Origin of the sequence: Paraburkholderia sp. CHISQ3 (assembly GCF_030464945.1) — a bacterium.
Taxonomy (GTDB): Bacteria; Pseudomonadota; Gammaproteobacteria; order Burkholderiales; family Burkholderiaceae; genus Paraburkholderia; species Paraburkholderia megapolitana.
Window position 1 is genome coordinate 113,781 of record NZ_JALPRG010000014.1, and the last position, 112,855, is coordinate 226,635.

General features: G+C 62.9%; 110 protein-coding genes and 1 tRNA gene (2 of these 111 only partly in view). 66 read left to right on the forward strand and 45 right to left on the reverse strand.

Going from position 1 to position 112,855, the window contains the following annotated elements; all coding sequences use genetic code 11:
• Positions 1-579, reverse strand: the 5' portion of a protein-coding gene (locus M0D65_RS28455; RefSeq protein ID WP_266255537.1) for a sulfurtransferase. Its footprint begins 285 nt before the window's first position; only the first 579 of its 864 coding nucleotides appear in the window; its start codon is at positions 577-579; its stop codon lies beyond the left edge, outside the window.
• 272 nt (positions 580-851) lie between these two features.
• On the opposite strand from M0D65_RS28455, the gene dnaE reads away from it, so the two are divergent.
• On the forward strand, positions 852-4,448 hold the full coding sequence (gene dnaE / locus M0D65_RS28460; RefSeq protein ID WP_266255538.1) for a DNA polymerase III subunit alpha: 3,597 nt from the start codon (positions 852-854) through the stop codon (positions 4,446-4,448).
• A 52-nt stretch (positions 4,449-4,500) separates the two neighbouring features.
• Positions 4,501-5,571 carry a glycosyltransferase family 4 protein gene (locus M0D65_RS28465; RefSeq protein ID WP_266255539.1) on the forward strand — a complete coding sequence of 357 codons (1,071 nt, stop codon included), beginning with the start codon at positions 4,501-4,503 and terminating at the stop codon, positions 5,569-5,571.
• 122 nt (positions 5,572-5,693) lie between these two features.
• Here the strand turns inward: M0D65_RS28465 and M0D65_RS28470 are convergent, their stop codons facing one another.
• Together M0D65_RS28470 and M0D65_RS28475 are read right to left on the reverse strand one after the other, a co-directional pair.
• Positions 5,694-6,470: a glycosyltransferase family 2 protein gene (locus M0D65_RS28470; protein WP_266255540.1), complete on the reverse strand. Its 777-nt coding sequence runs from the start codon at positions 6,468-6,470 to the stop codon at positions 5,694-5,696.
• A 67-nt stretch (positions 6,471-6,537) separates the two neighbouring features.
• Entirely contained in the window at positions 6,538-7,533 is a 996-nt protein-coding gene (locus tag M0D65_RS28475; protein ID WP_266255541.1) for a glycosyltransferase, read from the reverse strand.
• Between the two features lie 150 nt (positions 7,534-7,683).
• On the opposite strand from M0D65_RS28475, the gene M0D65_RS28480 reads away from it, so the two are divergent.
• Both M0D65_RS28480 and msbA read left to right on the forward strand, forming a co-directional pair.
• Entirely contained in the window at positions 7,684-8,955 is a 1,272-nt protein-coding gene (locus M0D65_RS28480; protein ID WP_266255542.1) for an O-antigen ligase, read from the forward strand.
• A 127-nt stretch (positions 8,956-9,082) separates the two neighbouring features.
• Positions 9,083-10,864 carry a lipid A export permease/ATP-binding protein MsbA gene (gene msbA, locus M0D65_RS28485; RefSeq protein ID WP_266255543.1) on the forward strand — a complete coding sequence of 594 codons (1,782 nt, stop codon included), beginning with the start codon at positions 9,083-9,085 and terminating at the stop codon, positions 10,862-10,864.
• Between the two features lie 65 nt (positions 10,865-10,929).
• Here the strand turns inward: msbA and M0D65_RS28490 are convergent, their stop codons facing one another.
• The 3 genes from M0D65_RS28490 to M0D65_RS28500 all read right to left on the reverse strand — a co-directional run bounded on the left by M0D65_RS28490 (position 10,930) and on the right by M0D65_RS28500 (position 12,664).
• Positions 10,930-11,844 carry a glycosyltransferase family 9 protein gene (locus M0D65_RS28490; protein WP_266255544.1) on the reverse strand — a complete coding sequence of 305 codons (915 nt, stop codon included), beginning with the start codon at positions 11,842-11,844 and terminating at the stop codon, positions 10,930-10,932.
• A 295-nt stretch (positions 11,845-12,139) separates the two neighbouring features.
• Complete coding sequence (locus M0D65_RS28495; RefSeq protein WP_266255545.1) at positions 12,140-12,463, reverse strand: hypothetical protein; 324 nt, start codon at positions 12,461-12,463, stop codon at positions 12,140-12,142.
• Between the two features lie 48 nt (positions 12,464-12,511).
• A complete protein-coding gene (locus tag M0D65_RS28500; RefSeq protein WP_266255546.1) occupies positions 12,512-12,664 on the reverse strand; it encodes a hypothetical protein in 153 nt (50 codons plus the stop codon).
• Positions 12,665-12,853: 189 nt separating this feature from the next.
• On the opposite strand from M0D65_RS28500, the gene M0D65_RS28505 reads away from it, so the two are divergent.
• The 5 genes from M0D65_RS28505 to M0D65_RS28525 all read left to right on the forward strand — a co-directional run bounded on the left by M0D65_RS28505 (position 12,854) and on the right by M0D65_RS28525 (position 16,283).
• Entirely contained in the window at positions 12,854-14,116 is a 1,263-nt protein-coding gene (locus tag M0D65_RS28505) for a type II toxin-antitoxin system HipA family toxin (protein WP_266255547.1), read from the forward strand.
• A gap of 16 nt (positions 14,117-14,132) precedes the next feature.
• Complete coding sequence (locus M0D65_RS28510) at positions 14,133-14,438, forward strand: helix-turn-helix domain-containing protein (protein ID WP_266255548.1); 306 nt, start codon at positions 14,133-14,135, stop codon at positions 14,436-14,438.
• A 141-nt stretch (positions 14,439-14,579) separates the two neighbouring features.
• On the forward strand, positions 14,580-15,599 hold the full coding sequence (locus tag M0D65_RS28515) for a hypothetical protein (protein ID WP_091018451.1): 1,020 nt from the start codon (positions 14,580-14,582) through the stop codon (positions 15,597-15,599).
• A gap of 82 nt (positions 15,600-15,681) precedes the next feature.
• Positions 15,682-15,978 (forward strand): DNA-binding protein, encoded by a 297-nt coding sequence (locus M0D65_RS28520; RefSeq protein ID WP_266255549.1) that lies wholly within the window; start codon positions 15,682-15,684, stop codon positions 15,976-15,978.
• Complete coding sequence (locus M0D65_RS28525; protein ID WP_266255550.1) at positions 15,978-16,283, forward strand: DNA-binding transcriptional regulator; 306 nt, start codon at positions 15,978-15,980, stop codon at positions 16,281-16,283. The genes M0D65_RS28520 and M0D65_RS28525 overlap by 1 nt, the downstream gene beginning before the upstream one ends.
• Positions 16,284-16,303: 20 nt before the next feature.
• Here M0D65_RS28525 and rng read toward each other — a convergent pair whose 3' ends face one another.
• From rng to upp, 9 genes are all read right to left on the reverse strand, one after another.
• Entirely contained in the window at positions 16,304-17,773 is a 1,470-nt protein-coding gene (rng, locus tag M0D65_RS28530; RefSeq protein ID WP_091018448.1) for a ribonuclease G, read from the reverse strand.
• 9 nt (positions 17,774-17,782) lie between these two features.
• Entirely contained in the window at positions 17,783-18,406 is a 624-nt protein-coding gene (locus M0D65_RS28535; protein WP_266255551.1) for a nucleoside triphosphate pyrophosphatase, read from the reverse strand.
• 96 nt (positions 18,407-18,502) lie between these two features.
• Positions 18,503-18,973: a 23S rRNA (pseudouridine(1915)-N(3))-methyltransferase RlmH gene (gene rlmH, locus M0D65_RS28540; protein WP_091018443.1), complete on the reverse strand. Its 471-nt coding sequence runs from the start codon at positions 18,971-18,973 to the stop codon at positions 18,503-18,505.
• A gap of 86 nt (positions 18,974-19,059) precedes the next feature.
• Entirely contained in the window at positions 19,060-19,563 is a 504-nt protein-coding gene (gene rsfS / locus M0D65_RS28545) for a ribosome silencing factor (RefSeq protein WP_266255552.1), read from the reverse strand.
• A gap of 2 nt (positions 19,564-19,565) precedes the next feature.
• Complete coding sequence (locus M0D65_RS28550) at positions 19,566-20,303, reverse strand: nicotinate-nucleotide adenylyltransferase (RefSeq protein WP_266255625.1); 738 nt, start codon at positions 20,301-20,303, stop codon at positions 19,566-19,568.
• 70 nt (positions 20,304-20,373) lie between these two features.
• On the reverse strand, positions 20,374-21,297 hold the full coding sequence (gene hemF / locus M0D65_RS28555) for an oxygen-dependent coproporphyrinogen oxidase (protein ID WP_266255553.1): 924 nt from the start codon (positions 21,295-21,297) through the stop codon (positions 20,374-20,376).
• 235 nt (positions 21,298-21,532) lie between these two features.
• A complete protein-coding gene (purD, locus tag M0D65_RS28560) occupies positions 21,533-22,807 on the reverse strand; it encodes a phosphoribosylamine--glycine ligase (protein ID WP_091018434.1) in 1,275 nt (424 codons plus the stop codon).
• 144 nt (positions 22,808-22,951) lie between these two features.
• Positions 22,952-23,680 (reverse strand): YebC/PmpR family DNA-binding transcriptional regulator, encoded by a 729-nt coding sequence (locus tag M0D65_RS28565; protein ID WP_266255554.1) that lies wholly within the window; start codon positions 23,678-23,680, stop codon positions 22,952-22,954.
• Between the two features lie 173 nt (positions 23,681-23,853).
• Positions 23,854-24,504, reverse strand: a complete 651-nt coding sequence (gene upp, locus M0D65_RS28570; RefSeq protein ID WP_091018431.1) for a uracil phosphoribosyltransferase — start codon at positions 24,502-24,504, stop codon at positions 23,854-23,856.
• A 246-nt stretch (positions 24,505-24,750) separates the two neighbouring features.
• Here upp and M0D65_RS28575 point away from each other — a divergent pair, with 246 nt between their 5' ends.
• From M0D65_RS28575 to sugE, 10 genes are all read left to right on the forward strand, one after another.
• A complete protein-coding gene (locus M0D65_RS28575) occupies positions 24,751-25,530 on the forward strand; it encodes an SDR family oxidoreductase (RefSeq protein WP_091018429.1) in 780 nt (259 codons plus the stop codon).
• A 70-nt stretch (positions 25,531-25,600) separates the two neighbouring features.
• The gene (locus M0D65_RS28580; protein WP_266255555.1) at positions 25,601-26,575 is read left to right on the forward strand and encodes a quinone oxidoreductase; all 975 of its coding nucleotides are present in this window, start codon (positions 25,601-25,603) and stop codon (positions 26,573-26,575) included.
• Between the two features lie 174 nt (positions 26,576-26,749).
• Complete coding sequence (locus tag M0D65_RS28585; protein ID WP_096722412.1) at positions 26,750-26,863, forward strand: potassium ABC transporter ATPase; 114 nt, start codon at positions 26,750-26,752, stop codon at positions 26,861-26,863.
• Positions 26,860-26,952, forward strand: a complete 93-nt coding sequence (gene kdpF, locus M0D65_RS28590; protein ID WP_011487462.1) for a K(+)-transporting ATPase subunit F — start codon at positions 26,860-26,862, stop codon at positions 26,950-26,952. The genes M0D65_RS28585 and kdpF overlap by 4 nt, the downstream gene beginning before the upstream one ends.
• A complete protein-coding gene (gene kdpA, locus M0D65_RS28595) occupies positions 26,949-28,754 on the forward strand; it encodes a potassium-transporting ATPase subunit KdpA (RefSeq protein ID WP_266255556.1) in 1,806 nt (601 codons plus the stop codon). The genes kdpF and kdpA overlap by 4 nt, the downstream gene beginning before the upstream one ends.
• A gap of 19 nt (positions 28,755-28,773) precedes the next feature.
• Entirely contained in the window at positions 28,774-30,858 is a 2,085-nt protein-coding gene (gene kdpB, locus M0D65_RS28600) for a potassium-transporting ATPase subunit KdpB (protein WP_266255557.1), read from the forward strand.
• A gap of 51 nt (positions 30,859-30,909) precedes the next feature.
• Positions 30,910-31,488, forward strand: a complete 579-nt coding sequence (kdpC, locus tag M0D65_RS28605) for a potassium-transporting ATPase subunit KdpC (RefSeq protein ID WP_266255626.1) — start codon at positions 30,910-30,912, stop codon at positions 31,486-31,488.
• Between the two features lie 225 nt (positions 31,489-31,713).
• On the forward strand, positions 31,714-34,611 hold the full coding sequence (locus M0D65_RS28610) for a DUF4118 domain-containing protein (RefSeq protein WP_266255558.1): 2,898 nt from the start codon (positions 31,714-31,716) through the stop codon (positions 34,609-34,611).
• The gene (gene kdpE / locus M0D65_RS28615) at positions 34,604-35,302 is read left to right on the forward strand and encodes a two-component system response regulator KdpE (protein WP_091018417.1); all 699 of its coding nucleotides are present in this window, start codon (positions 34,604-34,606) and stop codon (positions 35,300-35,302) included. Before M0D65_RS28610 ends, kdpE begins: the two co-directional genes overlap by 8 nt.
• 133 nt (positions 35,303-35,435) lie before the next feature.
• Positions 35,436-35,756: a quaternary ammonium compound efflux SMR transporter SugE gene (sugE, locus tag M0D65_RS28620; protein WP_091018414.1), complete on the forward strand. Its 321-nt coding sequence runs from the start codon at positions 35,436-35,438 to the stop codon at positions 35,754-35,756.
• A 157-nt stretch (positions 35,757-35,913) separates the two neighbouring features.
• Here sugE and M0D65_RS28625 read toward each other — a convergent pair whose 3' ends face one another.
• A complete protein-coding gene (locus M0D65_RS28625) occupies positions 35,914-36,339 on the reverse strand; it encodes a PRC-barrel domain-containing protein (protein ID WP_096722408.1) in 426 nt (141 codons plus the stop codon).
• 316 nt (positions 36,340-36,655) lie between these two features.
• On the opposite strand from M0D65_RS28625, the gene M0D65_RS28630 reads away from it, so the two are divergent.
• Both M0D65_RS28630 and M0D65_RS28635 read left to right on the forward strand, forming a co-directional pair.
• A complete protein-coding gene (locus M0D65_RS28630; protein ID WP_266255559.1) occupies positions 36,656-38,374 on the forward strand; it encodes an NAD-dependent malic enzyme in 1,719 nt (572 codons plus the stop codon).
• Between the two features lie 41 nt (positions 38,375-38,415).
• Positions 38,416-39,360 carry an AEC family transporter gene (locus tag M0D65_RS28635; RefSeq protein WP_266255560.1) on the forward strand — a complete coding sequence of 315 codons (945 nt, stop codon included), beginning with the start codon at positions 38,416-38,418 and terminating at the stop codon, positions 39,358-39,360.
• Here M0D65_RS28635 and M0D65_RS28640 read toward each other — a convergent pair.
• Complete coding sequence (locus M0D65_RS28640; RefSeq protein ID WP_266255561.1) at positions 39,348-39,473, reverse strand: hypothetical protein; 126 nt, start codon at positions 39,471-39,473, stop codon at positions 39,348-39,350. The genes M0D65_RS28635 and M0D65_RS28640 overlap by 13 nt on opposite strands.
• A 235-nt stretch (positions 39,474-39,708) precedes the next feature.
• Here M0D65_RS28640 and M0D65_RS28645 point away from each other — a divergent pair, with 235 nt between their 5' ends.
• The 7 genes from M0D65_RS28645 (at position 39,709) to M0D65_RS28675 (ending at position 48,255) form a co-directional block, all read left to right on the forward strand.
• The gene (locus tag M0D65_RS28645; protein WP_266255562.1) at positions 39,709-40,914 is read left to right on the forward strand and encodes a glycosyltransferase family 4 protein; all 1,206 of its coding nucleotides are present in this window, start codon (positions 39,709-39,711) and stop codon (positions 40,912-40,914) included.
• A gap of 484 nt (positions 40,915-41,398) precedes the next feature.
• Entirely contained in the window at positions 41,399-42,016 is a 618-nt protein-coding gene (locus M0D65_RS28650; protein WP_091018696.1) for a DUF4126 domain-containing protein, read from the forward strand.
• Between the two features lie 80 nt (positions 42,017-42,096).
• Positions 42,097-44,586 carry an ABC transporter permease gene (locus tag M0D65_RS28655; RefSeq protein ID WP_266255627.1) on the forward strand — a complete coding sequence of 830 codons (2,490 nt, stop codon included), beginning with the start codon at positions 42,097-42,099 and terminating at the stop codon, positions 44,584-44,586.
• 43 nt (positions 44,587-44,629) lie between these two features.
• The gene (locus M0D65_RS28660) at positions 44,630-45,064 is read left to right on the forward strand and encodes a group II truncated hemoglobin (protein WP_266255563.1); all 435 of its coding nucleotides are present in this window, start codon (positions 44,630-44,632) and stop codon (positions 45,062-45,064) included.
• Between the two features lie 59 nt (positions 45,065-45,123).
• On the forward strand, positions 45,124-46,794 hold the full coding sequence (locus tag M0D65_RS28665; RefSeq protein WP_266255564.1) for an FAD-dependent oxidoreductase: 1,671 nt from the start codon (positions 45,124-45,126) through the stop codon (positions 46,792-46,794).
• A gap of 124 nt (positions 46,795-46,918) precedes the next feature.
• The gene (locus M0D65_RS28670; protein WP_266255565.1) at positions 46,919-47,650 is read left to right on the forward strand and encodes an alanyl-tRNA editing protein; all 732 of its coding nucleotides are present in this window, start codon (positions 46,919-46,921) and stop codon (positions 47,648-47,650) included.
• On the forward strand, positions 47,647-48,255 hold the full coding sequence (locus tag M0D65_RS28675) for a DUF924 family protein (protein ID WP_266255566.1): 609 nt from the start codon (positions 47,647-47,649) through the stop codon (positions 48,253-48,255). Before M0D65_RS28670 ends, M0D65_RS28675 begins: the two co-directional genes overlap by 4 nt.
• Before the next feature lie 142 nt (positions 48,256-48,397).
• On the opposite strand, the gene M0D65_RS28680 is transcribed toward M0D65_RS28675, so the two are convergent.
• The 10 genes from M0D65_RS28680 to M0D65_RS28725 all read right to left on the reverse strand — a co-directional run bounded on the left by M0D65_RS28680 (position 48,398) and on the right by M0D65_RS28725 (position 55,925).
• Positions 48,398-49,144 (reverse strand): SDR family oxidoreductase, encoded by a 747-nt coding sequence (locus tag M0D65_RS28680; protein ID WP_266255567.1) that lies wholly within the window; start codon positions 49,142-49,144, stop codon positions 48,398-48,400.
• Between the two features lie 86 nt (positions 49,145-49,230).
• Entirely contained in the window at positions 49,231-49,815 is a 585-nt protein-coding gene (locus M0D65_RS28685) for a TIGR00730 family Rossman fold protein (RefSeq protein WP_266255569.1), read from the reverse strand.
• Between the two features lie 3 nt (positions 49,816-49,818).
• Positions 49,819-50,544 carry a TetR/AcrR family transcriptional regulator gene (locus M0D65_RS28690; RefSeq protein ID WP_091018356.1) on the reverse strand — a complete coding sequence of 242 codons (726 nt, stop codon included), beginning with the start codon at positions 50,542-50,544 and terminating at the stop codon, positions 49,819-49,821.
• A 234-nt stretch (positions 50,545-50,778) separates the two neighbouring features.
• Positions 50,779-51,447 (reverse strand): diacylglycerol kinase, encoded by a 669-nt coding sequence (locus M0D65_RS28695; protein ID WP_266255570.1) that lies wholly within the window; start codon positions 51,445-51,447, stop codon positions 50,779-50,781.
• Positions 51,448-51,461: 14 nt separating this feature from the next.
• On the reverse strand, positions 51,462-52,493 hold the full coding sequence (locus M0D65_RS28700) for a glycosyltransferase family 1 protein (protein ID WP_091018354.1): 1,032 nt from the start codon (positions 52,491-52,493) through the stop codon (positions 51,462-51,464).
• A gap of 53 nt (positions 52,494-52,546) precedes the next feature.
• On the reverse strand, positions 52,547-53,488 hold the full coding sequence (locus M0D65_RS28705) for a UDP-2,3-diacylglucosamine diphosphatase (protein ID WP_091018351.1): 942 nt from the start codon (positions 53,486-53,488) through the stop codon (positions 52,547-52,549).
• Positions 53,489-53,635: 147 nt separating this feature from the next.
• Positions 53,636-54,157: an RDD family protein gene (locus M0D65_RS28710; protein ID WP_266255571.1), complete on the reverse strand. Its 522-nt coding sequence runs from the start codon at positions 54,155-54,157 to the stop codon at positions 53,636-53,638.
• A gap of 22 nt (positions 54,158-54,179) precedes the next feature.
• Positions 54,180-54,926: a DUF3106 domain-containing protein gene (locus tag M0D65_RS28715; RefSeq protein ID WP_266255572.1), complete on the reverse strand. Its 747-nt coding sequence runs from the start codon at positions 54,924-54,926 to the stop codon at positions 54,180-54,182.
• 16 nt (positions 54,927-54,942) lie between these two features.
• Entirely contained in the window at positions 54,943-55,365 is a 423-nt protein-coding gene (locus M0D65_RS28720) for a DUF3619 family protein (RefSeq protein ID WP_091018347.1), read from the reverse strand.
• Positions 55,362-55,925: an RNA polymerase sigma factor gene (locus M0D65_RS28725; protein WP_091018345.1), complete on the reverse strand. Its 564-nt coding sequence runs from the start codon at positions 55,923-55,925 to the stop codon at positions 55,362-55,364. Before M0D65_RS28725 ends, M0D65_RS28720 begins: the two co-directional genes overlap by 4 nt.
• Positions 55,926-56,382: 457 nt before the next feature.
• Between M0D65_RS28725 and M0D65_RS28730 the strand changes: the two genes are divergently transcribed.
• From M0D65_RS28730 to M0D65_RS28755, 6 genes are all read left to right on the forward strand, one after another.
• Positions 56,383-58,146 (forward strand): acetolactate synthase 3 catalytic subunit, encoded by a 1,764-nt coding sequence (locus M0D65_RS28730; protein ID WP_266255573.1) that lies wholly within the window; start codon positions 56,383-56,385, stop codon positions 58,144-58,146.
• Positions 58,147-58,277: 131 nt separating this feature from the next.
• Positions 58,278-58,769 (forward strand): acetolactate synthase small subunit, encoded by a 492-nt coding sequence (ilvN, locus tag M0D65_RS28735; RefSeq protein ID WP_266255574.1) that lies wholly within the window; start codon positions 58,278-58,280, stop codon positions 58,767-58,769.
• Between the two features lie 123 nt (positions 58,770-58,892).
• Positions 58,893-59,909 carry a ketol-acid reductoisomerase gene (gene ilvC / locus M0D65_RS28740; RefSeq protein WP_266255575.1) on the forward strand — a complete coding sequence of 339 codons (1,017 nt, stop codon included), beginning with the start codon at positions 58,893-58,895 and terminating at the stop codon, positions 59,907-59,909.
• A 130-nt stretch (positions 59,910-60,039) separates the two neighbouring features.
• A complete protein-coding gene (locus M0D65_RS28745; RefSeq protein ID WP_091018336.1) occupies positions 60,040-60,678 on the forward strand; it encodes a phosphatidylserine decarboxylase in 639 nt (212 codons plus the stop codon).
• 20 nt (positions 60,679-60,698) lie between these two features.
• A complete protein-coding gene (gene pssA / locus M0D65_RS28750) occupies positions 60,699-61,571 on the forward strand; it encodes a CDP-diacylglycerol--serine O-phosphatidyltransferase (RefSeq protein WP_266255576.1) in 873 nt (290 codons plus the stop codon).
• 79 nt (positions 61,572-61,650) lie between these two features.
• Positions 61,651-63,195 (forward strand): 2-isopropylmalate synthase, encoded by a 1,545-nt coding sequence (locus M0D65_RS28755; protein ID WP_091018331.1) that lies wholly within the window; start codon positions 61,651-61,653, stop codon positions 63,193-63,195.
• Between the two features lie 108 nt (positions 63,196-63,303).
• On the opposite strand, the gene M0D65_RS28760 is transcribed toward M0D65_RS28755, so the two are convergent.
• The 4 genes from M0D65_RS28760 to M0D65_RS28775 all read right to left on the reverse strand — a co-directional run bounded on the left by M0D65_RS28760 (position 63,304) and on the right by M0D65_RS28775 (position 67,234).
• The gene (locus M0D65_RS28760) at positions 63,304-64,875 is read right to left on the reverse strand and encodes a SulP family inorganic anion transporter (protein ID WP_266255578.1); all 1,572 of its coding nucleotides are present in this window, start codon (positions 64,873-64,875) and stop codon (positions 63,304-63,306) included.
• 132 nt (positions 64,876-65,007) lie between these two features.
• Positions 65,008-65,664, reverse strand: a complete 657-nt coding sequence (locus M0D65_RS28765; RefSeq protein ID WP_091018327.1) for a carbonic anhydrase — start codon at positions 65,662-65,664, stop codon at positions 65,008-65,010.
• Positions 65,665-65,839: 175 nt separating this feature from the next.
• Positions 65,840-66,670 (reverse strand): AraC family transcriptional regulator, encoded by an 831-nt coding sequence (locus tag M0D65_RS28770; protein ID WP_266255580.1) that lies wholly within the window; start codon positions 66,668-66,670, stop codon positions 65,840-65,842.
• Between the two features lie 33 nt (positions 66,671-66,703).
• Positions 66,704-67,234, reverse strand: a complete 531-nt coding sequence (locus tag M0D65_RS28775) for a hypothetical protein (protein ID WP_266255581.1) — start codon at positions 67,232-67,234, stop codon at positions 66,704-66,706.
• Positions 67,235-67,391: 157 nt separating this feature from the next.
• Between M0D65_RS28775 and M0D65_RS28780 the strand changes: the two genes are divergently transcribed.
• From M0D65_RS28780 to M0D65_RS28915, 28 genes are all read left to right on the forward strand, one after another.
• Entirely contained in the window at positions 67,392-68,750 is a 1,359-nt protein-coding gene (locus tag M0D65_RS28780; RefSeq protein ID WP_266255582.1) for a branched-chain amino acid ABC transporter substrate-binding protein, read from the forward strand.
• Between the two features lie 178 nt (positions 68,751-68,928).
• Positions 68,929-69,201 (forward strand): 30S ribosomal protein S15, encoded by a 273-nt coding sequence (gene rpsO, locus M0D65_RS28785; protein ID WP_091018322.1) that lies wholly within the window; start codon positions 68,929-68,931, stop codon positions 69,199-69,201.
• 350 nt (positions 69,202-69,551) lie between these two features.
• On the forward strand, positions 69,552-71,696 hold the full coding sequence (gene pnp / locus M0D65_RS28790) for a polyribonucleotide nucleotidyltransferase (protein ID WP_096719819.1): 2,145 nt from the start codon (positions 69,552-69,554) through the stop codon (positions 71,694-71,696).
• 149 nt (positions 71,697-71,845) lie between these two features.
• Positions 71,846-72,859, forward strand: a complete 1,014-nt coding sequence (locus tag M0D65_RS28795; protein WP_266255583.1) for an NAD(P)H-quinone oxidoreductase — start codon at positions 71,846-71,848, stop codon at positions 72,857-72,859.
• A 99-nt stretch (positions 72,860-72,958) separates the two neighbouring features.
• Entirely contained in the window at positions 72,959-73,729 is a 771-nt protein-coding gene (gene tpiA / locus M0D65_RS28800; RefSeq protein ID WP_091018316.1) for a triose-phosphate isomerase, read from the forward strand.
• An 83-nt stretch (positions 73,730-73,812) separates the two neighbouring features.
• Positions 73,813-74,190: a preprotein translocase subunit SecG gene (secG, locus tag M0D65_RS28805; RefSeq protein WP_091018313.1), complete on the forward strand. Its 378-nt coding sequence runs from the start codon at positions 73,813-73,815 to the stop codon at positions 74,188-74,190.
• Positions 74,191-74,303: 113 nt separating this feature from the next.
• Positions 74,304-74,388, forward strand: a tRNA-Leu gene (locus M0D65_RS28810).
• Positions 74,389-74,548: 160 nt separating this feature from the next.
• Positions 74,549-74,908 (forward strand): NADH-quinone oxidoreductase subunit A, encoded by a 360-nt coding sequence (locus M0D65_RS28815; protein WP_091018311.1) that lies wholly within the window; start codon positions 74,549-74,551, stop codon positions 74,906-74,908.
• A 62-nt stretch (positions 74,909-74,970) separates the two neighbouring features.
• Positions 74,971-75,450: an NADH-quinone oxidoreductase subunit B family protein gene (locus tag M0D65_RS28820; RefSeq protein WP_006052903.1), complete on the forward strand. Its 480-nt coding sequence runs from the start codon at positions 74,971-74,973 to the stop codon at positions 75,448-75,450.
• 19 nt (positions 75,451-75,469) lie between these two features.
• Positions 75,470-76,072: an NADH-quinone oxidoreductase subunit C gene (locus tag M0D65_RS28825; RefSeq protein WP_091018308.1), complete on the forward strand. Its 603-nt coding sequence runs from the start codon at positions 75,470-75,472 to the stop codon at positions 76,070-76,072.
• A gap of 9 nt (positions 76,073-76,081) precedes the next feature.
• Positions 76,082-77,335, forward strand: coding sequence for an NADH-quinone oxidoreductase subunit D (locus M0D65_RS28830; RefSeq protein ID WP_266255584.1), 1,254 nt, complete (start codon positions 76,082-76,084; stop codon positions 77,333-77,335).
• A gap of 144 nt (positions 77,336-77,479) precedes the next feature.
• Entirely contained in the window at positions 77,480-77,965 is a 486-nt protein-coding gene (gene nuoE, locus M0D65_RS28835) for an NADH-quinone oxidoreductase subunit NuoE (protein ID WP_091018304.1), read from the forward strand.
• Entirely contained in the window at positions 77,962-79,290 is a 1,329-nt protein-coding gene (gene nuoF / locus M0D65_RS28840; RefSeq protein ID WP_266255585.1) for an NADH-quinone oxidoreductase subunit NuoF, read from the forward strand. The genes nuoE and nuoF overlap by 4 nt, the downstream gene beginning before the upstream one ends.
• Positions 79,291-79,380: 90 nt before the next feature.
• The gene (gene nuoG / locus M0D65_RS28845; protein ID WP_266255586.1) at positions 79,381-81,711 is read left to right on the forward strand and encodes an NADH-quinone oxidoreductase subunit NuoG; all 2,331 of its coding nucleotides are present in this window, start codon (positions 79,381-79,383) and stop codon (positions 81,709-81,711) included.
• Positions 81,712-82,776: an NADH-quinone oxidoreductase subunit NuoH gene (gene nuoH, locus M0D65_RS28850; protein ID WP_096719807.1), complete on the forward strand. Its 1,065-nt coding sequence runs from the start codon at positions 81,712-81,714 to the stop codon at positions 82,774-82,776.
• A 15-nt stretch (positions 82,777-82,791) separates the two neighbouring features.
• Positions 82,792-83,283, forward strand: a complete 492-nt coding sequence (gene nuoI / locus M0D65_RS28855) for an NADH-quinone oxidoreductase subunit NuoI (RefSeq protein WP_091018297.1) — start codon at positions 82,792-82,794, stop codon at positions 83,281-83,283.
• A 156-nt stretch (positions 83,284-83,439) separates the two neighbouring features.
• The gene (locus M0D65_RS28860) at positions 83,440-84,123 is read left to right on the forward strand and encodes an NADH-quinone oxidoreductase subunit J (RefSeq protein WP_266255588.1); all 684 of its coding nucleotides are present in this window, start codon (positions 83,440-83,442) and stop codon (positions 84,121-84,123) included.
• 17 nt (positions 84,124-84,140) lie between these two features.
• Complete coding sequence (nuoK, locus tag M0D65_RS28865) at positions 84,141-84,446, forward strand: NADH-quinone oxidoreductase subunit NuoK (RefSeq protein WP_091018293.1); 306 nt, start codon at positions 84,141-84,143, stop codon at positions 84,444-84,446.
• Positions 84,447-84,463: 17 nt separating this feature from the next.
• Positions 84,464-86,548, forward strand: coding sequence for an NADH-quinone oxidoreductase subunit L (gene nuoL / locus M0D65_RS28870; RefSeq protein WP_266255589.1), 2,085 nt, complete (start codon positions 84,464-84,466; stop codon positions 86,546-86,548).
• A gap of 14 nt (positions 86,549-86,562) precedes the next feature.
• Positions 86,563-88,053 carry an NADH-quinone oxidoreductase subunit M gene (locus M0D65_RS28875; protein ID WP_266255590.1) on the forward strand — a complete coding sequence of 497 codons (1,491 nt, stop codon included), beginning with the start codon at positions 86,563-86,565 and terminating at the stop codon, positions 88,051-88,053.
• A gap of 25 nt (positions 88,054-88,078) precedes the next feature.
• A complete protein-coding gene (nuoN, locus tag M0D65_RS28880; protein ID WP_266255592.1) occupies positions 88,079-89,551 on the forward strand; it encodes an NADH-quinone oxidoreductase subunit NuoN in 1,473 nt (490 codons plus the stop codon).
• A gap of 3 nt (positions 89,552-89,554) precedes the next feature.
• Positions 89,555-89,851: a DUF2818 family protein gene (locus M0D65_RS28885; protein WP_091018284.1), complete on the forward strand. Its 297-nt coding sequence runs from the start codon at positions 89,555-89,557 to the stop codon at positions 89,849-89,851.
• A gap of 41 nt (positions 89,852-89,892) precedes the next feature.
• A complete protein-coding gene (locus M0D65_RS28890) occupies positions 89,893-90,483 on the forward strand; it encodes an NUDIX domain-containing protein (protein ID WP_091018282.1) in 591 nt (196 codons plus the stop codon).
• 298 nt (positions 90,484-90,781) lie between these two features.
• On the forward strand, positions 90,782-91,210 hold the full coding sequence (locus M0D65_RS28895; protein WP_091018279.1) for a DUF1178 family protein: 429 nt from the start codon (positions 90,782-90,784) through the stop codon (positions 91,208-91,210).
• A gap of 49 nt (positions 91,211-91,259) precedes the next feature.
• Positions 91,260-92,456 (forward strand): acyl-CoA dehydrogenase family protein, encoded by a 1,197-nt coding sequence (locus M0D65_RS28900; protein WP_091018275.1) that lies wholly within the window; start codon positions 91,260-91,262, stop codon positions 92,454-92,456.
• Between the two features lie 10 nt (positions 92,457-92,466).
• Entirely contained in the window at positions 92,467-93,594 is a 1,128-nt protein-coding gene (locus M0D65_RS28905; RefSeq protein ID WP_266255595.1) for an acyl-CoA dehydrogenase family protein, read from the forward strand.
• 30 nt (positions 93,595-93,624) lie between these two features.
• A complete protein-coding gene (locus tag M0D65_RS28910) occupies positions 93,625-94,098 on the forward strand; it encodes a MaoC family dehydratase (RefSeq protein WP_266255597.1) in 474 nt (157 codons plus the stop codon).
• Complete coding sequence (locus M0D65_RS28915) at positions 94,095-94,559, forward strand: MaoC family dehydratase (RefSeq protein ID WP_266255598.1); 465 nt, start codon at positions 94,095-94,097, stop codon at positions 94,557-94,559. Before M0D65_RS28910 ends, M0D65_RS28915 begins: the two co-directional genes overlap by 4 nt.
• 21 nt (positions 94,560-94,580) lie before the next feature.
• Here M0D65_RS28915 and M0D65_RS28920 read toward each other — a convergent pair whose 3' ends face one another.
• From M0D65_RS28920 to M0D65_RS28935, 4 genes are all read right to left on the reverse strand, one after another.
• Positions 94,581-95,573 (reverse strand): hypothetical protein, encoded by a 993-nt coding sequence (locus M0D65_RS28920; RefSeq protein WP_266255599.1) that lies wholly within the window; start codon positions 95,571-95,573, stop codon positions 94,581-94,583.
• 18 nt (positions 95,574-95,591) lie between these two features.
• Positions 95,592-96,587, reverse strand: a complete 996-nt coding sequence (locus tag M0D65_RS28925; RefSeq protein WP_266255601.1) for an ABC transporter permease — start codon at positions 96,585-96,587, stop codon at positions 95,592-95,594.
• Positions 96,584-98,122 (reverse strand): sugar ABC transporter ATP-binding protein, encoded by a 1,539-nt coding sequence (locus M0D65_RS28930; protein ID WP_266255602.1) that lies wholly within the window; start codon positions 98,120-98,122, stop codon positions 96,584-96,586. The genes M0D65_RS28925 and M0D65_RS28930 overlap by 4 nt, the downstream gene beginning before the upstream one ends.
• 72 nt (positions 98,123-98,194) lie before the next feature.
• Positions 98,195-99,154, reverse strand: a complete 960-nt coding sequence (locus tag M0D65_RS28935; RefSeq protein WP_266255603.1) for a substrate-binding domain-containing protein — start codon at positions 99,152-99,154, stop codon at positions 98,195-98,197.
• Between the two features lie 125 nt (positions 99,155-99,279).
• On the opposite strand from M0D65_RS28935, the gene M0D65_RS28940 reads away from it, so the two are divergent.
• On the forward strand, positions 99,280-100,323 hold the full coding sequence (locus tag M0D65_RS28940) for a LacI family DNA-binding transcriptional regulator (RefSeq protein WP_266255604.1): 1,044 nt from the start codon (positions 99,280-99,282) through the stop codon (positions 100,321-100,323).
• A gap of 120 nt (positions 100,324-100,443) precedes the next feature.
• Here the strand turns inward: M0D65_RS28940 and M0D65_RS28945 are convergent, their stop codons facing one another.
• From M0D65_RS28945 to M0D65_RS28970, 6 genes are all read right to left on the reverse strand, one after another.
• A complete protein-coding gene (locus M0D65_RS28945; protein WP_266255605.1) occupies positions 100,444-101,145 on the reverse strand; it encodes a glutathione binding-like protein in 702 nt (233 codons plus the stop codon).
• A gap of 146 nt (positions 101,146-101,291) precedes the next feature.
• Positions 101,292-102,551 (reverse strand): acyl-CoA dehydrogenase family protein, encoded by a 1,260-nt coding sequence (locus tag M0D65_RS28950; RefSeq protein ID WP_091018255.1) that lies wholly within the window; start codon positions 102,549-102,551, stop codon positions 101,292-101,294.
• A gap of 52 nt (positions 102,552-102,603) precedes the next feature.
• Positions 102,604-103,722: a phosphotransferase gene (locus M0D65_RS28955; RefSeq protein WP_266255606.1), complete on the reverse strand. Its 1,119-nt coding sequence runs from the start codon at positions 103,720-103,722 to the stop codon at positions 102,604-102,606.
• 19 nt (positions 103,723-103,741) lie between these two features.
• The gene (locus M0D65_RS28960) at positions 103,742-104,473 is read right to left on the reverse strand and encodes a histidine phosphatase family protein (RefSeq protein WP_266255607.1); all 732 of its coding nucleotides are present in this window, start codon (positions 104,471-104,473) and stop codon (positions 103,742-103,744) included.
• The gene (locus tag M0D65_RS28965) at positions 104,470-105,273 is read right to left on the reverse strand and encodes an oxepin-CoA hydrolase, alternative type (RefSeq protein WP_266255608.1); all 804 of its coding nucleotides are present in this window, start codon (positions 105,271-105,273) and stop codon (positions 104,470-104,472) included. The genes M0D65_RS28960 and M0D65_RS28965 overlap by 4 nt, the downstream gene beginning before the upstream one ends.
• Positions 105,270-106,817 carry a 3-hydroxyacyl-CoA dehydrogenase gene (locus M0D65_RS28970; protein WP_266255609.1) on the reverse strand — a complete coding sequence of 516 codons (1,548 nt, stop codon included), beginning with the start codon at positions 106,815-106,817 and terminating at the stop codon, positions 105,270-105,272. Before M0D65_RS28970 ends, M0D65_RS28965 begins: the two co-directional genes overlap by 4 nt.
• Positions 106,818-106,945: 128 nt before the next feature.
• Here M0D65_RS28970 and M0D65_RS28975 point away from each other — a divergent pair, with 128 nt between their 5' ends.
• Positions 106,946-107,593 carry a glutathione S-transferase family protein gene (locus M0D65_RS28975; protein ID WP_266255610.1) on the forward strand — a complete coding sequence of 216 codons (648 nt, stop codon included), beginning with the start codon at positions 106,946-106,948 and terminating at the stop codon, positions 107,591-107,593.
• Positions 107,594-107,690: 97 nt separating this feature from the next.
• On the opposite strand, the gene M0D65_RS28980 is transcribed toward M0D65_RS28975, so the two are convergent.
• Complete coding sequence (locus M0D65_RS28980; RefSeq protein ID WP_266255611.1) at positions 107,691-108,863, reverse strand: pyridoxal phosphate-dependent aminotransferase; 1,173 nt, start codon at positions 108,861-108,863, stop codon at positions 107,691-107,693.
• Positions 108,864-108,944: 81 nt separating this feature from the next.
• Entirely contained in the window at positions 108,945-109,457 is a 513-nt protein-coding gene (locus tag M0D65_RS28985; protein WP_266255612.1) for a putative toxin-antitoxin system toxin component, PIN family, read from the reverse strand.
• 57 nt (positions 109,458-109,514) lie between these two features.
• Between M0D65_RS28985 and yaaA the strand changes: the two genes are divergently transcribed.
• Both yaaA and M0D65_RS28995 read left to right on the forward strand, forming a co-directional pair.
• A complete protein-coding gene (gene yaaA, locus M0D65_RS28990; protein ID WP_266255613.1) occupies positions 109,515-110,297 on the forward strand; it encodes a peroxide stress protein YaaA in 783 nt (260 codons plus the stop codon).
• Positions 110,298-110,329: 32 nt separating this feature from the next.
• Positions 110,330-111,508: a M14-type cytosolic carboxypeptidase gene (locus tag M0D65_RS28995; RefSeq protein WP_266255614.1), complete on the forward strand. Its 1,179-nt coding sequence runs from the start codon at positions 110,330-110,332 to the stop codon at positions 111,506-111,508.
• 158 nt (positions 111,509-111,666) lie between these two features.
• On the opposite strand, the gene M0D65_RS29000 is transcribed toward M0D65_RS28995, so the two are convergent.
• Together M0D65_RS29000 and M0D65_RS29005 are read right to left on the reverse strand one after the other, a co-directional pair.
• On the reverse strand, positions 111,667-112,278 hold the full coding sequence (locus M0D65_RS29000) for a hypothetical protein (RefSeq protein WP_266255615.1): 612 nt from the start codon (positions 112,276-112,278) through the stop codon (positions 111,667-111,669).
• Positions 112,279-112,426: 148 nt separating this feature from the next.
• Positions 112,427-112,855 carry the 3' portion of an energy-coupling factor ABC transporter permease gene (locus M0D65_RS29005; RefSeq protein ID WP_091018231.1) on the reverse strand. The gene runs 246 nt beyond the window's last position, so only the last 429 of its 675 coding nucleotides appear in the window; its start codon lies off the right edge, out of view; it ends in the stop codon at positions 112,427-112,429.

Below are 112,855 nucleotides of genomic sequence, written 5' to 3' on the forward strand. Positions count from 1 at the left end.
CTCGCAGCGAATCCCGCCGGTGCAGAACGACACGACCGTCTTGCCTTCGAGATCGGCACGATGCGCTTCGATTACCCCCGGGAACTCGCTGAACTTGCTGATCCGGTAGTCGAGTGCGTCGTCGAACGTGCCGACGTCGACCTCGAACGCATTGCGTGTGTCGAGCATCACGACCGGGCGGCCCGCATCGTCGTGGCCGCGATCGAGCCATGCCTTCAGCGTTGGTGCATCGACCGAGGGTGCGCGGCCGAGTTCGGGCCGGATCGCCGGCTTTTTCATCGTGATGATTTCGCGCTTGAGCTTGACGAGCATGCGCCTAAACGGCTGCTTCTCGGACAGGCTTTCCTTGAACTGCAGCGTCGTGAATTTGCCCTCGAACAGCGGATCGTGACGCAGGTAGTCGATAAATCCGCTCGCTGCGTCCGGCTCGCCCGCGACGAACAGATTGATGCCTTCAGGCGCGAGCAGGATCGTGCCGCGCAGGCCGAGCGCCTCACAACGTTCGGTGACGAGCGGGCGCCAGGCGGCGGTCGCGTCGAGGGTCACGAAATGATAGGCGGAGAGATTGACGATACTCATGATGATTCAGCGGTGAGGCGGCCGGGCGGACCGTACAGGCAGGGTGGCAGGCATCTACAAGGATGCGCTGCGTGCTCGCGGATGGCGCCGGCAGAATGGGCGAAAACCGTATTATCGCTCAACCGGCGCGGCGGCCTTCGCTGGCCGAATGGCATAAGACCCGCAGTGCAGCCCCGGGGAGTGCCGCGGGGCGGCCGTACGCGGTCTGTGCCCTCGGCCGGATGGCGAATCTGGCATGTCTCAATGCGAAGGTTCGTCGGTGCAGTTGTACAATGACGCCCATGTCAGATCCTCGCTTCGTTCATCTCCGCGTTCACTCCGAATTCTCGATTGCCGATGGCATCGTGCGCCTCGACGACATCGTCGCGGCGGCGGCCAAAGACGGTCAGGGCGCGCTCGCGCTCACCGACCTCGGCAACGCATTCGGCCTCGTCCGTTTCTACCAGGAAGCACGCGGCAAAGGCGTCAAGCCGATTGCCGGCTGCGATGTCTGGATTACCAATCCCGACGACCGCGACAAACCCTCGCGCCTCCTGCTGCTGGTGAAAAACCAGCGCGGCTATCTGAATCTGTGCGAACTGCTGACCAAGGCGTGGCTCACTAATCAATACCGCGGTCGCGCGGAAGTCGAAGCGGGCTGGCTCGAGTCGGGCATGGGCGAAGGCTTGCTCGCCCTGTCGGGCGCGCAGTACGGCGACGTCGGCCTCGCGTTCGCGGCCGGCAATACGGAAGCGGCGAAGCGCAACGCGCAGCATTGGGCGAAGGTGTTCCCGGGCGGCTTCTATATCGAACTGCAGCGCTGCGGGCAACCGGGCAGCGAGGCGTACGTGCAGCAGGCCGTGGCGCTTGCGGTGGCGCTGAAGCTGCCGGTGGTCGCCACGCATCCGCTGCAGTACATGACCTCCGACGACTTCACCGCGCACGAAGCGCGCGTCTGTATTTCGGAAGGCGACATGCTGGCGAACCCACGTCGCCAGAGACGCTTCACAACCGAACAGTATTTCCGCAGCCAGGACGACATGACGGCGCTGTTCGCCGATCTGCCGTCGGCGCTGGCCAACACCGTCGAAATCGCGAAGCGCTGCAATCTCACGCTCGAACTCGGCAAGCCGAAGCTGCCGCTGTTCCCGACGCCCGACGGCATGTCGCTCGACGACTACCTCGTGCAACTGTCGAAGGACGGCCTCGAAACGCGTCTGCAGCAACTGTTTCCCGATGCAGCCGAACGCGAGCAGAAACGCGACACGTATTACAAGCGGCTCGATTTCGAGTGCGGCACGATCATCAAGATGGGCTTTCCTGGCTACTTCCTGATCGTCGCGGACTTTATCAACTGGGCGAAGAACAACGGCGTGCCGGTCGGGCCGGGGCGGGGCTCGGGTGCGGGTTCGCTGGTTGCGTATGCGCTCGGCGTGACCGACCTCGATCCGTTGCGCTACAACCTGCTGTTCGAGCGCTTCCTGAATCCGGAACGGGTATCGATGCCCGACTTCGACATCGACTTTTGCCAGCACGGCCGCGATCGCGTGATCCAGTACGTGAAGGAAAAGTACGGTGCGGACGCGGTATCGCAGATCGCGACGTTCGGCACGATGGCTGCGAAGGCGGCGGTGCGCGACGTCGGCCGCGTGCTCGATCTCGGCTACAACTTCACCGACGGCATTGCCAAGCTGATCCCGTTCAAGCCGGGCAAGCACGTCACGATCGCCGACGCGATGAAGGAAGAGCCGCTGCTGCAGGAGCGCTTCGACAACGAAGACGAAGTGCGCCAGCTGCTGGAACTCGCGCAGCGCGTTGAAGGGATCACGCGGAACGTCGGCATGCACGCGGGCGGCGTGCTGATCGCGCCTGGCAAGCTGACCGATTTCTGTCCGCTGTACACGCAGGGCGACGAAGGCGGCGTCGTGAGTCAGTACGATAAGGACGACGTCGAAGCGGTTGGGCTCGTCAAGTTCGACTTCTTGGGCCTGACCACGCTGACCATTCTCGACTGGGCCGAACGGTATATCCGCAGGCTCGATCCGTCGAAGGCCGACTGGTCGCTCGCCCAGGTGCCGCTCGACGACCCCGCGTCGTTCTCGATCCTCAAGAAGGCCAACACGGTTGCGGTGTTCCAGCTGGAAAGCCGCGGCATGCAAGGCATGCTGAAGGACGCGCAGCCTGACCGCTTCGAGGACATCATCGCGCTGGTGGCGTTGTACCGGCCAGGCCCGATGGATCTGATCCCGAGTTTCTGCGCCCGTAAGCATGGCCGCGAAGTGGTCGACTATCCGGATCCGCGCGTCGAAACTGTTCTGAAAGAGACCTACGGCATCATGGTCTACCAGGAGCAGGTGATGCAGATGGCGCAGATCATCGGCGGTTACTCGCTCGGTGGCGCCGACTTGCTGCGTCGCGCGATGGGTAAGAAGAAGCCCGAGGAAATGGCCAAGCATCGCGAGCTGTTCCGCGAAGGGGCCGCGACGAACGGGCTGACCGGCGAGAAAGCCGACGAAATCTTCGACTTGATGGAGAAGTTCGCGGGCTACGGCTTCAACAAGTCGCACGCGGCCGCGTATGCCCTGCTCGCGTATCACACCGCATGGCTGAAGGCGCACCATCCGGCGGAATTCATGGCGGCCAACATGTCGCTCGCCATGGACGACACGGACAAGGTCAAGATCCTGTTCGAGGATTGCCGGACCAACGGGATGGCGGTGCTGCCGCCCGACATCAACCAGTCGGCCTATCGCTTCGAACCGGTTGCGGAATCGGGCGGCAAGCGTTCGAAAACCATACGCTACGGTCTCGGCGCGGTGAAGGGCAGCGGTCAGAGCGCGATCGAAGAAATCCTGCGGGCACGCGAAGACGGGCCGTTCATCGACCTGTTCGATTTCTGCAACCGCATCGACCGGCGCATCGTCAACCGTCGCACGGTGGAAGCGCTGATCCGCGCGGGCGCGTTCGACACGCTGCACGACAATCGCGCGCAGTTGATCGCCTCGGTGTCGCTCGCGATGGAAGCCGCCGACCAGGCCAGCGCCAACGCGATGCAGGCAGGTCTGTTCGATATGGGCGATGCGCCGTCGCAAGGTCACGAGCTCATCGACGAGCCCGCATGGCCCGAGAAGCGCAAGCTCCAGGAAGAGAAGGGTGCGCTCGGCTTCTACCTGTCGGGCCATCTGTTCGATGCATACCGGGAAGAAGTGCGCCGCTTCGTGCGGCTGAAGTTGAGCGAGCTGAAAGAAGGCCGCGAGAAGCTGGTAGCCGGTGTGATCGCGTCCCTGCGTACGCAGATGACCCAGCGCGGCAAGATGCTGATCGCGTTGCTCGACGACGGCACCGGCCAGTGCGAGGTCACCGTCTTCAACGAACAGTTCGAGGCGAACAAGCATCTCTTCAAGGAAGACGAATTGCTCGTCGTCCAGGGGCAGGCGCGCAACGACGCGTTCACGGGCGGCATCCGCTTCACCGTCGATACCGTGATGGATCTCGAGCGCGCGCGCAGTCGTTATGCGCAGGCTGTGAAGGTGCAGATGAACGGCAATGCCGATGCGGGTGCCTTGCGCCGCGTGCTCGAAGCGTATTGCGCAGGTCCCGACCAGGTGCTTGCCGCGCCCGCGCCGTCCGCATCGCGCGGCGGCGGAAACGGCAATGGCCGTAGCGGTGGTTACGGTGGAGGGGGAGGCTACGGCGGCAACGACGGCGGTGGCCGGCAGCGCTCGCCCGTGCAGATACCTGGCGGCCTCGCGGTGCAGATCGTTTATCGCAGCGAACACGCGGAAGGCGAAGTCCGCCTTGGCGATGCGTGGCGCGTCAAACCCACCGACGAACTGCTGAGCGCATTGCGCGGAGAGTTTGCCGGCAGCTCGATCGAAATCGTGTACTGACGACAGGGCCCGGTGTGATACACGCCGGGTGTTTTTCGTCTCCTGGAAACCCATGACCAGAATCGGACTGTCCTGCAACGCGTTCCGGCACAGCGGCGGCCTCGAACGTTATGCCATGGATCTCGTGCGCGGACTGCACGATAACGGCATCACACCCGCTGTGTTCGCGCGCCGTTTCGACCGTTCGTTGCCGGAAATCGAACTCGTGGAGCCGCACCGCATCGCGGTGAACTGGTTGCCCGGCAAGCTGCGCGATGCGTGGTTCTCGTGGCGGCTGCGGCGCGCGCGGGCGGCGGCAAGCATCGACGTGCTGATCGGTTGCAATCGCGTCGATTCGTCGGAGATCGCCATTTGCGGCGGCACGCATCGCGGCTTTCTGCGCGCGGGTCGACGTGACACGCGGCCGTCCGATCATCGGCAGATCGTGCTCGAGCAGCGCCAGTACGATCAGGCTCGCTTCATCGTCGCGCACTCGGGGTTGATGCGCGACGAACTGATCGAACTCTACGGCGTGCCGCCGGGAAAAATCCAGCTGCTCTATCCACCTGTCGACGCGCGGCGTTTTACGCCAGTTAGCCGCGACGCACGCGCGCAGTTGCGGCAACAGTTCGGTTTTGCGGACCACGAAGTCGTGCTGTTATTTCCGTCGAGCAGCCACGAACGCAAGGGCTTGCCGCTGATCGAAGCAGCGCTGAAGGACAACCCGCTGCCGGTCGTGGTCGCAGTGGCCGGACGACCGCCCGAACGTACGTCGCAGCAGATCCGCTACATCGGCTACGCGAAGCAGATCGAAGACTGCTACCGCGCCGCCGACTACACGATCCTCGCGTCGAACTACGAGCCGTTCGGTCTGGTCGGCATCGAGTCCGTGCTGTGCGGCACGCCGGTGATCTTTTCGTCGAATATCGCTTGCTGCGAAGTGCTCGCGGACGAAGCGCGCATTACGTTCGCGCCCGGCGATGTCGATGGATTGCGTGCGGCACTGGCGCAGGCTGTCAAGGCGGCCACCGATCCTGCGCGCACAGCGCCGGGATCGAGCGCGATTCGTTACGACATGAGCATCGGCGCGCATGTGAATGCGCTGCTAAAGCTCGTCGAACAGGTGCGCATCCAACCACGTTGAGGCGTGGCGGCTACAACCGCCGGGCGTGCTCCCAACTCTCAGGCATCCCAGCTCACGTGAAGGCGTTGCTAAAACTCATCGAGCCGCTCTTCGGCCAGCTACGCTGAATCGCACCGCACCCGTCACAACCGCCCGTCACGCTCCCGATTCAACCGATCGAGTTTGAGAAAGCGGTAATAAACCGTCTCCGCATTGAACAGCGCAATCATGAATCCCGCGCGCCCATCGAGAAACCCGCGGCGCAACAGATACGTGCGCAAAAACGCCCACGCACCGCGGCCCAGTGCCTTACCGAAGCTCGCCCGCTGGCCCGCCGCGTGTCGCTGCTGCGCGCCCGCGCTCGAATAGGCGTCGAGCTTGCGCAGCACAGCCTCGAAGTCTTCGTACGAGTAGTGCAGAAGCTTGCCGTCGAGGCGGACGACCGGCTGCCCGGCTGTCTCGAAGACCAGTCGCTCGTGCACGAGATCGTCGGAGAAGCGCGCCGCGCCGCGCTTGAAGAGCCGCGGAATCCAGTCCGGATACCAGCCGCTGTGATGCACCCACTGGCCACAGAAGCTCGACAGCCGGTCGATGGCATAGACTTCCGCGCGCGGGCTGCGGATCGCGTCGCGAATCGACGCGGCCAGTTCCGGCGAGAGCACTTCGTCGGTATCGATCGACAGGACCCAGTCGGTGGCGAGCGCATCGAGCGCGCGATTTTTCTGCGGACCGAAACCGGGCCAGTCGGCGGCGACGATCACGCGTGCGTTGTGTGCGCGCGCGATCGCGGCGGTGTCGTCGGTGCTGCCGCCGTCGACGACGACGATGTCGTCCGCGAACGAAACGGCAGCAAGGCACTGCGCGAGCCGTGCAGCCGCGTTGTGCGCGATCAGCGCTACGCCGAGAGTGGGTTCCGCCATAAGCAGTCGTTGCGATCGAGGCAGGGTAAAGAGATCGATACAGGAATCGACATCGGTAGCGCCGCCGCTAGCGGCGCAGGTGCCACTTTACGAAGAGCACGGGTTTGTACAGCGACGGAAAAGTCGCATACAAAAAGACGCGCAACCGGTAACCGAACGACACGTCGTGGCTGCGTCCGAACAGCGCGAGCTTCTCTCCCACCGATGCGCTCGCGAATATCGCGCTCGCGTATTGCTCGCGGGCCGACTTGCGGGCGAGCGCGACGCGCATGCCTTCGCCGACTCCGACCTGCTCGGCGTCGCGGATCAACTGGCGCGTCTCGCCGAGCCCATTGCGATTGGCGAGCCGGAAGCGCGCGACGAATTCGTCGGACGAGCGCCACGCGCGCTTGCGCGACAGGCCGCCACGCCGGTATTTGACGAGCGGCTCGTGCAGCGTCATCGCGCCGCCGCTCATGATCGCGCGGAACGTCATGATCTGGTCCTCGCCGTAAATACCGGCTTCCATCTCGCCGAACCGGTCGAACAGGCGCCGCGACCATGTGTGCGCGGCGCCGACCACGTGCGGGCGCTTCTCGGCCCAGTCCTGGAAGGTTTTGTAAGAACTGAGATCGGTGACTTCGAGCACGTCGTGAATGTCGCCGTCGGTGTCGAGATCGTAAAGATCGGTGGCGATCAAATCGGGGCGGCGCCCGGCTTTCAGCCACGCGGCGACTACCGCACGGCACCGTTCGGGCAGCGAAACGTCGTCGCCGGCTGCGATGAACAGCAGTTCGCCCTGGGTTTCGCGTGCGAGCAGGCTCAGATGCGCGCTGATGCCGAGGTTCGACGAATTGCGTCGCACCTGCACCGTGTGCGGGCCGGTGTAGTGGGCGACGCAGCGTTGGGCGGCGGCGTAGGTGCCGTCGCTGGACGCGTCGTCGGAGATGATGATTTCGAGTGGGGAGTAGGTCTGCCGCAGCGCGCCTTCGATAGCCGCTGCGACTGTCGCTTCCTGGTTATAGGTGATCAACAGCAGGCTGACGAGCGGAAACGCGGATCCGTCAGGTACGACGTTAACCATTGTGAAATCGCATGATTGGGAGGTTCCGCGGAGCATATCATCTTCGTCTTTCGATCCGGACAAAACCCGTAGTGGCGGGGGACGGACCGTTATAATGAGACAAATTTTCCGGACGTCCAGTGGTTACTACATGATTTCTTTCGCTGCACCATGACCGCTAACAGAACTACTACCGTTGCGGCCGCTGTGCTGCTGTTTCTCGCGCCCGCGACGATGCTGACGTTGCGTGGCGGTACCGGCTACTGCTTTTTCCTGCTGCTTGCTGTAGCACTCGTCAACCTCGCCGTGATGCGCGGCCAGCACGGCTATCTGGCACCGTTGCGCAAGTACCCGTTGTACACGGCGAGCATGCTGGCGTTCACGCTGTACCTGCCGTTGCAGCAACTGCTCGAACATTACTATCTGCCCCGGCAGTTCGACGCGATGTCGCGGCTCGTGCTGAGCCTGCCGATCTTCCTGCTGTTCTGCACGGTGTCGAGCCGCAGCCTTGCGCTCGTCGGCTGGGGATGCGCGGCCGGCGCAGTGGGGGCAGGCGCGTGGGCTTTTATCAGCGGTATCAACGCGAGCTGGGGTGATCTGAATCGCCTCGGCAACTACTACACGAACCCGATCCCGTTCGGCAACACGGCGCTGCTGCTCGGCTTTCTCGCGGTGCTGTCGATCCGCTGGGACACCGGTCTCGCGCGGCGTTTTTCGATTCCGCTGAAGCTGTTTGCGCTGCTCGCGGGCGGCTACGCGTCGTATCTGTCGGGCACGCGCGGCGGCTGGCTCGCGCTGCCGCTGTTCGCGTGGCTCGTGGCCGCGAACTTCGGCTGGATGCGGCACCGCGCACGCCTCGCGATTGTCGGCGCCGTGCTCGTGGTGGGCGTGGCGGCACTGTTCTCGACCCATGTCGTGCAGCAGCGCCTGCGCGATACGGCGTCCGATCTGCACCAGCTCGAACATGGCAATGCCGATACGTCGATTGGCTTGCGCCTGCAATTGTGGAACGCGTCGTCACATCTGTTCCTGCAGAACCCGGTGCTCGGTGTCGGCAAGGGCAAGCTGGAAAGTTCGCTGCAAACGCTCGCGAATAACCACGAAGCGTCGCAGGCGATCGTCAACGAGCGCGCGCATAGCGAATTCTTCTCGACGATCGCCGAGCTGGGCACGTTCGGCATCGCCTGTCTGCTGCTTTTATACTGGGGGCCGCTCGCGTATTTTCTGCGCCATTACCGCTCGGCGGATGCGATGGTGTCCACGGCGGCCTATTGCGGCATTGCGGTCAGCGGGTCGGCGATCATCTTCGGTCTGAGCATCGATATATTGTCCTCGGTCATGAATGTCGCGCTGATCGCCCTGCTATGGGCGACAATGATGGCCATTATTCACCGCGGGACGCGCACCGAAAGCGCGCCAGCCAAACCGCAGACGGCCATTTGATGCCAGCCGCCTGATTCACTGCCCGGTAGCCCGGCTGCGGGGCTGCACCACCGCCCAGGCTGCGCCAGGCTGTTTCGCATCGCCGGCGAGCGCTTGCCGGGGCTATTGCCCGATACAAGGACATTTTTTGGAAACCAGGAACACATTGCGCAAGAACATCGGTGACGAAGGTACTTCGTCGACCGACGTTCTGGAGCGTCTCTGGCCGTATATCAAACCGGTCTTGGTGGTTCTGTTGCTGGGGATCGCCACGATGGCTATCGTCGCCGCAACCGAAACCGGTATTCCGGCGCTGCTCAAACCGCTGCTCGATCACGGTTTCGGCACCCACGGCAACGCCAATGCGAAATGGCTGGTGCCGCTCGCCGTGATTGGGCTCGCCGTCGTGCGGGGCGCCGCGCAATACCTGTCCGGCTATCTGCTCGCCTACGTGTCGAACCGAATCCTGCTGCAACTTCGACTCGACATGTTCCAGCGGATGCTTCACACCAGCTCCTCGTTTTTCCAGCGCGAAACGGCGAGCACGGTCATCAACGCGATCGTCTTCGAGGTCAACCAGATCCTCAATGTGCTGCTGGGTGTGATGGTCACGCTGGTGCGCGATTCGCTGACGGTGGTCGGCCTGCTTGGCTGGCTGTTCTACCTGAACTGGCGCCTGACGCTGATCGTCGCGGTGGTCCTGCCGCCTATCGGCTGGGTGGTGAGCAAGATCAACCGGCGCTTGCGACACCTGAACCGCGAACAGCAGACGCTCACGAACGAACTGTCGTACATCGTCGAAGAGACCGTGGCGGGCTACAAGGTCGTCAAGGTACATAACGGCGAGAAGTACGAGATGCGCCGTTTCACCGAGATGAGCAAGCGCCTCAAGGGTTACGCGATGCGCCTGACGATCTCGGGTGGGCTGGCGCAGCCGCTCACGCAGTTCCTCGCGTCGATCGCCCTGGCTATCGTGATCACGATAGCCGTGGTGCAGTCGTCCCACGATCAGACCACAGTGGGCGGTTTCGTTTCGTTCATCACGGCGATGCTGCTGATCATCTCGCCGCTGAAGCACCTGATCGACGTCAATCAACCGTTGCAGCGCGGCATGACCGCCGCCGAATTTATCTTCGGCCTGATCGACGAGCCGACCGAATCGCAGGGTGGCGAACGCCGGCTCGAACAGGCGCGCGGCGAAATCGAGTTTCGCCACGTATCGTTCAACTACGGCACCTCCGAGCGGCCGACACTCGACCGCGTATCGTTCAAGGTCTCGCCGGGCGAAATGGTGGCGCTGGCCGGACCGTCGGGCAGCGGCAAGACTACGCTCGTCAATCTCCTGCCGCGCTTCTTCGATCCGGCGGGCGGCGAAATACTCGTCGATGGCGTGCCGATCAACGACTACGATCTGCACGATCTGCGCGGCCAGATGGCGATGGTGAGCCAGGACGTGGTGCTGTTCAACGATTCGGTCGCCCACAACGTCGCGTACGGCCAGACACCGGATCGCGAGCGCGTCGAAGCGGCGCTGCGCGCGGCGAATCTGATGGATACGGTGAACGCGATGCCGAACGGTATCGATACGCTGGTCGGCGGTAACGGCATGCGCCTGTCGGGCGGCCAGCGCCAGCGTCTCGCGATTGCGCGCGCGATCTACAAGGACGCACCGATCCTGATTCTCGACGAGGCGACCTCGGCACTCGATTCCGAATCCGAGCGCCACGTGCAGGTCGCACTCGAAACGCTGATGAAGGGACGTACGACGCTGGTGATCGCTCACCGCCTGTCGACGATCGAACGCGCGGATCGCATTCTCGTGCTGGAAGGCGGGAAGATTGCGGAGCAGGGTAGTCACGACGAACTGCTCATACAGGGCGGCCTGTATGCGCATCTGCATAGGATCCAGTATCAGCAGCAGGCGGCGTGAACGTGTTGCGGTGATCGTAGTTGCGTGCGTAACCGGCGCATGCAGCTAGCGGCGAGCGGCGCAGCTTAACTGCGCTGCTGCACGACGGGCGCCCGATCCGCTTCATGCGCTGCCGCCGCGTCGCCCGTTTCCTTGCGCAGATCGGCAAACGCCTTGAGCACGCGCGACACCGGCAAGAAGTGTTTCCATAGCCGGTCTTTCGCGATCTTTCCCGGCAGTACCGGCAGCGGCAGGACCGCGCGGCTCGGCGCCCAACCCGGCCGCCAGCGCAACGCGATCTTGCGCCGCACCGCAAGCGAGACCGCGGGCACACCGAGATTCGACGCCAGATGCGCGATGCCCGAATCGTTGCCGATGAACCATCCCGACTCATAGATCCATGCCGCAACATCGGCGAGCGTAGCGAACGCCGGCCGCGGCAGACCGTGCTGGTCGAGCAGGTCCCAGTCCTTGCGTTCGTGCGCGGCCATCACGAACTCGGGTTCGAAGCCGGTGTCGCGTAGTTGCAGCGCCAGCGCGACAAAGCGCTGCGGAAGCCAGCTCTTGCGCGGCAGGTTTGCAGTGGGATGGATCACGACACGGCGTGTATGTGCGCGTGCGTGCAGATGCGGCGGCGGGACGAGTCCGTTGTCCGGCACGACGTCGGCGAGACCGAGGTCGAGCGAGCACAGTTCCATCTGGATCTGCACCATGGTTTTCAACTGCCGGTAGCGCGGCCACTCGTCCATCACGAGTACGCACGGATGCCAGTCGCGTGTGCCTTCGATCACGTCGGGCGGATACGCATGCAACAGCACGTCGAATCCGCCGAGCAGGCTGCGCGCTTCATCCGGACGCACGGTTGGATGAACCTCGAACGATGCGAACCAGTTCTTGAGCGAATGAATGTAGTCGCCGAACACGACGACGCGATGACCGTTGCGTACGAGGTTGTGTGCAACAACCATCGTGAGCAGCGAATCGCCGAGACGGGGGGACATCAGGAGCGCGACGGACTGTCCGGGAGCAAGACGCATGGAGCAATAACCTGGAATTTCGTTTGACTGGCGTGGTGAGCAGACCCGGTTGCGGGCGAACGGCATGCGGTGAACCGACGGAGTAGTTTGAGTATGGCGGTGTCCGATGGTTCTCTAGGATGACGCGCGTCGGCATCGAGGATGCCGGGGCGAAAGCGCGGGCTGATCGTTGCGGCCGTCGTTGATGGCCGCATGGGGGCATCCTGCCCAGCGACCGAAGGCCAGATTGTACAGTGGGCGGGATACGCTCGAAGCGCCGTCACACGCCACTGGTGACGAGCGCCAGCACCGACAGATCCGGATGCGTGCCGTCGACAATGCTCCGTCCCACGTGCACCGCTTCGAACAACGCATCGGCGGCGTTCGCAAAGCTCACGTCGCCGTCCGGATGAAACGGTACCGCATGCCCGGGGATGGCCGGGTCCGCTCCGGGGTGGCAGACGTAGCCGATATACGTGTAGCGCACCGGTTTCACGTCGGGTGGAACGGCGGGCGGATTCTGCGCGAACGGTGCGACGTGGACCTCGAAGCCTTCGTACTCCGCCGTTTGCCAGCACGCATATTCGCGGTACTCGTCGATCATGGTCGCCTCCATCGGTCAGGGCGCTTTATCGCGGTTTGCGGTACGGCTTCAATGCCGGTGCCGCATCCTGTCCCAGAGCCGGTGACCGGCATGATGCAGCGCGCCTGCTCGATGTTCGCGGCGGTGGTGCGAACCGAGCACCATCACCGCAATGGCGATGACCATGAGCCCCACTACGATGCTGACCATCGATTCAGCCATGGCGGCCTCCCTTCACGTCGCATTTCATCCTGAAATTCTAGGCGATGGGGATGAAAAGGCGCCGGGCAAACGAGGGACATGTCACCCGGTATTCGAACGTACCAATTTGATAAAATGCACTTATAAGATGCGTATATAGAGCTTTCCACTCCATTGTGCTACATTTATGAGGCACAAGGAGTCTTCCCCATGAATTGCACCCTGCAGATATTCCTGGATGATCGCTGGGTCGACTGCGCCGAGATCGAATTCAACGGTGGGATTTGCCAGTGGAATCACCTGGTGGCGTATGCCCTCGAACACCCGGATGCCCCGCTATCGCTCGCCGAGCCCGTGGATATGGACATCCGCGCGGCCCGGACCATGCCAGCCTTCCTCTATGACCTCGTTCCGCAAGGGGCTGGCCGTCGCTTCCTGTTGGGCCAGTTGCAGCTACCGGATGGTCCCGATGCGGACTTTCCGCTGATCTGTGCAGGCGCCTTCAATCCGGTCGGCAGGATTCGGGTTGCCGAGGCAGTCGATTACCTTGAGAAGCACCTGGCGCGGCACCCGCATGCGCGCGACCTGCCAGGACTGACAATCGACGATGTCGCCGGACGCAGTGCAGAATTCGCGGAAAGGATGCACCTGCACGGGATGTTGGGCACCGGCACCACAGGCGTTCAGGGCGCCGCGCCGAAGTACCTGCTGACGCGTGACCGGGCGGGCCTTTTGCACGGCGACGCGGTACTCCCCGACGGCGACGCTACCCAGCATCTGATCGTGAAACTGCCTCGCGGCAATAGTGCGGCCGACCACAAGGTCCTGCGCAACGAAGCGGCCTATATGCGGGTGGCCGCCGAGCTCGGTATCCGCACGCACATGGATTTACCCACTCTTCACGGAGACGTCCTGCTGATCCCACGCTTTGACCGGATCGTGCGCGGCGGGAAAGTCGTGCGTCTCCATCAGGAAAGCGTGGCCTCGATCCTGGGGCTGTCCGGTTTTGACCGGCGCCCAAGCCTTTTCGATGTCACGGCCGCAATCCGCAGGGTAGTGACCGATCCCGCAGCCGAGACGCTCGAATTCATCAAGCGCGACGTGCTCAATCTGGCGATGCGCAACACGGATAACCACGCGCGCAATACGGCCGTGCAACGGGTCGATGGGCAGGTCCAGCTCACGCCTTTGTTCGATTTCGCTCCGATGTATCTGGATCCCGAAGGGATTGCCCGAACGCTCAGATGGTATCGGCCCAACACCCAGGTGGAGTTGACGAACTGGGCCGATGTCCTTGTCGCGCTACCGGTGCCTGACTCTGAGCGTCAGATGCTTGCTCGCGGATTGAATCAGTTTGCGGTGCAGATCGAACGCCTGCCGGACGTCCTCGAAGAGCAGGGCGTCGATCACGACATCATCAAGTTCCTGGCGCTTTCCGTCGATGCACAGGTTCGCCAGCTGCAAGCCCTTTAATCGCCAGAGATCCCTCATGCCGCGCCGAAACCGACCTACCCGTGACGAGCAAAATGCGCTGCGCCTCGCGTTCTACGAAAGAATCGATCGGGGTGACATGACCATTTCCGAGGCCATGAAAGCGATGCGCGAGATGACGGGCCTGACTCAGGCGGAATTCGCCGCGCACCGGGGCGTGAGCCGCCGGGTCGTCCAGGACACCGAGCGCGGAACCGGCAACCCAACCGTCGATTCGCTCGACAGCATCGCGAAGCTGTTCGGATTGCGTGTCGGATTCGTTCCGATCAGGCGCAAAAATCCTGTCTCGCCAAGCTCGAGCTAATGGTTCAGATCGGCACGAAAGGCAGACTGTAACGATATGTAAAGGTTCGAGATTTAGCCGTAACCTGCGTAATCGCACACAGAACTAGACTGGTCGCCGGTTAATCGGGCAATGGTCCGATGCATCCTGGACGACCTCTCTATGCTTTCAGTGGAACGGGCAACGCCGGCGCTCCCCGCGATCGAATTGCCGTCAAAGCCGCCTTGCTATACGTGGCCCGGCCCGATCCGGCGCGCACGGGGCACGATGCTCAAACTGCTGTATCGCTGGACGCATTCCCGCGCATTCCGTCACAACGAGCGCTTATGGGGAGCGGTTACTGTCGAGCGACATGAAAGCGGGTATTTGCAGCGCATGCGGATCGGGCGCCACGAATTACCGATTGAAAATGCGGACACGCTGCTCGGCGCATTCAAAGGCGCCTGCCATCTGATCGCGACGGGTCCTTCAATCAGCGACATCGATTACGCGTCGCTCGATCTCGATCACGTGATGGGCGTGAACGGTGCGATCGCGTTGCAGGACCGGCACCCGGTGCAGTTCGACTACTACTGCATCGTCGACGCCGGGTTTGCGAGAAACCGTCCCGATCTGGTGGCCCGTGTGATGCAGCAGCGCCTCGTGCTATTCGCCACGCCGCTGGTTCTCTGGTACATCGCGCAGTACTTTCCGCTCGAACAGATGCAGTGCCGGGTCTTTCTCATCGAAGACGTTCGCTATCCCGCGTGCCGGCGCGCGTTGCGTCGCCAGGAACTGCGTGCTGCGCAGACTCGCGACGGCCTGGTCGTGTTCGATGAAGCGCGTGCGCTCGGTTTCAGCCTCGATATCCGGCGCGGCACGTTCGATGGTCGCACCGTGGCGTATACGGGTCTACAGATTCTTCATTCGCTGGGTTTCGATACGCTCTATCTACACGGGCTCGATTTTCGTCATGCCGCGCGTACACCGCGCTTTTACGAAACCGCCGGCACCATGCAACCGAGTTCGCTCGACGATCATTTCGATGCGTTCATCGCACCTTCATTTCGCGAGGCAGCGGCGTTGCTCGAGCGTCGCGGCGTGCGCATGGTGAACCTGTCGCCGCATAGCGCGCTCGATACGCAGGTCGCCGAGAAAGGGGACTGGCGGCAGTTGCGTCGGGTGTCGGTGGCGTACGGGTGAGTGGCGGTTACCCATTGGAAGTGCGGTAGAGCGCTTCCAGGCGCGAACTTGATGTTATACGGGAATCCCGTATAATGCGCCCATGCGGACTGTGATTGAAACCCCGACTTTCCAGAAGCAGGCCGAGCGCATTTGGTCCGACGCCGAACGTCTCGACTTTATTATGTGGATTGCCGCGAATCCGGATGCAGGAGATGTGATCCCCGGTGCAGATGGCGCTCGCAAAGTCCGCTGGAAGCGCGCAGGCACTGGGAAGTCTGGCGGCGCGCGCGTAATCTATTTCAACTTGACCGATGAGGAAATCGTGTTGCTCGTGGCGGTCTATGCCAAGGCTGAGCGCGAAAACATGCTCCCCAAGGACATTCGAAAGGTGCTGTGATGGACATCGAGAAAATCGCCAAGGCCATCGAGGCCGACGCCGGTGAGTCGCTGCCGGATCTGCGCCAGGCGCTTGCAGAAGCCAAGGCGCGAACTGGCCGCGTGACAACGCCGGAGCAAATGCTTGTGCGCCAGGCGCGCGAAGCGTCCGGCTTGACTCAGCCTGCGTTCGCAGAGCGGATCGGTACACCGGTTGCAACGCTGCGCGACTGGGAGCAAGGCCGGTTTTCTCCCTCGGGCGCAGTACTGTGCCTGCTGCGTTTGATTATCCGACATCCTGAGTTGACGGCGGAGCTTGCGGCATAGCGTAGCGGCCCTTAGTGGACCTACATTAAAACGATGTCGTACTGCTCCTGACTCAAATTCGACTCCACCTGCAACGAAACCGGCTTACCGATGAAATCGATCAGCATCGCGAGATGCTGCGATTCCTCTTCAAGGAACAGATCGATCACCTGCTGCGATGCCACTACGCGAAACTCACGCGGATTGAACTGGCGCGACTCGCGCAAAATTTCGCGCAGCACGTCATAGCAGACGGTGCGCGATGTCTTGACCTGGCCTTTGCCCTGACACACCGGGCAAGGCTCGCACAGCACATGCGCGAGCGATTCACGCGTGCGCTTGCGGGTCATCTCGACGAGCCCGAGCTGCGAGAAACCGTTCACCGTCACACGCGTGCGATCGCGCGACAACGCTTTCTTTAGCTCGCCGAGCACCTGGTCGCGATGCTCGACGTTCTCCATATCGATGAAGTCGATGATGATCACGCCGCCCAGGTTGCGCAGCCGCAACTGGCGCGCGATCGTATGCGCAGCTTCCAGATTGGTCTTGAAGATCGTGTCGTCGAAATTGCGCGCACCGACATAGCCACCGGTGTTCACATCGATCGTCGTCATCGCTTCGGTCTGGTCGATGACGAGATAACCCCCCGACTTCAGATCGACGCGCCGCGACAGCGCCCGCTGGATTTCGGTCTCGATGTTGTACAGATCGAAGAGCGGCCGTTCGCCGGTGTAGTGGTGCAGTTTCGGCGACACCGTGGGCGTGAACTCCGCCGCGAAGTCGGACAGCATCTGGAAGGTCTCGCGCGAATCGACCTGGATGCGCGTTGTCTCGTCGTTGACGAAATCGCGCAGCACGCGCTGCGCGAGATTCAGGTCCTGGTAGAGCAGGGTGGTGGGCGGCATGCGTTGCGATTGCGACTGGATTGTCACCCACGTCTTGCGCAGATAGGCGACATCGGAGGCGAGTTCATCGCTGGTCGCATCTTCGGCGATCGTGCGCACGATGTAGCCGCCTTTTTCGTCCACCGGCAGCACGGCCGTCAGGCGCGCGCGTACCGCTTCGCGTTCGGTCTCGCTTTCGATCTTCTGCGAGATGCCGATATGCGGTTCCTGCGGCAGATAGACGAGCGTGCGTCCCGCGATGCTGACCTGGGTCGACAGGCGCGCGCCCTTGGTGCCGATCGGATCCTTGACCACCTGCACCATCAGCGTCTGTCCTTCGAACACGATCTTCTCGATCGGTTGATGCGGTACAGGACGCTGCGGGTCACCTTCGGTACGCGGATGCCAGATGTCGGCGACATGCAGGAACGCGGCACGTTCGAGACCGATGTCGATGAAGGCCGACTGCATACCGGGCAGCACGCGCACGACCTTGCCGAGATAGACGTTGCCGACCCGTCCGCGCGACAGCGTGCGTTCGACATGAAGCTCCTGGACCGAGCCCTGCTGGACGAGCGCGACGCGCGTTTCCTGAGGGGTGACGTTGATCAGGATTTCTTCGTTCATGGTTTTGTTCTAGAAGTCGATGCGCACTGCGCGTAACAGCGCAGCGGTCTCAAAAAGCGGCAAACCCATGATACCTGAATAGGACCCGTCGATATGTTCGACGAACTCCGCGGCGCGTCCCTGAATGCCATAGGCGCCAGCCTTGCCCGTTGGTTCACCGGTCGCTATGTAGCGGCGCAGCATCTGCTCCGGGGCCGCGGAGAAGCGTACGCGCGAGCGGGACAGCACGGTGGGTAATAGCGCGCCGTCGGCGCTGATTGCAGCGACTGCTGTCAGCACATCGTGGTCGCGACCTGCGAGGCGCGCGAGCATCGCGAACGCGTCATCGGCGTCGACGGGTTTGCCGAGAATTGCATCGTCGATCGTGACGGTTGTGTCCGCAACGAGGATCGGCGCATGCGCACGACCGCTTGCCACAAGGCGCGCGCGTGCAGCCTGTGCCTTCGCTGCGCAGACGCGCACCACGTAGTCGTGCGCAGCTTCGTCGGGCAGTTCGGCTTCGAGTGCTTCGGCATCTTCATCGGGGCGCGGCAGCAGCAGTTCGAAGCGCACGCCGAGCTGTTGCAGCAATTCCTGGCGGCGCGGACTCTGCGAGGCGAGATAGACGAAGGGATACAGTTCGGCGGATGACATGACGGCGTTTCCGGAGGACGCGTAACGGTTGCGGCGCAGCACAACTGCACGGTACGACTGCGCTATACGTACGGCATGCACAGCACGTCGCCCGCACTACGCGCGATGATAAGGATGATTCTGCGTAATGGTCCACGCGCGATACAGCTGCTCGGCGAGCAGCACGCGCACCATCGCATGCGGCAACGTGAGGCTGGAGAGTCGCAGCAACATATCGGCGCGCGATTTCAGCGCCGGGTCGAGCCCGTCTGCGCCGCCGATCAGGAACGCTACGTCGCGCCCGCCTTGCTGCCAGTCCGGCAACGCGGCGGCGAGCTGCATCGTGGTCCAGTCTTTGCCATGTTCATCGAGTGCGACGATGCGCGCCTGCTTTGGCAGGGCGGCTTCGATGCGCTGACGTTCGGCGGCCATCACGCTTTCGGCGGAACGGCCCGACGAACGTTGCTCGGGCTTCAACTCGCGCAACTCGATGCGCAGCTCGGGCGGCATGCGCTTCGTGTATTCGTCGAAGCCGGCTGCGATCCAGTCGGGCATCTTGTGACCGACCGCGAGGATGTGCAATTTCATGATGGCGTACGTGAGGCTACGCTGGCGCGCGCCACGCGGCGGTCCGCATGGCGCGCCAGCGCGGCTGCCTGCGTGACCACAATGAGCTAGCTACGCCGCGCGGGCGTCTTGCGAGCGGGCTTGGCTGTCGCAGGCTTGGCGGCTTTGGCGGGCCTGGCAACCTTCGCGGCCTTCGCCACCGGCTCGTCGTCCACATCCTCATCGTCGAACGGGCCACTCGCCTGCGCACCGCCGAACGGGTTCGGCGTCGACAGCTTGATGCGCACCGGCTTGTCGCCCCAGATCTCTTCGAGGTTGTAGTACTGACGCAGCGCCGGCTGCAGGATGTGGACGACCGCGTCGGCGCAATCCACCAGCACCCATTCGCCGATGTCCTCGCCCTCGGTGCTGATCACTTCGCCGCCGGCTTCCTTGACCTTATCGCGTACGTTCGATGCGAGTGCCTTGGTTTGTCGGTTCGAGGTGCCGCTCGCGACGATCACGCGATCGAACAGCGAGGTCAGGTGGGTGGTGTTGAACACCCGGATGTCTTGCGCTTTCACGTCTTCGAGAGCGTCGACGATCGCGCGTTGCAGTTTGCGTATATCCATATTTACTGGTGGTACAGATGATGTTGAAGAATATAGTCCCACACGGCTGCGGGAACGTGGCTGGCCGGCTGGCCCGCCTCGTTGCCCGCACGGCTCGCATGATGTGCGACCCGTTCGCGCAGATGTGCGCGGATGTCCGTGGCCGAGACGTCGAATGCCAGTGTCGTATCGATCAGCAGATGCCCGCAGGGTGTTGCCTGCAATACCTCGGCGCTCGCTGCGCGCGCCGCAATTTCAGCCGCCACGGCGGGCGGTATCGAACCGAGGTCGAAACCGGGCCGCGTCGACGCGCACACGTGCGCGAACTCGAACAGTTTGCGCCAGTCGCGCCAGGTGTCGAGCTTGACCAGTTGATCCGCGCCGATCAGCAGCGCCAGCGAGGTCTTCTGTCCTTCCCGCTCGCGCCAGCGGGCGAGGGTTTCGACGGTATACGTCGGGCCGTCGTGTTCGATTTCGTCGGTGGCGACGCTGACGGTCACGCCAGGTATCGTCAGCGTGCGGGCCGCGATGCGCGTCATCGCGAGGCGATGCTGTGCCGCCGTGACATCGGTCTTCTGCCATGGCTGGCCGGCGGGCAGCAGCACGAGCTCGGTCAGTTGCAGCACGTCGGCAAACCGTCGCGCGAGCGCGAGGTGGCCGTCGTGGACCGGATCGAACGTACCGCCGAGCAGACCGATCCGGCGGGGCAGGGCAGCGGGAAGAACGGGCGGATTCAGATCGTGATCCTTTGTCGTGACAATGCGTGCGCCGGAGTGCGTCTAGCGGCTGCGAGGCCGGCAGTCTTCACCGGGCACTCATGTTCGGCGGCCATCAGACCCACTCGCGCGGCACGAGGAAGTCGCTTTGCAAGCGCGCTTCCGGCGTGCCGGGCTCAGGATGCCAGTTATAGCGCCAGTTGGCGACGGGCGGCATCGACATCAGGATCGATTCGGTGCGTCCGCCGCTTTGCAGCCCGAACAGTGTGCCACGGTCGAACACCAGGTTGAACTCGACATAGCGGCCGCGCCGGTAGGCCTGGAAATCGCGTTCGGCCTGCGTGTACGGCTGGTTGCGGCGTTTTTCGACGATTGGCAGATAGGCCTTCAGAAACGCGTCGCCGACGCTTTGTACCATCTCGAACGAACGCTCGAAGCCCGGTGCCGAAAAGTCGTCGAAGAAAATGCCGCCGATACCGCGCGTCTCGTTGCGATGCTTCAAGAAGAAATACTCGTCGCACCAGCGCTTGAAGCTCGGGTACAGGTCCGCGCCGAATGGCTGCAACGCGTCGCGGCACACGCGATGAAAATGCTGCGCGTCTTCTTCGTAGCCGTAGCACGGCGTGAGATCCATGCCGCCGCCGAACCAGAACACCGGCGCTTCGTTTGGCTTGGTGGCCATCAGCAGACGCACGTTCATGTGCACGGTCGGGCAGTGCGGATTGTGCGGATGCAGCACGAGCGAGACACCCATCGCCTCGAAACTGCGTCCGGCCAGTTGCGGCCGCGCCGCGCTGGCCGACGCGGGCAGCGCATCGCCGGCGACGTCCGACAGGCCGATGCCGGCCCGCTCGAAAAACGCGCCGCCTTCGAGGATGCGTGTGCAACCGCCGCCGCGCAGCTTCTCGCCGGGGCCGCGCTGCCAGGCGTCGGTGGCAAACGGCTTGCCGTCGAACGCGCCGAGCGTATCGGCGATGTTGGCCTGCAACTGCTGCAACCAGCTGCGGACGGCCTGGACGTTATAGGTCGGTTCGGTCATGAATACGGGGCTGCTGGGCGGCCCGGTTGGATGGCCGCGGGTTCAGGGAGGTGCCGGCCGGCAGGCGGTCACGACTACAAGCCGTGACAGGCGGCCGGCCGAAATCGCGCCGCTTATCACGGCCGCTTGTCACAGCCAGTCGCGCCGCGGACGACCAGCACCGAACGCGCGCGGCAATACCCGAAGTGTAGCGCCGAAGCCGTCAGGCGCCCGCGCGAGGCGCCGCGCCGGTCGCTCAATGCTTGCGGTTGAGCGCGCGATAACCGATGTCGCGGCGATACTGCATACCGTCGAAGGAGATCTGGTTGATCGTTTCGTACGCAACCGATTGCGCGCTGCGTACCGAATCCGCGAGCCCGACCACGCACAGCACACGGCCACCCGATGTGAGCAGCTTGCCGTCCACGAGCGTTGTGCCCGCATGGAACGTCACCGACTCTTCAGTGGCGGCCGGGATGTCGCTGATGCGGTCGCCCTTGCGCGGCGTCTCCGGATAGTTGTGCGCGGCGAGCACGACGCCGAGCGCGGTGCGGCGATCCCAGTCGAGTTCGACGGTATCGAGCGTGCCGGCGATTGCCTGTTCGACGACCTTCGAGAAATCGCCCTTGAGCCGCGCCATGATCGGCTGCGTTTCCGGGTCGCCCATCCGGCAGTTGAATTCGAGCGTCTTCGGGTTGCCTTGCGCGTCGATCATCAGACCGGCGTACAGAAAACCGGTGAAGCGAATACCTTCCTTCTCCATGCCGCGCACGGTAGGCAGGATGATTTCGCGCATCACACGCGCATGCAGTTGCGGCGTGACGATCGGCGCGGGCGAGTAGGCGCCCATGCCGCCCGTGTTCGGCCCCAGGTCGCCGTCGAGCAAACGCTTGTGATCCTGGCTCGACGCAAGCGCAAGCACGTGCTTGCCATCGACCATCACGATGAAGCTCGCTTCTTCGCCGGTCAGGAACTCTTCGATCACGACGCGCGCACCGGCATCGCCGAGCTTGTTGCCGGACAGCATCATGTCCACGGCGGCGTGCGCTTCTTCGAGCGTCTGTGCGACCACCACGCCCTTGCCGGCGGCGAGGCCGTCGGCCTTGACCACGATCGGTGCGCCTTTCGCGTCGAGGTACGCGTGCGCGGCGCCCGGCTCGGTGAAGGTTTCGTATTCGGCGGTGGGGATAGCGTGGCGCTTCATGAACGCCTTCGCAAAGTCCTTCGAGCTTTCGAGCTGCGCGGCTTCCTTGCTCGGCCCGAAGATCTTCAGACCACGCGAGCGGAACAGATTGACGATGCCGGCCGCGAGCGGGCCTTCCGGCCCGACCAGCGTGAACGCGATCTGCTCGCGCTCGGCGAAATCGGCCAACGCAGCCGGCTCGGTGATGTCGATGTTGAGCAGCCGCTCGTCGTGCGCGGTACCGCCGTTGCCGGGCGCGACGTAGACGAGCTGCACGCGCGGCGACTGCGCGAGCTTCCATGCAAGCGCATGTTCGCGACCGCCGGAACCGACGACGAGTAACTTCATGTGTTTCCCCGAAGACTAAAAACCGTGAACGGCCGACGCGTCGGCATCGGCCGTGAATCTGTGAATCCGTGAATATTCATTCGCGCGGTTCGCACAGCGCGAACCAGTGCGTCTGCAACTGCAACGCCTGCAACGCGAGCGAGCTCACTCGTCGGCGATCGCTGCGTTTGTATAGACTTCCTGCACGTCGTCGAGATTTTCGAGCGCATCGAGCAGCTTCTGCATCTTGAGCGCGTCGTCGCCGGTGAACTCGATTTCTGTCTGCGGTTTCATCGTCACTTCGGCCATTTCGGCCTTGAAGCCGGCGGCTTCGAGCGCGGACTTCACTTTCGGGAAATCGTTGGCCGGACACAGCACTTCGATGCTGCCGTCGTCGTTTGTCACGATGTCTTCGGCGCCGGCTTCGAGCGCCGCGTCCATCAGTTTGTCTTCGGGCGTGCCCGGCGCAAACAGGAACTGGCCGACGTGATCGAACATGAACGACACCGAGCCGTCGGTGCCCATGTTGCCGCCGAACTTCGAAAACGCGTGACGCACTTCCGCGACGGTACGGATGCGGTTGTCGGTCATCGTGTCGACGATGACGGCCGCGCCGCCGATGCCATAGCCTTCGTAGCGGATTTCTTCGTAGTTCGCGCCGTCCACACCGCCGGTACCGCGCTGGATCGCGCGGTTGATGTTGTCCTTCGGCATGTTGGCGTCGTACGCCTTCTCGACGGCGAGCCGCAGACGCGGGTTCGTATCCATTTCTCCGCCGCCCATGCGGGCCGCGACCTGAATTTCCTTGATGAGCCGCGTCCAGATCTTGCCGCGCTTCGCGTCGGTCGCTGCTTTTTTATGCTTGATGTTGGCCCATTTCGAATGACCCGCCATACCTTTCTCCAGCGCATGCGCCTTCAGGCGCACGCATAGTGCAATTGTCGTTGCGATGTCGGGCGGCCGCCCGATAAGCAGACGCGAATTTTATCACGCCGCCGTTCGTCGGCCCGCGCCTGAGAACCGCGTAGAGCCTGGGCTACCGCCCAGGCAGGCGGTCGGTGCGATGCTCAGTTCTTCGTGCCGAACAGCCGGTCGCCGGCGTCGCCAAGGCCGGGCACGATATACGCATGCTCGTTCAGATGCGAGTCGAGCGAGGCGACGTACAGCTTCACGTCCGGATGCGCGTCCTGGAAAACCTGCACACCCTCGGGCGCCGCCACCAGAGCGAGGAACATGATGCTGGAGCCTTCCACGCCGCGGCGTTTGAGCACATCCACGGCATGCACGGCCGAGTAGCCGGTTGCGACCATCGGGTCGCACAGGATGAAGTTGCGGTCCTCGAGATCAGGCAGGCGCACCAGATATTCGACCGGCCGGTGGTCGTCGGCCCGGTAGACGCCGATATGGCCGACCCGCGCCGACGGGATCAGCTCAAGCAGCCCGTCCGACATGCCGACGCCCGCGCGCAGCACCGGCACGATGGCGAGCTTCTTGCCCGCGATGACCGGCGCGTCGATATCGACGAGCGGGGTCGACACGGGACGGGTGGTCATCGGCAGGTTGCGGGTGATTTCATAGCCCATCAGCAGCGTGATCTCGCGCAGCAGTTCGCGGAACGTGCGCGTCGACGTGTCGCGGTCGCGCATATGCGAGAGCTTGTGCTGGATCAGCGGGTGGTCGAGGATGAAAAGATTGGGAAAGCGGCTGTCCTGGGTCATGGCTTATGCGCAAGCAGTGCGAAAAGGTGGCGGGATGGCGGGCGGAAGCTCGGGGAACGGGGCGCTGGTTCGCGCCGGACCGGCCGGCCAGGCGAACCACGGCTGCAAGTTTACCGAAAGTCCCGCCCGAAGATAGCGAAGATTATGCGCGGGCTTACGGGCAGGGCCGTGTGAGGCCCCCGGCAGCGCGGCGGCGATTCTTCTAGAATCGAGGGAAATTTAGTTCGCACCCAGAGGAAACGCACAATGGATATGGGAATTGCTGGACGCACCGCGCTGGTCTGCGCGGCAAGCAAGGGGCTCGGTCGCGGCTGTGCCGAGGCGCTCGCGGCCGAAGGTGTGGCGCTGACGATCGTGGCCCGCACCGCGCAGACGCTCGAAGCCACCGCCGCGGAAATCCGCGCGCAGACCGGCGTCGAGGTCAAGACGGTGGCCTGCGACATCACCACCCCCGAAGGCCGCGCCGCGGCGCTCGCCGCCTGTCCGCAGCCGGACATCCTCGTCAATAACGCGGGCGGGCCGCCGCCGGGAGACTTCCGCTCCTACACCCACGACGACTGGATCAGCGCGCTCGAAGCGAACATGCTCACACCGATCGCGCTGATCCAGGCGACGATCGACGGCATGATGGCGCGCGGTTTCGGCCGCATCGTCAATATCACGAGTTCGTCGGTGAAGGCGCCGATCGATGTGCTGGGGCTGTCGAACGGCGCGCGCTCGGGGCTGACCGGGTTCGTTGCCGGCGTGGCGCGTAAGGTCGCGGGGCAGGGCGTGACGATCAATAACCTGCTGCCGGGTTCGTTCGATACGGACCGCATCAACGCGGCCATCGCCGCGCAGGCCAAGGCCCAGGACATATCGATCGAGGAATCGCGGCGCCGCCGCATGGCATCGATTCCCGCAGGCCGGCTTGGCACCCCCGACGAGTTCGGCCGTGCCTGCGCGTTCCTGTGCAGCGTGCACGGCGGCTATATCACCGGGCAGAACTGGCTGATCGACGGCGGCACGTACCCCGGAACGTACTGAAGTGCAACGCGGCGCCGGCAGCGTGCGGGCGCGCAACATCAAGCAAAACCGGACCAATCCAGGAGAGACGATGGTCAAGGCAACACGATTCGATAAGACCGGTGGCCCCGAAGTCATGAAGTGGGTCGATATCGAAGTGGGCGAGCCGGGCGCGGGCGAAATCCGCGTGAAGCAGCATGCGGTCGGCCTGAACTACATCGATGTGTATTTTCGCACCGGGCTGTATCCGCTGCCGTTGCCGGGTGGTCTCGGCATGGAGGCGGCAGGCGAGGTCAGCGCGGTCGGTGCGGGCGTCGCGAACCTGCGGGTGGGCGACCGCATCGCCTACGTGGCGCGGCCACCCGGCGCGTATGCGCAGGAGCGCGTGCTGCCTGCGGAAAAGGTCGTGAAACTGCCTGAAGGAATCACCTACGAACAGGCGGCCTCCGTCATGCTGCAGGGGCTCACCGCGCAGTATCTGTTGCGCCGTACCTACCCGGTCAAGGCCGGCGACACGATCCTGATCCAGGCTGCCGCGGGCGGCGTCGGGCTGCTGGCGTGCCAGTGGGCGAAGGCACTCGGCGCGACCGTGATCGGCACGGTCGGCTCCGACGAGAAGGCGGAGATCGCGAAGGCGCACGGTTGTGATCACCCGATCGTCTACACGCGCGAAGACTTCACGAAGCGTGTGCGCGAGATTACCAACGGCGCGGGCGTGCCGGTCGTCTACGACTCGATCGGCAAGGACACCTTTACGGCATCGCTCGACTGTCTCGCGCCGCTCGGCTTGTTCGTCAGCTTCGGCAATGCATCGGGACCGCTGCCGCCGATCGACTCGTCCGAATTCGCCGGCCGCGGTTCGTTGTTCTTTACGCGCCCGACATTGTTTACGTATATCGGGAAACGCAGCGACTACGACGCGATGTCGAACGAGCTGTTCGACGTGCTGCTATCGGGTAAGGTGAAGACCAGCATCAACCAGCGCTACGCGCTGCCCGACGCCGGACAGGCGCATGCGGACCTCGAAGCGCGCCGCACCACCGGTTCGACGATCCTGCTGCCCTGATCCCGGCCAGGCCCGGCAATACCCGGGCACCCCCGTAGAAAGCCGCTCCCCGCCAGGGAGCGGCTTTTTTTGTTTACGCCATTTTTACACCCCCCTCCCGACCTTTGACCTGACCTTTACGCGGATCAGCATATCGTTGCACGCATCCAAAGTCCGCATATGGAGAACACCAAAATGGATGTGCTGTACATCGGGGGAATGGTGCTGTTTGCAGCGCTTACCTTTGCATTGATTGCCGGCTGCGAGAAGCTCATGCAGTTCCGGCGTGGTCAGGGAGCGCGCTCATGAACTGGATTCTGTGGTTGTCCGGTGCTGCGACCGCGCTACTGTTCGTCTACCTCGTCTATGCGCTGCTGCGCGCGGAGGACATTGAATGAACTCGAACAATGTCCTGCAAATTGGCATTTACATTGTCGTGCTGCTCGCGGGCGCCATTCCCGTCTCTCGCTATCTGACCAGTGTGATGGATGGCACGTCTCGCGTGGTCCGCTTCGGTGGTCCGCTCGAGCGCTTGCTGTACCGCATCGCCGGGGTCGACTCGTCGACCGAAATGAGCTGGAAGCACTACGCCATCGCTACCGTCGCGTTCAACGTGCTCGGCGTGCTGTTCCTGTACCTCCTGTTGCGTATTCAGGGCTGGTTGCCGGGCAACCCGCAGCAGTTCGGTCCGATGTCGGTCGACAGCGCCTTCAATACGGCTGTCAGCTTCGTCACCAACACGAACTGGCAGGATTACACGCCTGAGCAGACCGTCGGTTATCTGACGCAGATGCTCGGCCTGACGGTGCAGAACTTCCTGTCTGCTGCCACCGGCATCGTCGTGGTCATCGCGATGATCCGCGGCTTCGCCCGTCATTCGGCGAAGACCATCGGCAACTTCTGGGTCGACATCACGCGCGTCACGCTGTACGTGCTGCTGCCGATGGCCGCCATCGTCGCTGCGCTGCTGATGAGCCAGGGTGTGATCCAGAACTTCAAGTCGTATCAGGACGTGCCGACGCTGCAAACCACGACCTATGCGGCACCGAAGCTCGATGCGCAAGGCAACCCGGTGAAGGACGCGAAGGGCAATGCGGTCACGGTCGACACCAAGCTGACGACGCAGACCATCGCCATGGGCCCGGTGGCGACGCAGGAAGCGATCAAGATGCTCGGCACCAATGGTGGCGGCTTCTTCAACGGGAATTCGGCACACCCGTACGAAAACCCGACGCCGTTCAGCAACTTCCTGCAGATCTTCTCGATGCTGATCATCCCGGCGGCGCTTGCGCTGGTGTTTGGCCGGATGATCATGGACCGCAAGCAGGGTATCGCCGTACTGGCCGTGATGACGATCGCATTCGCCGCCTGTGTGCTGGGTGAAGTCAGCAGCGAGCAGGCCGGTAACCCGGCCTTCACCGCGCTGCACGTCGATCAATCCGCGAACGATCTGCAATCGGGCGGCAACACGGAAGGCAAGGAAACGCGCTTCGGGATCGCGCAGTCGGGCATCTTCACGATCGCCACCACGGCGGCCTCGTGCGGTGCGGTCGACAACACGCACGACTCGTTGACGCCGCTCGGCGGCCTCTATCCGATGCTGCTGATCCAGCTGGGCGAAGTGATCTTCGGCGGTGTGGGCTCCGGTATGTACGGGATGCTCGTGTTCGCGATGCTCGCCGTGTTCGTGGCAGGCCTGATGATCGGCCGCACACCTGAATACGTCGGCAAGAAGATCGAAGCGTACGAGATGAAGATGGTGTCGATCGTCGTGCTGCTGACGCCGCTGCTGGTGCTGGTGGGGACGTCGATCGCCGTGTTGAGCGATGCGGGCAAGGCGGGTATTTCCAACCCCGGTCCGCACGGCTTCTCGGAAATTCTCTATGCGTTCAGCTCGGCCGGGAATAACAACGGTAGCGCGTTTGCCGGCCTGTCTGTGAACACGCCGTTCTACAACTGGTTGACCGCGATTGCGATGTGGTTTGGCCGCTTCGGCTCGCTGATTCCGGTGCTGGCTATCGCCGGCTCGCTGGCAGCCAAGAAGCGTCTGGCGGTCACCGCCGGCACGTTGCCTACGCATGGCCCGCTGTTTGTTGTACTGCTGCTTGGCACGGTGCTGCTTGTCGGCGCACTGACTTACGTGCCTGCACTCGCTCTCGGCCCTGGCGTCGAGCATCTGCTGATGCTCGCTGGCCACTAACGGGAAAATCGGGGATCCAATGACTGTTCATACTGCAACACGGTCCATGTTCGATCCGGCGCTGGTGCGCCCGGCGATCGTGGACTCATTCAAGAAACTCACGCCGCGCACACAGTTCCGTAATCCGGTGATGTTCTGCGTGTACGTCGGCAGCATCCTGACGACGATCCTCTGGATCGCCGCGCTGGCCGGCCAGGCCGAAGCGCCTGCGGGGTTCATCCTCGCGGTCGCACTGTGGCTGTGGTTCACGGTGCTGTTCGCCAACTTCGCAGAAGCGCTCGCTGAAGGCCGTTCGAAGGCCCAGGCTGCATCGCTGCGCAGCGCGAAGAAAGACGTGATGGCCAAGAAGCTCAACGAGCCGCATCCGAAGGCGCCGATCCGCATCACGACGGCCTCCGATCTGCGCAAGGGCGACGTCGTGCTGGTGGAAACCGGCGACGTGATCCCGGCTGACGGCGAAGTGATCGAAGGCGTGGCGTCGGTTGACGAATCGGCGATTACCGGCGAATCCGCACCGGTGATCCGCGAATCGGGCGGCGACTTCTCGTCGGTAACGGGCGGCACGCGCGTGCTGTCGGACTGGATCGTCGTGCGCGTTTCGGTGAATCCGGGCGAAGCGTTCCTCGACCGCATGATTGCGATGGTCGAAGGCGCGAAGCGTCAAAAGACGCCGAACGAAATCGCGCTGACCATTCTGCTGGTCGCACTGACGATCGTGATGCTGCTCGCTACCGCGACGCTGCTGCCGTTCTCGATGTTCTCGGTCGAAGCCGTCAAGGCCGGCCACGTGGTGAGCATCACGGCACTCGTGGCCCTGCTGGTATGTCTGATTCCGACGACGATTGGTGGCCTGCTGTCCGCCATTGGCGTGGCCGGTATGAGCCGCATGATGCAGGCCAACGTGATTGCAACGTCGGGCCGTGCCGTGGAAGCGGCCGGTGACGTCGATGTGCTGCTGCTCGACAAGACCGGCACGATCACGCTCGGTAACCGTCAGGCTTCGACCTTTGTGCCGGCGCCGGGCGTGACCGAAGAAGCGCTCGCCGATGCGGCACAGCTGTCGTCGCTGTCGGACGAAACACCGGAAGGGCGCAGTATCGTCGTGCTCGCCAAGCAGCGCTTCAACATCCGCGCTCGCGACATGGCCTCGCTGCAGGCCGTATTCCTCGCCTTCACGGCACAGACGCGCATGAGCGGCGTCGATCTGCCAGGTCGCGAGATCCGCAAGGGCGCAGCCGATGCGGTCAAGACCTACGTCGAAGCCAACGGCGGCCGCTATCCGGCAGAAGTGAACAACGCCGTAAGCGAAGTCGCACGCCGCGGCAGCACGCCGCTGGTCGTGGCCGAAAAGGGCGAGCACGGTGCACGCGTGCTCGGCGTGATCGAGCTGAAGGACATCGTCAAGGGCGGTATCAAGGAGCGTTTCGCCGAACTGCGCAAGATGGGTATCAAGACCATCATGGTGACGGGCGACAACCGCTTGACCGCTGCCGCGATTGCAGCCGAAGCCGGCGTGGACGACTTCCTCGCGGAAGCGACTCCGGAAGCCAAGCTGACGACGATTCGCTCGTATCAGGCCGAAGGCAAGCTGGTGGCGATGACCGGCGACGGTACCAACGACGCTCCCGCGCTGGCGCAAGCCGACGTGGCCGTGGCGATGAACACCGGTACGCAGGCGGCGAAGGAAGCCGGCAACATGGTCGACCTCGATTCGAACCCGACCAAGCTGATCGAGATCGTCGAAATCGGCAAGCAGATGCTGATGACGCGCGGCTCGCTGACGACGTTCTCGATTGCCAACGACGTCTCCAAGTACTTCGCCATCATCCCGGCCGCGTTTGCAAGTACCTACCCGGTGCTGAACAAGCTGAACGTGATGCATCTGGCCACGCCGGCCTCGGCGATCATGTCGGCGGTGATTTTCAACGCACTGATCATCGTCGCGCTGATTCCGCTCGCGCTGAAGGGCGTGAAGTACCGGCCGCTCGGCGCGTCGATTCTGCTGCGCCGGAATCTGCTGATCTATGGCCTTGGCGGGATCATCGTGCCGTTTATCGGCATCAAGCTGATCGACATGGTGCTGGCCGCGCTCGGCTGGGTTTAACAGGCTGCGTCCGGCGGCACGGGCTGCCGGACGCGTCTAACAGGATTGCCAATCATGAAACTTTTTCGTCCGCTTATCGTGCTCTTCGTCGTGCTGTCGGCGATCACGGGACTCGCTTATCCGGCCGTCATGACCGCCATCGGCCAGGGTGTGTTCCACAGCCAGGTCAACGGCAGCATGATCGAACAGAACGGCAAGGTGGTCGGCTCGAAGCTGATCGGCCAGCAGTTCGATGCGCCGCAGTACTTCTGGGGCCGTCTGTCGGCTATCAGCCCGAAACCGTATGATCCGACGAGCTCCGGCGGCTCGAACATCGGCCCGACCAATCCGGCACTGCTGGACGAGGTCAAGGGGCGCATCGACGCGCTGAAGGCCGCGGGTACCGATATGTCGAAGCCGGTGCCGGTCGATCTCGTGACCTCGTCGGGTAGCGGTCTCGATCCGGAAATCAGCCCGGCCGCCGCTGCGTATCAGGTCGACCGCGTGGCGAAAGCGCGCAAGATGAACGCCAACGACGTCGCCGCGCTGGTCGATCGCTACACGACCGGACGCCAGTTCGGCGTGCTCGGCGAGCCGCGTGTGAACGTGCTGGAGCTGAATCTCGCGCTGGATGCCGCAGCGCACGGTTAAACCGCGTCTTCTCCCCCAAGGCGGCGCCCCGCGTGGGCGCCGCCGCTTTTTGCTATTGAGCCTTTGCGCTGCTGCTCCGCTGTGTGCATCTGTCATCGCCGATGCGCATCGCATCCACCCGTCCCCAGCCGTTTGCGGATAGCGTGCCGCCGTGCGACCATCGCGCCATGACGGACTGCGCACCTGCATCCGCGGTGCCGCGTCCGCCTCCTATCGTCACCTTCGATGAACCGACCCAACCCCGACGAACTGCTCGACAAACTGCAGCGCGATGAAGAAAAGCAGCAGCGCGGCAAACTGAAGATTTTTTTCGGCGCGTCGGCGGGCGTGGGCAAGACCTACGCCATGCTGCAGGCAGCGCGTCGTCGCATGGAAGACGGCGTCGATGTGCTGGTCGGCATCGCGGAGACGCATGGCCGCACCGAGACCGCCGCACTGCTCGACGGGCTCGACGTGCTGCCGCTCGCGCATATCGAATATCGCGGCCGCAAGCTCGGCGAATTCGATCTCGACGCGGCGCTCGCGCGCGCACCGCAACTGATCCTCGTCGACGAACTCGCGCATTCGAACGTGCAGGGCGCGCGGCATCTGAAGCGCTGGCAGGACGTCTACGAACTGCTCGATGCGGGCATCGACGTCTATACGACGGTCAACGTCCAGCATCTGGAGAGTCTGAACGACGTGGTCGGACAGATCACCGGCATCCGCGTGTGGGAGACGGTGCCCGACCGCGTGTTCGACCGTGCCGACGAAATCACGCTGGTCGATCTGCCCGCCGAGGAACTGCTCGGCCGCATGCGCGACGGCAAGGTGTATATGCCCGCGCAGGCGGAGCGCGCGGTGCGCAATTTCTTTCGCAAGGGCAACCTGATTGCGTTGCGCGAACTCGCGCTGCGGCGCACCGCCGATCGTGTCGATGCGCAGATGCGCGAGTACCGCGCCGACCGTTCGATCCAGCGCATCTGGCAGGCGCGCGAACGGCTGCTGGTGTGCGTCGGTCCCGGCCCCGAAGCACCGACATTGGTGCGCGCGGCCGCGCGTCTCGCGGCGAGCCTGAAGGCCGACTGGATCGCGGTGTATGTCGAGACACCGCGGCTGCAGCAACTGCCCGCCGCGCGCCGCGAGCGCACGCTCGGCGCATTGCATCTCGCCGCCGAACTGGGCGCCGAAACGGCGACGCTCGCAGGCGCCGATGCGGTCGCCACGCTGGTCAGTTATGCACGCGTGCGCAATGTGTCGAAGCTCGTCGCGGGGGGCTCGATGCGCACCGGTGTGTCACGCTGGCTGCGGCGGCCGATCGGCGAGCGCATCGCCGAGCGCGCCGGCGATCTCGATCTCACGCTGATCCGCGCATTCGAAGAGCGCAGCAGCGACGGTGCGTCGCGCGGTCCGCTCGACACCGGGGTACAGGCATGGCGCGAAGCGCTGGGCGCCGCCCGCGAACGACGTTCGCCGCCGCGCGCCTACGCATGGGCGCTCACGCTGTGCGCGGTCATTACGCTGGTCGCGAGCCAGCTCATCGATCACATCGATCTGACCAACCTCGTGATGCTGTATCTGCTCGGCGTCATTTTCGCGGCCGTGAGGCTCGGGCGCGGGCCGGGCGTGGTGCTGTCGTTCGTCAGCGTTGCTGCGTTCGATTTCTTCTTCGTGCCGCCGCGCATGTCGCTGTCCGTGTCGGACACGCAGTATCTGTTGACCTTCGTCGGCATGCTGCTGACCTCGCTCGTGATCAGCCATCTGACCTCGAGCCTGCGCCGCGAGGCGAGCGTCGCGCAGCGGCGCGAAGCGCGCACCGGCGCAATGTATGCGATGGCCGGTGAACTGGCCGCGGCGCTTACCACCGAACAGATCGTCGGCATTGGTAGCCGCCATGTCAACGAAGTGTTCCGCGCGCGTGTGGCGATGCTGCTGCCGGACAGCGCGGACCAGGTGCGGCAGAAGATCGAAGACCCCGATGCCGAGGTCACGCTCGAAGGCGCGGATCTCGACAGCGACGTTGGTCAGTGGGTCTACGATCAGCAGAAGCCGGCGGGGCGCGGCACCGATACGCTGCCTGCCGCGATTGCGCTGTATCTACCGCTGAAGGCGCCGATGCGCACGCGCGGTGTGCTCGCAGTCGCGACGCGCGATCCGCACGAACTCGATGTGCCCGAGCAGCAGCGCATGCTCGACGCGTTTGCCGCGCAGATCGCACTGGCGCTCGAGCGCGTGCACTACGTCGACATCGCCCGCGATGCGCTCGTCAACATGGAATCGGAGCGCCTGCGCAATTCGTTGCTGTCGGCAATTTCGCACGATCTGCGTACGCCGCTCACCACGATTGTCGGCTTCGCGTCGATGCTCGCGCAGACCCGCACCGGTACGCCGCAACCCGGCGACGATCTGGTCGAGGCCATTCACGAAGAAGCGCTGCGCATGGCGGGCATCGTCACCAACCTGCTCGATATGGCGCGACTGCAGGCCGGCGGCCTGCAGTTGAATCGCCAATGGTCGCTGCTCGAAGAGACCGTGGGCGCCGCGCTGCGCGCATGCCGACGCGTGCTGGCGCGCCATCCTGCCCAGGTGCGCTTACCCGCCGATCTGCCGCTGCTGCAACTCGACGCGGTCTTGATGGAGCGCCTGTTCGCGAACCTGTTCGAGAATGCGGCGAAGTACGCGCCGCCCGATACGCCGCTCGTGATCGGCGCACAGCGCATCGATAACGCGGACGGCACGCCGTTCGTACGCGTCACCGTCGACGACGCGGGCCCCGGCTTGCCACCGGGCATGGAAACGCGCATCTTCGACAAATTCACACGCGGCGAGAAAGAGTCCGCGAAGCCGGGCATCGGGCTCGGGCTCGCAATCTGCCGCGCGATTGTCGAAGCGCATGGCGGTACAATCGGCGCGCTCAACCGGGTGGCCGCGGATGGGCACGTCGAAGGCGCGCGCTTCTGGTTCACGCTGCCGGTCGAGACGCCGCCGCCGGTGCCCGATGCGGGCGATGACACCGATGAGAGCGACGAGAGCGAAGGTTACGTCGAGGCCTTGCCCGACGAGGACCCCGATGAAACGCATGAACCAGACGAACCGCGTGCACTGCCTCGCCCGAAACCCGTAGCAGGACCCACCGATGAATGAGCCGAGCATCACCGTCGTTCTGATCGAAGACGAAAAGCAGATCCGCCGTTTCGTGCGCACGTCGCTGGAAGGCGAGGGCATCACCGTGTACGACGCGGAAACGGGCAAGCAAGGTCTCATCGAGGCGGCGACCCGCAAACCCGATCTCGTGATCGTCGATCTCGGCCTGCCCGATACCGATGGCCTCGACGTGATCCGCGAACTGCGCGGCTGGAGCGAACTGCCGGTGATCGTGCTGTCGGCACGCACCCAGGAAAGCGAGAAGGTCGCCGCCCTCGATGCCGGTGCCGACGACTATCTGACCAAACCGTTCGGCGTGTCCGAACTGCTCGCGCGGATTCGTGCGCACATGCGCCGGCGCAATCAGGGCGGCGCCAACGAATCGCCGCAAGTGCATTTCGGCGCCGTCACCGTCGATCTCGCCCTGCGCCAGGTATCGCGCGATGGTGCCGCGATCCATCTGACGCCGATCGAATACCGCTTGCTCGCCACGCTCGTGCGACACGCCGGCCGCGTGCTCACGCACCGGCAACTGCTGCGCGACGTGTGGGGGCCGTCGCATGTCGAGAGTCACCACTATCTGCGGATCTACATGGCGCATTTGCGGCAGAAGCTGGAGCGCGACCCGGCGCAGCCGGAGCATATCGTTACGGAAACGGGCGTGGGTTACCGGCTTGTCGGTGCAACCTGAGCGACGTAAGCGACCAGCGTGATCGGCCTGCCAGCCTGATAGAGGCATTTTTGATATAATTACGTTTCGTAAGGACGACCTTACGCATCCGCAGCAAACGGGGACGGCCCCATCTAAACCATGGAGTCGTCACATGTCCTGGGTTCTTCTTTTCATCGCCGGCCTGCTCGAAGTCGCATGGGCCGCCGGACTCAAAACCTCTGAAGGTTTCACGCGCCTGTGGCCGTCGGTGTTCACCATCGTCACGGCGCTCGGCAGCTTTATCCTGCTCGCGATGGCCATGCGCCAGTTGCCGCTCGGCACCGCTTACGCGGTGTGGACCGGGATCGGCGCGGTCGGCGCGTTCGTGTTCGGGATCGTGATGATGGGCGAGGCGGTGACGCTCGCGCGGGTCGCTAGCGCAGTGTTGATCGTCATCGGCCTGATCGGTCTGAAACTTTCTTCAGGTCACTGACTCGGGTCACTGGCTCAGATCACTGACTCAGGTCACTTAGCATGCCGCAACGGTGGCCGTGATAAAGCGATTTCGATTGCCCGATCGTCTTCATCACGGTGCCCTGCGAGACCGTCCCGTCACGCTGACGGGTTGCGGTCGAATGGCTGAATCCCACTCAATGCTTCTGATCGCTCTTCGGTTTGGGCGGCGTTTGTACCTTGGTGTACTGGAACGCAGGCGTTGCCTTCAGCGCTTCCTTCGTCGCGCCCGCCAGGTACAGATTGCCGTCGCGGATATCTAGCGCGCCGACCGGTACTGCGACATCGTGCGTGGCAACACCGAGAAAGCCGCCTGCTGCAACGATAGCCGCACTGACCGTTCCGTCGGGTGCGACGATCAGGTCGCGGATCGAGCCGATTTTCTGATTCTGATCGTTGTAGACCGCCTTGCCGAGAATGCTCTTCTTCACGCTCCAGCCCTGCAACAGGGCCTGCGATTGCTCGACGGTGACGCTGAGCGGTTGCGTGCCAGCGACCTGCGCGTGAGCGCCGATGCTGGATGCGAGTGCGACCGTAATCAATATTGCCTTGCGCAAAATCATGTTTGTTCGCTCCGTATCGGGATCTCTGCTGTCAGGCACATCTTCTGTGCCGCATAGGACCGCTTCCGACCGTCGGTAGTGCGCCAAGTGCATTCCGTGCAGCTGTCACCATCGGTCGCGGCTCGTTGCATCATACCGACTCCCGGATCAGCATGCAGTCAAGTGGGACTGACCCTGCATCACGGCGCTGTCACACGAATGCACCGTTTGTCGTTCATCGTTGCGTCATGGATGCCATGCGAACGCGCGGTGCAGCTTAAATGCGCCGATTATCGCGATCGCTTATCCTTCCGTTGATCCATTCGAGGAGATTACGATGCCCAACGCTTCTATCAACGCAGCGGCTTCATCCGACCTGACGACCTCTCTCTCCGGTTATGAATTGCTCGCCGATCCTTTGCTCAACAAAGGCACGGCGTTCACCGAAGCCGAGCGCGATCTCTTCGATCTGCATGGTCTCCTGCCGCCGAATATCGGCACGCTCGAAGAACAGGTTTCGCGGCGTCTGCAGGTGTTGCGTAGTTTCGCCACCGATCTCGAGCGCTACGCGTTTCTCAGAGAACTGCAGGACAGCAATGAAACGCTGTTTTTCGCACTGCTGGTGCAGAACCTCGAAGAGTTGTTGCCGGTCGTGTACACACCGACAGTCGGCGCCGGCTGCCAGCAATTCAGCAAGCTGTTCCGCAAGCCGCGCGGACTGTTCCTCAGTTTGCCGCACAAGAACCGTATCGAAGCGATCCTCGCGCATCCGCGTTTCGATAACGTCGAGGCGATCGTGGTCACCGACGGCGAGCGCATTCTCGGCCTCGGCGACCAGGGCGCGGGCGGCATGGGCATTCCGATCGGCAAGCTCGCGCTCTATACGGGCTGCGGCGGTCTTCATCCGGCTACCACGCTACCGATCATGCTCGATGTCGGCACCGACAACCCGGATTGCCTGAGCGATCCGCTCTATATCGGCTGGCGCCACGAACGCGTGCGCGGACAGGAGTACGACGATTTCATCGACGCGTTTGTTCAGGCGGTCATCAAGCGTTGGCCGCACGTGCTGCTGCAATGGGAAGATTTCGCGAAGAATAACGCGACCCGTATGCTCGAGCGCTACCGCGACAGCCTCTGCACATTCAACGACGATGTCCAGGGCACGGCGGCTGTGGCGACCGGCACGCTGCTGTCGGCGATCAACGTCACGGGCGTACCGCTCACCGAGCAACGCATTGCGGTGATGGGCGCCGGTTCGGCCGGCTGCGGGATTGCGAGCCTGATTCGCCAGGCGATGACGGACGCGGGTCTGTCCGACAGCGAAGCTGGGCAACGCTTCTTCATGGTCGATCGCGATGGGTTGCTGGTCGAGGGCATGGAGGGTCTGGCTTCGTTCCAGCAACCGTTCGTGCAGCAGAAGTCGGCGGTGGGTGGCTGGACGCTCGATCATCCGGACAAGATCGCGCTGCTCGACGTCGTGCGCAACGCGAAGCCGACTGTGCTGATCGGTGTGTCGGGGCAGCCGGGCGCGTTTTCCGAACCGGTGGTGCGCGCGATGGCCGAGTTCAACAAGCGGCCCGTCATTTTCCCGCTCTCTAATCCGACCTCGCGGGCCGAAGCGACTCCCGAAGACCTCGAAGCGTGGAGCGAGGGTCGGGCTGTGATCGGCACGGGCAGCCCGTTCCCGCCGCTCACCCGCAATGGCGCGAAGTTCAAGGTGGACCAGACCAACAACTCGTATATCTTCCCTGGCGTCGGTCTGGGGGCCATTGCCGTCAAGGCCGAACGCGTCACCGACGCGATGTTCATGGTCGCGGCGAAAGCCCTGGCCGCGGCATCGCCCGCGCGCAACGACCCGCGCAGCAATCTGCTGCCGCCCGTGACTTCGCTGCGCGAGGTTTCAGTGACGGTGGCGCTTGCGGTGGCGCTTCAGGCGCATAAGGACGGACTGACCAAGGGCGTCGATACCGATCAGATAGAAGGCCTGATCCGCGCGAAGATCTGGGCTCCGCACTACGTCCCGTACAGCCGGACCAAAAGCAGCGCCGTTTAAGCCAGCCCGAAGCAGTCAAAGCAGAAAAAGGGGGTATTGCTGTGCTCAACACCATTCTCAATGGGTTGTTGCCGGTCGCGTTCGTCATCGGGCTCGGCTGGCTATCGTGCCGGCTCGGTCTGCTGAAGCACGCCGATGCCGGCGTGCTTGCCACTCTGGTGATTCGTTTTGCGCTGCCTTTCGCGCTGTTCGAAGGCGCAGTCAAGACCTCGCCGGACAAACTGCAGAACGCGGGCTTTGCCGCCTGCCTGACGCTCGGGTTGATGGGCACCTATGTGATTGCGTTGCTGGTCGGTCGCTATGTGTTCAAACACGATCTGCGTACGGCCACGATGCAGGCGCTGGTGTGTGCGTTTCCCGATATGGCTTACTTCGGTGCGCCCATTCTGGCGGCGGTGTTCGGACCCGAGGGGTTTCTCGCCGTGCTGGTCGGCAATCTGATCACCAGTATCTTCATGCTGCCGCTGACTATCGTGCTGACGAACCTGCACGGTAAAGGCACCGAAGGAAACGGATGGCAGGAGGCGCTGAAGGTGTTCTGGCAGAGCATCGTGCGTGCCGTGATCAATCCGATTGTCTGGCTGCCTATTCTCGGCATGGTGCTGAGCTTCACGCACGTCACGTTGCCCGGACCCGTGCTCACGTCCGTCGACCTGATCGCGAAGGCCGCCGGCGGGACGTCATTGTTTGCACTCGGACTGATGCTGTATGGCGAGCGCTTCGTCATCAATGCCAATGTGCTGACCAACCTCGGGATCAAGAATCTCCTGCAGCCGGCGCTGATGGCGCTCGGTGCGGTGCTGTTCGGCGTGGTCGGCGCGCCTGCGCACCAGGCCGTGATCACCGGGGCGGTGCCGACTGCAACGGCCGCTGCGATGTTCGCGTTGAAGAGCAACACCTACACCACCGATGCAACGGCCACGATTCTCGTCAGCACCCTGCTGGGCGTGCTGACGGAAGGCTTGCTGATTGCTTACTTCTTCTGATCGACGGCAACCTGCTGCGACACTGCAAACGCCTGGCGCGACAGCGCCAGGCAAACCGCCTCGCCCCATTCGACGCGCTTCGTGTCATGCTGGCGGAATAACGGTCGGAACATCGGAGCCGCCGATCGAGCAGGCAATACAAACACGTTCGACGGGTTGCTACAAATCGCGACACACAAGATCGGCTCTTGTGATTACGCTTCTAGCCGGCCGCTGACACTTGCCCAGATATAGCGGGTGAGTCTGTCAGCATTCTCGGAGTAAAGCGAACGGACGATCCGCGATGAGAGCGCTTAGTGATGCATCGTATTCGCAAGAAACGGCTTTCCTGTGCGCACGGGAGCCGTTATGAACCAACCTCAGCCTGCAGGGAGCGCCAGCGCCCAGGCGCTCACGGTACTGTTCGTCGATCAGAGCGGCCAGCTCGGTGGGGCGGAGTTTGCGCTGCTGTCGCTGGCGGGTCTGTATGCGTCTCGTGGCAAGGTGGTGTTGTTGTCGGAGGGACCGTTTCGCGCGCGGCTCGAAGCGCTTGGCGTGCACGTGCAGGTGATCGGCAGCAAGCAAGTGTCGAACATTCATCGACAGTCGATGCGCTTCGGCTGGCTGCGCGCGCTACCGGGTATCGCGAGCCAGGTGCGGGCAATCGCCGCGGAGGCAAAACGTTTCGACGTCCTGTTTCTGAATACGCAAAAGGCACTCGTGCTCGGTGCACTGGGTAAGCCGTTTCATCGCCGGCCCGTCATCTGGTATCTGCACGACATCATGTCGGCGCAACACTTCGGTTTCGTCCAGCGTGCCATCGTCAAATGGATGGTTTGCCATATGGTCGATCGCGTGGTCGCGAATTCGCACGCGTCCGCACAGGCGCTTGCGGCACTTACCGGGTGCGCGACCGACACACTGGCCGTCGTGCACAACGGCATCGACACGAGCATCTTCGATAGTTTCGGCACGCTCGATGCCGACGACATCGCAGCCTTGCGAAGGCGTCTCGGTTTGCCCGAACACGTGTGGCTCGCCGGACTTTTCGGCCGGATCGCACCGTGGAAGGGGCAGCACGTTGCCATTGCCGCACTGGCCCGCCTGCAAGACGTGCATCTGGTACTGGTCGGCGATGCGCTGTACGGCGAGCACGCCTACGCGCACGAACTGCACGATCTCGCGAAGCGCATCGGCGTCACCGAACGCGTGCACTTCGTCGGCTTTCGCGACGAGATACCTGCGTGGATGAAAGCGATGGACGTCATCCTGCATACGTCGACTGAACCGGAGCCGTTTGGGCGCGTGATTGTCGAAGGGATGGCGGCCGCGAAGCCGGTCATCGCGACTGCGGCGGGCGGCGTCACCGAAATCATCCGGCACCAGCACAATGGCTGGCTTGTGCAGCCCGGTGACGAGAAGGAACTCGCCGATGCGGTGAGTACTTTGCGTGCATCGCCGGACCTCGCGCAACGTCTCGCCGATCAGGGCCACGCCGATGCACAGCGCGATTTTTCACTCGACGGCTTTCTGCGCAAGATGACGCAAGAGATTGCGAACACCGCGCGACGATGATGTCGCACGTCGCGGATCAGGCCTGCTTCGCATTGATCCGCCTGTCGTTTTCCCCTTATTTCCCCTTCATTTGCCCGTTAGTGTCAGCGTTCGATTCGCCCGAAACCCGCCACGCCGTGCGCGGCGGTGCGACAAGGTTAAATCCCCGGAAGCCTTGTCGCCATTGGCGGGGCGGGTGGTCGCCGAAGTCGCCATGAACTGCTGCAAGCGGATGATGAGTCCGCTGCGCACACCACCCGCCAGCCGTTCTCCAGTGGGCCGCGAATTAACGTGGCTATAATGAAAGCCATATTTACCTGAATAACCTGAACTTCCCCGCGCTCGCGGTCCGCTATGGCAGACGGGCTTTGCGCGGGATCGGCGGCTTCGGCGCGGCGGGTTCCACGCGTTTTCCATGCTAATCGATGCGATTCCATGCACGAGCAGCGGAGATCCCGCGAACCGGCCGAAGCACCCGGCATGCAGCGCGCGCCAGGAGGCGGCCATGCTTGAACCTCTTTCTCTTGCAGCAGGTCTGTCGTGGGGTAGCGGCCTGCGCCTCTATCTGACGGTCCTGCTTGCCGGCGTGTTCGAACGCCTCGGCTTCATCCATCTGCCCGATACGCTGTCCGTGCTGTCGTCGCCGTGGGTCATCGGTGCGGCCGCCGTGCTCACCGTCACCGAGTTTCTCGCTGACAAGATCCCCGCTTTCGATTCCCTCTGGGATGCCGTGCACACGTTTATCCGCATTCCCGCCGGCGCCGTGCTCGCGGTCGGCGCGTTCGGCCATGCCGATCCGGCGCTGCTGACGGTCGCGGCGCTGGCCGGCGGCACGCTCGCCGGCACTGCCCATCTCGCGAAGGCGGGCACGCGGGCACTGATCAACCTGTCGCCGGAACCGGTGTCGAACATCGTGACGTCGACCGCTGAAGACGGCCTCGTGTTCGGTGGCCTGCTGCTCGCGTTGTTTGTCCCTCTACTGTTCCTCGTGCTGCTGATCGGCTTCCTCGCGCTCGCCGGCTGGGCATTGCCGCGTCTGTGGCGCGGCGTGCAAGGCAGTTATCGCGGGATGGCGACGCATATGGTGACGCGCTTCGGCTCGCTCAGAGGCAGGCACGATTGAGCGACGCTGCGCAGACCCCCTTGCCGCGCACCGCGGCGCATCGCCTTGCATGGCCCGATCTGCTGCGTCAGGCGTGGCGGATGACCGCACGCGACTGGCGCGCGGGTGAACTCACGATGTTGCTGCTGGCGCTCGTGCTGGCCGTCGCCGCGCTCGCCAGCGTGGGCTTTCTGGGTGACCGGCTGCAGAAGGGACTGGAGCGCGACGCACGGAAGATGCTCGCGGCCGACTTCATCGTGCGCGCCGATCATCCGGTCGAGCCGAAGTTCTTCCAGCAGGCGAAGGCGCTCGATCTCGAGACCGCTACTACCGCAATCTTTCCGAGCATGGTCGGTACGGCCGGCGCGCAAACGCTGTCGCGTCTCGCTGCGCTGAAGGCTGTCTCGTCCGGCTATCCACTGCGCGGCGAACTGCGCATTGCCTCTTCACCGAGTGCCCCCGATCATGCCGCCACGTCGATTCCGCCGCCCGGTGTCGTCTGGGTCGATCCCGCGCTGCTCGAAGCGCTGAAGCTGCATGTCGGCGACGTGGTACGGGTCGGCAGCCGCAGCTTCACGATCGGCGCGGTGATCACGCGCGAACTCGATCGCGGCTTCGCCTTCGTCAATTTCTCGCCGCGCCTGATGCTGCGGTTCGACGATCTGCCGTCGACCGGTCTCATCACCTACGGCAGCCGCGTCACGTACCGGCTGCTGGTGGCCGGTGCCGAGCCGTCGGTTGCGACGTTCTCGCAATGGGCGCATCAACAGATCGACGGCGGCAAGTTGCGCGGCGTCGCGCTCGAATCGCTACAGGACGGCCAGCCGCAAGTACGGCAGACGCTCGATCGCGCGAGTCACTTCCTCACGCTCGTCTCGCTGCTGACCGCGCTGCTCGCGGCCGTTGCGATCGCGATGGCTGCGCATCGCTACATGCGCCGGCATCTCGACGGTTGCGCGGCGATGCGTTGCCTCGGCGTGAGCCAGCGCACGCTGCGCGCGCTCTTCACGATCGAATTCGTGGCGCTCGGTCTGCTCGGTGGCGCGCTCGGCGTGGCGCTCGGCTACGCAGGGCATCTTGCACTGCTGGCGTGGCTCGGCAGTCTGATCGATGTCACGCTGCCGCAGCCTGGCGTATTGCCGGCGCTCGAAGGGATTGCCGCGGGCCTTGTGCTGCTGCTCGGCTTCGCGTTGCCGCCGTTGTTGCCGCTCACGCGTGTGCCGCCGGTGCGCGTGTTGCGGCGCGAGTGGGGCGAAGCGGAACGCACCGCATGGGCGGCATACGCGCTTGGCATCGTACTGTTCGCCGCACTGCTGATCGTCGCGGCGGGCGAGTTGAAGCTCGGCGGTATTGTCGCGGGTGGTTTTGCAGGCGGGCTGCTCGTGTTCATGTGCGTGGCGCGTGTGGCGTTGTGGGCGTCGGCGCGGCTCGTACGCAGCGAGCGTCTGAACGCGGGGATCGGCTGGCGTTATGCGCTCGCCTTGCTCGAACGGCGCAGCGGTGCGAGCGCGCTGCAGATCACGGCGTTGAGCATCGGCCTGATGTGTCTGCTGCTGATCGCGATGACACGCAACGATCTCGTGAATGGCTGGCGCAAGTCGACGCCGCCCGATGCGCCGAATGAATTCATCATCGACATCCAGCCCGATCAGCGCGCGGCCGTCACGCAGTATCTGACGACGCACGGCTGGCCCGACGCGACGCTGTCGCCAATGGTGCGCGGCCGGCTCGTCGCGATCAACGGTAAAGCGGTGAACCCGGATTCGTACAAGAGCGAGGACGCGCGCCGGCTCGTCGATCGCGAGTTCAACCTGTCGTACACGACGACGCTACCGAGCGACAACCGCATCGCCGCCGGCGAGTGGTACGGCAACAGCGACAAGCCGCAGATCTCGATCGAGCAGGGCCTTGCGAAGCTGATCAACGTAAAGCCCGGCGACGTGCTGCGTTTCGACGTGACGGGCCTGACCGTCGATGCCCCGGTGACGAGCGTGCGCAAGCTCGACTGGGGTTCGTTCAAGGTGAACTTCTTCGTGCTGATGCCACCCAGCGCGCTGCGCGATTTTCCGGCGACGTTCATCACGAGCTTCCATCTGGCGCCGAGCCAGCAGGGCGTGATCGACAACCTGATCGCCACATGGCCGGGCCTTACCGCGATCGATATGGGGCCGATCCTGGCGCAAGTGCAGAACGTCCTCGAACAGGTGATCGGCGCCGTGCAGTTCCTGTTTGCGTTCACGCTGGCAGCCGGCGTGCTCGTGCTGTACGCGGCGCTGGCCGGCACACGCGACGAACGCATGCGAGAATCCGCGCTGCTGCGCGCGCTCGGCGCGTCGCATCGCCAGGTGCGGGCGGTGCAGATCGCGGAGTTCGTCGCGGTGGGCGCGCTATCGGGGTTGATGGCGGCCATCGGCGCGCAGGTGATCGGCTGGGTGCTGGCCACACGCGTCTTCGAGTTCTATCTGTCGTTCGATCCGTGGCTACTGCCTGCCGGTGTGGCGGCCGGTGTCGCGTGCGCGACGCTCGGTGGATGGCTGAGCTTGCGGCATGTATTGTCGCGTCCGGCGTTACAGTCGCTGCGCGACGCGTGATTTTTCTTTTTTCGTTCCACTTTGTTGTCGAGTAGAAAACCGTATGACTGAACCAACCGAAGCAGCGGAAACTGCACCCGCCGAGACCACGGCGTTCGAACTCGTAGGCGGCGAGGCGCGTGTGCGCGAACTGATCGACCGCTTCTACGACCTGATGGATATCGAACCGGAATTCGCGGGCATTCGCTCGCTGCATCCACCCACACTGGACGGTTCGCGCGACAAGTTTTTCTGGTTTCTATGCGGCTGGCTGGGCGGCCCGGACCACTACATTAGCCGCTTCGGCCATCCGCGATTGCGCGCCCGTCACCTGCCGTTTGCGATCGGCGAGAGCGAGCGCGATCAGTGGCTCCACTGCATGGCGTGGGCGATGGAAGACGTGGGCCTCGACGCTGCGTTGCGCGAACGGCTACTGCACTCGTTCTTCGATACGGCGGACTGGATGCGCAACCAGCCCTCTCCAGTGCAGAAAATTTAGGCCCGGTGGACGCAGCAGGTCCACATCAAGGGCCTTGTGTTGATTCGATGAAATCCACCATGAATAAAGACACTTCAGGCAAACCCAATGATCTGTTGTCAGGCGGCAGCCGCCATCATCAGATCCATCCCACGCTGGACGAAGCGCAACTGGCGATAGTGGAGCGCTACGGCGAGCGGCGCAAGCTGAAGGCCGGCGACGTCCTTTATTCCGAAGGCGACCGGCACACGAGCATGTTCGCCATTCTGTCCGGCACCATCGAAGGGAGCAGGGGGTCCATTGACGGCCCCCGACTGCTTGGCATACATGGTCCCGGCAGTTTTACCGGCGAGGTTGGCACGCTCGCTGGCCGGGCAGCGGTGGCGACGGTGCGCGCCATCAGCGATTGCGAGGTCATCGTGATCGATGAGGAATCGCTGCATGCGCTCGTCATTGCGGAAGCGGAGCTGAGCGAAACGATCATGCGCGCCTATATCCTGCGCCGGGTTGCTTTCATCCAGGGCCAGCAAGTGGGCTTGATGGTGATCGGCAGTACGTCGTCGATCACTACGCTACGACTGCGTCATTTCCTGAGTCGTAACGGTCAGCCTGCGGCTTACTTCGATATCGTCGAGCACAGCGAGGCCCAGGAACTGCTGACGCGCTATGACGCGACCGAAGCCGACATCCCGGTCGTGATCACGCTGCAAGGCGTCGTGTTGAAGCAACCGAGCCACCGGGCCGTCGCGGATGCCATCGGCCTGAGTCCGGACCGGCTCGACGGCGAGCACTTCGACCTCGTGGTGGTGGGGGCGGGACCCGCAGGGCTCGCCGCTGCGGTGTATGCCGCATCCGAGGGATTGACGGTCGCGGTGCTCGATGCCAAAGCCCCGGGCGGACAAGCCGGCATGAGTTCGAAGATCGAGAATTACTTTGGTTTTCCTACGGGCATATCCGGGCAGGCATTAGCGGGCCGCGGTCTGTCGCAATGCCGCAAGTTCGGCGCCGAGGTTGGCGTGCCGATAGAAGCACTAACGATCGATTGCACGGATACCCAATCGTTTCACATCGGCCTCAATCACAACGAGCGTGTTTACGCGCGTGCTGTCGTGATTGCCACCGGTGCGCGCTATCGGAAACCGGACCTACCCCGTCTCGAGCATTTTGAAGGCCGCGGCGTCTACTACAGCGCGACGTTCATGGAGGGCGGGTTCTGCAAGAACGAAGAGCTGATCATCGTTGGCGGCGGGAATTCGGCCGGGCAGGCTGCGGTATTTCTCGCGAGATTCGCGCGCCACGTGCACGTCGTGGTGCGTGGCGACGGGCTCAGCGCCAGCATGTCGGCATATCTGATCCGGCGGATCGATGCGGCGGCCAACATCACGCTGCACACGAAGACGCGGATCGTCGAATTGTGCGGCGAATCGCGGCTTGAGGCGATACGCTGGGACCGGCAGGGGCAGATCGAACACAAGCCGATGCGGCACGTTTTCCTGTTTCTGGGTGCTGAGCCGAGTACGCGCTGGCTTGGTGATTGCGTCGCCCTGGACAAGGACGGGTTCGTGCTGACCGGTGCCGATACCGGCGAGCACTGGACCGCAGACCGGCCGCCGCACGATCTGGAGACCAGCCGGCCCGGTGTCTTTTCGGTCGGCGATGTGCGCAGCGGCTCCGTCAAGAGAGTGGCGGCCGCGGTGGGGGAGGGAGCAGCTGCGATTCAGGCGGTGCATCAATACCTTGCCCGGCCCTGACGACGCGATTGGCCCGGCGAATCGCCCAGTACAGTCCTGACGTGGGCGGGTGCAGTTGCCTTCTTCGCTGCGCCTCCCGGTCGGCATAATGGCCGCTCGCACCAGAAATACGGAGACCCCACTCATGACCACGCGCGCACTCTTTCGCGAGGACGCCTATCTCACGCACTGCGATGCCGCGATCACTGCGATCGACGAGCAGGGCATCCACCTCGATCAGACGGTGTTCTATCCGCTCGGCGGCGGTCAGGCCGGCGACGCCGGCACCTTGACGCTGGCCGACGGTACGCACATTGCAATCGCCGATACGCGCAAGGCGAAGTTCGAAGGCGCGACCCCGGACGACGCGGTACACGTGCCCGCTGCGGACCAGGATGAATTGCTCGTGCACCTCGCCGTCGGCGATCGCGTGACCGCAACGCTCGACTGGGCGCGCCGCTACCGGCACATGCGCCTGCATACCGCGAGCCATCTGATGTGCGCGGTGCTGCCCTATCCGGTCGACGGTTGCAGCATCACGGTCGACTACGCGCGGCTCGACTTCGCCACCGTCGAGCCGATCGAACGCGAGCTGGTTGAAGCGCGGCTCGCGGAACTGGTGGGCGGCGCGCACGGCGTCGCGACCGAGTGGATCACCGACGAAGAAATGCAGCAGCGTCCGGAACTCGTGCGCACGATGAGCGTGAAGCCGCCGATGGGTCTCGGGCGTGTGAGGCTGCTGCGCATCGAAGGAATCGATCTGCAGCCGTGCGGCGGCACGCATGTTCGCAACACGCAGGAGATCGGTGCGTTGCGGGTCGCGAAGCTGGAGAAGAAGAGTGCGCGCACGCGTCGTCTCGTGCTGGAGTTTGCATGAGCGATAGCGATGCAACGCTCGATCCGCGTGCGCGCGATGTGCTCGAATGCTGGTTCGGTGCCCCCGATGCCGCCGGTTTCGGCGAGCCGCGCAAGCAATGGTTCGCGCGTGACGAAGCCTTCGATACGATGCTGCGCGAGCGCTTCGGCGTATTGATCGACGCGGCCCGCGAAGGCGTGTTCGACGACTGGATGCGCACGCCAGTCGGTGCGCTTGCGCTCGTCATTGTGCTCGACCAGTTCTCGCGCAACTGCCATCGCGGCACCGCGCGTGCATTTGCTGGGGACCCGAAGGCGTTGCAAGTCGCAACCGGGATGGTGGCGCGCGGCGACGACAGGCAATTGCCCACCGTACATCACCGCGCGTTCGCTTATCTGCCGTTCGAACACGATGAATCGATGGCGAGCCAGCGGGAGTCGCTGCGGCTTTTTAAAGAGCTCGACGCCCAGCCCGACGGCGCACGCGCCGATTACTACCGGTTCGCGGTGCGTCACGCCGATGTGATCGAGCGGTTCGGACGTTTCCCGCATCGCAATGCGTTGCTTGGCCGGCCGTCTACTGAAGCGGAGATCGCGTTCTTACGGCAACCGGGTTCTTCGTTCTGATTTGTCGAGCGCGGTAGTTTCGGGTGTCGTGCGCACGAACACTCGAAGCGGTTCATCGGTATCGCTGGGGCGCGCACCTGACACAACAAAGCGCGGGCAACCGCAGACACGGTTGCCGCCAAAGAAGGGAAAGAAGAATGAATCAGCGGCCGCCGCTGACGTCGAGCAGCGTGCCGCTCACATACGACGACGCATCGGTGAGCAGCCAGACAATCGCCTCGGCGACTTCGTCCGCGCTGCCGGGCCGTCCAAGCGGCGTCTGTGCACCGAGTTGCGCGGCGCGCTCTGGCTTGCCGCCGCTCGCGTGAATCTCGGTATCGATGAGGCCGGGGCGCACCGCGTTGACGCGCACGCCGCGCGGCCCGAGTTCTTTCGCGAGGCCGAGCGTCAGCGTATCGATCGCGCCTTTGGAGCCCGCGTAATCGACATATTCGTTCGGCGATCCAAGGCGCGCCGCCGCCGATGACAGATTGACGATCGCACCGCCCGCGCCGCCGCGATCGGTCGACATGCGCCGCGCGGCTTCGCGTGCGCACAGATAGGCGCCGAACACATTGACGTCGAACATGCGCTTCAGGCGTGCCGCGTCCATGTCGGCGAGCGGCATCGACGGAGCGACGATGCCCGCATTGTTGACGAGCGCGCTAATCCGGCCAAAGGCGTTTTCGGTGGCATCGAACATCGCGATGACTGCGGCTTCGTCGGCCACGTCACCGGCAATCGCGACGGCCCGGCCGCCGGCGCGCTCGACTTCCTCGACCGTGACGCGCGCGGCATCCGCATCGCGCCGATAGTTGACCCCGACCGACCATCCAAGCGCGCCTAGCGCACGTGCCGTCGCGCGGCCGATACCGCGGCTCGCACCGGTGATCAGGACAACCTTGGACATGAGCGATCTCGCTGGAGAAGAGAAATGAAGAGAAGTGAAGCGGGCAAGGGCGCAGCGCACCCCGTGTCATGTGCAACCGTCGCGGCTTATACCGCGTTACGCGTTTGAACCCACTTGTCGGCCACGATCGGCTGATGACGCTGCAGCTTGTCGATCAGCGCGGTCGAGTCGCTGTCGAACTGCAGCATATCGAGGTAGGTCTGCCGCATGAAGCCTTCCTGCACCGTGTGCTCGAGCATCGCGATCAGCGGATCGTAGAAGCCGTCGATGTTCAAGAGCGCGACCGGCTTCTGGTGATAGCCGAGCTGCGCCCACGTATAAGCCTCGAACAGTTCTTCGAGTGTGCCGACACCGCCCGGCATTGCGACAAACGCATCCGACAGATCGGCCATCATCTTCTTGCGATGATGCATGTCGGGCACGACGTGCAACTCGGTTAAGCCCCGGTGGCCGATTTCCTTGCTGACCAGCAGCTCGGGAATCACGCCGATCGCGCGGCCACCCGCCTCCATTACCGTATCGGCGATCGTGCCCATCAGGCCGACCTTGCCGCCGCCGTAGATGAGCGCAAGGTCGTGCTCGACGAGCGCCCGGCCAAACGCGCGGGCCGCTTCGACATACAGCGGGCGGGCTCCGCTCGATGAGCCGCAATACACACACACCGACTTCATGTTCTAACCGTCCTTCGGTTCGTTACGCGGTGCCGCGCCTTCCTTGGGCGGCAGATAGTCGTAGAACTCACGCTTGGGCAGCTTGCCGGACACCAGATCGTCGAAGATCTGTCGCGAGCGGCCGCGCAGATACGGCGCCATCAACGACACCACCTGCACGCTCACCTGGTCGAGCTCGTTGCGAATCGCCTGCTGGTCGTTGTACTTGCGCGGATTCATCACGAACTGGTACGACAACCAGTAGGTCGCGATGACGCCGATGTTGGTGGCCATTACCTCGATTTCTTCGGGGGTCGCGATCATTTCGCCGTCGGTGACGAGCTGCTCGCAGAACTGGCTCGCGAAGCGCACCTTGTGGCTGATGATCTGCTTGAAGTGGGTCTCAAGCGTCCGGTTGCGCGCGAGGAGATCGTTCAGATCGCGATACAGGAAGCGATAACGCCATGTGAAATCGCTCATGTACTGGAGATACGACCACATTTCATCGATGGTCGCGCGGTGATTGTCCGGAAAACGCAGACGCTTTTCGATCTCCTGCTCGAACTGGCTGAAGATGCTGTTGATGATGTCGTCTTTGTTGCGGAAGTGGTAGTACAGGTTGCCCGGGCTGATCTCCATTTCCTCGGCGATCGTCGTCGTCGTGACGTTGGGCTCGCCAATGTCGTTGAAAAGCTTCAACGACAGTTCGAGAATCCGTTCTCGGGTGCGACGGGGAGGTTTGGCTTCCATGACGTCCGGCCCTGGTTTCGCCGGGCTGGCACGTAGCGGCACGCCGTTGCTGCCGCTGCTGCAAAAGCCACCCGGACACGGTTGGTATGTAAGAGTATCGGACGATTATAAACCGACCGTTCTCTTTCCAGACCGGGATTCCGGGTTTTCCTTCGACAACGTAGTGCGCGGGCATCGCGCAACGGGTATCGGCACACGATCAGCGCGTGACTGGCGCACGTGTCACTGCACGTGTCACATGAGGCTCGCGATCCATTGCCACGCAAGCGGGCCGACCAGCAACGCCCACGTCATCACGCAGATGCACAGCGCGACCGTCACGGCGGCGCTACCGAAGTCCTTCGCGCGTCGCGACAGTTCGTGGCGCTCGAGCGAGATGCGGTCGATTGCCGCTTCGACGCTCGAATTGAGCAGCTCGACGATCAGCACAAGCAACACCGAACCGAGCAGCAGCACGCGCGACACCGGCTCGACGGGGACCAGCACGCCGCACGGCAGCAGGATCGCGGCGAGCGTCAACTCCTGGCGAAATGCGCTTTCCTCGCGAATCGCCACCCGAAAGCCGGCCAGCGAATTCTTCAGCGCGTGCCAGGCGCGCGTGACGCCGCGGTTGCCCTTGTACGGATTGAACGGCAACGGTGCGAGCGGATCGTCGGGACCGAGCGGTTCGTGATGTTCGTGCGGGTCGTGTCCGTCGTGCGTACGGTGGGTATCGGGCGTGGCCGGCGCGTGATCCGGGTCTGGTCGCGTGACCCGGCGTATCGACGCGACATGCGAACGCGCGATACCGTCAGCGGGCGCCGTGCCGTTGTGCGTATCGTCGCGTACGTCGTCGAACGGCTCGGCGCTGGCCGTATGTGCAGCGTCCGTGTCACGCTGTGCCGGCGAAGTTCTGGCTCGCATCGATGGCGCCTTGTTCACGCGGCGGCGCTATTCTCGGCGAACGATTCGCGCTGCAGCGGCTTCAGGTGCGCGGCGAACTGGGCGGACGCGGCGGCCCATGAGAACCGCTCGGCCCACGCGCGTGCATGCTGGCGATCGATCTTCAACGCCTCGAGGCAGGCTTCGCGCAGATCCTCGTGCATCGCGCCCGCACCGCCGGTACCGAGCACGTCGATCGGACCCGTCACCGGGTAGGCCGCCACCGGCGTGCCGCATGCCAGCGCTTCGAGCAACACGAGCCCGAACGTGTCGGTGCGACTCGGGAACACGAACACGTCCGCGGCGGCATACACCTTCGCGAGTTCCGCCTGGGTCAACACACCGAGATAGTTCGCCTGCGGATAGCGCGACTTCAGTTCGGCCAGCGCAGGCCCCTCACCGGCGACCCACTTCGAACCCGGCAGATCGAGCTTCAGGAATGCTTCGACATTCTTCTCGACAGCAACGCGTCCGACGTACAGAAAGATCGGCCGCGCACTGTTGAGCACCTTCGACTCCATCTGATGAAAGATCTCGAGGTCGACGCCACGGGTCCACAGCACGACGTTGGTGAAGCCGAATTTTTCGAGGTCGGTCTTGACGACCGGCGTCGGCGCCATCACGGCGAGCGATGCCTTGTGAAACCAGTGCAGGAAGCGATAGGTCGCGGCCAGCGGAATACCGAAGCGCGCCTGCACGTACTCCGGAAAGCGCGTGTGATACGCGGTCGTGAAGGGCAGCTTGTGCGCGAGCGCATAGCGGCGCGCAGCGAGCCCGAGCGGTCCTTCGGTGGCGATATGCAGCGCGTCCGGCGCGAACTCGTCGATGCGCCGGCTCAGCTTGCGCTTGGGGAACAGCGACAGCAGGATCTCCGGATACGTCGGGCACGGAATCGTTTTGAATTCGAGTGGCGTGAGCAGTTCGACACGGTGGCCGAGCGCGATGAGCTCCCGCGTGGTGTTCTTCAGCGTACGCACGACGCCGTTGACCTGCGGTTCCCACGCATCGGTGACGATCATGATCTTCATCGGTTCTGGCCCAGTCGAAGTGAATCGGGGTAAAGAGGAGTCACGCAGAAAAATCACGCAGTAGCGGTGGCCTTTTGCACGCTGGCTTCGGGCGAGCGCATCACGGTCCAGTAGATCACCTTGAGTTCGCCTTCGAACGTCTCGACGAGCGCGGACAGGCTTTCCACCCAGTCGCCGTCGTTGCAGTACAGAACCCCGTCGATGTCGCGGATCTCGGCCTTGTGAATGTGTCCACAAACCACGCCGTCGCAGCCGCGGCGGCGCGCTTCGTCGGTCATCACGCGTTCGAACGACGAGATGAAGTTCACCGCGTTCTTCACCTGGTGCTTCAGGTACTGCGACAGCGACCAGTACTGGAAGCCGAAGCGGCTGCGGATGCGGTTGAACCAGCGGTTCAGCACGAGGATCAGCGTGTACAGCGTGTCGCCGAGATAGGCGAGCCACTTCGCATGCTGGATCACACCGTCGAACAGATCGCCGTGCACGATCCACAGGCGTTTGCCCGCGAGCGTCGTGTGGAACGCTTCGCCGCGCACGTGGATGTCGCCGAACGCGAGATCGCAGAACTGTCGCGCGGCTTCGTCGTGATTGCCCGGGATGTAGACGACCTGGGTGCCCTTGCGCGCCTTGCGCAGGATCTTCTGCACGACGTCGTTATGCGCCTGCGGCCAGTACCAGCCTTTTTTCAGTTGCCAGCCGTCGATGATGTCGCCGACGAGGTACAGGTACTCGGATTCGTTGTGACGCAGGAAGTCGAGTACATAGGGCGCCTGGCAGCCGCTCGTGCCGAGGTGAAGGTCGGACAGCCAGATGGTCCGGTAACGATGCGAGGCTTCGACGTCTTCGTCGTGATGCGCCCCATGCGTGGCGGGTATCTCGGGTGGAAGCGGCAGCGGCAGGGCGCTGCCAGGAGAGGAGTCTGGGCGGAACGCGACGGGGTCGACGCTCGGGCCAATCTGGCGGAACAGGGAAGTCGCGGACGTTTTGGAGTCCATGGCTCACGCGTCGAGTTGCAGTACCCGCATTGCGCCATTGGCACGTGACTGTGCCGTGACAGTCACGAGAAGTTCTTATTACGCTGTCTCGCTTGTGCGACGGTGCGGCGGGGGAAACTCGGACGTGTGGATGTAATAAACCGCGGCCTAACGCGTCGCCGTAACGATCCGCGTGCCGGCCAGCCGGTCGTGCAGGAATTGCCGCTGCGTGCCGAACAGCCCGCTCGCCGCCCAGATGACGAACCACACCCCGGCGATCATCAAGGTCTGCGGCAGCTTGAGCCCGAGCAGCGGATGCAGCGCGAGCGGCGGCAGGAACCACAGCCACGCGAGCACATAGCGTGCGATCGCACGCACCGCCGACAGCGGCGCGCCTTCTGTATCGACGACGCGCAGACGCCAGGTTTTCATCGGTAGCGTCTGGCCGCCGTGGGTCCAGAACCAGACGAAGTACGCACCGACGACAAACCCGATCCACGCCGCCAGCAGGTTGTGATGCGTGAGGCCGTTGCGCTGCTGCGTCAGCGTGCTGAACAGGTAGCCCGCGATGAACACGATGCCGAACAGGATCACTCCTTCATAGGCCATCGTGGCGAGCCGACGCCGCACGGTCGGTGCGATGAAGGTGGTTGCGGGCAAGACGGAGACAGTGGCGGAAGAGTCGGTCACGAGCGAGAGCGGAGGGAGCGGGTCAGGAACCGTTGAAAATGGACGGCGCCTCGGACGGCGAAACCGGAATCGGCGTCGCGGGCACGAAGCTTCCCGCGTTCGGAATGGCCGGAGCGCCCGGCAGCAGAGCGCCCGCTCCCGATGCGCCGTTAGCCGGCAGCACGCCGCTGGCGCCGCGTTGCTTCGCGTCGATCAGACGGTCGAGATCGGTGACTTCGCTCTTGCCGGAAGGCGGCGCGCTGACGACGCTCGGCCGCCGCTTGTGCTCGCTGGCGGCGAGGCGCTCCTTCTGTTCTTCCGGCAATTGCTCGTAGGCCTTCCACGCTTTCTGACGCGCCTCGCGTGGCAGTTCTTTGGAGACCTGGTAATTTTCGCGGGCGACGCGCCGCTGCTCCGGGGTCATCCGGGCCCATTCGGTCATGCGGTCATGCAACTGCTTTTGCGCGTCCGGCGAGAGCTTCGAATAGCGCGAGGCGATTTTCAGCCACTTGCGGCGGCGCGCGTCGCTGAAGGTATCCCACTGGCTTTCAAACGGTGCGAGCGCGAGGTGTTCGGCATTGCTCAGGCGCGACCACGCGAGCGGATTGTTGTTGCTCGGTAGACGGGGAAGTTCGACGGATAGCGACGGCGTGCCCTGTTTCACAGGCGGGGCGCCTGGGGAAGCCGCCCGGGGCGAGCTCGGATAGAAGCGCGGATAGGTGGCGGCGAACGCCACCAGGGCCGCGATTGCGCATCCGAAGACAACGGCGAGGCCGCGCTTGTAACTCACCCGTAGAGTCTCCCGCTCAGCGCGCGCGCGAAAGATACGCGTTGAAACCGTGATCGAGATATGCGTTGAGCGGCAGATCGTCGCTCAGCATGGCCGCATCGATGTCCGCGAGTTCCGCGGTGCGTTGCTGGTCTTCCCAGTAGCCGATCGCCACGAGGCCGACCACCAGTGCGACGAGCGGCCACGCAAGCGCGAAGCGGCGCAGCCGCGACGGACGATGTTGCGGGCCCGGTACAGGACCCGCCGCCGGCATCCCGGCGAAAGCCGGCACGAACACAGGTGCAGCCACCGGTTCCGGTTTTCTGCGGGCGAGGGCAGTACGACGCGCGAGAGCGAGTCGATCGACGGTAGCGGGCGGGATGCCGGCGGCGCTTTCGTCCAGCGCACGACGCACCTGCCGCGCAAACTCGAGTTCTTTAGTTTCGAGAGCGGAGCTCATAGCGTAATTCCTTTGGCCTTGAGCGCGTGCGCCAGCGTGTGAGTGGCCCGGGAGCAGTGCGTTTTCACGCTGCCTTCGGAGCAGCCCATTGCGGCGGCAGTCTCGGCGACATCCATATCCTCCCAGTAACGCATCAGAAACGCCTCCCGTTGACGTGCCGGTAACTTTTGGATCTCGTCGTCGATCAACTGCAGGATCTGTTCGCGTTCGATTTTCTGCTCGCCGCTCTCGGCGCCGACCGAACCATCCTGGGACTCGAACGTTTCGAGCAGGTCGAATTCGTCATCGTCGGCGCTGCCGAGCGACGAAAACAGACTGACCCACGTGTTGCGCACCTTCTGGCGACGGAAATAGTCATGCGTCGCATTCTGGAGAATACGCTGAAACAGCAGCGGCAACTCGGCAGCAGGCCGATCGGCGTATTTTTCGGCGAGCTTGATCATCGCATCCTGCACGATATCGAGCGCGGCGTCGTCGTCCCGCACGGCGTAGACCGTTTGCTTGAACGCGCGCCTTTCGACGCCCGCCAGAAAGTCGGCGAGTTCCTTGTCTGATGCCATCCGTTGGGGATTAGCGCAGCGATCGTGCGCGTAAACGTTCGAAAAATGTCGTAAAACCCGCGGATGCTAGCAAATTTTCGCGGTGCCGGGTTGGAACACCGCACCAACGGTCCGTGTTGATGGGTGTTGCGAAAGAAAAACGAAAGCGTACGGTAAGTTGCGCGGTTGTGCTGAGGCCACTTGTAACACACCGGCAAATCTGCCCAGGCACGTGCCGATCGCGCTTATTACCGGCTTTCGCGCGCTTTACGCCGCGTTGCCGCAAAAAACGGCAACAATGACTTGACCGCGACACGGGCAGCAGATATCGTCGCTGGTTCGCAACATAAGTGACTGTCTCAATTGAGGTGTAGCCCAAGAAGCTCGCCTGTCAACTGGACGCGCCGCTTGAACCCGAGCCACAAGCCCGGCAGAGAGCACCCGATCAATTTTTTGCCGAAAATTCGAAAGGTGAATAATGAATATGCCCAGCGCGGAATTCTCCACGTCGGATACCACTCCCTCCCACGAATCTGAATCCATCGGCGCCACCGTGCTCATGAAGGCACTGGCCGACGAAGGCGTTGAATTCGTCTGGGGTTATCCCGGCGGCTCGGTACTCTACATCTACGACGAGCTGTACAAGCAGGACAAATTCCAGCACATCCTCGTGCGCCACGAGCAGGGTGCCGTCCATGCGGCGGACGCCTATGCGCGCTCGACCGGCAAGGTCGGCGTGTGCCTCGTGACTTCCGGCCCCGGCGTTACCAATGCGGTGACCGGTATCGCCACCGCCTACATGGATTCGATTCCGATCGTTGTGATCAGCGGCCAGGTGCCGACGGCCGCGATCGGTCAGGATGCGTTCCAGGAGTGCGATACGGTCGGTATCACGCGGCCCTGCGTGAAGCACAACTTCCTCGTGAAGGACGTGCGCGATCTCGCGGCAACCGTCAAGAAAGCGTTCTACATCGCCCGTACTGGCCGGCCCGGCCCGGTGCTGATCGACATTCCGAAGGACGTGTCGAAGACGCCGTGCCGCTACGAGCCGCTCAAGACCGTTTCGCTGCGCTCGTACAACCCCGTCACCAAAGGCCACTCCGGCCAGATTCGCAAGGCCGTCGCGCTGCTGCTGACGGCGAAGCGTCCGTACATCTACACCGGCGGCGGGATCATCCTCGCCGACGCATCGCGCGAGCTGAACCAGTTCGCCGATCTGCTCGGCTACCCGGTCACGAATACGCTGATGGGCCTTGGCGGCTATCGCGCGTCGGACAAGAAGTTTCTCGGCATGCTCGGCATGCACGGTACGTATGAAGCCAACATGGCGATGCAGCACTGCGACGTGCTGATCGCGATCGGTGCGCGCTTCGACGACCGCGTGATCGGCGATCCGGAGCACTTCGCGTCGCGGCCGCGCAAGATCATTCACATCGACATCGATCCCTCGTCCATTTCCAAGCGCGTGAAGGTCGACATTCCGATCGTCGGCGACGTGAAGGAAGTGCTGAAGGAGCTGATCGAGCAGTTGCAGGTCGCCGAACATGGCCCGGACACCGCGGCGCTTGCCGACTGGTGGAAGGACATCGAAGCCTGGCGAGCCAAAGACTGCCTCAAGTTCGATCGCAAGAGCGAGATCATCAAGCCGCAGTACGTGGTGGAAAAGGCGTGGGAGCTGACCGATGGCAACGCCTTCGTGTGTTCCGACGTCGGCCAGCATCAGATGTGGGCCGCGCAGTTCTATCGCTTCAACAAGCCGCGTCGCTGGATCAATTCCGGCGGTCTCGGCACGATGGGCTTCGGCCTGCCGGCGGCGATGGGCGTGAAGATGGCGCACCCCGACGACGACGTGCTCTGCATCACGGGCGAAGGCTCGATCCAGATGTGCATTCAGGAGCTCTCGACCTGCAAGCAGTACGAGACGCCTGTGAAGATCATCTCGTTGAACAACCGCTACCTGGGCATGGTGCGCCAGTGGCAGCAGATCGAATACAGCAAGCGCTATTCGCATTCGTACATGGATGCGCTGCCCGATTTCGTGAAGCTCGCCGAAGCGTACGGCCACGTCGGCATGCGCATCGAAAAGACAGCCGATGTGGAGCCGGCGCTCAAGGAAGCGCTGCGTCTGAAGGATCGCACCGTGTTTCTCGATTTCCAGACCGATCCAACCGAAAACGTCTGGCCGATGGTTCAGGCCGGCAAGGGCATCACGGAGATGCTGCTCGGTTCGGAAGACCTGTAACGCGGCGCGCCGCGCGAAGCCCCGTCGTTAGCGTCTTCACAAAAGACGCGTTCACACGAAGGCGGCGCGGAGCGTTTGCAACAGGTTGCTCATCGACTCTGGATTAACCGGAACATTCGCGAGAACGCACTATGAGACACATTATTTCCGTGCTGCTGGAAAACGAACCGGGCGCGCTGTCGCGCGTGGTGGCGCTTTTTTCCGCACGCGGCTACAACATCGAAACCTTGACGGTGGCCCCGACCGAAGACCATTCGCTGTCGCGCATGACCATCGTTTCCATTGGCTCGGACGACGTGATCGAACAGATCACGAAGCATCTGAACCGCCTGATCGAGGTGGTGAAAGTGGTCGACCTGACTGAGGGCGCCCACATCGAGCGCGAGCTGATGTTGATCAAGGTAAGGGCGGTCGGCAAGGAGCGTGAGGAAATGAAGCGGATGGCGGATATTTTCCGCGGCCGCATCATCGACGTCACCGAAAAGACCTATACGATCGAACTGACGGGCGCGAGCGACAAGCTCGACGCATTCCTCGAAGGACTCGACGCCACTGCGATTCTCGAAACTGTCCGCACCGGCGGCTCGGGTATCGGGCGCGGCGAGCGCATTCTGAAGGTGTGACGTCGTATCGATCGAAGCCGGGGTGCGTATCAACTGTATCCGCACACCCGGCCGTGCAGCACATAACGCAGCATTCCGCAGTATTCGAATTTCACTGATTTTGTATATCGCCAAGGAACAGACATGAAAGTTTTCTACGACAAGGACGCCGACCTCTCCCTCATCAAAGGCAAGCAGGTCACGATCATCGGTTACGGCTCGCAAGGCCACGCGCACGCGCTCAACCTGAAAGACAGCGGCGTCAACGTGACGGTCGGCCTGCGTAAGGGCGGCGCTTCGTGGAGCAAGGCCGAGAACGCCGGCCTCGCGGTCAAGGAAGTCGCGGAAGCGGTGAGGGGCGCGGACGTCGTCATGATGCTGCTGCCCGACGAGCAGATCGCCGAGGTCTACAGCAAGGAAGTGCACGCCAATGCCAAGCAGGGCGCAGCCCTCGCATTCGCGCACGGCTTTAACGTCCACTACGGCCAGGTGATCCCGCGTGCGGACCTCGACGTCATCATGATCGCGCCGAAGGCGCCGGGTCATACGGTGCGCGGTACGTACACGCAAGGTGGCGGCGTGCCGCACCTGATCGCGGTTGCACAGAACAAGTCGGGCGCGGCTCGCGACATCGCGCTGTCGTACGCCGTGGCCAACGGCGGCGGCCGTGCCGGCATCATCGAAACCAACTTCCGTGAAGAAACCGAAACCGATCTGTTCGGCGAGCAGGCCGTGCTGTGCGGCGGTACCGTCGACCTGATCAAGGCCGGCTTCGAAACGCTGGTGGAAGCGGGCTACGCGCCGGAAATGGCGTACTTCGAGTGTCTGCACGAACTGAAGCTGATCGTCGACCTGATCTACGAAGGCGGCATCGCGAACATGAACTACTCGATCTCGAACAACGCCGAATACGGCGAGTACGTGACGGGTCCGCGCATCATCACCGAAGAAACGAAGAAGGTGATGAAGGACGTCCTGAAGGACATCCAGACCGGCGAGTACGCGAAGAGCTTCATCATCGAGAACCGCGCTGGTGCGCCGACGCTGCAGTCGCGCCGCCGCCTGACGTCCGAGCACCAGATCGAACAGGTCGGTGCAAAGCTGCGCGCGATGATGCCGTGGATCGCGAAGAACAAGCTGGTCGACCAGTCGAAGAACTAAGGCTGTATGCCGCTTCGGTCCGGTGCGCAAGAAGTCTTGCGCACCGGTTCGCGCAAAAAGCCGTCCAGGCGTGCTGAACCCTGGACGGCTTTTGCTATCCTACGGTTTTACAAAAATACAGAAGCCAATCATGAATTACCCTCATCCGATCATTGCGCGCGAAGGCTGGCCGTTTATCGCTATCGCAGCCGTTGCCGCGCTGCTGATCCATGCCGTCGCGGGGTTTGGCTTCGCATGGATCTTCTGGCTGCTGCTGATCTTCGTGGTGCAGTTCTTCCGCGATCCGGCGCGACCCATTCCCACCCAGGCGAATGCGGTGCTGTGCCCGGCCGACGGCCGTATCGTCGCGGTCGAAACCACCCGTGACCCGTACGCCAATCGTGATGCGCTGAAGATCAGCGTGTTCATGAACGTGTTCAACGTCCATTCGCAACGCTCGCCGGTGGACGGCGCGATCTCGAAGGTCGAATATTTTCCGGGCGCGTATCTGAACGCGGCCGTCGATAAAGCTTCGCTCGAAAACGAACGCAACGCGGTCGTTATCAATACGGCCAGCGGCCACACAGTTACGTCGGTGCAGATCGCCGGTTTGATCGCGCGCCGCATCCTCTGCTACGTGCGGGCGGGCGAACCGCTCACGCGCGGCCAGCGCTACGGCTTCATCCGCTTCGGTTCGCGGGTCGACGTGTATCTGCCGGTCGGCAGCCGTCCGCGCGTCTCGATCGGCGAAAAGGTCTCTGCCTCGTCGACGATCCTCGCCGAACTATAAGTCGGCATAAGGAGCTTTCGATGGCCGCATTCAAACCGCGCCGGCCCCGTCGCAGCGGCGCTCCGCTGCCGCGACCGTTCCGCCGCAACAAGCCGGTCGGGCCGGAGCCGGTCGTATCGGACAGCCGCCGGGCAGCGCGCCAGCAGTTCCTGCGCAAGCGCGGCATCTATCTGTTGCCCAATGCGTTCACGACCGCTGCGCTCTTTTGCGGCTTTTTCGCCGTCGTGCAGGCGATGAACGTGCGCTTCGAAATCGCGGCGATCGCGATCTTCGTCGCGATGGTGCTCGACGGTATGGATGGCCGCGTTGCGCGCATGACGCACACGCAAAGCGCGTTCGGCGAGCAGTTCGATAGCCTGTCGGACATGGTTTCGTTTGGCGTCGCGCCCGCGCTCGTGATGTACGAGTGGATCCTGAAGGACCTGGGGCGCTGGGGCTGGCTCGCGGCGTTCGTCTACTGCGCCGGTGCGGCGCTGCGGCTCGCGCGTTTCAACGCGAACATCGGCGTCGTCGACAAGCGCTTCTTCCAGGGGATGCCGAGCCCGGCCGCCGCAGCCTTGATCGCCGGCTTCGTCTGGCTCGCCACCGACAACCGCGTCCCGCTCCAGCTCGTCTGGCTGCCGTGGGTCGCCTTCGCGCTGACCGTCTACGCAGGCGTGACGATGGTGTCGAATGCGCCGTTCTACAGCGGCAAGGCGCTCGATGTCCGGCATCGCGTGCCGTTCGCGGCCATCCTGCTCGTCGTGGTCGCGTTCGTGCTCGTGTCGTCCGATCCGCCGTTGATGTTGTTCGGCCTGTTCGTGCTGTACGGCCTGTCGGGTTACGTGTTCTGGGCGTGGCAAACCGTGCGCGGCCGTCTGAATCCGGCTCGCTCGTCGCAACGCGAGCACTGAACGGCGCATCTGCGGTGGCGTGAGCACCCGAATTCCATCTTTACTATTATTCCTAGACGATCCCCCACGGAGCCCAGACATGGCAGACAAGCTCATCATTTTCGACACGACGTTGCGCGACGGCGAACAGTCGCCCGGTGCGTCGATGACGAAGGAAGAAAAAATCCGTATCGCGAAGCAGCTCGAGCGGATGAAGGTCGACGTGATCGAAGCCGGCTTCGCGGCGAGTTCGAACGGCGACTTCGATTCGATCCATACGATCGCATCGATGATCAAGGACAGCACGGTGTGTTCGCTCGCTCGCGCGAACGACAAGGACATCCAGCGCGCGGCCGACGCGTTGCAGCCCGCCGATCACTTCCGCATCCATACGTTTATCGCAACGTCGCCGCTGCACATGGAAAAGAAGCTGCGCATGACGCCGGACCAGGTGTTTGAGCAGGCAAAGCTTGCCGTGCGCTTCGCCCGCAAGTTCACCGACGACGTCGAGTTCTCGCCGGAAGACGGCAGCCGCTCCGACCTCGACTTTCTGTGCCGCGTGCTGGAAGCGGTGATAGCCGAAGGCGCGACGACCATCAATATCGCCGACACCGTCGGCTACGGCGTGCCGGAACTGTACGGCAATCTCGTGAAGACACTGCGCGAACGCATTCCGAATTCGGACAAGGCGGTGTTCTCCGTGCACTGCCATAACGATCTCGGGATGGCGGTGGCGAATTCGCTGGCGGGCGTGCAGATCGGCGGCGCGAGGCAGGTGGAATGCACGATCAACGGGCTCGGCGAGCGCGCGGGCAATACGTCGCTCGAAGAAATCGTGATGGCGGTGCGTACGCGCAAGGACTACTTCGGCCTCGAACTCGGCATCGACACGACGCAGATCGTGCCGGCGTCGAAGCTCGTGTCGCAGATCACCGGTTTCGTCGTGCAACCGAACAAGGCCGTAGTCGGCGCAAACGCGTTTGCGCACGCGTCCGGGATTCACCAGGACGGCGTGCTGAAGGCGCGCGATACCTACGAAATCATGCGTGCCGAAGACGTAGGCTGGAGCGCGAACAAGATCGTGCTCGGCAAGCTGTCGGGGCGCAATGCATTCAAGCAGCGTTTGCAGGAACTGGGTATTTCGCTCGACAGCGAAGGCGAACTGAACGCAGCGTTCGCGCGCTTCAAGGAACTCGCCGACCGCAAGGCCGAGATTTTCGACGAGGACATCATCGCGATCGTCACCGAAGAGTCCGCTGAAGCGCAGGAGAAGGAACACTACAAGTTCGTCTCGCTGTCGCAGCATTCGGAAACCGGCGAACAGCCGCAGGCGCGGATCGTGTTTTCGGTCGACGGCAAGGAAGTGGCCGGCGACGCGAAGGGTAACGGCCCCGTCGACGCGACGTTGAATGCGATTGAATCGGAAGTGGGCAGCGGTTCCGAGTTGCTGCTGTACTCGGTGAACGCGATCACGACCGGCACACAGGCGCAGGGCGAAGTGACGGTGCGGTTGTCGAAGGGTGGACGTATCGTGAACGGCGTCGGGACCGATCCGGATATCGTCGCCGCATCGGCGAAGGCGTATATCTCGGCGCTCAACAAGCTGTATTCGAACGTCGACAAGCTGAACCCGCAGCGTTCGTAATCGATGGGGCCGTAAGTGTCCCGGCGATTGAATCAACCCCGCGTGTCGTAGCACTACGAACGCGGGGTTTTTCGCATCTGCGGTGCGCGCATGCGCGATTAGCGCGTGTTATTCCGCTGCCTCGCGGCGCCACATCCATTCGCGCCCGGTGCGCCGCGCAGCGCGTACGGGCTGCCGTACATCGACGGCGATCGCCCGGCGCGGTGCATCGGCCACGAACCTCTCGATTAACTCACGCACGTCGTGATCGACAAAATCGGCGCGCATCGCATCCACGATTAACGTCGCGCCGTCGGGAATCTGCTGCAAATAACGCTTGAGCGATACCTTGCCGAGAAACGACACGTCCTTGCGGAACGACAGCAGATAGTGGTCATCGTGCTGAGCCAAAGTGATCGGTCGCTGCAGGTTCGCGTGGAGCGCGAGCAGCACGCTGCACAGCATGCCGAGCACGATGCCGATCAACAGATCGGTGGCGAACACGCCCACCAGTGTCACGATGAACGGCGCAAACACTGCAAAGCCCTGTTTGGCGGTTGCCGCGAACAGCGACGGCTTCGCGAGCTTGATGCCGGTGAAAATCAGGATCGCGGCGAGACAGGCCAGCGGAATCAGATTGATGACGCTCGTCAATGCGAACACGCTAACGAGCAGCAGCACGCCGTGAATCACCGCCGACAACCGGCTCTGCGCGCCCGCATGGACGTTCGCGGAACTGCGCACGATCACTGAAGTAATCGGCAAACCGCCAATCGCGCCCGCAATCAGATTGCCCACGCCTTGCGCCTTCAGTTCGCGATCGGGCGGAGCGGCGCGACGCTTCGGATCGATCTGCTCGACGGCTTCGAGACTCAACAGCGTTTCGAGACTCGCGACTATCGCCAATGTCATCGCGACACGCCACACATCGGGATTCGCGAGCTGGGCGAGATTCGGGCCGAAGTCGGCGAGCGCGAGTGCCGAGCGCAACGCCGCGAACGACTCGAGCACCGGCAACGCGACGCGATGCTCGGCGGGCAATGCGAACGTCGGCGCAAACATGCTGAGCATGAGTGTCGCAGCAATCCCGAGCAGCACGACGGCGAGCGGCGCGGGTACCGCACGCACCAGTGCGAAGCGGCGCAGTGCGGGGGTTTCCCAGGCGGCCAGCAATGCAAGCGACAGCACCGCAAGCACACAGGCTGCGAGCGACAACGCGCCGAACGGTGTGGCGATTGCGCCGGCCATTTGCGCGGTCGTCGCATCGTCGATGCCCGAAGTTATCCCAAGCGCAAACGGGATCTGTTTGACGATCAGTAGCAGGCCGATCGCCGCGAGCATGCCTTTGATAACCGGCGATGGCACATAAGCGGCAAGGCGTCCCGCCTTCAGCATGCCGAAGCCAAACTGGATCGCGCCCGACAGCAACACCGCGAGCAGGAACGCCGGAAAACTACCGAGCCGCGCAATACCATCGACGACGATCACCACGAGCCCCGCGGCGGGCCCGCTAACACTGAGCCGCGAACCGCTCAACGCAGCAACGACCAGGCCGCCGACGATCCCGGAGACCAGCCCCGCGAAAGGCTCGACGCCGGATGCATTCGCAATGCCGAGACACAGCGGCAGCGCGACGAGAAACACGACGGTGCCCGCGAACAGATCGCGCGGGAACGTGGAGAAGCGAAGTCTGGCGTTCATGGTTTCGAGTGGAGTGGGTGGTGTGGGTGGGCGGAAATCGGTGTTCGTGTTTGCGGAGCGCGAGTGTTACCACCCGGCTGTTCCCGCAAGGAAACAGCCGGTGCGTTAAACGGATGGGGCTACCGCGGCGAATCAGGCGTCGTTGCTTACCGGATGCGGCAGGGTTGCGTGTGCGCTCGGGGACGATTCAACCGGGATGTCGGCATAACCGTCGGCGATGACTTTCAGTCGTCCGTCTTCGAGCGAGAAAACCCAGCCGTGCACGAGCGGCGGCTTGTCCATGCCGCGTACGATCGGGCTGGCGCGCAACTGGCGTACCTGTTCGAGCACGTTCAGTTCGGCGAGGCGGTTCACGCGGCTCGCTTCGGATGGCAACTGGCCGAGTTCGTCGCGATGTGTGTGCGCGAGCGTGCAGAGCGGCGCGATGCGACGGTTCACGTGCGGCAGTTCGGCTGCCGGCGGCAGCAGCGCGGCACGCACGCCGCCGCAGCCGTAGTGACCGCAGACGATCACATGGCCGACCTTCAACACGCGCACGGCGTACTCAAGCACGCTCGCACCGTTGTCGTCGTCGGGATCGAACAGGTTGGCGATGTTGCGATGGACGAACAGGTCGCCGGGCTCGCAGTGTGTGATGGTTTCGGCCGGGACCCGGCTGTCGGAGCAGCCGATCCACAGCACGTGGGGATTCTGGCCTTGCGTCAGGCCGCTGAAGACCTGCGGGTCGCGGGCGGCGGCTTCCCGCGCCCAGGCGATATTGGCGACCAACATGCGTTTGGGGCGATCCATCGAGAGCAACTCCATCTGGAAGGCGGCGCGACGAACCTGTCCGGGACAGGTGTGGGGGACGTCGGTACCGCGTCAAACCTTACCAATAGCTTTCTATCGAAAAAATATTGGCGTGTCAGAGAAAAAAATCGCGGCTCATGCGACATAAATAAAAAAAACCGCCTCTACATCCCGGTTAGCGGTTGTCGCTCCACCGACCCGGCGATACGCCGCTCGCCTTTTTGAAATGACGATTGAAGTGGCTCTGGTCGGTAAAGCCGCTCACTGCAGCGACTTCGGTTGCCGACATGCCGGCCCGCAGGGCATCGCGCGCACGGGATAGTCGAACCTGGTTGCGCCAGGCATGTGGCGCCATGCCGACTTCGCGCGTGAAGATTCTCGCCGCATGGAACTTGGACAGCCCGACGGTGCTGGCGAGTTCGGAGAGATCGAGCGGTGCGGTCAATTCGTCGAGCATGCGTGCTTTCATTCGTTCGACGCGCACGCGGTCGCGGGTCATCGGCCGGGACGGCGGGCGTAGCCTCGCGTGACGCGTGAGCAGCGTCGAAACGGCGTCGAGCAGCGCATACTCGGCAGCGAGCAGGTCACTGCTCGCTTCCAGCGCGCGGTGAGCCAGCAGGGCGCGCCTGACCAGGTCGGCATCCTTGATGATGTCCGTGTTGAACCACGGTATGGCGTGTCGGGAGAGACCTGTCTCGCTAGCTACGGTCTGTACGAAATCGACCGGTAGGTAGAAGGTGCGACATTGCCACCCGGCGTCGCCCGCACTCGATCCGGTGTGGATCTCCCCAGGGTTGATGATGGGCAACGAACCCGCATCGGCGACGAACCGCGTGCCGCGATAATCGTAACGTTCAGCGCCTTGCTCGATGACCGACACGGTGTACGCGTCATGCCAGTGGGGCGAGTAGACGTGATCGGTGAATCGGGCCGTCACCATGTCGCCACCGGGAATCAGCGCGGAGCGCCAGTAGTGAGCGTCGTTTCGAGAAGTCGCTTTCGTCATGTTCGAATCATCCACCGATCCGGACCGCTGCCGTCAGAACAGACTGCGGCGATCCGGATCGTGCAGCGGGTCCGGCGTTTTCTGCGTAAGCCGGACGATGCCCTGATCGTCGAAATAGAAGCTGTACATCATGTACCAGACGTTGTCTTCGAGGTAGCGGTAGGTCCAGACTTCTTTCTTCATCAGCGGGAAATACGAGGTTTCCTCCGGGCGCCCGAAATTGACCAGCACGTCGTTCTTCGTCCACTTGCCGATTTCCGCGCGATAGAACTCGTTGGGCTGCAACACCTGGCGCACGTTGAGGATCTTGCCGGACGCATCGATATCGGCGGCGATCGTGGTTTCGCCCATCGGCTGGGTCGGCCACATCAGCCGTTTGCCACCGTTCGGCAGGTCGTAGACTTCGCGCGGCGGCCCGAGGCCGGTCACGATGGTCGACTGGTCCTCGCCCGGCTGAAAACGTTGCCACGGTTGTGCGCAGCCGGCCAGCGCCAGTGCGCTCAGGCAGGCCACTGCGGCGCGCCGCAACCGCGCACGCGGCGCCGATGAAAGACGGGTAGACATGAATTCCTCCGATGACATTCGATAGCGGGCTCGCGGTATCGAGATGCGGTATTTTGACACGCGGCCCGACAAAAGACCGGCGCGCCGCGCGTTTGCTTGCCCTCGCGCCCGGCGGTGTCCTATGATCCGCGCTCTGATGGATCGAGCGGAGCGAGAGATGGAATTCGGGTGGTGGGAAAGGGCGCAACGTGGAGTGCGGCGCGAAGGGCGCGGTAAGGCTCGCTACGGTCGTGCGGTGCTGGCGCGGGCCGTGGTGGCGACTCTGGCGCTGTTGACGGTGTCGGCAGCGCAAGCTGCCCAGACAGCCCAGACGGCGGCACGCCCCACCGGCAAGCCGGTCCAGCTCGCGCTAATCGAAGGAATGTCCGGCCCGTTCGCCAACGCCGGCGCGGCGGTCGAGCGCAACCTGCGCTTCGGCGTTGAGCAGGTCAACGCGCGCGGCGGCGTCAAGCTCAACGACGGCGCGCATCCGCTCGAACTCGTCGTACTCGACAGCAAGGGCAGCACCGAAGAAGCGCTGGTCCAGCTACGCGCGGCCGCGGACCGCCATATCGGTTTCATCCTGCAGGGCAACAGCTCGGCGGTCGCGGCGGCGCTGCTCGGCGCGATCGACCGGCAGAACACCCGCGAGCCCGACAACCGCGAACTGTTCCTCAACTATTCCGCCGACGATCCCGCTCTGACGAACGCGGACTGCAGCTTCTGGCATTTCCGCTTCGATGCGCACGCGGGCATGCGCATGGACGCGCTGGCGGACGTGATCGAGCATGACCAGTCGGTGAAAAAGGTCTATCTGCTGAATCAGGACTACAGCTTCGGCCACGACGTGAGCCGGCTGGCGCGCACGGCGCTGGCGGCCAAACGCCCCGACATTGCGGTAGTGGGCGACGAATTCCATCCGATCGGTCGCGTCAAGGATTTCGCGCCCTACATCGCCAAGATCCGCGCGAGCGGTGCCGATGCGGTCATAACGGGCAACTGGGGTAACGATCTGACGCTGCTGGTGAAGGCCGCGCGCGAACAGGGGCTGGACACCCGGTTCTACACGTTCTACGGCAACAGCCTTGGCGCGCCGGCGGCACTCGGCGATGCCGGTGTGAAGCGCGTGCTGGCGGTCGCCGACTGGCATCCGAACGCCGGCGGTACGGCCTCGGACGCGTGGTATCGCGCATACCGCGCCCGCTTCCCAGCGGCCCAGGACGACTACCCGGTGCTGCGCATGGAACTGCTGGTCGAAATGCTCGCCGCGGCGCTGAACAAGGCCGGCAGCGCCGACCCTGTGGCGGTGGCGCGGGCGCTCGAAGGGATGAAGTTCGACAACGGCTTCCACCCGATGTGGATGCGTGCCGACGATCACCAGGTTATCCAGCCCCTTTATGTGATGGAGATGGACAAGGCCGGCACGCCGGCCGTGCGCTTTGACAACGAAGGCTCCGGATACGGCTTCAGGACGGTGCTGGCGCTGCCGGCGGAGCGCACCGTACCGCCGACTGTCTGCCGGATGCAGCGGCCGTAACCGGCGCCGTGCCGTCGCAGGGCTGGTCGGCGGGAAGCGCGGGCGAGGGCGCCCCGAAGCACACCGAACCACAGGGGTTCGCCGTACGATCGTGCTGTGCTACAATGCGCGCTTCGTTGTAAACCCACGGCACGGCCTTTCTTCCGTGACCGCCTGTCTAGTTTCTAAGGAAATCAACATGTCCGTAGCTGAAGTTACCAAGAAGTCCGACGTCGTCGCGCAATTCGCACGCGCTGCTAACGACACCGGCTCCCCTGAAGTTCAGGTCGCGCTGCTCACGACCCGTATCAACGAACTCACCGTTCACTTCAAGGCCCATTCGAAGGATCACCATAGCCGCCGCGGTCTGCTGCGCATGGTGAGCCGCCGTCGCAAGCTGCTCGACTACCTGAAGGGCAAGGACGCCGATCGTTACCGCACGCTGATCGAGAAGCTGGGTCTGCGTAAGTAATCGGATGGTCTTTCAGCAAGATGCCTGTGTCAGTTCCGCTGATACAGGCATTTTGTTTTTCAACGGTGCGCTTTAACTGAGGTGCATCGACAGGTTGTCCGCCATAGTTCGTCTCACAGATTGTCGCCGTCGCAGTTGTTGCGGTTCATGGCAGCACGGGACGAAACATCCGGCGGCACAACCAGAAACACGGCCGGGCTGCGGGGCAGAGCTTTGTGTCATTCCAGCGGTTCGCGTGTCGCGCGGTTCTCTGGAATGGCATAACACTCCTCTTCCCGCGTGGCTCCGGTCATGGCGTTGCCGCGCCGCTGCTAGTCCGCGCGGCATAACGAAGCGTAAAGGAGTGACTAATGTTCAATAAGATCGTCAAAGAGTTCAAGTGGGGACAACATAACGTTCGCCTGGAAACCGGTGAGATCGCCCGTCAGGCAAGCGGTGCCGTCCTCGTGGACATCGAAGATACGGTGGTGCTCGCCACGGTCGTCGGTGCCAAGACGGCGAAGCCGGGTCAGGATTTCTTCCCGCTGACCGTCGACTACCTCGAGAAAACCTATTCCGCAGGCAAGATCCCCGGTGGCTTCTTCCGCCGCGAAGGCCGTCCGTCGGAAGGCGAGACGCTGATCTCGCGCCTGATCGACCGTCCGCTGCGTCCGCTGTTCCCGGAAGGCTTCTACAACGAAGTCCAGGTCGTGATCCACGTGATGTCGATCAACCCGGACGTGCCGGCCGACATCCCCGCGCTGATCGGCGCATCGGCTGCACTGGCTATCTCCGGCCTGCCGTTCAACGGCCCGGTGGGCGCCGCACGCGTCGCCTACATCAATAACGAATACGTGCTGAACCCGACGCGTTCGCAGATCAAGGAATCGAGCCTCGACCTCGTGGTTGCCGGTACGGAACGCGCGGTGCTGATGGTCGAATCGGAAGCGCAACAGCTGTCGGAAGAAGTGATGCTCGGCGCCGTGGTGTTCGGCCACGACCAGATGCAGATCGCGATCGACGCGATCCATGAACTCGTGCGTGAAGGCGGCAAGCCTGAATGGGACTGGAAGCCGGCGCCGAAGAACGAAGCGCTGATCTCGCGCGTGACTGAAGTTGCTGAGGCCAATCTGCTCGCCGCCTATCAGGTCCGCGACAAGCAGGCCCGTTCGGCAAAGCTGAAGGAAATCTACGCCGCTACGTCGGCAACGCTCGAAGCAGACGCTGCTGCGGGCGGTACCGTCGCTGCCGACAAGGCAACCGTCGGCAACGTGCTGTTCGACATCGAAGCGAAGATCGTCCGTTCGCAGATCCTGAACGGCGAGCCGCGTATCGACGGCCGCGACACGCGCACGGTGCGCCCGATCGAAATCCGTACCGGCGTGCTGCCGCGTACCCACGGTTCGGCACTGTTCACGCGCGGCGAAACGCAGGCGCTCGTCGTCGCGACGCTCGGCACGAAGGGTGACGAGCAGATCATCGACGCACTCGAAGGCGAATACCGCGAGCGCTTCATGCTCCACTACAACATGCCTCCGTTCGCGACCGGCGAAACGGGTCGCGTCGGTTCGCCGAAGCGCCGTGAAATCGGTCACGGCCGTCTCGCGAAGCGCGCGCTCGTCGCGTGTCTGCCGAGCGCCGAAGAATTCGGCTACTCGATCCGTGTCGTGTCGGAAATCACGGAATCGAATGGTTCGTCGTCGATGGCTTCGGTGTGCGGCGGCTGCCTCGCACTGATGGACGCCGGCGTGCCGATGAAGGCGCACGTCGCGGGTATCGCGATGGGCCTGATTCTCGAAGGCAACAAGTTCGCGGTGCTGACCGACATCCTCGGCGACGAAGATCACCTCGGCGACATGGACTTCAAGGTAGCGGGCACGGAACAAGGCGTGACCGCGCTGCAGATGGACATCAAGATCCAGGGCATCACGAAGGAAATCATGCAGGTCGCGCTCGCGCAAGCGAAGGAAGGCCGCCTGCATATCCTCGGCAAGATGACCTCGGCTGTGTCGGGTGCGAATACCGAACTGTCCGACTACGCGCCGCGCATGATCACGATCAAGATCAATCCGGAAAAGATCCGCGACGTGATCGGCAAGGGTGGCTCGGTGATCCGCGCGCTGACCGAAGAAACCGGTACGACGATCGATATCTCCGATGACGGCATCGTCACCATCGCGAGCACGAGCAGCGAAGGCATGGCCGAAGCGAAGAAGCGCATCGAGAACATCACGATGGAAGTCGAAGTGGGCCAGGTGTACGAAGGTGCGGTCCTCAAGCTGCTCGACTTCGGTGCGATCGTCAACATCCTGCCGGGCAAGGACGGTCTGCTGCATATTTCCGAAATCGCCAACGAGCGCATCAAGGACATCAACGACTACCTGAAGGAAGGCCAGCAAGTGAAGGTCAAGGTCATCCAGACGGACGAGAAGGGTCGTGTGCGTCTGTCGGCCAAGGCTTTGTTGAACGAAGCGCCGTCGGGTGCGCCGCAGGGCGAGTCGACGCCGCAGCAATAACGCGGTATTGAAGCAACGGCCGGCAGCGTGAATGCGCGCCGGCCGTTTTTCATGCAGGGCGGATTGCAGTGCGAACCGGGTGCGCGACATCGCAGTGCGCGTTTCTGACACGGTTAGCAGCGCAATCCAGACCTTGGGAGTAGCGACAGATGAAAGCGATCGAGATCACCGAATTCGGTGCGCCAGAAGTCTTGAAGCTCGCCGAGCGGCCGATACCGGAGCCGAAGGCGGGCGAAGTGCTGATCAAGGTAGCGGCGTCGGGCATCAACCGGCCCGACGTGTTTCAACGCAAGGGCGCCTATGCGCCGCCGCCGGGCGCATCCGATCTGCCGGGGCTCGAGGTGGCGGGCGAGATCGTCGGTGGGACGCTCGACGCGAAGCACAACCCGTTTGGCCTGAAGCTCGGCGATCGCGTGTGTGCATTGCTTGCGGGCGGGGGCTATGCCGAATATGCGGTGGCGCCGCTTGCGCAGTGTCTGCCGGTGCCGCAAGGGCTGTCGGATGTCGAAGCGGCGTCGTTGCCGGAGACGTTCTTCACGGTGTGGAGCAATGTGTTCGACCGTGCGCAACTGGGCAACGGCGAGGGTGGTGCAAACGAGACGTTCCTGGTGCAGGGCGGTTCGAGCGGCATCGGCGTGACGGCGATCCAGATCGCGCATGCGCTTGGATTTCGCGTACTCGCCACAGCGGGTTCGGACGACAAATGCCGTGCATGCGAAGCACTCGGTGCCGAACGTGCGATCAACTACAAGACCGAAGACTTCGTCGAGGTCGTGAAGTCGCTGACCAACGACCGCGGTGTCGACGTCATTCTCGATATGGTGGCCGGCAGCTACGTACCGCGCGAACTGACGGCGCTTGCGGACGGTGGCCGGTTGGTGGTGATTGCGCTGCTCGGCGGTGCGAAGGCGGAGATCAATCTGAACGACGTGCTGCGCCGGCGCCTCACCATTACGGGTTCGACGCTGCGCCCGCGGCCAGTCGAATTCAAGGCGAAGATCGCGGCGCGGTTGAAAGAGCACGTATGGCCGCATCTGGAGAGCGGTCGCATCAAGCCGATCGTGTATCAGGTGTTTCCGGCGGTACAGGCAGCGGACGCTCACACACTGATGGAAAGCAGCACGCACGTGGGCAAGATCGTGCTGGACTGGCGTGCCGCGTAATAAGGTGCACATACATGATGCACGCGGTTTGACCCGATCCCGCCGCGCGCAGTAAAATTGCGCGTTTTGCGCGCCCGCTGTCACCGACCGAACGAGACGATGTCGAAACAACGAACCAAACTGGTAGTCGGTAACTGGAAGATGCATGGCCGGCTGGCCGACAACGCGGTGCTGCTCGAAGCGGTCGCGCAAGGTGTTCGCGGTCTGCAGGGCGCGGTGAAGGTCGGTGTGTGCGTGCCGCATCCGTATCTCGCGCAGACGCAGGCGCTGCTCGCGGGCAGTCCGGTGCAGTGGGGTTCGCAGGACGTATCGGCGCACGAGCAAGGCGCCTATACCGGCGAAGTCGCAGCGGACATGGTCGCGGAGTTCGCTGCGACGCTGGCCATCGTCGGGCATTCGGAACGGCGTGGCTATCATCACGAAAGCGCGGATGTCGTCGGGATCAAGGCGGAGCGGGCGCTGGCGGCAGGCCTTACGCCGATCGTCTGCGTCGGCGAAACGCTCGAGCAGCACGAAGCCGGTCTGGCGCAACAGGTAGTCGGCGGGCAGCTCGATGCAGTGCTCGCAAAACTGTCGCCGGCAGACGCGGCGCGGATCGTAGTCGCTTACGAGCCGGTCTGGGCGATCGGCACGGGCAAAAGTGCGACGGCGGCGCAGGCACAGGACGTTCACGCGTTCCTGCGTGCGCGTCTCGCACAGAAGGGCGCGGCGGTCGGCGCCGTGACGCTGCTGTATGGCGGCAGCGTGAAGCCGGAGAATGCGCAAGAATTGTTTGGTCAGCAGGATATCGATGGCGGCCTGATTGGCGGCGCATCGTTGAAGGCACAGGATTTCCTCGCAATCTGCAGTGCGGCGGCCGCGGCGCTTTGAGCGGGCGACGGGCAGGGCGAGGTGACTCATGACGGCGCGCGCACAGTGCGTCGCCCGATTAAATAAAGACTCAGGTGGGTGTGATGCTGTATTTGAAAACGTTGATTATCGTGGTTCAGTTGCTGTCGGCGCTGGGGGTCATCGGCCTCGTTTTGCTGCAGCACGGCAAGGGTGCCGACATGGGTGCGGCATTCGGTAGCGGTGCCTCGGGCAGCCTGTTCGGTGCGACCGGTTCGGCCAACTTTCTGTCGCGCACAACGGCGGTGCTGGCCGCTGTCTTCTTCGTGACGACACTGGCGCTCACGTACCTTGGCGCCTACAAATCGCGGCCTTCCGCAGGCGTGCTCGGCGAAGCCGTTACCGCTCCGGTGGCAGCTTCTGCAGCGTCTGTGCCGGCCGGTGTTTCGACGCCTGCCGCACCTGCTGCTGCATCGAAGCCGGGCCAGGACGTACCGAAATAAAATTTTCGAACGACGCGCTTTTGTGCGTTGAACAAACTGTTTAAACCAGTTACAATTCAAGTCTTGCAGCGATTCGCGGGTTTTATACGCAGTTTTCCCGGATTGCAGACAGTGCCGACGTGGTGAAATTGGTAGACACGCTATCTTGAGGGGGTAGTGGCGAAAGCTGTGCGAGTTCGAGTCTCGCCGTCGGCACCAATGTTATTCTTAATGCCAGCCGCTTGCTTCGCTACGGCTGGCATTTTTACTTCCGCTTCGCTGTTTACCGTGAGCTAACAGCGTCAAGCAGGCCGAAGTAATTTCGCGTCGGGTTGCTCGGCTCCTGGCGACACACAGAACCAACCGATTGAGGATAGTCTTGAACCTCGCAGCCTATTTCCCCGTTTTGTTGTTCCTCCTCGTGGGCACCGGTTTAGGCGTAGCACTGGTCGGCATTGGCAAGATCCTTGGTCCCAACAGGCCCGACACCGCGAAGAACGCACCGTACGAGTGCGGCTTCGAGGCATTTGAGGACGCACGCATGAAGTTCGACGTGCGCTACTACCTCGTGGCCATTCTCTTCATCATTTTCGATCTGGAAACGGCATTCCTGTTCCCGTGGGGCGTGGCCCTGCGCGACATCGGCTGGCCGGGCTTCATGGCTATGATGATTTTCCTGCTCGAATTCCTGCTGGGCTTCGCCTATATCTGGAAGAAGGGCGGTCTCGATTGGGAATGACGGGTTAAATGCCGGTTTGCATGGGCGGCCATGGCTAGCCGCCCGTCTGGAGTGGAAAGCAAATGAGTATCGAAGGGGTCTTGAAGGAAGGGTTTGTCACCACCACGGCTGACAAACTGATCAACTGGACGCGCACCGGCTCGCTGTGGCCGATGACGTTCGGTCTCGCGTGTTGCGCGGTCGAGATGATGCATGCGGGCGCGGCCCGCTACGACCTCGACCGTTTCGGCGTCGTGTTTCGTCCAAGTCCGCGGCAGTCGGACGTGATGATCGTCGCGGGCACGCTGTGCAACAAGATGGCGCCGGCTCTGCGCAAGGTCTACGACCAGATGGCCGAGCCGCGCTGGGTCATCTCGATGGGGTCGTGCGCGAATGGCGGCGGCTACTACCATTACTCGTACTCGGTGGTGCGCGGCTGCGACCGTATCGTACCGGTCGACGTCTACGTGCCGGGCTGTCCGCCCACGGCGGAGGCGCTGGTCTACGGTGTGATCCAGCTGCAGGCGAAGATCCGCCGCACCAACACCATCGCCCGACAATAAGGCCAGAGCCCCCCACAATATGGCAAGCAAACTCGAGACCCTGAAAGCGAACCTCGAGGCGGCGTTCGGCGGCCGTCTGGTGAGCGTCACCGAAGCGATCGGCGAACTGACGATCGTCGTCAAGGCAAGCGAATACCTCGATGTGGTGAAGCGTCTGCGCGACGATCCCACGCTGCGCTTCGAGCAGTTGATGGACCTGTGCGGCGTCGACTATCAGACCTATGGCGACGGCGCCTACGAAGGCCCGCGCTTTGCAGCCGTGCTGCATCTGCTGTCGGTGGCGAACAACTGGCGTCTGCGCGTGCGCGCGTTCGCACCGGACGACGAAGTGCCCATCCTGGCTTCAGTGGTCGACATCTGGAGTTCAGCCAACTGGTACGAGCGCGAAGCGTTCGACCTCTTCGGCATCGTCTTCGAAGGCCATCCTGACCTGCGCCGCATCCTGACCGACTACGGTTTCATCGGTCACCCGTTCCGCAAGGATTTCCCCGTTTCCGGCTACGTCGAAATGCGTTACGACCCGGAAGAGAAGCGCGTCGTCTATCAGCCGGTGACGATCGAGCCGCGGGAAATCACGCCGCGCGTGATCCGTGAGGATCACTATGGCGGTCTGAAACACTAAGAGAACGCCATGGCAGAGATCAAGAACTACACGCTCAACTTCGGCCCTCAGCACCCGGCAGCGCACGGTGTGCTGCGCCTCGTGCTCGAACTCGACGGCGAAGTGATCCAGCGCGCCGATCCGCACATCGGCCTGTTGCACCGCGCGACCGAAAAGCTCGCGGAAAGCAAAACCTTCATCCAGTCTGTGCCGTACATGGACCGTCTCGACTACGTGTCGATGATGGTCAACGAGCATGGCTACGTGATGGCCATCGAAAAGCTGCTCGGCATCGACGTGCCGGTCCGCGCGCAGTACATCCGCGTGATGTTCGACGAAGTGACGCGTGTGCTGAACCACCTGATGTGGATCGGCGCCCACGCGCTCGACGTCGGCGCAATGGCGGTGTTCCTCTACGCATTCCGCGAACGCGAAGACCTGATGGACGTGTACGAAGCGGTGTCCGGTGCCCGGATGCACGCGGCCTACTATCGTCCGGGCGGTGTCTATCGCGATCTGCCTGACGCAATGCCGCAATACAAAGCGTCGAAGATTCGCAATGCGAAGGCGCTGGCGCGGATGAACGAAACGCGCCAGGGTTCGTTGCTCGATTTCATCGAAGACTTCTTCAACCGTTTCCCGACCTGCGTCGACGAATACGAAACGCTCCTCACTGACAACCGGATCTGGAAGCAGCGGCTGGTCGGTATCGGTGTGGTGAGCCCGGAACGTGCGCTGCAACTCGGCATGACCGGTGCGATGCTGCGCGGCTCGGGTATCGAGTGGGATTTGCGCAAGAAGCAGCCGTACGAGGTTTACGACAAGCTCGACTTCGATATCCCGGTTGGCGTGAACGGCGATTGCTACGACCGCTATCTGGTGCGCGTCGAAGAAATGCGCCAGTCCACGCGGATCGTGAAACAGTGTATTGAGTGGCTGCGGAAGAATCCCGGCCCTGTGATGATCGACAATCACAAGGTTGCGCCGCCGTCGCGAGTGGGCATGAAGTCGAACATGGAAGATCTGATTCACCACTTCAAGCTGTTCACCGAAGGTTTCCACGTACCGGAAGGCGAAGCGTACGCGGCGGTCGAACACCCGAAGGGCGAGTTTGGCATCTACCTGATTTCGGATGGCGCGAACAAGCCGTATCGTCTGAAAATCCGCGCACCGGGCTACGCACATTTGTCGGCACTCGACGAAATGGCGCGCGGCCACATGATCGCCGACGCCGTGACGATCATCGGTACGCAGGACATCGTGTTTGGCGAAGTAGATCGCTAGGTTGGATCGTTAGGCGATCATCATCAAGGCGCGTGCCGCCGTAGCTTCAAGGCGCGCGTTCAGCAAAGGAACGCCGGGTCTGTCGCAACACGTGGTGCGCGGCAGGTTTTCGTTCGGTAGGAATTGAAAGAGTCGTGTCTGAAAATGATCTCAGCTGAAGGCCTGAAAGAAATCGATCGTGCGCTGACGAAGTATCCCGCCGATCAGAAACAGTCCGCCGTGATGTCGGCGCTTGCCGTCGCTCAGGAAGAGCACGGCTGGCTGTCGCCCGAACTGATGCAGTTCGTCGCAGACTATCTCGGCATGCCGGCGGTCGCCGTGCAGGAGGTCGCGACCTTCTACACGATGTACGAGACCTCGCCGGTCGGTCGCTACAAGATCACGCTCTGCACCAACCTGCCGTGCCAGCTCGGCCCGGACGGCGGCTCCGAGAACGCCGCCAGCTATCTGAAACAGAAGCTCGGCATCGACTTCGGCGAAACCACCGCCGACGGCAAGTTCACGCTGAAAGAAGGCGAGTGCATGGGGTCGTGCGGCGACGCGCCGGTGATGCTGGTGAACAACCACCGCATGTGCAGCTTCATGAGCCGCGCGAAGATCGACCAGTTGCTCGAGGAACTTTCGAAATGACGTCTTTACACGATCGTCACATCAAACCGCTGATTCTCGCCAACCTGACCGGCGACAACTGGCATCTCGAAGACTACGTCGCGCGCGGTGGCTACAAGCAGCTGCGCCGTATCCTCGAAGAAAAAATTCCGCCCGAGCAGGTGATCGCCGACGTCAAGGCATCGGGTCTGCGTGGCCGTGGCGGTGCGGGCTTCCCGACCGGCCTGAAGTGGAGCTTCATGCCGCGCCAGTTTCCGGGGCAGAAGTACCTCGTCTGCAATTCGGACGAAGGCGAACCGGGCACGTTCAAGGACCGCGACATCTTGCGCTGGAATCCGCATTCGCTGATCGAAGGTATGGCGATCGGTGCGTACGCGATGGGCATCACGGTCGGCTACAACTACATCCACGGCGAGATCTGGGAAACCTACAAGCGCTTTGAAGAAGCGCTCGACGAAGCGCGCCGCGCGGGTTTCCTCGGCGACAACATCATGGGTTCGGGCTTCAAGTTCGAACTGCATGCGCATCACGGCTACGGCGCCTACATCTGCGGCGAAGAAACCGCGCTGCTCGAATCGCTCGAAGGCAAGAAGGGCCAGCCGCGCTTCAAACCGCCGTTCCCGGCGAGCTTCGGCGTGTACGGCAAGCCGACCACGATCAACAACACCGAAACTTTCGCTGCTGTGCCGTTCCTGCTCGAGATCGGCCCGCAGGCATATCTCGAACTCGGCAAGCCGAATAACGGCGGCACGAAGATCTTCTCGATCTCCGGCGACATCGAACGGCCGGGCAATTACGAGGTGCCGCTCGGCACGCCGTTCGCCACGCTGATGGAACTGGCCGGCGGCATGCGCGGCGGCCGCAAGATCAAGGCAGTGATTCCTGGCGGTTCGTCGGCACCGGTCATTCCGGGCGACGTCATGATGCAGACCGACCTCGACTACGACGCCATCGCAAAGGCCGGCTCGATGCTCGGTTCCGGCGCGGTGATCGTGATGGACGAGACGCGCTGCATGGTGCGCTCGCTGCTGCGTCTGTCGTACTTCTACTATGAAGAATCGTGTGGTCAGTGCACGCCGTGCCGCGAAGGCACGGGCTGGCTGTATCGCGTCGTGCATCGCATCGAACACGGCCTTGGTCGCAAGGAAGATCTCGACCTGCTGAACTCGGTGGCCGAAAACATCATGGGCCGCACCATCTGCGCGCTCGGCGATGCGGCGGCGATGCCGGTGCGCGGCATGCTGAAGCACTACTGGGACGAATTCGAATATCACGTTGCCAACAAGCGTTGCCTCGTCGGCGGTCATGCCGGGGCAGCAGCGGCACCGGAAACGGTCGCTGCTTGAGCGGCATCACGGCAACCGCGCGCAGGCCGGCATCAGGCTGGCCCGCAAGCGAACGATTGAGCGGTATCAGGTTAAGGAAGATTGACCATCATGGTTGAACTTGAAATAGACGGCAAGAAGGTCGAGGTGGCCGAAGGCAGCATGGTGATCCAGGCTGCGCATAAGGTCGACACCTACATTCCTCACTTCTGCTATCACAAGAAGCTGTCGATCGCGGCCAACTGCCGTATGTGCCTCGTCGAAGTCGAGAAGATGCCGAAGGCGGTGCCCGCGTGTGCCACGCCGGTGTCGGCGGGCATGATCGTGCGTACGAAGTCCGACAAGGCGGTGAAGGCCCAGCAGTCCGTGATGGAATTTCTGCTGATCAACCACCCGCTCGACTGCCCGATCTGCGATCAGGGCGGCGAATGCCAACTGCAGGATCTGGCGGTCGGTTATGGCAAGTCGTCGTCGCGCTACAGCGAAGAGAAGCGCGTCGTGTTCCACAAGAACGTCGGCCCGCTGATCTCGATGGAAGAGATGACGCGCTGCATCCACTGCACGCGCTGCGTGCGCTTCGGCCAGGAAGTGGCCGGTGTGATGGAGCTCGGCATGCTGGGTCGCGGCGAGCATTCGGAAATCACCTCGTTCGTCGGCAAGACGGTCGACTCCGAACTGTCGGGCAACATGATCGACCTGTGCCCGGTCGGCGCGCTTACGAGCAAGCCGTTCCGCTACAGCGCCCGTACGTGGGAACTGTCGCGTCGCAAGTCGGTGAGCCCGCACGATTCCGTCGGCGCAAACCTCGTCGTCCAGGTCAAGAACAACCGCGTAATGCGCGTGCTGCCGTTCGAGAACGAAGCCATCAACGAATGCTGGATCTCGGACAAGGACCGCTTCTCGTACGAAGGGTTGAACAGCCCCGAGCGTCTGACGCAACCGATGTTGAAGCAGGGCGGCAAGTGGGTCGAAACCGACTGGCAGACCGCGCTCGAATACGTCGCGAAGGGATTGAACGGCATCAAGGGCGACCACGGCGCGAACGCGCTTGCTGCGCTCGCCAGCCCGCACAGCACCGTCGAAGAACTGTTCCTGCTGAAGCAACTCGCGCAGGCAGTCGGCACGCCGAACATCGATTTCCGTCTGCGTCAGTCGGACTTCTCGGCAGCGGCGGCTGGTACGCCGTGGCTCGGCACGAAGATCGCCGAACTGTCGAACGTCGATGCCGTGCTCGTGATCGGTTCGTTCCTGCGCCGCGATCATCCGCTGCTCGCTGCGCGTCTGCGCCAGGCGGCGAAGTCGGGCGCGAAGCTGACGCTGCTGCAGGCCACGAACGACGACGCACTGATTCCGCAAGCGCAGCGTATCGCTGCAGCGCCCTCAGCATGGCTCAACGAACTCGCGGGCATCGCTGCCGCCGTGTCGGAAGCGCGCAGCGTCGCGTTGCCCGAAGCGTTTGCCGGCGTGCAGGCGAGCGTCGCCGCGAAGCAGGTCGCTGCGTCGCTGGCTAGCGCTAGCGGTGAGCATCGCTTCGTGCTGCTCGGTAACAGTGCAGTCCAGCATCCGGAATTCGCTCGCATCCACGCCGCTGCGCAGTGGATTGCAGAGCAGACCGGCGCGACGCTCGGCTTCCTGCCCGAAGCCGCGAACACGGTCGGCGCACATCTGGTCAACGCATTGCCGGGCGCAGGCGGCCTGAACGCACGCGAAGCGTTCGAGCAGCCGCGCAAGGGCTATCTGCTGCTGAACCTCGAACCCGAATTCGATACGGCGAACCCGGCTCAAGCGCTTGCCGCGCTGAACCAGGCCGAAATGGTCGTGGTGATGTCGCCGTTCCAGACGGGCGCCGATTACGCTGACGTACTGCTGCCGGTTGCGCCGTTCACGGAAACCTCCGGTACGTTCGTCAACGCGGAAGGTTCGGTACAGACCTTCAACGGCGTCGTGCGCCCGCTCGGCGAAACGCGTCCGGCGTGGAAGGTGCTGCGCGTGCTGGGCAATCTGCTCGGTGCGTCGGGCTTCGACTTCGATACCGCGGAAGAAGTACGTGCAGCGGCACTCGACGGCGACTTCACGGCGCGTCTGTCGAACCGCACGGACGCCGCGCTCGCACGTGGCATCGCAGCCGCAAACGGCGCGTTCGAGCGCATCGCCGATGTACCGATCTACCACGCGGATGCACTCGTGCGTCGCGCCGAGTCGCTGCATCTGACCGCCGCGGCACGCGCCGCGAACACGGTCGGCCTGCCGGCGGCGCTGTTCGACAAGCTGGGTTTGAAGGATGGCGACGCAGTGCGCGTTCGTCAGGGTGAGCGCTCGGTGCAGTTGCCGGCCGTGCGCGATGCGAATCTTGCGGAGACGGTCGTCCGCGTATCGGCGGCTACGCCTGCCGGTGCAGCGCTGGGCAGCCTGTTCGGTGAACTGGTGGTGGAGAAGGCGTAAATGAGCTTGTTCGATACGATCAACTCGGGCGGCACCCAGCTTCTCGGCGTGGCATGGCCCACGGTGTGGGCACTGGTCCGCATCCTCGTGGTGTCCGTCGTGATCCTGCTGTGCGTGGCGTACCTGATTCTCTGGGAGCGCAAGCTGATCGGCTGGATGCACGTGCGGCTCGGCCCGAATCGCGTGGGCCCCGCTGGTTTGCTGCAGCCGATCGCCGACGTGCTGAAGCTACTGCTGAAAGAAGTCATTCAGCCGACCCAGGCAAGCCGCTGGATCTACCTGATCGCGCCGATCATGGTGGTGGTGCCGGCGTTCGCGGTGTGGGCGGTGATTCCGTTCCAGGCGGGCGCGGTGCTCGGCAACATCAACGCCGGTCTGCTGTACGCGATGGCGATTTCGTCGGTCGGGGTGTACGGCGTGATTCTCGCCGGCTGGGCGTCGAACTCGAAGTACGCGTTCCTCGGCGCGATGCGCGCGGCGGCCCAGATGGTGTCGTACGAAATCTCGATGGGCTTCGCGCTCGTCGTCGTGCTGATGACCGCCGGTACGCTGAATCTGTCGGACATCGTCGGTTCCCAGGAACGTGGCTTCTTCGCGGCGCACGGCGTGAACTTCCTGTCGTGGAACTGGCTGCCGCTGCTGCCGATGTTCGTCGTCTATTTCGTCTCAGGCATTGCCGAAACGAACCGCCACCCGTTCGACGTGGTGGAAGGGGAGTCGGAAATCGTCGCCGGTCACATGATCGATTACTCGGGGATGGCGTTCGCGCTGTTCTTCCTCGCCGAGTACATCAACATGATCGTGATTTCGGCGCTCGCTGCGACGCTGTTCCTTGGTGGCTGGAGCGCGCCGTTCGGGTTCCTGTCCTTCGTTCCGGGCATCGTCTGGCTCGTTGCGAAGATTTTCTTCCTGTTGTCGGTGTTCATCTGGGTGCGTGCAACGTTCCCGCGCTATCGCTATGACCAGATCATGCGTCTCGGCTGGAAGATTTTCATTCCGGTGTGCGTGGTGTGGCTGGTGGTGGTCGGCTTCTGGATCATGTCGCCGTGGAACATCTGGAAATAATGGACGGATCCCGCAATGAGTAACCCAATCCAGAACTTCTTTAAGACATTCTTCCTGACCGAGCTGTTGCAGGGTCTCGCGCTGACCGGACGTTATACGTTCAAGCGCAAGGTGACCGTGCAGTTCCCGGAAGAGAAAACGCCGATTTCGCCGCGCTTTCGTGGTCTGCATGCACTGCGCCGCTATGAGAACGGCGAAGAGCGCTGCATCGCCTGCAAGCTGTGCGAAGCGGTGTGCCCGGCACTCGCCATCACGATCGAATCGGAAACGCGCGCGGACAACACGCGCCGCACGACGCGTTACGACATCGATCTGACCAAATGCATTTTCTGTGGTTTCTGCGAAGAAAGCTGCCCCGTCGATTCGATCGTCGAGACGCACATTCTCGAATATCACGGCGAAAAGCGCGGCGATCTGTATTTCACGAAGGACATGCTGCTGGCCGTCGGCGACCGCTACGAAGCGGAAATCGCGGCGAACAAGGAAGCCGACGCAAAGTACCGCTGATGCACGCTATACCGGCCCGCAGCTGGGTCGGTGCCGCGGCTTGCCGCCGCGGCACGGCGCGCTTGTGCCCAACGCTTGTGCCCAGGAAGGCGCGCGCTGCAGGGCGCAACGCCCACGAACAACGCCTGACGATGGCCTAACGATGAACCGGTAATCATGGAATTCACGACCGTACTGTTCTACATCTTCGCGCTGCTACTGACTGTGTCAGGGCTGAAGGTGATCACTTCGCGCAACCCGGTGGCTGCCGCACTGTTCCTCGTGCTCGCGTTTTTCAACGCGGCCGCGATCTGGATGCTGCTGGAGGCGGAATTCCTCGCCATCCTGCTGGTGCTCGTCTACGTCGGCGCGGTGATGGTGCTGTTCCTGTTCGTCGTGATGATGCTGGACATCAACCTCGACGTGCTGCGACGTGACTTCAAACGCTTCGTGCCGACGGCGACGGTGGTCGGCGCGATCATCGTGGTCGAAACCGCGCTGATCCTGCTGCACGGCTACGGCAACACGCTGACGCCGGTGCGCGACGTATCGGCGGGTGTTGCCGGTGCGACGGCCGACTGGTCGAACACGCGCCTGATCGGCAAGCTGATCTACACCGACTACATCTTCGCGTTCGAAATTGCCGGTCTCGTGCTGCTCGTCGCGATCATCGCGGCCGTCTCGCTGACGACGCGCCACGCGAAGGACAGCAAGCGCCAGAAGATTTCCGACCAGGTCAAGGTACGCAGTCAGGACCGCGTGCGGATCGTGAAGATGGCATCCGAAAAGAGCGAGCCGGAAGCTGCACCAGCCCCGGCTGCGGATGCGGCCCCCGGCGCGGCTCCGGCCAGCAAAGCCTGAGCGCACAGGAGAAAAACATGTTGACCCTTGCCCATTACCTCGTCCTCGGCGCGATCCTGTTTGCGATCAGCATCGTCGGCATCTTTCTGAACCGCCGCAACGTGATCATCATCCTGATGGCGATCGAACTGATGCTGCTGGCGGTGAACACCAATTTCGTCGCGTTCTCGCATTACCTCGGCGACCTGCACGGCCAGATCTTCGTGTTCTTCGTGCTGACCGTCGCCGCCGCTGAAGCGGCGATTGGCCTCGCCATTCTGGTGACCCTGTTCCGCAGCCTCGACACGATCAACGTCGAGGATCTCGATCAGCTCAAAGGTTAAATTCAGGCAAAGCTGTTATGTCAACGACACTCAACGAAAACCTGCTGCTCGCGATACCGCTGGCACCGCTGGCCGGCTCGCTGATTGCGGGGCTGTTCGGGAACGCAGTGGGGCGCAAGGGCGCTCACTCGGTCACCATACTCGGCGTCGCGATCTCCTTCATCCTGTCGGCGATGGTGCTGCTCGACGTCATGAACGGCGCGAGCTTCAACGCGACCGTCTACGAATGGATGTCGGTCGGCAAGCTGAAGTTCGAAGTCGGCTTCCTCGTCGACTCGCTGACCGCGATGATGATGTGCGTGGTGACCTTCGTGTCGCTGATGGTGCACATCTATACGATCGGCTACATGGCCGACGAACCGATCGGCTACCAGCGCTTCTTCTCGTACATCTCGCTGTTCACGTTCTCGATGCTGATGCTCGTGATGAGCAACAACTTCCTGCAGCTGTTCTTCGGCTGGGAAGCGGTGGGCCTCGTGTCGTACCTGCTGATCGGCTTCTACTACACGCGTGAAAGCGCGATCTACGCGAACATGAAGGCGTTCGTCGTGAACCGCGTCGGCGACTTCGGTTTTCTGCTCGGAATCGGCTTGCTGCTCGCGTTTGCCGGTTCGATGAACTACGGCGACGTGTTCGCGAAGAGCCACGAACTCGCGGCGCTGAATTTCCCGGGCACGAGCTGGGGCCTGCTGACGGTTGCCTGTATTTGCCTCTTCATCGGCGCGATGGGTAAGTCGGCGCAGTTCCCGCTGCACGTGTGGCTGCCCGATTCGATGGAAGGCCCGACGCCGATCTCCGCGCTGATTCACGCGGCAACGATGGTGACTGCCGGTATCTTCATGGTGACGCGTATGTCGCCGCTGTTCGAGCTGTCGGATAGCGCACTGTCGTTCATCACGGTGATCGGCGCGATTACCGCGCTCTTCATGGGCTTTCTCGGCATCGTGCAGAACGACATCAAGCGTGTCGTCGCGTATTCGACGCTGTCGCAGCTCGGCTACATGACGGTCGCACTCGGCGTGTCCGCGTACCCGGTCGCCGTGTTCCACCTTACTACGCACGCGTTCTTCAAGGCGTTGCTGTTCCTTGGCGCAGGCTCGGTGATCATCGGCATGCACCACGACCAGGACATGCGCAACATGGGCGGCCTGCGCAAGTACATGCCGATCACGTGGATCACGTCGCTGATCGGTTCGCTTGCGCTGATCGGTACGCCGTTCTTCTCGGGCTTCTACTCGAAAGACTCGATCATCGATGCGGTGAAGCTCTCGCATCTGCCGGGTTCGGGCTTCGCGTACTTCGCGGTGGTGGCGAGCGTGTTCGTCACGGCGCTGTACTCGTTCCGTATGTACTTCCTCGTGTTCCACGGCGAAGAGCGTTTCCGCAAGCCGAAGCACCCTGAGTCGCCGATGGGCATCGCAGCGGCTGCTGCCGCGCACGACCACGACCACGGTCATGACGATCACGGTCATGGCCATGGGCACGACGATCACGGCCACGCGCACGAACCGCACGAGACGCCGTGGGTGGTATGGCTGCCGCTGGTGCTGCTGGCCATTCCGTCGGTGATCATCGGTGCGCTTGCCATTGGCCCGATGCTGTACGGCGACTTCTTCTCGCACGGCGTTGTGTTCGACAAGGTGATCTTCGTCGGCGAGAACCACCCGGCGCTGCGCGAAATGGCCGAGGAATTCCACGGTTGGGCCGAGATGGGCGTGCATTCGGTGCAGGGGCTGCCGGTCTGGCTGGCGCTTGCCGGTGTGGTCGTGGCGTGGTTCCTGTACCTGAAGCGTCCCGATCTGCCGGCTGTCGTCAAGCGCGCGTTCGGTCCGATCTACACGCTGCTCGACAACAAGTACTACATGGACAAGATCAACGAAATCGTCTTCGCCAAGGGAGCGGTCGCGATCGGCCGTGGCCTCTGGAAAGAGGGCGACGTCGTGGTCATCGACGGTCTCGTCAACGGAAGCGCGCGCTTCGTCGGGTGGTTTGCCGGCGTGATCCGCTTCCTCCAATCCGGTTACATCTACCACTACGCGTTTGCCATGATCATCGGTATGCTGGGGCTCCTGACCCTGTTTGTAACGCTCGGCGGCAAATAAGGCGAGGGACACGAATGCACACTTATCCGATTCTCAGTATTGCGATCTGGATGCCGATCGTCTTCGGTATCCTGGTCCTCGCCATCGGCTCAGACAAGAACCCGGCGCCCGCGCGCTGGCTTGCGCTGATCGGCTCGATCCTCAGCCTGCTCGTCACGATTCCGCTGTTCACGCAGTTCGATAACAGCAGCGCAGCGCTGCAGTTCGTCGAACAGGCGAACTGGATCGAGCGCTTCAACATCACGTATCACCTCGGTGTCGACGGCATCTCGATGTGGTTCGTCGTGTTGACCGCGCTGATCACGGTGATCGTCGTGATCGCCGCGTGGGAAGTCATCACGAAGAACGTAGCGCAGTATCTGGCCGCGTTCCTGATTCTCTCGGGGATCATGGTCGGCGTGTTCAGCTCCGCTGACGGCCTGCTGTTCTACGTGTTCTTCGAAGCGACGCTGATCCCGATGTACATCATCATCGGTGTGTGGGGCGGACCGAACCGCGTGTATGCGGCCTTCAAGTTCTTCCTGTACACGCTGATGGGCTCGCTGTTGATGCTGATCGCGCTGCTGTATCTGTACACGCAGACCGGCACGTTCGATCTCGCCACGTGGCACGCCGCGAAGATTGCGATGACGCCGCAGATACTGCTGTTCATAGCGTTCTTCCTCGCGTTCGCGGTCAAGGTGCCGATGTGGCCGGTCCACACGTGGTTGCCGGATGCCCACGTGGAAGCGCCGACGGGCGGCTCGGTCGTGCTGGCCGCGATCATGCTGAAGCTCGGTGCGTACGGTTTCCTGCGCTTCTCGCTGCCGATCGCACCGGACGCCAGCCACTACCTCGCGCCGGTCGTCATCACGCTGTCGCTGATCGCGGTGATCTACATCGGTCTCGTCGCGCTGGTGCAGGCCGACATGAAGAAGCTGGTTGCGTATTCGTCGATTGCGCACATGGGCTTCGTCACACTCGGTTTCTTTATCTTCAATCAGCTCGGTGTGGAAGGCGCGATCGTCCAGATGATCTCGCACGGTTTCGTGTCGGGCGCGATGTTCCTGTGTATCGGTGTGCTGTACGACCGTATGCACTCGCGCCAGATCGCCGACTACGGCGGCGTCGTGAACGTGATGCCGAAGTTCGCGGCGTTCGTGATGCTGTTCGCAATGGCCAACTGCGGCTTGCCGGGTACCTCGGGTTTCGTCGGTGAATTCATGGTGATTCTCGCCTCCGTCCAGTTCAACTTCTGGATCGGCTTCGGCGCAGCATTCACGCTGATTCTTGGCGCGGCCTACACGCTGTGGATGTACAAGCGCGTCTACTTCGGCGCGGTCGCCAACGACCACGTGAAGAACCTGGTCGACATCAACCGCCGCGAGTTCTTCATGCTGGCCGTACTGGCTGTCCTGACGCTGTTCATGGGTCTGTATCCGAAGCCCTTTACCGATGTGATGCACGTATCCGTGGAAAACCTCCTCTCCCACGTCGCGCAGTCGAAGCTGCCGTTGCCACAGTAATGCCGAGCGGAGGAATCTAAAGATCATGCAAAACGCCCCTATGAGTGCCCTGTTGCCCGACGCGCTGGTGATGCTTGCCGTCATCGTCGCGTGGCTCAACGACACCTTCGTCGGCCAGGCCGGCCGCCGCACCACGTACTTCATCGCGCTGCTCGGCTCGGTGGTTGCTGGCGTGTGGTTCGCCGTGAACGCCCTCGATCCGAACCAGTACTACTTTTTCTCGCGCATGGTGGTGGTCGATTCGTTCGCCAGCGCGATGAAAGCGGTGGTGTCGCTGGGTTATGCAGTGTCGATCGTGTACTCGCGCAAGTATCTCGAGGACCGCGACCTGTTCCGCGGCGACTTCTTCCTGCTCGGCATGTTCTCGCTGCTCGGGCAGCTCGTGATGATCTCGGGCAACAACTTCCTGACGCTGTACCTCGGTCTCGAACTGATGTCGCTGTCGCTGTACGCAGTGATCGCACTGCGCCGCGATGCGCCGCAGTCGAACGAAGCGGCGATGAAATACTACGTGCTGGGCGCGCTCGCATCGGGCTTCCTGCTGTACGGCATCTCGATGCTGTACGGCGCGACCGGCTCGCTCGAACTCGGCGAAGTGTGGAAGGTATTGAGCACGCAATCGTTCGACAAGGGCGTGATGCTGTTCGGCGTGATCTTCATCGTCGCGGGGATCGCGTTCAAGATGGGTGCGGTGCCGTTCCATATGTGGGTGCCGGACGTCTACCAGGGCGCGCCGACCGCGATGACGCTGCTCACCGGCGGCGGCCCGAAGGTGGCTGCGTTCGCGTGGGGCCTGCGCTTCCTCGTGATGGGACTGCTGCCGCTCGCAGTCGACTGGCAGCAGATGCTCGTCATTCTCGCGGCGCTGTCGATGATCGTCGGTAATATCACCGGTATCGTTCAGCGCAACATCAAGCGGATGCTCGCTTACTCGGCGATCTCGAACATGGGCTTCGTGCTGCTCGGCCTGCTCTCGGGCGTGGTCGACGGCAAGTCGGGTGGTGCGGCGAGCGCGTATGGTTCGGCGATGTTCTACAGCATCGTCTATCTGGTGACGACGCTCGGTTCGTTCGGCGTGGTGATGTTGCTGGCTCGCCGCGATTTCGAAGCGGAAACCATCGACGACTTCAAGGGCCTCAACCAGCGCAGCCCGGTATTCGCGTTCGTGATGATGGTGCTGATGTTCTCGCTCGCGGGCATTCCGCCGACCGTCGGCTTCTACGCCAAGCTCTCCGTGCTCGAAGCGACGATGAACGCCGGCTTGACGTGGCTTGCGGTGCTGGCGGTGATCACGTCGCTGTTCGGCGCGTTCTACTACCTGCGCATCGTGAAGGTGATGTATTTCGACGAGCCGCAGGACACGGCGCCGATCTCGGCCGATACCTGCAAGCGCGCACTGCTGACGCTGAACGGCCTCGCGGCTCTGGCGCTGGGTATCGTGCCGGGCCCGCTGATGGCGATCTGCCTGCAGGCCATCTCGCACTCGCTGCCGCACTAATCGATGTCGGCGGCGGGCTGGTTTATCGTGTTGTTGGCGCTGGTCGGCGCCAACCTGCCGTTCCTGAATCAACGCATCTTTGCTTGTGTGCCCTTTGGGGTCGTGAAGAAGAGCGCGTGGATCAGGATCGGCGAACTGATCGTGCTGTATTTCGCGGTCGGCGCCTTGGGCTTCATGCTCGAAGCGCGTGCCGGCAACCGCTTCGAGCAGGGCTGGCAGTTCTATGCAATTACGTTCAGCCTGTTCGTCGTGTTCGCGTTCCCCGGTTTCACTTTCCAGTATCTTCTCAAACGCCGCTGACGGCTCACGCCGTCGCGCACCACGCTGTTCCGAGGTCGCATATGGCTGAAGTTCCCGATCACACCGCTGCGCTCACCGAGAAGTGCATCGAGAGCAAGACGCTGCATCAGGGCCACTTCCTGACGCTCAAGTGCGATACCGTCGAATTGCCGGACGGTAAGCACGCAACGCGTGAGTATGTGAAGCATCCGGGAGCGGTGATGGTGATTCCGCTGCTCGACGACGGTCATGTGCTGCTCGAAAGCCAGTTTCGCTATCCGATCGGCAAGGTGATGGTCGAATATCCGGCCGGCAAGCTCGATCCGAGCGAAGGGTCGCTCGCCTGTGCGAAGCGCGAGCTGCTCGAGGAAACGGGCTACACCGCGCGCGAATATCTGTTCCTCACTCGCATCCATCCGATCATCTCGTACTCGACCGAGTTCATCGACATCTACCTCGCGCGTGGGTTGACCGCAGGCGAGCGCAAGCTCGATGAAGGCGAGTTTCTCGAACTGTTCACGGCGACGCCCGCGGACATGTCCGAGTGGGTTCGCACCGGCAAGGTCACCGATGTGAAGACGATCATCGGGACGTTCTGGCTCGAGAAGGTGTTGTCGGGCGCATGGTCGGCGACGGAGCCGGCGCAGGGCTGACGGAGCGCTCGCGCCGCGCATCGACGCATGACGGCGATGAACGAACCACAACGGCAGCCATGCAGGCTGCCGTTGTTGCTTGTGCGGGGCAGCCAGCTTATACGAAGCAACCCGTACCGGTCGGCACGCTTTGTTCTGACGCGCTAGAATCCGGCAACCGTTCCGGGTGACCGTGTCCGGGCAACCCGTTCCGGCGATCGTGCGCAGAATCGATACCACCGGACCACGCCAATATTTACGAACGGTCGTTCACAAAATTCCATTTTGCGCTAAACTCACACGCAAGCCCTGATTCCACATGAAGGTCCTCGATTTACAGTGCCCGCACGGCCATCGGTTCGAAGGCTGGTTCGCTTCCACCGACGATTTCGAATCGCAGTTGTCCCGCAAGCTCGTCGAATGTCCGATTTGCGGGGCAACTGAGGTAAGCCGTTTGCCGTCGGCGCCCCGGCTGAATCTGTCGGGGGCGAGCGACGCGCAGCAGGTCGCGGCGGACACCGGTGAACAGCAGGCGCGCGTCATGCGCGCCTTGCGCGAGGTGCTGGAAAAAACCGAGAACGTGGGCGATCGCTTCGCCGAGGAAGCGCGGCGCATTCATTACGATGAAGCGCCCGCACGCAGTATTCGGGGTGTCACCACGCCCGAAGATGCGAAAGCCCTGGTCGAAGAAGGCATCGAAATCATGTCGCTGCCGATCCCGGCCGCATTGAAAGAACCGTTGCAATAGCGCACGGTTCGTTCGCGGCGGAGACCGGTGCGCTCAGGAGACACTGCGCATGGATCTGGATTACTCCCCCGCCGACGACGCATTCCGCGCCGACATCCGCACCTGGCTCGAAGCCAACCTCCCTCACGAGGTGCGCGAGAAGGTACTCAATCACAAACGTCTCGCCCGCGAAGACTTCGCGCACTGGCATCGTGTGCTCGGCCAGCGTGGCTGGTCGGCGCCTGCGTGGCCCGTCGAATTCGGCGGGCCGGGCTGGAATGCGACCCAGCGCCACATCTGGGACGAGGAATGCGCACTGATCGGCGCGCCGCCGGTGCTGCCGTTCGGCGTATCGATGGTGGCGCCCGTCTTGATGAAGTACGGCAACGAGGCGCAGCAACGCCATTATCTGCCGCGCATTCTCGATGGGACCGACTGGTGGTGCCAGGGTTATTCGGAGCCGGGCTCGGGCTCGGATCTGGCGTCGCTGCGCACGCGCGCAGAGCGGGCCGGCGATCACTACATCGTGAACGGACAGAAGACGTGGACCACGCTCGGTCAGTTCGCGGACATGATGTTCTGTCTCGTGCGCACCGACAGCGGCGCGAAGAAGCAGGAGGGCATCTCGTTCCTGCTGATCGACATGAAAACACCCGGCATCACCGTGCGCCCGATCATCATGCTCGACGAAGAGCATGAGGTTAACGAGGTGTTCTTCGAAGACGTGAAGGTGCCGCTGGAAAATCTGGTCGGCGAAGAAAATCGCGGCTGGACCTACGCGAAATATCTGCTCGGTCACGAGCGCACCGGTATCGCGCGTGTCGGCGGCTCGAAACGCGAGCTGGCGTTCCTCAAGCGCGTCGCGCTCGATCAGCAGAAGAACGGTAAACCGCTGCTGCACGATCCGGTGTTTGCCGCAAAAGTCGCCAGCCTCGAAATCGAACTGATGGCACTCGAAGTCACGGTGCAGCGCGTCGTCGCGAGCGAGACGGGCGGTCGGGGGCCCGGTCCCGAAGCATCGATGCTGAAGATCAAGGGAACGGAGGTTCAGCAGGCACTGACCGAGCTGATGGTCGAAGCGGTCGGTCCGCTCGCCGCGCCATTCGATGTGCCGTTCCTCGAAGGCGAGCACGCGCATAGCGCAGCCGGCGACGACGACGCGGCGCCGCTGGCCGCGTACTACTTCAATTTCCGCAAGACGTCGATCTACGGCGGCTCGAACGAAATTCAAAAGAACATCATCGCGCAGATGATTCTGGGACTCTGAGGAGCGGCGCATGAACTTCACTTTCACCGACGAACAGCAGCAATTCGCCGACGCACTGCGCCGCTATCTGGACAAGAGTTACGGCTTCGAAGCGCGTCAGACTATCGTGCGTTCGGAAGCGGGCGTGTCGGCTCCGCAGTGGCAGGCGCTGAGCGAACTCGGTATCACCGCGTTGCCGGTGCCTGAGGCGCAGGGCGGTTTCAACGGCAGTGCCGTCGATATGCTGGTCGTGATGCAGGATCTGGGCCGCGCGCTTGTCATCGAGCCTTACTGGGCAACCGCCGTTGGCATCGAAGCGCTGCGTCTGGCAGGTACAGCGCAAGGCGAAGACGCTGTGCTGCTCGAACGCGCCGCGCAGGGCGAGATCAAGCTCGCGACTGCGTTCCACGAGCCGCGCGCACGCTACGACCTGTTTGTCGTCGACACGGTTGCGACCCGCAACGGCGACAGCACGCTGCTGACCGGCACCAAGTCCGTCGTGCAGCACGGCGCCCAAGCCGACTACTGGATCGTGCCCGCGCGCCTTAACGGCGAGATTGCGTTGTTTGTCGTCGCACGCGACGCGACAGGTGTGCAGATCGCCGATTACCGCACTATCGACGGCCAGCGCGCCGCGACGCTCACATTCTCGAACACGCCGGCGCGTCCGTTGACCGGCGCGCACGCGGGAGCGGCCGCACTCGAACACATCGCCGATTACGGCACGGTGCTGTTGTGCGCGGAAGCCGTCGGCGCACTCGACGCGCTGAATCACGCCACCGTCGACTACACGAAGACACGCCAGCAGTTCGGCACACCGATCGCGCGTTTCCAGGCGCTGCAACACCGGATGGTCGAGATGCTGATTCACGCGGAGCAGGCGCGCTCGATCACGTACCTGGCAGCAGTGCGTTACGCGAGCCAGAACGCCGACGAACGGCGACGTGCTGTATCGGCGGCGAAGGTGCGGGTGGGTCAGGCCGCGCGCTTCGTCGGTCAGCAGGCGGTGCAGCTGCATGGCGGCATGGGCGTGACGAACGAAGTCGCGGCGGCGCATCTGTTCAAACGCCTCGCGATCATAGAAACCACACTCGGCGACGTCGATCATCATCTTGCGCGCTTTGCCGCGTTGCCCGATTTCGCCGTCGCCACGGTCTGACGCCGGCGACGCAATCTTCAAGGACATGCTATGACGACAGTGACCAGGCGTCTCAGTTACGAAGACATGGAAATAGGGACGACGACCGTGGTCGGCTCCCATACGTTTGAACGCGACGAGATCCTGCGCTTTGCCAGCGAGTTCGATCCGCAGCCGTTTCACCTCGACGACGCGGCCGCGGCAGCATCGCCGTTCGGCACGCTGGTCGCAAGCGGCTGGCATACATGCTCGGTGCTGATGGGACTGATGGTGCGCAACCTGCTGGCCGACTCGACGTCGATGGGCTCGCCCGGTATCGACGAGATTCGCTGGATCAAACCCGTGCGCGTCGGCGACACGATCACGCTGAAGAATTCGGTGCTCGACAAGCGCGTATCGGAGAGCCGTCCGGACCGCGGCATCGTCTCGACGATGTGGGAAGGCTTCAACCAGGACGGCGAGAAGGTGGTCGTCGTGCGTTCGAAGGGGATCTTCGGGCTGCGTCATCCGCAGGCGGCGGCATGACGACCGAAGCGCCGCTTGCCGACGCAGCGGCGGTGCACGCACTGGTCGGCGCGGCGCCGCGTGTCAGCGAGTGGATCGAAATCGACCAGGCGAGCGTCGACCGTTTTGCGGAAGCGACCGGCGATCGCCAGTGGATTCACATCGACCCTGAGCGTGCGCGTCGCGAATCGCCGTTTGGTGGTCCGATTGCGCATGGCTTCATGACGTTGTCGCTGATCCCGGGGCTACTCGAGCGCACAGTCGCGCTGCAACAGCGCATGGGCGTCAACTACGGTCTGAACAAGGTGCGCTTTACTTCGCCGGTGCCGGTTGGATCGCAGGTGCGTGCGAGCTTTGCCGTGCAGGGTGTGAACGATATCGACGACGACGGCGTGCAAGTGGTGTGGAACGTGACACTCGAGCGGCAGGGCAGCGAGCGGCCGGTGTGCGTGGCCGAATTCATCTCGCGGCATTATTTCTAGTTTTCTGCGCGCAGGGTATTGTCAGCGCGTGGAAGCGGCTACGCTCATCTTGTAGCGAATGACGGTTGGAACACTCGGGTCCAGATTCATCGCGGTAGCGATGCCCTGGCCCGATATCGCATTGGGTCGCGTGCTTGCCGCCAGGCCGAGATCGAATGCCGAACAAACCGGTTCGATTCCCAATGCAAAATGACGCCGGCTCCACGGCCAGCTGGCACGACCGCCATTGCTGATCCAGAGCACGCATGAAGGCAATTGCGCTGCGTCCCAATCAAGATCGACGCGATAGTGTTCGTCGAGGTTCTCGACCGCTACGTGCCCGTCGATTCCGCACATCTGCACCAGCGATTCGGTGGCGACGGCGAGCGGATAGCGCGTCAAATCGATGGCTTGTCCGTTTCGTCTGGGCGCGCACGACAGATCCAGGAATGTCCTGTCGGGAGCAAGTAGATCTGCATCCGTTTCCACTTCGCGCGGATAGGTCATGGCGAAATCGAAGTCTCCAGGATGTAGCACCAGTTGCCCGGGACGCTCGGGCACGCGCAAGGTCGGATGCAATCCGACCGGCACACGGCATGCTTGCCTCGCACGGATGATCAGGCTGCATTCGATGCTGGCTTCGCCGGCGTTCCCCTTGATCTGTCGGTAGAGCGTCTCGATCGGGCCCGCGGGGCCGCACCGATATTGCAAGGTCAGCGACGCTGGATCTCGTCCATCGTCGGTTCGCTTCCATACGCCATGCGCGGCTTCGCCGTGAAGCGGAGGTTGCCATGCCGGTTTAACGGAGCAGGGGTCCTCGCCAAAGGGCACGCACGGCCACTCACCGCCACCGTGTGCCATCAACCCGACCAGCGGAGCGTGGCCGTGCGGCGGAATTTCCTCGCGCCACGGGAACAGTGCGAACGGCTGAACAAAGCGATCGTCCGGTAAGCGAAAGTGCACGGGCCCCAGCATGCCGCCCAATGCTTGCACCGTACCGCGCCCATGCGACCAGTTGATTTCCCATGTGTCCACGGTCAACTTTCTGGAAACTCAACGATCACGGTACTTTTCCACTACCGAATTCAGCAGAACGGCGCCGAGAATCAGAATGGCGCGCACGACGTACTGCCAGTATTCGCTGATGTTCATCAGCGTCATGCCGTTGATGATCACCCCAAGAAATACGACGCCGATCAGTGTTCCCCAAACCTGCCCGCGTCCGCCAAACAGACTGGTGCCGCCGATAATGACCGCTGAAATCACATCGAGCTCCCAGCCCTTTGCCGCCGCGGCGTTGCCGGCCATGGTCTGCGCAGAAACCAGAATCCCGCTGACGGCGGTCAGTGCCGCCGTAATCACGAGAGCCAGCGTTTTCACGCGCCAGATGCGGATGCCGGACAGATGTGCGGCCTCTGCGTTGCCGCCTACCGCGTAGACCGCGCGGCCAAAGGTGGTGTGCTTCATCAGCAAATGAATCGCGACGAAGATGGCGACGAACACATAGACCGGAAATGGAACGCCGAAGATATAGCCGCTGCCCATGAAGCCGTACCAGTCGGGGAATGGTGTGAGCGGGAATCCTCGCGTCAACAGATTGGCCGCGCCAAACAGACCGGTCAGCATCGCAAGGGATGTGATGAACGTCGGTACGCGCGTGTATTGACGCAGCAACCCGGACACCATGGCAGCAACGCACAGCAACGCGATCGCGAGCAGGCATCCAAGCAGAACCGCGCCGACATCGCCAAGCACTCCGTCCAGTTCCTGCACGACCAGTGCCACGACGCAGCCGGAAAAGGCCACACCCGAACCCACGCTCAAGTCGATTTCGCCCGAGACGATGACCATCGTCATCCCGAAAGCGATGATCCCTTGCATCGTGATATTGCGCAGCACATTCAGCTGGTTATCCAGCGTGAAGAAATTCGGCGCGACCGCGGTGAGAACCAGAAACAGGACAATCAGGATCACTTCCATTGGACGATTCTTCAGCCAGCTAAAAATGCTGTGACCGATCGTCGACTCTCTTTCTATTGCAATCATCATTCCTCCATGCATGCTGCGTACAGTTCTTTCGCATCGACCTTTGCGGGGTCGAGTTCTCCGCGGATGCGTCCGTCGCGCATCACGAGAATCCGGTCGCATACTTCGAGCAACTCTTCCAGCTCGGTAGAGACCACAATCGAAGAAAGTCCCTGGGCCGCCTGTTGCCAGATGATCTGGAAGATCTGCTGCTTGGCGACGAGATCGATGCCACGCGACGGTTCGTCGAACAGGAGCACCTTGGGCAGCGTGTTGAGCCAGTTGCCGATGACGATCTTTTGCTGATTGCCGCCCGATAGCGAAGAAACGGGCTGATCCGGGCTGGATACCTTGATATGTAGATTGCGGATATTGGCGTCGACATGGGGCTGTTCCATCGCGCGGGTGATCCACCCGCGCGGTGCGATGCGTCGCAAGCCGGCAAGGCACAGGTTGTCGCGCACGCTGGCGATCTGAACGAGTCCGTCTTCCTTGCGGTTTTCCGAGGTGTATCCCATGCCCAGCGCCTTCATCTTGTCCGGCGTGGGATGCGGTACCTGTTCGCCGTCGATGGCGATAGACCCCGACTCGACCGGCAGCAGTCCGTAGATCGCGCGTAGCAGTTCCGTGCGCCCGGACCCGAGCATGCCCGCAATGCCCAGGACTTCGCCTTTGTGCAACGTGAGCGATACATCCTGGAGCTTTGGCAACAACCTGAGACTATCGACCTGCAGCACCGGCGTCCGGTCACGCGAGGGCGGGGCGGAGCGCCGCGCGAATTCCGTTGCACCGAACATCATGTCGAGGATGACCGGGGCTCTCGCCTTCTCGATGGGCACGCTCCCGACATAGCGGCTGTCGCGGATGACCGTCACCGTGTCGGCAATCATGTCCAGCTCCGCCAGTCGATGCGAGATATAGATCATCGTCACGCCCTGCTTGCGCAAGCGACGAATCAGGTCGAACAGCAGTGAGACTTCGCTGCTCGCAAGCGCAGAGGTCGGTTCGTCGAGCAACAGGACCTGCGGTTTGCTGGACATCGCCTTGACGATCTCGACGACCTGTTGCTGACCGACACTGAGTCGCCGTACAGGCGTGGCCGGATCGATATCCAGCCCCATCGATTCGAGCAACGCGCGCGCGTGATCGAGTGCGGCGTGCCAGTCGACGCGAAGGCCGCCCTTCGCGCGCGGTAGCCGACCGAGGTAGATGTTCTCCATGACACTCAGCTCGCGCACGAGGCTCAGTTCCTGATAAACCGTGGCGATACCGCGTTGCAATGCGGCCTGCGGTCCATCGAGACTCACCGCCTCGCCGTCGACTTCGATCGTTCCATGGTCGGGCTGGATCACGCCGGCCAGCAGTTTGATAAACGTGCTTTTCCCCGAGCCATTCTTGCCAATCAGTGCATGAACCTGCCCGGCAGAAAAATCATGACTGAAGTCGTCTATCGCGACGAGCGAACCATATGTTTTCCGGACCCCGCGCAGCGACAGGGCGATGCGGCGCGCGCGGCCGCTTACCGGATCGGCGGATTCGGGATTGAAGGGTTTATACATGCGATATTTCCAGCGGCGCGGCTGTCCCGAGAGACAACCGGGCAATGAGGTGTGTCGAGGCGAATGAGCGGCTCAGTACTTTTTGATTTCCGCGAGAAAGTCTTGCACCTGCTTCGGGTTTTGCCTCGTGAGCAGGCGCGAAGGTACGACGATCTTCGTGTCGACCGGTTTCGCGTCGATCAGCGCCACGGCTGCATTCAATGCATTCTTGCCGAGCAGGTAGGGTTGCTGCGCCGTGACCGCCTGCAGGATGTTGTCGCGACTCAGCAGCGCCTTCGCCGTCTGCTCGGTACCGTCGATTCCAAACACGACAATCTTGCCGGCTTTCCCGGCGTTCTTGACTGCCTGGACGGCGCCTACCGTGCCGCCTTCGTTCGCTGCGAAGATCACCTGGACACCAGGATGGGCGGTGATGATGTCGCCCACCACGGCGACCGCTTTTTCAGGCAGCCACGCATCCTGTTGCGCAACGACCGTCACCGAAGGCCCGGCTTTTTCCAGAAAACCACCGACGCGGGCGTCGCTCTGCTCCGGCACCTGCGATTTGAAGGCGACCGTGGCGATCTGCGCTTTTGCGCCGGGCGCAAGCACGCTCTGCAGATACTGCCGCGTGGCGTCGCCGGTGCTCTGACCGAGCTCGCGATCGCTGCTCACAACCGAGACCTGCGCGAGGTCGCCGTTTACCGAGGTGCCGTATGTGACCACCTTGATGCCTTTCGCCCGCGCACGCTGGAGCGCATTCACCGATCCCTTCGCGCTGATTGGCGCGATGACGATCGCGTCCACACCGCGGGCGATGTACGTATCGATCAACTGCGACTCTTTCTCCAGCTTGTTGTCGCTGTCTCCCTCGAGCAACTGTGCCCCGGCTGCCTGAGCTGCGTCGCGCAGACCGATCTGTACCGTCCTGAAGTACTGGTCTTGCTGAAATACGATGCCGGCAATGACCGGCTGCTTTGCTTGCGCGTGAAAGCTCACGAATCCGCTCGCGAGCAGGACGGCGAGGGCGAGTACTTTTCCGAAGCGTTGCATGGTGGGTTGTCTCCGTTTCGTTCTGGCGTTGGAACGTTCCAATTTTTGAGGCGAGAATTGGAACGTTCCAATTCAGGATATTTTGCTAATATCGCGTTGTCAACCATTTTTGGAACGATCCAATTTTGCAGCGCAAAATAAATACGGGCGCCACCATCCAGGACATCGCGGTCAAGGCGGGGGTGTCGAAGTCCACCGTCTCGCTGGTGCTGCAGCAGAGCCCGAAGATCAAGGCGCAAACAACCGCGAGGGTGATGGCTGCGGCCAGCGCGCTCGGGTATGTCTACAACCAGGGCGCGGCCAACCTGCGACAACGCCGTAGCAACACGATCGGGATGATCATTAACGATCTGACGAACCCGTTCATCGTCGAATTGCTGGTCAGCGTGGAGCACGCGCTCGCGAAAGCGGGCTATACGACGTTCATGTCGCACACGGCCGAAGACCTGGATATGCAGGCTCGCGTGCTGCAATCGATGCGCCAGAACAATGTGGCGGGACTCATCATGTCGCCCGCCCTCGATACGCCAAAGGAAATTCCGGCGACCATCCGCTCCTGGGGGATACCGCTGGTCCTGCTCATGCGCCCGCTCGGCGGTAGCGGGATAGACACGGTTGGCGTCGACAACAGGGCCGGCTTCAAGGTCGCAACCGAACATCTGGTCGAGAGAGGCCACAAGCGCATTGCGTTCGCCGGTATGCGCCCGGGCTACACGGTTGCCCACGATCGCAGCAGCGGCTACCGCGCGGCGATGGCCGGGCATGGTCTGCCCGTCGACGACTCATGGATGATCGATGTCCCGATCACGCTGGCAGGCGGCCGCGAAGCCGTGCGCAGAATCTTCGCAATGAAGCATCGTCCTACGGCCGTCGTCTGCTACAACGATCTGGTGGCTTTTGGGGTTCTGCATGAACTGGACAAGATGGGCAAGCGCGCGGGCAAACATCTGGCGGTGATCGGATGCGACAACGTTGCTGCGTCCGAGCATACTAATCCGCCGCTCACCACGCTATCGGCGGGTGCCGATCTGATCGGTTCGCTGGCGAGTGAGGTCTTGCTGTCCAGGCTGCGCGAATCGTCGATGGACACGCCCGGAGTCCAGCATTTCGAGCCGATGAGGTTGGTTGTGCGCGAGTCGAGCGGACCGCCGAGACAGCGGCGGGTGTAGTAGCTAGCGGTGACTTGCCGTGTCTCGCGGCGTGATCGAATACCGTTGGCGGAATTGACGAACTTCAACAGAAGACCCAAGGCTCCGGTATCGAATCCATAACCGGAGCCGCATCCCGCGTTAGTGCTTCGCGTACTGCGTCGCACCGAACAACACTTCCTTCGCCTTGTCATCCATCACCGGCTTGCGGACCGAGGCCAGCACCTCGACGCCGCGCTGCACGGCAGGGCGTGCCGAGATATCCGCCTGCCAGCGCTTCACGTTCGGGAACTGCTCGATATCGATGCCCTGGTTCTGCCATGAACGCGTCCACGGGAACGTCGCGATATCCGCGATCGTGTAATCGTCGCCCGCGAGATATTGGCTTTTGCCGAGCTGCGTTTCCATCACACCGTACAGGCGCCGCGTCTCGTTCGTGTAGCGATTGACCGCGTATTCGATCTGCTGCGGCGCATAGACACGGAAGTGGTGTGTCTGGCCGAGCATCGGACCGATCCCGCCCATCTGGAACATCAGCCATTGCAGCGTCGCGTAGCGGGCCGCAGGTTCGGACGGCAGAAACTGGCCGGTCTTTTCGGCGAGATAGATCAGGATCGCCCCCGATTCGAACAGTGCAAACGGCTTGCCGTCCGCACCGCGCGGACCGTCGGGATCGACGATCGCGGGGATCTTGTTGTTCGGGCTGATGGCGAGGAATTCGGGCTTGAACTGGTCGCCAGCACCGATGTCGACCGGATGCGCGGTGTACACGAGGCCAGTCTCCTCGAGCATGATGTGAACCTTGTGGCCATTCGGCGTGGCCCAGCTATAGACGTCGATCATCGTGGCTCCTTCGTTTCCGTAAGTGCGGCGTTAGCCGACCATGCAGCGGCATGGCCGGGCAGCGCCGGGCTGGCGGAAATTAGAGCATAGTTCGATCGATGGTGCAGGGCGCCGCGCAGCCCTGCAGCGCTGCTGCCTCGGTGCCGTTACGAACGCGTGACTGGCATGTCGACACGCGCTGCCGCGTCACGACCCAGATGACGCGCGAGTTCGAGCTTCGCGATCGCGTTGCGATGTACTTCGTCGGGACCGTCGGCGAAACGCAGCGTGCGCGCGAGCGCGTACGCATACGCGAGCGGAAAGTCATCGCACAGACCTGCTGCGCCATGCGCCTGGATCGCCCAGTCGATTATCTGACATGCCATGTTCGGTGCGACGACCTTGATCATCGCGATCTCGCCGCGCGCGCCCTTGTTGCCGACGGTGTCCATCATGTACGCAGTCTTGAGCGTCAGCAGCCGGGCCTGTTCGATCATGCAGCGCGCTTCGGCGATCCGTTCCTGCGTAACGGTCTGTTCGGCGATCGGCTTTCCGAATGCGACGCGCTGCAGCGTGCGCTTTGCCATCAGCTCAATGGCTCGCTCCGCAAGCCCGATGAGACGCATGCAATGGTGAATCCGTCCCGGCCCGAGGCGCCCCTGTGCAATCTCGAAGCCACGCCCTTCACCGAGCAGCAGGTTCGACGCAGGCACGCGCACGTTGTCGAGTGAGATATCCATATGGCCGTGCGGCGCGTCGTCGTAGCCGTACAGCGTGAGCGGACGGTGCACGGTGATGCCGGCGGCGTCGGCGGGTACGAGGATCATCGACTGCTGTTGATGGCGTGGCGCATCGGGATCGGTCTTGCCCATCACGATGTACACCTTGCAGCGCGGGTCGCCCGCACCGGACGACCACCATTTGTGCCCGTTGATCACGTAGTGATCGCCGTCGCGTGTGATGCGCGTCTGGATGTTCGTCGCATCCGACGAAGCGACTTCGGGTTCCGTCATCAGAAACGCCGAGCGGATATGTCCTTGCAGTAACGGCTCCAGCCATTCGCGCTTGTTGTCGTCGCTGCCGTAGCGCTCGATCGTTTCCATGTTGCCGGTATCGGGCGCATTGCAGTTGAACACTTCCGGCGCCCATGGCACACGGCCCATGATCTCGCACAGCGGCGCGTACTCGAGATTGGTCAAGCCGGCGCCACGTTCCGAATCGGGCAGGAAGAGATTCCACAAGCCGGCGGCGCGTGCTTCCTGCTTGAGCGTCTCGATCAGTTCAGTTGGCAGCCACGCATTGCCGTTCTGGCGATTGCGCTCGACCTCGGCGGTGAAGACTGCCTCGTTCGGGTAGATATGCGCGTCGAAGAACGCGAGCAATTTCTCGCGCAGCGCTTCGACCTTGGGGGTGTAATCGAAATTCATGGATGGCCTCGGAAAGACGAGCTGCGAACGGGAATGGTGAAGTTCAGAACGACTACCGGACTTTCTGTGCGTAGTGCCACGCGAGTTCCGCCATCGGTCGCGCACGCTTGCCGGCATCGAGTGCCTGCGCGCTCGATGCGGTACCGTCGACGACGCGCTTCATGATCCCCTGCAGGATCGCCGCGATTCGGAACATGTTGTAGGCGAGATAGAAATTCCAGTCGCCGCGAATCTCGAAGCCCGTGCGCTTGCAATAGCGTTCGACGTAATGCGCTTCGTCGGGAATGCCGAGCGCCGCCCAGTCGAGCCCCGCGATGCCGCGAAACTGCGCCGGATCGACGTGCCACGCCATACAGTGATATGCGAAGTCGGCGAGCGGATCGCCAAGCGTCGACAGTTCCCAGTCGAGCACGGCGAGCACGCGCGGCTCATGCGGATGGAAGATCAGGTTGTCGAGCCGGTAGTCGCCATGCACGATCGACACGTGTGCATCGGTATCGTCGGGCATGTGCTGCGGCAACCATTCGATCAAGCGCTGCATCGCGTCGATCGGTTCGGTTTCCGACGCTTGATACTGTTTGCTCCAGCGACCGATCTGCCGGGCGAAGTAATTGCCCGGTTTGCCGTAATCCGCGAGGCCGATCGCTGCGACATTGACCGAATGCAGCGCCGCGATCACGCGGTTCATCTCGTCGTAGATGGCACCGCGTTCGTCGCTGGTCAGACCCGGTAGCGACTGATTCCACAGCACACGACCTTCGACGAACTCCATCACATAGAACGCACGGCCGATCACGCTTTCGTCCTCGCACAGCGCGAGCATCTTCGCGACCGGCACGTCGGTGTCAGCGAGCGCGTGCATCACGCGGTATTCGCGTTCGACAGCATGCGCGGACGGCAGCAGCTTCGCCGCGGGGCCGGGCTTCGCGCGCATCACATAGCTGCGTTGCGGCGTGATCAGCTTGAAGGTGGGATTCGACTGGCCGCCCGCAAACTGCTCGAGCGTGAGCGGTCCGGCAAAACCGTCGACATGCTGTGCGAGCCACGCGCTCAGCGCGTCGGTGTCGAACCGCTGTCGCTCGTTGACCGCACGGGTGCCTTCGAAGGCCGAGTAATCCGGCTGGCTGGGTGTGCCACCGTTTGTGCCACCGTTGGGGGCCGCTTGAACCATGTCTCCTCCAGATCGTTTTTCAGCTACGCCGGTATTGAATGAATTGCGCGTAAAGCATTTCCAGCGTCGTATTGCGGACGTCGCGATGCAGCGGCGACGGCGGTGCGTAATTGATCGTGCGCAGGACCCAGTCGCGCGGTGCAACGCCGACGTCGAGCGCATTGATACAACCGGTTGCCTGCGCGAGATGACCGAAGAACGTGCGACCGCCCGCGGTCAGCGCATGCGACAGGATCGCGCGGTTGACGCCGCCGTGCAGCACCAGCAGCACCGTGTCCCACGACGTGTCTTCTCGTAGCGCGGCAAGTGGCGGCAGCACGCGGTCAAACAGTTCGCCGATTGTTTCGCCACCGAGAAAGCGCGTGCGCTCATCGACGATACCGTCGAACGCGCCGAGAAACGCGCTTTCGATTTCACCGGCGGGAATGCTGCTGAGCTTGCCGCCGCGAATCTCCTGCCATGCGGGTTCAACGACGAGTTCGATCTTCTGGCCGGTTTCGGCGAGTACGCGCTGTGCGGTTTCGACGGTGCGCGGCAAGCCGCTCACGATCACCTTGTCGAAGCGGATCTGCTGCTCGGCGAACGCACGGCCAGCAGCAGTTGCCTGCATGCGGCCGTCGTCGTTGAGCGGTACGGTGTCGGGTTCGATTGCGCGTCCCGACGCGTCGAAATACGTGACGTCGCCGTGCCGCATCAGAAAAATGCGGCGCCGCGGCGGTAGTTCGAAAGCGGGCGTGTCGGGTTCGCTCATTTGTATACCGGTGGCCGCTTTTCGAGGAACGCGGTGATGCCCTCGAGCGCATCGCCGTGATGCAACGACTCGACGAAGCTATCGCGTTCGGCGACGAGATGCGCGTCGAGCGGTTGCGCACCGGCTGCGCCGATCAGCGTCTTGATACGCGCGATCGCGTGCGGCGATACGCCGCTCAGTTCGTCGGCCCATGCGATGGCTGCATCGAGCGCCGCGCCCGGTTTCGTCAGCCGGTTCACGACGCCAAGTGCGTTAAGGCGTGTAGCAACGATCGGTTTGCCTTCGATCAGCACTTCGGTCGCAAGCTGGCGCGGTAACGCACGCGAGAGAAACCACGAGCCGCCACCGTCCGGTGTCAGGCCGACGCGCGCGTACGACATCACGAATTTTGCGTCGTCGGCGGCGACGATCAGGTCGCAGGCAAGTGCGAGCGAGAAACCCGCGCCCGCTGCCGCGCCTTCCACCGCTGCGATCACCGGCTTCGACGAGGCGCGCAATGCTGCGATCCATTCGCCGAGCAGGTCGATGCTTTGCGCCTGCACTGACGGATCTTTGGCGCGGTTTTCGAGTAACCGGTTCAGGTTGCCGCCCGCACAGAAGAAGCGGTCGGCACCGGTGAGGACGATCGCGCGAATCGACGGATTGCGTTCCGCCGAATCGAGCGCTTCGATGCCGGCTGCGTACATGTCGGGATGCAGCGCATTGCGTGCGCCCGGGTTCGACAACGTGAGCACGAGCGTCGACGCGCTGTCGTCGTTGCCGGCGAGTGTCGGGCGGGAGGTGAGGAGTTCGGCGCTCATTGCGGATGCTCCGTAGCGGCGTCGCCCTGGGTCAGCGACAGGCCGAGTTGCGCGCGTCTTGCGAGCCACGGCGACGGGCGATAGCGCGGATCGCCGAGTACCTTCGAGATGTTGCGCAGGATCGTCAGGATCGTGCTTGCGCCGAGCGCGTCGCCGAGTGCCAGCGGGCCGCGCGGATAACCGAGGCCGAGTGTGACTGCGAGATCGATGTCTTGCGGCGAGGCGATCTGCCGTTGGGCGATGTCGCAGCCGATGTTGACGATGGTCGCGACGACACGTTGCGCGACGAAGCCGGTCGAATCGCGGATCACCGTGACCGGTACGCCGTCGGCGGCGAAGAGCGCATGTGCGGCATCGCGTACGTCGCGACTGGTAGCGGGTGTAGTCATCAGCGTGCGGCGTTTCGCGCCGACGAGCGGGAACAGCGCATCGATTGCGACGACGCGGCGCGCGTCGAGTCCTTCTTCGACCGCGGCGGTGGTCGCATCGAGACCGAATGGCGTGACGATCAGCAGCGAATCGGCGGCGGGCGTGTCGCCTTCGTCGAGCGCCACACCGGTCTTCGCGACGAGTTGCAGAACCGCGTCGCGCGCGCATGCGTGCTGGCGGCTCACCCACACGCGCTGCGGCAGCGCGGTCGGTGCAGGCGCTTCAGCCGGCACTTGTTGCTGGCCATCGACGTAGCGATAGAAACCTTCACCGGTCTTGCGGCCGATCAACCCGCCCGCGAGCCGCGTGCCGGTAATCGGCGACGGTGTGAAGCGTGGTTCTTCATAGAACTGGTGATAGATCGACTCCATCACCGGATGCGACACGTCGAGCGCAGTCAGGTCGAGCAGTTCGAACGGCCCGAGACGAAAGCCCGCCTGCTCGCGCATGATGCGATCGATGTCGACGAATTCCGCCACGCCTTCGCCCGCGATACGCAGGCCCTCGGTGTTCATGCCGCGCCCGGCATGATTGACGATGAAGCCCGGCATGTCCTTCGCGCGCACCGGCGTATGGCCGACGCGTCGCGCGAGTTGCATCAGCGCGTCGCCGGCGGCCGGATCGCCGCGCAGACCGTCGATCACTTCGACGACCTTCATCAGCGGCACCGGATTGAAGAAGTGAAAACCGACCACACGCGACGGGTCGGAGCACGCGGCGGCGATCGCGGTGATCGACAGCGACGACGTGTTCGAGGCCAGCACGCACTGCTCACCGATGATCGCTTCGAGTTCGCGAAAGAGCGCTTGCTTCACGTCGAGCTTCTCGACGATCGCTTCGATCACGAGATCGCAGTCGGCGAGTTCATTAATCGCTGCCGCACCGCTCACGCAGGCAAGCGCAGCCAGCGAGCGCGCCTGATCGAGCTTGCCTTTGGCAGTGAGTTTCGCGAAGGTGTCGGCCAGATAGTCGCGCGCGGCGCCGACAGCGGCCGGGTTCGTATCGTAAAGCCGGACTTTCAGGCCCGCGAGTGCGGCGATCTGCGCGATGCCGCGGCCCATTGCGCCGGTTCCGACGATGCCGATCGTCTCGATGTTGTATTGGCGAGAAGTCATTGTGATGCTGGGCTCCATGATTGTTTTAGAATAGCACGGTCGTACATTTTCGCTGCAGAGGTCGAACCCGAAGTGCCGCCGTCGCGTGACAACGAGCGGTACCGGCAACCAGTCAAAGGAGATATCGAATGATCAAGCTGTGTGGCTTTGCGCTGTCGAACTACTACAACAAGGTGAAGTTCGCGTTGCTCGAACACGATATTCCGTTCGAAGAGGTGCTCGTCAAGCCGGCTCAGGACGAGGCCGTGTTCGTGCACTCGCCGCTCGGCAAGGTGCCGTACATCCAGACCGAAGAGGGCGACCTGTGCGAATCGCAGGCGATCCTCGAGTATCTGGCCGCGCGCTATCCGGACAAGGCGATTTTTTCGCGCGACCCGTGGGAGGCGGCCAAAGAGCGCGAGCTGATCACGTTCATCGACCTGCATCTCGAACTCGTGGCGCGCGACCTGTACAAGCAGGCGTACTTCGGCGGCACGGTCACCGATGCGACGAAAGGGCGAGTCGAGAAGCTGCTGACGCGGCACGTCGCCGGCTTCAGGCGCATCGCGCAGTTCGGGCCGTTTCTGCGCGGCGAGAGGTTCAGCGTGGCCGATATCGCGGGCTATGTGAGCCTGCCGCTTGTCGGCGGTACGACGCAGATCATCTACGGTCACGACTTTCTGGCCGATGTGGGGATCGACTGGAAGGCGTATTTGAAGGCCGTTAGCGACCGGCCGGCCGCGCGGCGCGTGGCCGACGATCGCAAGGCGTATATCGCGTCGACCTCGCAATCTTGAATCCGCGGAGGCGTGCGCAGACGTCGGCACGCTGATCGAGGAAGCGCGGGATGGCGAACAGCATGGGTTCGTTCGCATCGCCGCGCGCACCATGATGTCAGAGCTGAGCCAGCCGCTCGAGCGCGGTGGCGAGCGTACTTTCTTTCTTCGCGAAGCAGAAGCGCACCACGCCCGACTCATGTGGTGCGTGATAGAACGCCGACACTGGAATTGCGGCGACACCGATTTCCGCGGTTAGCCACTGTGCGAAGTCGGCCTCCGGCAGATCGCTGATTGCCGAGTAATCGACACACTGGAAGTACGTGCCTGTGCACGGCAGCAGCTTGAAGCGCGTGTTCTCGAGCCCGGCGCGGAAAAAATCGCGCTTGCGCTGATAGAACGCCGGCAGTTCCAGGTACGGCGTGGGATCGCGCAGATAGTCCGCGAGCCCGACCTGCATCGGGGTATTGACCGTAAACACATTGAACTGGTGCACCTTGCGGAATTCGGCGGTCAGCGCGGCAGGTGCCGCGACATAGCCGACCTTCCAGCCCGTCACGTGATACGTCTTGCCGAAGCTCGACACCACGAAGCTGCGCTGCGCCAGTTCCGGGTAGCGGATGACGCTTTCGTGCGGTGCGCCGTCGTACACCATGTGCTCGTACACCTCGTCGGAAAGGATCAGCACGTTGGTGCCGCGCACGATCGCTTCGAGCTTGCGCATATCTTCCGCGCGCCACACGGTGCCGGTCGGATTGTGCGGGGTGTTGATCAGCAATAACCGCGTTTTCGGCGTGATTGCAGCGGCGAGCCGGTCGAACGGAATCCGGTAGTCCGGTGCTTCAAGTGTGACGAATACGGGGACGCCGCCGGCGAGTTCGATCGACGGTACGTAGCTGTCGTAAGTCGGCTCGACGACGATGACTTCGTCGCCAGGGTGCACCGTGCAGAGAATCGCGGTCAGCAGTGCCTGGGTTGCGCCTGCGGTGACGGTGATCTCGCTCGCGGCGTCGTAGCGGCGGCCGTACAGGTTCGCGATCTTGTCCGCGATCGCTTCGCGCAGCGGCGCGACGCCGGCCATCGGCGGGTACTGGTTGTGGCCGCTGCGCATGGCGTTCGCGACCGCATCGACGATACGCGGATCGCAATCGAAGTCAGGGAAGCCCTGGCCGAGATTGACCGCACCCTTTTCGGCGGCGAGCGCGCTCATGACGGTGAAGATCGTCGTGCCGACGTTCGGCAGGCGGGACGGAAACGAGGGGATCGCTGGCGTGTCGTGCGGTGCATTCATGGCGCTGTTCCGAAGCGTGGGCTGGAGCGTGACTGGAGTGGCGAAAACCCGATTGTAGGGAAACCCGCGGCAACGTGTGTGTCAGACGGGCGTTGGCTCACCGGTGGCGGATTCGTCGTGTGCGTCCGCCGGCAATGCGCACGCGGCGACGAACGCCGCGGGCTGCGCAATCTGGAAGTCGAAATCGCGTGCGATGCGGCGCGCGAGCTTCAGCACCGCGCGGTCCTTCGATACCAGCCAGTCCGCACCGGCCGCGTGCGCCAACTCGAGAAACTTCTGGTCGTCACGGTCCTTGCACTTTGGTAGCGGCCGGGCTTCTTCGGTTGTTGCAGGTGGGACGACCAGTTCTGTGAGCCGCGCGATCGTGGCAAGCGCGGCTGCCTTGTCGACCGAACGTTGCACGAACTGCGGATAGTCAAGCACGTACGTCAGTTCCGCGAGACAACGCGCGTCGATCAGCGCGACCAGCGTGCCGTGTTCGAGCGCGACACGAATCGGCCGCGTATGCGGATCGTCGAACACGAGAATATCGATCCATACATTCGAATCGAGTACGACGCGCAGCGCGTCGTGCGAGGCATGAGAACCGGGCATTCGTTACAATCTGGCTTTCGTCTTTGACCGCCAGGCACGGCGTGCCTGCAAGCCTCTATGATAATCGTTCTGTCGCCGGCGAAATCGCTGGACTACGAAACGCCCCCGCACGTCAAAAAGCACACGCTCCCCGATTTCATCGATGACGCCGCCGAACTGATCGGCGGCCTGCGCCGTTTGTCGCCGCAACAGATCTCGACACTGATGGATATCTCCGATCCGCTCGCGCGGCTCAACTTTCAGCGCTATGCCGACTGGTCGCCGGTCTTCGACACGCGCAATGCGAAGCAGGCGGTGCTAGCGTTTAACGGCGACGTGTATGAGGGATTCGATGCGCGTTCGCTGTCGGCGGCGGATCTCGACTATGCGCAAAAGCATGTGCGCGTGCTGTCCGGCCTGTACGGGCTGCTGCGCCCGCTCGACCTGCTGCAACCGTACCGGCTCGAAATGGGCACGCGCCTCGCCAATGCGCGCGGCAAGGACCTGTATGCGTTCTGGGGTGCGCGCATCACCGAGGCGTTGAACGCGCAACTGAAAAAGAACACGCGCGCCGCACAGGTGCTGGTTAACTGCGCATCGGGTGAGTACTTCAAGTCCGTGAAGCCGAAGCTGCTCGATGCGCCGGTCATCACGCCGGTGTTCGAGGACTGGAAGGGCGGTCGCTACAAGGTCATCAGCTTTCACGCGAAGCGCGCACGCGGTTTGATGGCGCGCTACGCGGTCGAACAGCGGCTCGATGCGCCCGAACAGTTGAAGAATTTTTCGTCGGAAGGCTACGCATTCGATGCGGATGCTTCGAACGACGCCACCTATGTATTTCGCCGTCGCATCGCCGACTGAGCGGCGCGATCACACCGAAGCAGGAAAACATCATGACGCTGTCCATTACGAGCAATTTCGATGCGGGCGCAATCGATGTCGTGTCGTGCACGCAGGCCGACGACATTCGTCTGCGCGTGCGTCCCGACAGTCACGCCGATTTCGCGCAGTGGTTCTATTTCCGCTTGACGGGCGCGCGCGGCGAGCGCTGCGTGATGACCTTCGAAAATGCCGCCGACTGTGCGTTTGCCGCGGGCTGGCGTGACTATCAGGCGGCCGCGAGCTACGACCGGGTGAACTGGTTCCGCGTGCCGACCACCTACGACGGCCGCGTGCTGACCATCGATCACACGCCCGATTTCGACAGCATCTACTACGCGTACTTCGAGCCGTACAGCGAGGAGCGCCACTCGGAGTTTCTCGGCGCGGTCCAGCAGATGCCGCACGCGTCGTTGACCGAGCTGGGCAGAACCGTGGAAGGACGCCCGATGTCGCTACTGACGCTTGGTGCGCCGGATACCGACGCCGACGATGCCGGTGATGCGTCCTGGAAGCCAAAGAAAAAAGTCTGGATCATCGCGCGCCAGCATCCGGGCGAGACGATGGCGGAGTGGTTTGTCGAAGGGCTTGTGAAACGGCTGGCCGGCTGGGGAGACTGGGCGGGTGACCCGGTCGCGCGCAAACTCTACGACCACGCGACGTTCTACATCGTGCCGAACATGAATCCCGACGGTAGCGTGCGCGGCAACCTGCGGACCAACGCGACCGGCGCGAATCTGAATCGCGAATGGCTGGAGCCGGACGCGGCGCGCAGTCCCGAAGTGCTGGTCGTGCGCGATGCGATTCACGCGACGGGCTGCGATCTGTTCTTCGATGTTCACGGCGACGAGGCGTTGCCGTATGTATTCGTCGCGGGCTCGGAGATGCTGCCCGGTTTCACGGAACAGCAGGGCATCGAGCAGAAGGCATTCGTCGAAGCGTTCAAGCAGGCCAGCCCTGACTTTCAGGACAAATATGGCTACGAAGCGAGCAAGTACCGGCAAGACGCGTTGAAGCTCGCGTCGAAGTACATCGGCCATACGTTTGGCTGCCTGTCGCTGACACTCGAGATGCCCTTCAAGGACAATGCGAACCTGCCGGACGAGCGAGTGGGCTGGAATGGCGAGCGCAGTGCGTCGCTCGGCGCAGCGATGCTGCAGGCGATCTTGCGGCACGTCGAAACGTTCGACTGACCACCGGCTACCGGCGACACGCGCGAGCAGGTGCGAAGCGAAACGGGGAGCATGCGGCTGGCGTGCTCCCCGTTTTTATTGCGCGTCGGGACGGTGTGTTTTTATCGCGACGCGAAGTATGCGGATGACCAGCATGCGAGGAACGTTGCGTTGCCTCATCAATGCGTTTTCTTCGTTTTCGATGGCGCCTTCTTTGCGCCAGGTTTCGCAGTGGCCTTCGAGCCCTTCGACACGCTGCCCGTCGATTTCTTCGTCGTGTGCCGGCCTCTCAATGCTTTCTTCTTACCCGACGACGAACTGCTATGAGCTGCGCGCGCGGGCGGCACCGGATCGTTCCAGCTAAAAGCGAGCATCTGACTGCCGACATAGCCGCAGCGGAACTTCAGATCCATCGGATCGCCGCCGCTCGCTTGCGGAATGCCGAGCCCTTCGACGGTCACGACGCTGTCGACCTTGACGCGCTGTTTGCCGTCGTCGAACGAATCGTTCCAGGGCGTGACCGACGCGTGAGAACTGTCGAACGAGCTGGGTGGAAAGTCGACGTGATCGAATGCGGAAGAAGTACTGACGACGAAATTGGCATGCGCGGCGCAATCGGCGACGAGCGGATCGGCGTGCATGTCATTGACGAATCGGGTGACGAGTTCGTTGTGCTGTTCGAGTTGATCGGCGAAGGCGGGGGCGGTGCAGACGAGCGAAACGCTTGCCATGAATACCGCTAGCCGGCCGATCCAGCGCAGCAACGGGCGCGGAGTGTTGGTGCAATCCATCTAGTTAAAGGCTATGAAGACGTCAGGCACATAAGATGCCGAGGCGCGAAGAGGAGTTCAATCCTGACGCAAATATTGTGTGGCGCGCATGGCGGCATGCCTTGCCGCCGCGCGACCTGCCGCAGCATTGTAGTGGATCGGCGGACCGTCACGTGCGAGGACCGCCCAGACGATAACGACGGACGTCGTAAGTGGTGACCCATGCAGGGCGATAAACCGCGATCAGCGCGGTGGACATACCGGTGAACCATGCTTCGCCGCTGGCCAGCAAAAAGACGCTGAATACGTAGCCGACCGGTATGACTGCAGTCGATCCATCGGAGAGCGCGATGTGCAATCCGAGCGCCAGCGCCGAGGTCGCAGTCACGGCGATCGCCGGCGAAACGAAGCCCAGTCCGAAGATAAACATGAAGAGATTGCGCGGCAGCCACGCGATGCTCGCACGCTGCAGCAACGCCGAAATCCCGACCGGCAATGCGCCGAAAACCAGGAACGTCAGTGCGATGCCTTGCCATGGTGCGTCGAAGATAACGGCGGCGAGGCCAGTGACCACGGCCATCGCGATTAGTGCGAGCGC

What these genes read in the sequence shown, in the direction of transcription:
- dnaE (WP_266255538.1), top strand. Translation starts at nt 852, where the DNA reads ATGACGCCCATGTCAGATCCTCGCTTCGTTCATCTCCGCGTTCACTCC.
- M0D65_RS28465 (WP_266255539.1), top strand. Translation starts at nt 4,501, where the DNA reads ATGACCAGAATCGGACTGTCCTGCAACGCGTTCCGGCACAGCGGCGGC.
- M0D65_RS28470 (WP_266255540.1), bottom strand. Translation starts at nt 6,470, where the DNA reads ATGGCGGAACCCACTCTCGGCGTAGCGCTGATCGCGCACAACGCGGCT.
- M0D65_RS28475 (WP_266255541.1), bottom strand. Translation starts at nt 7,533, where the DNA reads ATGGTTAACGTCGTACCTGACGGATCCGCGTTTCCGCTCGTCAGCCTG.
- M0D65_RS28480 (WP_266255542.1), top strand. Translation starts at nt 7,684, where the DNA reads ATGACCGCTAACAGAACTACTACCGTTGCGGCCGCTGTGCTGCTGTTT.
- M0D65_RS28490 (WP_266255544.1), bottom strand. Translation starts at nt 11,844, where the DNA reads ATGTCCCCCCGTCTCGGCGATTCGCTGCTCACGATGGTTGTTGCACAC.
- M0D65_RS28495 (WP_266255545.1), bottom strand. Translation starts at nt 12,463, where the DNA reads ATGATCGACGAGTACCGCGAATATGCGTGCTGGCAAACGGCGGAGTAC.
- M0D65_RS28500 (WP_266255546.1), bottom strand. Translation starts at nt 12,664, where the DNA reads ATGGCTGAATCGATGGTCAGCATCGTAGTGGGGCTCATGGTCATCGCC.
- M0D65_RS28505 (WP_266255547.1), top strand. Translation starts at nt 12,854, where the DNA reads ATGAATTGCACCCTGCAGATATTCCTGGATGATCGCTGGGTCGACTGC.
- M0D65_RS28510 (WP_266255548.1), top strand. Translation starts at nt 14,133, where the DNA reads ATGCCGCGCCGAAACCGACCTACCCGTGACGAGCAAAATGCGCTGCGC.
- M0D65_RS28515 (WP_091018451.1), top strand. Translation starts at nt 14,580, where the DNA reads ATGCTTTCAGTGGAACGGGCAACGCCGGCGCTCCCCGCGATCGAATTG.
- M0D65_RS28520 (WP_266255549.1), top strand. Translation starts at nt 15,682, where the DNA reads ATGCGGACTGTGATTGAAACCCCGACTTTCCAGAAGCAGGCCGAGCGC.
- M0D65_RS28525 (WP_266255550.1), top strand. Translation starts at nt 15,978, where the DNA reads ATGGACATCGAGAAAATCGCCAAGGCCATCGAGGCCGACGCCGGTGAG.
- rng (WP_091018448.1), bottom strand. Translation starts at nt 17,773, where the DNA reads ATGAACGAAGAAATCCTGATCAACGTCACCCCTCAGGAAACGCGCGTC.
- M0D65_RS28535 (WP_266255551.1), bottom strand. Translation starts at nt 18,406, where the DNA reads ATGTCATCCGCCGAACTGTATCCCTTCGTCTATCTCGCCTCGCAGAGT.
- rlmH (WP_091018443.1), bottom strand. Translation starts at nt 18,973, where the DNA reads ATGAAATTGCACATCCTCGCGGTCGGTCACAAGATGCCCGACTGGATC.
- rsfS (WP_266255552.1), bottom strand. Translation starts at nt 19,563, where the DNA reads ATGGATATACGCAAACTGCAACGCGCGATCGTCGACGCTCTCGAAGAC.
- hemF (WP_266255553.1), bottom strand. Translation starts at nt 21,297, where the DNA reads ATGACCGAACCGACCTATAACGTCCAGGCCGTCCGCAGCTGGTTGCAG.
- purD (WP_091018434.1), bottom strand. Translation starts at nt 22,807, where the DNA reads ATGAAGTTACTCGTCGTCGGTTCCGGCGGTCGCGAACATGCGCTTGCA.
- M0D65_RS28565 (WP_266255554.1), bottom strand. Translation starts at nt 23,680, where the DNA reads ATGGCGGGTCATTCGAAATGGGCCAACATCAAGCATAAAAAAGCAGCG.
- upp (WP_091018431.1), bottom strand. Translation starts at nt 24,504, where the DNA reads ATGACCCAGGACAGCCGCTTTCCCAATCTTTTCATCCTCGACCACCCG.
- M0D65_RS28575 (WP_091018429.1), top strand. Translation starts at nt 24,751, where the DNA reads ATGGATATGGGAATTGCTGGACGCACCGCGCTGGTCTGCGCGGCAAGC.
- M0D65_RS28580 (WP_266255555.1), top strand. Translation starts at nt 25,601, where the DNA reads ATGGTCAAGGCAACACGATTCGATAAGACCGGTGGCCCCGAAGTCATG.
- M0D65_RS28585 (WP_096722412.1), top strand. Translation starts at nt 26,750, where the DNA reads ATGGATGTGCTGTACATCGGGGGAATGGTGCTGTTTGCAGCGCTTACC.
- kdpF (WP_011487462.1), top strand. Translation starts at nt 26,860, where the DNA reads ATGAACTGGATTCTGTGGTTGTCCGGTGCTGCGACCGCGCTACTGTTC.
- kdpA (WP_266255556.1), top strand. Translation starts at nt 26,949, where the DNA reads ATGAACTCGAACAATGTCCTGCAAATTGGCATTTACATTGTCGTGCTG.
- kdpB (WP_266255557.1), top strand. Translation starts at nt 28,774, where the DNA reads ATGACTGTTCATACTGCAACACGGTCCATGTTCGATCCGGCGCTGGTG.
- M0D65_RS28610 (WP_266255558.1), top strand. Translation starts at nt 31,714, where the DNA reads ATGAACCGACCCAACCCCGACGAACTGCTCGACAAACTGCAGCGCGAT.
- kdpE (WP_091018417.1), top strand. Translation starts at nt 34,604, where the DNA reads ATGAATGAGCCGAGCATCACCGTCGTTCTGATCGAAGACGAAAAGCAG.
- sugE (WP_091018414.1), top strand. Translation starts at nt 35,436, where the DNA reads ATGTCCTGGGTTCTTCTTTTCATCGCCGGCCTGCTCGAAGTCGCATGG.
- M0D65_RS28625 (WP_096722408.1), bottom strand. Translation starts at nt 36,339, where the DNA reads ATGATTTTGCGCAAGGCAATATTGATTACGGTCGCACTCGCATCCAGC.
- M0D65_RS28630 (WP_266255559.1), top strand. Translation starts at nt 36,656, where the DNA reads ATGCCCAACGCTTCTATCAACGCAGCGGCTTCATCCGACCTGACGACC.
- M0D65_RS28640 (WP_266255561.1), bottom strand. Translation starts at nt 39,473, where the DNA reads ATGTTCCGACCGTTATTCCGCCAGCATGACACGAAGCGCGTCGAATGG.
- M0D65_RS28645 (WP_266255562.1), top strand. Translation starts at nt 39,709, where the DNA reads ATGAACCAACCTCAGCCTGCAGGGAGCGCCAGCGCCCAGGCGCTCACG.
- M0D65_RS28650 (WP_091018696.1), top strand. Translation starts at nt 41,399, where the DNA reads ATGCTTGAACCTCTTTCTCTTGCAGCAGGTCTGTCGTGGGGTAGCGGC.
- M0D65_RS28655 (WP_266255627.1), top strand. Translation starts at nt 42,097, where the DNA reads ATGACCGCACGCGACTGGCGCGCGGGTGAACTCACGATGTTGCTGCTG.
- M0D65_RS28660 (WP_266255563.1), top strand. Translation starts at nt 44,630, where the DNA reads ATGACTGAACCAACCGAAGCAGCGGAAACTGCACCCGCCGAGACCACG.
- M0D65_RS28665 (WP_266255564.1), top strand. Translation starts at nt 45,124, where the DNA reads ATGAATAAAGACACTTCAGGCAAACCCAATGATCTGTTGTCAGGCGGC.
- M0D65_RS28670 (WP_266255565.1), top strand. Translation starts at nt 46,919, where the DNA reads ATGACCACGCGCGCACTCTTTCGCGAGGACGCCTATCTCACGCACTGC.
- M0D65_RS28675 (WP_266255566.1), top strand. Translation starts at nt 47,647, where the DNA reads ATGAGCGATAGCGATGCAACGCTCGATCCGCGTGCGCGCGATGTGCTC.
- M0D65_RS28680 (WP_266255567.1), bottom strand. Translation starts at nt 49,144, where the DNA reads ATGTCCAAGGTTGTCCTGATCACCGGTGCGAGCCGCGGTATCGGCCGC.
- M0D65_RS28685 (WP_266255569.1), bottom strand. Translation starts at nt 49,815, where the DNA reads ATGAAGTCGGTGTGTGTGTATTGCGGCTCATCGAGCGGAGCCCGCCCG.
- M0D65_RS28690 (WP_091018356.1), bottom strand. Translation starts at nt 50,544, where the DNA reads ATGGAAGCCAAACCTCCCCGTCGCACCCGAGAACGGATTCTCGAACTG.
- M0D65_RS28695 (WP_266255570.1), bottom strand. Translation starts at nt 51,447, where the DNA reads ATGCGAGCCAGAACTTCGCCGGCACAGCGTGACACGGACGCTGCACAT.
- M0D65_RS28700 (WP_091018354.1), bottom strand. Translation starts at nt 52,493, where the DNA reads ATGAAGATCATGATCGTCACCGATGCGTGGGAACCGCAGGTCAACGGC.
- M0D65_RS28705 (WP_091018351.1), bottom strand. Translation starts at nt 53,488, where the DNA reads ATGGACTCCAAAACGTCCGCGACTTCCCTGTTCCGCCAGATTGGCCCG.
- M0D65_RS28720 (WP_091018347.1), bottom strand. Translation starts at nt 55,365, where the DNA reads ATGAGCTCCGCTCTCGAAACTAAAGAACTCGAGTTTGCGCGGCAGGTG.
- M0D65_RS28725 (WP_091018345.1), bottom strand. Translation starts at nt 55,925, where the DNA reads ATGGCATCAGACAAGGAACTCGCCGACTTTCTGGCGGGCGTCGAAAGG.
- M0D65_RS28730 (WP_266255573.1), top strand. Translation starts at nt 56,383, where the DNA reads ATGAATATGCCCAGCGCGGAATTCTCCACGTCGGATACCACTCCCTCC.
- ilvN (WP_266255574.1), top strand. Translation starts at nt 58,278, where the DNA reads ATGAGACACATTATTTCCGTGCTGCTGGAAAACGAACCGGGCGCGCTG.
- ilvC (WP_266255575.1), top strand. Translation starts at nt 58,893, where the DNA reads ATGAAAGTTTTCTACGACAAGGACGCCGACCTCTCCCTCATCAAAGGC.
- M0D65_RS28745 (WP_091018336.1), top strand. Translation starts at nt 60,040, where the DNA reads ATGAATTACCCTCATCCGATCATTGCGCGCGAAGGCTGGCCGTTTATC.
- pssA (WP_266255576.1), top strand. Translation starts at nt 60,699, where the DNA reads ATGGCCGCATTCAAACCGCGCCGGCCCCGTCGCAGCGGCGCTCCGCTG.
- M0D65_RS28755 (WP_091018331.1), top strand. Translation starts at nt 61,651, where the DNA reads ATGGCAGACAAGCTCATCATTTTCGACACGACGTTGCGCGACGGCGAA.
- M0D65_RS28760 (WP_266255578.1), bottom strand. Translation starts at nt 64,875, where the DNA reads ATGAACGCCAGACTTCGCTTCTCCACGTTCCCGCGCGATCTGTTCGCG.
- M0D65_RS28765 (WP_091018327.1), bottom strand. Translation starts at nt 65,664, where the DNA reads ATGGATCGCCCCAAACGCATGTTGGTCGCCAATATCGCCTGGGCGCGG.
- M0D65_RS28770 (WP_266255580.1), bottom strand. Translation starts at nt 66,670, where the DNA reads ATGACGAAAGCGACTTCTCGAAACGACGCTCACTACTGGCGCTCCGCG.
- M0D65_RS28775 (WP_266255581.1), bottom strand. Translation starts at nt 67,234, where the DNA reads ATGTCTACCCGTCTTTCATCGGCGCCGCGTGCGCGGTTGCGGCGCGCC.
- M0D65_RS28780 (WP_266255582.1), top strand. Translation starts at nt 67,392, where the DNA reads ATGGAATTCGGGTGGTGGGAAAGGGCGCAACGTGGAGTGCGGCGCGAA.
- rpsO (WP_091018322.1), top strand. Translation starts at nt 68,929, where the DNA reads ATGTCCGTAGCTGAAGTTACCAAGAAGTCCGACGTCGTCGCGCAATTC.
- pnp (WP_096719819.1), top strand. Translation starts at nt 69,552, where the DNA reads ATGTTCAATAAGATCGTCAAAGAGTTCAAGTGGGGACAACATAACGTT.
- M0D65_RS28795 (WP_266255583.1), top strand. Translation starts at nt 71,846, where the DNA reads ATGAAAGCGATCGAGATCACCGAATTCGGTGCGCCAGAAGTCTTGAAG.
- tpiA (WP_091018316.1), top strand. Translation starts at nt 72,959, where the DNA reads ATGTCGAAACAACGAACCAAACTGGTAGTCGGTAACTGGAAGATGCAT.
- secG (WP_091018313.1), top strand. Translation starts at nt 73,813, where the DNA reads ATGCTGTATTTGAAAACGTTGATTATCGTGGTTCAGTTGCTGTCGGCG.
- M0D65_RS28820 (WP_006052903.1), top strand. Translation starts at nt 74,971, where the DNA reads ATGAGTATCGAAGGGGTCTTGAAGGAAGGGTTTGTCACCACCACGGCT.
- M0D65_RS28825 (WP_091018308.1), top strand. Translation starts at nt 75,470, where the DNA reads ATGGCAAGCAAACTCGAGACCCTGAAAGCGAACCTCGAGGCGGCGTTC.
- M0D65_RS28830 (WP_266255584.1), top strand. Translation starts at nt 76,082, where the DNA reads ATGGCAGAGATCAAGAACTACACGCTCAACTTCGGCCCTCAGCACCCG.
- nuoE (WP_091018304.1), top strand. Translation starts at nt 77,480, where the DNA reads ATGATCTCAGCTGAAGGCCTGAAAGAAATCGATCGTGCGCTGACGAAG.
- nuoF (WP_266255585.1), top strand. Translation starts at nt 77,962, where the DNA reads ATGACGTCTTTACACGATCGTCACATCAAACCGCTGATTCTCGCCAAC.
- nuoG (WP_266255586.1), top strand. Translation starts at nt 79,381, where the DNA reads ATGGTTGAACTTGAAATAGACGGCAAGAAGGTCGAGGTGGCCGAAGGC.
- nuoH (WP_096719807.1), top strand. Translation starts at nt 81,712, where the DNA reads ATGAGCTTGTTCGATACGATCAACTCGGGCGGCACCCAGCTTCTCGGC.
- nuoI (WP_091018297.1), top strand. Translation starts at nt 82,792, where the DNA reads ATGAGTAACCCAATCCAGAACTTCTTTAAGACATTCTTCCTGACCGAG.
- M0D65_RS28860 (WP_266255588.1), top strand. Translation starts at nt 83,440, where the DNA reads ATGGAATTCACGACCGTACTGTTCTACATCTTCGCGCTGCTACTGACT.
- nuoK (WP_091018293.1), top strand. Translation starts at nt 84,141, where the DNA reads ATGTTGACCCTTGCCCATTACCTCGTCCTCGGCGCGATCCTGTTTGCG.
- nuoL (WP_266255589.1), top strand. Translation starts at nt 84,464, where the DNA reads ATGTCAACGACACTCAACGAAAACCTGCTGCTCGCGATACCGCTGGCA.
- M0D65_RS28875 (WP_266255590.1), top strand. Translation starts at nt 86,563, where the DNA reads ATGCACACTTATCCGATTCTCAGTATTGCGATCTGGATGCCGATCGTC.
- nuoN (WP_266255592.1), top strand. Translation starts at nt 88,079, where the DNA reads ATGCAAAACGCCCCTATGAGTGCCCTGTTGCCCGACGCGCTGGTGATG.
- M0D65_RS28885 (WP_091018284.1), top strand. Translation starts at nt 89,555, where the DNA reads ATGTCGGCGGCGGGCTGGTTTATCGTGTTGTTGGCGCTGGTCGGCGCC.
- M0D65_RS28890 (WP_091018282.1), top strand. Translation starts at nt 89,893, where the DNA reads ATGGCTGAAGTTCCCGATCACACCGCTGCGCTCACCGAGAAGTGCATC.
- M0D65_RS28895 (WP_091018279.1), top strand. Translation starts at nt 90,782, where the DNA reads ATGAAGGTCCTCGATTTACAGTGCCCGCACGGCCATCGGTTCGAAGGC.
- M0D65_RS28900 (WP_091018275.1), top strand. Translation starts at nt 91,260, where the DNA reads ATGGATCTGGATTACTCCCCCGCCGACGACGCATTCCGCGCCGACATC.
- M0D65_RS28905 (WP_266255595.1), top strand. Translation starts at nt 92,467, where the DNA reads ATGAACTTCACTTTCACCGACGAACAGCAGCAATTCGCCGACGCACTG.
- M0D65_RS28910 (WP_266255597.1), top strand. Translation starts at nt 93,625, where the DNA reads ATGACGACAGTGACCAGGCGTCTCAGTTACGAAGACATGGAAATAGGG.
- M0D65_RS28915 (WP_266255598.1), top strand. Translation starts at nt 94,095, where the DNA reads ATGACGACCGAAGCGCCGCTTGCCGACGCAGCGGCGGTGCACGCACTG.
- M0D65_RS28925 (WP_266255601.1), bottom strand. Translation starts at nt 96,587, where the DNA reads ATGATGATTGCAATAGAAAGAGAGTCGACGATCGGTCACAGCATTTTT.
- M0D65_RS28930 (WP_266255602.1), bottom strand. Translation starts at nt 98,122, where the DNA reads ATGTATAAACCCTTCAATCCCGAATCCGCCGATCCGGTAAGCGGCCGC.
- M0D65_RS28935 (WP_266255603.1), bottom strand. Translation starts at nt 99,154, where the DNA reads ATGCAACGCTTCGGAAAAGTACTCGCCCTCGCCGTCCTGCTCGCGAGC.
- M0D65_RS28945 (WP_266255605.1), bottom strand. Translation starts at nt 101,145, where the DNA reads ATGATCGACGTCTATAGCTGGGCCACGCCGAATGGCCACAAGGTTCAC.
- M0D65_RS28950 (WP_091018255.1), bottom strand. Translation starts at nt 102,551, where the DNA reads ATGAATTTCGATTACACCCCCAAGGTCGAAGCGCTGCGCGAGAAATTG.
- M0D65_RS28955 (WP_266255606.1), bottom strand. Translation starts at nt 103,722, where the DNA reads ATGGTTCAAGCGGCCCCCAACGGTGGCACAAACGGTGGCACACCCAGC.
- M0D65_RS28960 (WP_266255607.1), bottom strand. Translation starts at nt 104,473, where the DNA reads ATGAGCGAACCCGACACGCCCGCTTTCGAACTACCGCCGCGGCGCCGC.
- M0D65_RS28965 (WP_266255608.1), bottom strand. Translation starts at nt 105,273, where the DNA reads ATGAGCGCCGAACTCCTCACCTCCCGCCCGACACTCGCCGGCAACGAC.
- M0D65_RS28970 (WP_266255609.1), bottom strand. Translation starts at nt 106,817, where the DNA reads ATGACTTCTCGCCAATACAACATCGAGACGATCGGCATCGTCGGAACC.
- M0D65_RS28975 (WP_266255610.1), top strand. Translation starts at nt 106,946, where the DNA reads ATGATCAAGCTGTGTGGCTTTGCGCTGTCGAACTACTACAACAAGGTG.
- M0D65_RS28980 (WP_266255611.1), bottom strand. Translation starts at nt 108,863, where the DNA reads ATGAATGCACCGCACGACACGCCAGCGATCCCCTCGTTTCCGTCCCGC.
- M0D65_RS28985 (WP_266255612.1), bottom strand. Translation starts at nt 109,457, where the DNA reads ATGCCCGGTTCTCATGCCTCGCACGACGCGCTGCGCGTCGTACTCGAT.
- yaaA (WP_266255613.1), top strand. Translation starts at nt 109,515, where the DNA reads ATGATAATCGTTCTGTCGCCGGCGAAATCGCTGGACTACGAAACGCCC.
- M0D65_RS28995 (WP_266255614.1), top strand. Translation starts at nt 110,330, where the DNA reads ATGACGCTGTCCATTACGAGCAATTTCGATGCGGGCGCAATCGATGTC.
- M0D65_RS29000 (WP_266255615.1), bottom strand. Translation starts at nt 112,278, where the DNA reads ATGGATTGCACCAACACTCCGCGCCCGTTGCTGCGCTGGATCGGCCGG.